108 protein-coding genes, 3 tRNA genes and 1 pseudogene (1 of these 112 running past the window's edge) are annotated in these 115,343 nt (G+C 54.2%); 70 read left to right on the top strand and 42 right to left on the bottom strand.

From position 1 onward, the window contains the following. Positions 1-88, top strand: partial view of an elongation factor P--(R)-beta-lysine ligase gene (gene epmA / locus MRY16398_RS26030; protein WP_108702176.1) — the end only. 890 nt of this gene lie to the left of the window's left edge; only the last 88 of its 978 coding nucleotides appear in the window; its start codon lies beyond the left edge, outside the window; its stop codon occupies positions 86-88. Between the two features lie 129 nt (positions 89-217). Here the strand turns inward: epmA and mscM are convergent, their stop codons facing one another. The 3 genes from mscM to rsgA all read right to left on the bottom strand — a co-directional run bounded on the left by mscM (position 218) and on the right by rsgA (position 5,692). Continuing rightward, positions 218-3,550, bottom strand: coding sequence for a miniconductance mechanosensitive channel MscM (gene mscM, locus MRY16398_RS26025; protein WP_039077831.1), 3,333 nt, complete (start codon positions 3,548-3,550; stop codon positions 218-220). Positions 3,551-3,568: 18 nt separating this feature from the next. Then, positions 3,569-4,537, bottom strand: coding sequence for an archaetidylserine decarboxylase (asd, locus tag MRY16398_RS26020; RefSeq protein ID WP_039077830.1), 969 nt, complete (start codon positions 4,535-4,537; stop codon positions 3,569-3,571). A gap of 99 nt (positions 4,538-4,636) precedes the next feature. After that, the gene (gene rsgA / locus MRY16398_RS26015) at positions 4,637-5,692 is read right to left on the bottom strand and encodes a small ribosomal subunit biogenesis GTPase RsgA (protein WP_172600689.1); all 1,056 of its coding nucleotides are present in this window, start codon (positions 5,690-5,692) and stop codon (positions 4,637-4,639) included. Between the two features lie 106 nt (positions 5,693-5,798). On the opposite strand from rsgA, the gene orn reads away from it, so the two are divergent. The 4 genes from orn to MRY16398_RS25995 all read left to right on the top strand — a co-directional run bounded on the left by orn (position 5,799) and on the right by MRY16398_RS25995 (position 6,883). Beyond that, on the top strand, positions 5,799-6,344 hold the full coding sequence (gene orn, locus MRY16398_RS26010; RefSeq protein ID WP_039077828.1) for an oligoribonuclease: 546 nt from the start codon (positions 5,799-5,801) through the stop codon (positions 6,342-6,344). Positions 6,345-6,547: 203 nt separating this feature from the next. Further along, positions 6,548-6,623, top strand: a tRNA-Gly gene (locus MRY16398_RS26005). Positions 6,624-6,695: 72 nt separating this feature from the next. Continuing rightward, positions 6,696-6,771, top strand: a tRNA-Gly gene (locus MRY16398_RS26000). 36 nt (positions 6,772-6,807) lie between these two features. Continuing rightward, positions 6,808-6,883, top strand: a tRNA-Gly gene (locus MRY16398_RS25995). Positions 6,884-7,151: 268 nt separating this feature from the next. On the opposite strand, the gene queG is transcribed toward MRY16398_RS25995, so the two are convergent. Continuing rightward, positions 7,152-8,291 (bottom strand): tRNA epoxyqueuosine(34) reductase QueG, encoded by a 1,140-nt coding sequence (gene queG, locus MRY16398_RS25990; protein ID WP_071193462.1) that lies wholly within the window; start codon positions 8,289-8,291, stop codon positions 7,152-7,154. Between queG and nnr the strand changes: the two genes are divergently transcribed. From nnr to rlmB, 19 genes are all read left to right on the top strand, one after another. Beyond that, complete coding sequence (gene nnr, locus MRY16398_RS25985; RefSeq protein WP_079497682.1) at positions 8,290-9,837, top strand: bifunctional ADP-dependent NAD(P)H-hydrate dehydratase/NAD(P)H-hydrate epimerase; 1,548 nt, start codon at positions 8,290-8,292, stop codon at positions 9,835-9,837. The genes queG and nnr overlap by 2 nt on opposite strands. Further along, positions 9,809-10,270, top strand: coding sequence for a tRNA (adenosine(37)-N6)-threonylcarbamoyltransferase complex ATPase subunit type 1 TsaE (gene tsaE, locus MRY16398_RS25980; protein WP_039077819.1), 462 nt, complete (start codon positions 9,809-9,811; stop codon positions 10,268-10,270). The genes nnr and tsaE overlap by 29 nt, the downstream gene beginning before the upstream one ends. Before the next feature lie 16 nt (positions 10,271-10,286). Beyond that, a complete protein-coding gene (amiB, locus tag MRY16398_RS25975; protein WP_125125476.1) occupies positions 10,287-11,627 on the top strand; it encodes an N-acetylmuramoyl-L-alanine amidase AmiB in 1,341 nt (446 codons plus the stop codon). A 9-nt stretch (positions 11,628-11,636) separates the two neighbouring features. Next, on the top strand, positions 11,637-13,487 hold the full coding sequence (gene mutL, locus MRY16398_RS25970; protein ID WP_071193465.1) for a DNA mismatch repair endonuclease MutL: 1,851 nt from the start codon (positions 11,637-11,639) through the stop codon (positions 13,485-13,487). Next, positions 13,480-14,430 carry a tRNA (adenosine(37)-N6)-dimethylallyltransferase MiaA gene (gene miaA, locus MRY16398_RS25965; protein ID WP_039077816.1) on the top strand — a complete coding sequence of 317 codons (951 nt, stop codon included), beginning with the start codon at positions 13,480-13,482 and terminating at the stop codon, positions 14,428-14,430. The genes mutL and miaA overlap by 8 nt, the downstream gene beginning before the upstream one ends. A 96-nt stretch (positions 14,431-14,526) precedes the next feature. Continuing rightward, positions 14,527-14,832 carry an RNA chaperone Hfq gene (hfq, locus tag MRY16398_RS25960; RefSeq protein WP_039077815.1) on the top strand — a complete coding sequence of 102 codons (306 nt, stop codon included), beginning with the start codon at positions 14,527-14,529 and terminating at the stop codon, positions 14,830-14,832. Positions 14,833-14,906: 74 nt separating this feature from the next. Next, positions 14,907-16,187 (top strand): ribosome rescue GTPase HflX, encoded by a 1,281-nt coding sequence (gene hflX / locus MRY16398_RS25955; protein WP_039077814.1) that lies wholly within the window; start codon positions 14,907-14,909, stop codon positions 16,185-16,187. A 140-nt stretch (positions 16,188-16,327) separates the two neighbouring features. Next, on the top strand, positions 16,328-17,593 hold the full coding sequence (gene hflK / locus MRY16398_RS25950; RefSeq protein ID WP_039077813.1) for an FtsH protease activity modulator HflK: 1,266 nt from the start codon (positions 16,328-16,330) through the stop codon (positions 17,591-17,593). A gap of 2 nt (positions 17,594-17,595) precedes the next feature. Continuing rightward, positions 17,596-18,600 (top strand): protease modulator HflC, encoded by a 1,005-nt coding sequence (hflC, locus tag MRY16398_RS25945; protein ID WP_039077812.1) that lies wholly within the window; start codon positions 17,596-17,598, stop codon positions 18,598-18,600. 74 nt (positions 18,601-18,674) lie between these two features. Beyond that, the gene (locus MRY16398_RS25940) at positions 18,675-18,872 is read left to right on the top strand and encodes a DUF2065 domain-containing protein (protein WP_125125475.1); all 198 of its coding nucleotides are present in this window, start codon (positions 18,675-18,677) and stop codon (positions 18,870-18,872) included. A gap of 103 nt (positions 18,873-18,975) precedes the next feature. Next, entirely contained in the window at positions 18,976-20,274 is a 1,299-nt protein-coding gene (gene purA, locus MRY16398_RS25935; protein WP_039077810.1) for an adenylosuccinate synthase, read from the top strand. A gap of 151 nt (positions 20,275-20,425) precedes the next feature. Continuing rightward, the gene (nsrR, locus tag MRY16398_RS25930; protein WP_039077809.1) at positions 20,426-20,854 is read left to right on the top strand and encodes a nitric oxide-sensing transcriptional repressor NsrR; all 429 of its coding nucleotides are present in this window, start codon (positions 20,426-20,428) and stop codon (positions 20,852-20,854) included. A 154-nt stretch (positions 20,855-21,008) separates the two neighbouring features. Continuing rightward, on the top strand, positions 21,009-23,441 hold the full coding sequence (rnr, locus tag MRY16398_RS25925) for a ribonuclease R (protein ID WP_125125474.1): 2,433 nt from the start codon (positions 21,009-21,011) through the stop codon (positions 23,439-23,441). A 221-nt stretch (positions 23,442-23,662) separates the two neighbouring features. Next, a complete protein-coding gene (gene cuyA / locus MRY16398_RS25920; protein WP_110295183.1) occupies positions 23,663-24,679 on the top strand; it encodes a D-cysteate sulfo-lyase in 1,017 nt (338 codons plus the stop codon). Next, complete coding sequence (gene cuyB / locus MRY16398_RS25915; RefSeq protein WP_125125473.1) at positions 24,672-25,397, top strand: cysteate racemase; 726 nt, start codon at positions 24,672-24,674, stop codon at positions 25,395-25,397. The genes cuyA and cuyB overlap by 8 nt, the downstream gene beginning before the upstream one ends. A gap of 75 nt (positions 25,398-25,472) precedes the next feature. After that, on the top strand, positions 25,473-26,474 hold the full coding sequence (locus tag MRY16398_RS25910) for a taurine ABC transporter substrate-binding protein (protein WP_125125472.1): 1,002 nt from the start codon (positions 25,473-25,475) through the stop codon (positions 26,472-26,474). Beyond that, complete coding sequence (locus tag MRY16398_RS25905) at positions 26,471-27,241, top strand: ABC transporter permease (protein WP_125125471.1); 771 nt, start codon at positions 26,471-26,473, stop codon at positions 27,239-27,241. Before MRY16398_RS25910 ends, MRY16398_RS25905 begins: the two co-directional genes overlap by 4 nt. Beyond that, the gene (locus MRY16398_RS25900) at positions 27,241-28,017 is read left to right on the top strand and encodes an ABC transporter ATP-binding protein (protein WP_125125731.1); all 777 of its coding nucleotides are present in this window, start codon (positions 27,241-27,243) and stop codon (positions 28,015-28,017) included. The genes MRY16398_RS25905 and MRY16398_RS25900 overlap by 1 nt, the downstream gene beginning before the upstream one ends. Before the next feature lie 93 nt (positions 28,018-28,110). After that, positions 28,111-28,845 (top strand): 23S rRNA (guanosine(2251)-2'-O)-methyltransferase RlmB, encoded by a 735-nt coding sequence (rlmB, locus tag MRY16398_RS25895; protein WP_039077803.1) that lies wholly within the window; start codon positions 28,111-28,113, stop codon positions 28,843-28,845. A gap of 179 nt (positions 28,846-29,024) precedes the next feature. On the opposite strand, the gene MRY16398_RS25890 is transcribed toward rlmB, so the two are convergent. Next, the gene (locus tag MRY16398_RS25890; protein ID WP_125125470.1) at positions 29,025-30,305 is read right to left on the bottom strand and encodes an MFS transporter; all 1,281 of its coding nucleotides are present in this window, start codon (positions 30,303-30,305) and stop codon (positions 29,025-29,027) included. A 162-nt stretch (positions 30,306-30,467) separates the two neighbouring features. On the opposite strand from MRY16398_RS25890, the gene MRY16398_RS25885 reads away from it, so the two are divergent. Then, complete coding sequence (locus MRY16398_RS25885) at positions 30,468-32,087, top strand: isovaleryl-CoA dehydrogenase (protein WP_125125469.1); 1,620 nt, start codon at positions 30,468-30,470, stop codon at positions 32,085-32,087. Here the strand turns inward: MRY16398_RS25885 and MRY16398_RS25880 are convergent. From MRY16398_RS25880 to bsmA, 3 genes are all read right to left on the bottom strand, one after another. Beyond that, positions 32,084-34,018, bottom strand: a complete 1,935-nt coding sequence (locus MRY16398_RS25880; protein ID WP_125125468.1) for a methyl-accepting chemotaxis protein — start codon at positions 34,016-34,018, stop codon at positions 32,084-32,086. The two genes, MRY16398_RS25885 and MRY16398_RS25880, sit on opposite strands and share 4 nt — an antisense overlap. Before the next feature lie 173 nt (positions 34,019-34,191). After that, positions 34,192-34,467, bottom strand: a complete 276-nt coding sequence (gene yjfN, locus MRY16398_RS25875; RefSeq protein WP_039077798.1) for a DUF1471 family protease activator YjfN — start codon at positions 34,465-34,467, stop codon at positions 34,192-34,194. 135 nt (positions 34,468-34,602) lie between these two features. Then, positions 34,603-34,932: a biofilm peroxide resistance protein BsmA gene (gene bsmA / locus MRY16398_RS25870; RefSeq protein WP_125125467.1), complete on the bottom strand. Its 330-nt coding sequence runs from the start codon at positions 34,930-34,932 to the stop codon at positions 34,603-34,605. A 187-nt stretch (positions 34,933-35,119) separates the two neighbouring features. On the opposite strand from bsmA, the gene yjfP reads away from it, so the two are divergent. Continuing rightward, a complete protein-coding gene (yjfP, locus tag MRY16398_RS25865; protein ID WP_039077796.1) occupies positions 35,120-35,869 on the top strand; it encodes an esterase in 750 nt (249 codons plus the stop codon). Here yjfP and ulaR read toward each other — a convergent pair whose 3' ends face one another. Next, positions 35,870-36,625: an HTH-type transcriptional regulator UlaR gene (ulaR, locus tag MRY16398_RS25860; protein WP_039077795.1), complete on the bottom strand. Its 756-nt coding sequence runs from the start codon at positions 36,623-36,625 to the stop codon at positions 35,870-35,872. Positions 36,626-36,743: 118 nt separating this feature from the next. Further along, positions 36,744-37,808: pseudogene (gene ulaG / locus MRY16398_RS25855) on the bottom strand (L-ascorbate 6-phosphate lactonase). Between the two features lie 361 nt (positions 37,809-38,169). On the opposite strand from ulaG, the gene ulaA reads away from it, so the two are divergent. Genes ulaA through MRY16398_RS25825 form a run of 6 tightly spaced genes read left to right on the top strand, consistent with a single transcriptional unit; the run spans position 38,170 to position 42,578 of the window. Further along, entirely contained in the window at positions 38,170-39,567 is a 1,398-nt protein-coding gene (gene ulaA, locus MRY16398_RS25850) for a PTS ascorbate transporter subunit IIC (RefSeq protein WP_039077793.1), read from the top strand. A 14-nt stretch (positions 39,568-39,581) separates the two neighbouring features. Next, entirely contained in the window at positions 39,582-39,887 is a 306-nt protein-coding gene (gene ulaB, locus MRY16398_RS25845; protein ID WP_039077792.1) for a PTS ascorbate transporter subunit IIB, read from the top strand. Positions 39,888-39,896: 9 nt separating this feature from the next. Next, complete coding sequence (gene ulaC, locus MRY16398_RS25840) at positions 39,897-40,364, top strand: PTS ascorbate transporter subunit IIA (RefSeq protein ID WP_079497699.1); 468 nt, start codon at positions 39,897-39,899, stop codon at positions 40,362-40,364. A gap of 13 nt (positions 40,365-40,377) precedes the next feature. Next, on the top strand, positions 40,378-41,031 hold the full coding sequence (ulaD, locus tag MRY16398_RS25835) for a 3-keto-L-gulonate-6-phosphate decarboxylase UlaD (protein WP_107223536.1): 654 nt from the start codon (positions 40,378-40,380) through the stop codon (positions 41,029-41,031). Between the two features lie 9 nt (positions 41,032-41,040). After that, positions 41,041-41,895, top strand: a complete 855-nt coding sequence (locus MRY16398_RS25830; protein WP_079497700.1) for an L-ribulose-5-phosphate 3-epimerase — start codon at positions 41,041-41,043, stop codon at positions 41,893-41,895. After that, positions 41,895-42,578 (top strand): L-ribulose-5-phosphate 4-epimerase, encoded by a 684-nt coding sequence (locus MRY16398_RS25825; protein WP_039077789.1) that lies wholly within the window; start codon positions 41,895-41,897, stop codon positions 42,576-42,578. Before MRY16398_RS25830 ends, MRY16398_RS25825 begins: the two co-directional genes overlap by 1 nt. 132 nt (positions 42,579-42,710) lie before the next feature. On the opposite strand, the gene MRY16398_RS25820 is transcribed toward MRY16398_RS25825, so the two are convergent. After that, positions 42,711-43,904, bottom strand: a complete 1,194-nt coding sequence (locus MRY16398_RS25820) for an MFS transporter (protein ID WP_071193483.1) — start codon at positions 43,902-43,904, stop codon at positions 42,711-42,713. A 161-nt stretch (positions 43,905-44,065) separates the two neighbouring features. Further along, positions 44,066-44,338, bottom strand: coding sequence for a DUF1471 family protein YjfY (gene yjfY, locus MRY16398_RS25815; RefSeq protein WP_039077825.1), 273 nt, complete (start codon positions 44,336-44,338; stop codon positions 44,066-44,068). 344 nt (positions 44,339-44,682) lie between these two features. On the opposite strand from yjfY, the gene rpsF reads away from it, so the two are divergent. The 5 genes from rpsF (at position 44,683) to MRY16398_RS25790 (ending at position 47,244) form a co-directional block, all read left to right on the top strand. Next, positions 44,683-45,078 (top strand): 30S ribosomal protein S6, encoded by a 396-nt coding sequence (gene rpsF, locus MRY16398_RS25810; RefSeq protein ID WP_006686337.1) that lies wholly within the window; start codon positions 44,683-44,685, stop codon positions 45,076-45,078. A 6-nt stretch (positions 45,079-45,084) separates the two neighbouring features. Then, positions 45,085-45,399: a primosomal replication protein N gene (gene priB / locus MRY16398_RS25805; protein WP_090080991.1), complete on the top strand. Its 315-nt coding sequence runs from the start codon at positions 45,085-45,087 to the stop codon at positions 45,397-45,399. 4 nt (positions 45,400-45,403) lie between these two features. Next, a complete protein-coding gene (rpsR, locus tag MRY16398_RS25800) occupies positions 45,404-45,631 on the top strand; it encodes a 30S ribosomal protein S18 (RefSeq protein ID WP_000135199.1) in 228 nt (75 codons plus the stop codon). 41 nt (positions 45,632-45,672) lie between these two features. Further along, positions 45,673-46,122, top strand: coding sequence for a 50S ribosomal protein L9 (gene rplI, locus MRY16398_RS25795; protein WP_039077786.1), 450 nt, complete (start codon positions 45,673-45,675; stop codon positions 46,120-46,122). A gap of 183 nt (positions 46,123-46,305) precedes the next feature. Further along, positions 46,306-47,244 (top strand): DMT family transporter, encoded by a 939-nt coding sequence (locus MRY16398_RS25790; RefSeq protein WP_125125466.1) that lies wholly within the window; start codon positions 46,306-46,308, stop codon positions 47,242-47,244. 41 nt (positions 47,245-47,285) lie between these two features. Here MRY16398_RS25790 and MRY16398_RS25785 read toward each other — a convergent pair whose 3' ends face one another. Further along, a complete protein-coding gene (locus MRY16398_RS25785; protein ID WP_039077784.1) occupies positions 47,286-47,945 on the bottom strand; it encodes a LysM-like peptidoglycan-binding domain-containing protein in 660 nt (219 codons plus the stop codon). A gap of 233 nt (positions 47,946-48,178) precedes the next feature. On the opposite strand from MRY16398_RS25785, the gene fklB reads away from it, so the two are divergent. Both fklB and cycA read left to right on the top strand, forming a co-directional pair. Next, on the top strand, positions 48,179-48,799 hold the full coding sequence (gene fklB, locus MRY16398_RS25780; RefSeq protein WP_039077783.1) for an FKBP-type peptidyl-prolyl cis-trans isomerase: 621 nt from the start codon (positions 48,179-48,181) through the stop codon (positions 48,797-48,799). Positions 48,800-49,096: 297 nt separating this feature from the next. Continuing rightward, positions 49,097-50,506 (top strand): D-serine/D-alanine/glycine transporter, encoded by a 1,410-nt coding sequence (gene cycA, locus MRY16398_RS25775; protein ID WP_079497704.1) that lies wholly within the window; start codon positions 49,097-49,099, stop codon positions 50,504-50,506. Between the two features lie 94 nt (positions 50,507-50,600). Here cycA and ytfE read toward each other — a convergent pair whose 3' ends face one another. The 4 genes from ytfE to MRY16398_RS25755 all read right to left on the bottom strand — a co-directional run bounded on the left by ytfE (position 50,601) and on the right by MRY16398_RS25755 (position 54,156). After that, positions 50,601-51,263 (bottom strand): iron-sulfur cluster repair protein YtfE, encoded by a 663-nt coding sequence (gene ytfE, locus MRY16398_RS25770; RefSeq protein ID WP_125125465.1) that lies wholly within the window; start codon positions 51,261-51,263, stop codon positions 50,601-50,603. A 94-nt stretch (positions 51,264-51,357) separates the two neighbouring features. Continuing rightward, the gene (locus MRY16398_RS25765) at positions 51,358-52,326 is read right to left on the bottom strand and encodes a DMT family transporter (protein ID WP_039077780.1); all 969 of its coding nucleotides are present in this window, start codon (positions 52,324-52,326) and stop codon (positions 51,358-51,360) included. A 75-nt stretch (positions 52,327-52,401) separates the two neighbouring features. Then, entirely contained in the window at positions 52,402-53,226 is an 825-nt protein-coding gene (locus MRY16398_RS25760) for an AraC family transcriptional regulator (protein ID WP_125125464.1), read from the bottom strand. 81 nt (positions 53,227-53,307) lie between these two features. After that, the gene (locus tag MRY16398_RS25755; protein ID WP_125125463.1) at positions 53,308-54,156 is read right to left on the bottom strand and encodes an SDR family oxidoreductase; all 849 of its coding nucleotides are present in this window, start codon (positions 54,154-54,156) and stop codon (positions 53,308-53,310) included. A gap of 84 nt (positions 54,157-54,240) precedes the next feature. On the opposite strand from MRY16398_RS25755, the gene MRY16398_RS25750 reads away from it, so the two are divergent. After that, entirely contained in the window at positions 54,241-54,627 is a 387-nt protein-coding gene (locus MRY16398_RS25750; RefSeq protein WP_039077777.1) for a winged helix-turn-helix transcriptional regulator, read from the top strand. Between the two features lie 59 nt (positions 54,628-54,686). Here the strand turns inward: MRY16398_RS25750 and MRY16398_RS25745 are convergent, their stop codons facing one another. Beyond that, a complete protein-coding gene (locus MRY16398_RS25745) occupies positions 54,687-56,630 on the bottom strand; it encodes a bifunctional 2',3'-cyclic-nucleotide 2'-phosphodiesterase/3'-nucleotidase (RefSeq protein WP_071193490.1) in 1,944 nt (647 codons plus the stop codon). Positions 56,631-56,945: 315 nt separating this feature from the next. Here MRY16398_RS25745 and cysQ point away from each other — a divergent pair, with 315 nt between their 5' ends. Beyond that, complete coding sequence (cysQ, locus tag MRY16398_RS25740; protein ID WP_039077775.1) at positions 56,946-57,686, top strand: 3'(2'),5'-bisphosphate nucleotidase CysQ; 741 nt, start codon at positions 56,946-56,948, stop codon at positions 57,684-57,686. On the opposite strand, the gene MRY16398_RS25735 is transcribed toward cysQ, so the two are convergent. Then, the gene (locus MRY16398_RS25735; protein WP_039077774.1) at positions 57,680-58,240 is read right to left on the bottom strand and encodes a YtfJ family protein; all 561 of its coding nucleotides are present in this window, start codon (positions 58,238-58,240) and stop codon (positions 57,680-57,682) included. The two genes, cysQ and MRY16398_RS25735, sit on opposite strands and share 7 nt — an antisense overlap. Before the next feature lie 326 nt (positions 58,241-58,566). On the opposite strand from MRY16398_RS25735, the gene MRY16398_RS25730 reads away from it, so the two are divergent. Then, positions 58,567-58,773: a DUF1107 domain-containing protein gene (locus MRY16398_RS25730; RefSeq protein WP_039077773.1), complete on the top strand. Its 207-nt coding sequence runs from the start codon at positions 58,567-58,569 to the stop codon at positions 58,771-58,773. Between the two features lie 153 nt (positions 58,774-58,926). On the opposite strand, the gene paeA is transcribed toward MRY16398_RS25730, so the two are convergent. The 4 genes from paeA to msrA form a co-directional block, all read right to left on the bottom strand. Continuing rightward, on the bottom strand, positions 58,927-60,261 hold the full coding sequence (gene paeA, locus MRY16398_RS25725) for a polyamine export protein PaeA (RefSeq protein ID WP_039077772.1): 1,335 nt from the start codon (positions 60,259-60,261) through the stop codon (positions 58,927-58,929). 415 nt (positions 60,262-60,676) lie between these two features. Further along, a complete protein-coding gene (locus MRY16398_RS25720; RefSeq protein WP_125125462.1) occupies positions 60,677-61,150 on the bottom strand; it encodes a hypothetical protein in 474 nt (157 codons plus the stop codon). A 356-nt stretch (positions 61,151-61,506) separates the two neighbouring features. After that, positions 61,507-62,097: an EAL domain-containing protein gene (locus MRY16398_RS25715; RefSeq protein WP_071193491.1), complete on the bottom strand. Its 591-nt coding sequence runs from the start codon at positions 62,095-62,097 to the stop codon at positions 61,507-61,509. 389 nt (positions 62,098-62,486) lie between these two features. Next, positions 62,487-63,128 (bottom strand): peptide-methionine (S)-S-oxide reductase MsrA, encoded by a 642-nt coding sequence (gene msrA, locus MRY16398_RS25710; RefSeq protein WP_039077769.1) that lies wholly within the window; start codon positions 63,126-63,128, stop codon positions 62,487-62,489. A gap of 213 nt (positions 63,129-63,341) precedes the next feature. On the opposite strand from msrA, the gene tamA reads away from it, so the two are divergent. From tamA to MRY16398_RS25675, 5 genes are all read left to right on the top strand, one after another. After that, positions 63,342-65,075, top strand: a complete 1,734-nt coding sequence (gene tamA / locus MRY16398_RS25705) for an autotransporter assembly complex protein TamA (protein WP_039077768.1) — start codon at positions 63,342-63,344, stop codon at positions 65,073-65,075. Then, positions 65,072-68,848, top strand: coding sequence for an autotransporter assembly complex protein TamB (tamB, locus tag MRY16398_RS25700; RefSeq protein WP_125125461.1), 3,777 nt, complete (start codon positions 65,072-65,074; stop codon positions 68,846-68,848). The genes tamA and tamB overlap by 4 nt, the downstream gene beginning before the upstream one ends. A 2-nt stretch (positions 68,849-68,850) precedes the next feature. Beyond that, on the top strand, positions 68,851-69,195 hold the full coding sequence (locus tag MRY16398_RS25695) for a gamma-glutamylcyclotransferase family protein (protein WP_039077766.1): 345 nt from the start codon (positions 68,851-68,853) through the stop codon (positions 69,193-69,195). A 177-nt stretch (positions 69,196-69,372) separates the two neighbouring features. After that, complete coding sequence (gene tnpA, locus MRY16398_RS25685; RefSeq protein ID WP_038918153.1) at positions 69,373-69,831, top strand: IS200/IS605 family transposase; 459 nt, start codon at positions 69,373-69,375, stop codon at positions 69,829-69,831. Positions 69,832-70,043: 212 nt separating this feature from the next. Then, positions 70,044-71,825: an SEL1-like repeat protein gene (locus tag MRY16398_RS25675; RefSeq protein WP_125125460.1), complete on the top strand. Its 1,782-nt coding sequence runs from the start codon at positions 70,044-70,046 to the stop codon at positions 71,823-71,825. Between the two features lie 66 nt (positions 71,826-71,891). Here MRY16398_RS25675 and bla read toward each other — a convergent pair whose 3' ends face one another. From bla to ppa, 3 genes are all read right to left on the bottom strand, one after another. Next, entirely contained in the window at positions 71,892-72,746 is an 855-nt protein-coding gene (gene bla / locus MRY16398_RS25670; protein ID WP_125125459.1) for a class A beta-lactamase, read from the bottom strand. Between the two features lie 177 nt (positions 72,747-72,923). Further along, positions 72,924-74,507 (bottom strand): methyl-accepting chemotaxis protein, encoded by a 1,584-nt coding sequence (locus MRY16398_RS25665; RefSeq protein ID WP_125125458.1) that lies wholly within the window; start codon positions 74,505-74,507, stop codon positions 72,924-72,926. Between the two features lie 263 nt (positions 74,508-74,770). Beyond that, complete coding sequence (ppa, locus tag MRY16398_RS25660) at positions 74,771-75,301, bottom strand: inorganic diphosphatase (protein WP_039077764.1); 531 nt, start codon at positions 75,299-75,301, stop codon at positions 74,771-74,773. A gap of 401 nt (positions 75,302-75,702) precedes the next feature. Between ppa and ytfQ the strand changes: the two genes are divergently transcribed. The 6 genes from ytfQ to MRY16398_RS25630 all read left to right on the top strand — a co-directional run bounded on the left by ytfQ (position 75,703) and on the right by MRY16398_RS25630 (position 82,556). Continuing rightward, positions 75,703-76,659 carry a galactofuranose ABC transporter substrate-binding protein YtfQ gene (gene ytfQ, locus MRY16398_RS25655; protein WP_039077763.1) on the top strand — a complete coding sequence of 319 codons (957 nt, stop codon included), beginning with the start codon at positions 75,703-75,705 and terminating at the stop codon, positions 76,657-76,659. Positions 76,660-76,781: 122 nt separating this feature from the next. Further along, the gene (gene ytfR, locus MRY16398_RS25650; protein WP_039077762.1) at positions 76,782-78,284 is read left to right on the top strand and encodes a galactofuranose ABC transporter, ATP-binding protein YtfR; all 1,503 of its coding nucleotides are present in this window, start codon (positions 76,782-76,784) and stop codon (positions 78,282-78,284) included. A gap of 10 nt (positions 78,285-78,294) precedes the next feature. Next, positions 78,295-79,320, top strand: a complete 1,026-nt coding sequence (gene ytfT, locus MRY16398_RS25645; protein WP_107223524.1) for a galactofuranose ABC transporter, ATP-binding protein YtfT — start codon at positions 78,295-78,297, stop codon at positions 79,318-79,320. Beyond that, positions 79,307-80,308: a galactofuranose ABC transporter, permease protein YjfF gene (gene yjfF, locus MRY16398_RS25640; protein WP_039077760.1), complete on the top strand. Its 1,002-nt coding sequence runs from the start codon at positions 79,307-79,309 to the stop codon at positions 80,306-80,308. The genes ytfT and yjfF overlap by 14 nt, the downstream gene beginning before the upstream one ends. 108 nt (positions 80,309-80,416) lie before the next feature. Beyond that, positions 80,417-81,982: a methyl-accepting chemotaxis protein gene (locus MRY16398_RS25635; protein WP_125125457.1), complete on the top strand. Its 1,566-nt coding sequence runs from the start codon at positions 80,417-80,419 to the stop codon at positions 81,980-81,982. 52 nt (positions 81,983-82,034) lie between these two features. Continuing rightward, complete coding sequence (locus MRY16398_RS25630) at positions 82,035-82,556, top strand: DUF2569 domain-containing protein (protein WP_125125456.1); 522 nt, start codon at positions 82,035-82,037, stop codon at positions 82,554-82,556. Between the two features lie 83 nt (positions 82,557-82,639). Here MRY16398_RS25630 and fbp read toward each other — a convergent pair whose 3' ends face one another. Next, positions 82,640-83,638, bottom strand: coding sequence for a class 1 fructose-bisphosphatase (fbp, locus tag MRY16398_RS25625; protein WP_039077757.1), 999 nt, complete (start codon positions 83,636-83,638; stop codon positions 82,640-82,642). A gap of 174 nt (positions 83,639-83,812) precedes the next feature. On the opposite strand from fbp, the gene mpl reads away from it, so the two are divergent. Then, the gene (gene mpl, locus MRY16398_RS25620; RefSeq protein ID WP_039077756.1) at positions 83,813-85,189 is read left to right on the top strand and encodes a UDP-N-acetylmuramate:L-alanyl-gamma-D-glutamyl-meso-diaminopimelate ligase; all 1,377 of its coding nucleotides are present in this window, start codon (positions 83,813-83,815) and stop codon (positions 85,187-85,189) included. A 104-nt stretch (positions 85,190-85,293) separates the two neighbouring features. Here mpl and MRY16398_RS25615 read toward each other — a convergent pair whose 3' ends face one another. Continuing rightward, positions 85,294-86,502, bottom strand: a complete 1,209-nt coding sequence (locus tag MRY16398_RS25615; protein ID WP_071193499.1) for an aldose 1-epimerase family protein — start codon at positions 86,500-86,502, stop codon at positions 85,294-85,296. A gap of 317 nt (positions 86,503-86,819) precedes the next feature. Then, the gene (gene yjgA / locus MRY16398_RS25610; RefSeq protein ID WP_039077752.1) at positions 86,820-87,371 is read right to left on the bottom strand and encodes a ribosome biogenesis factor YjgA; all 552 of its coding nucleotides are present in this window, start codon (positions 87,369-87,371) and stop codon (positions 86,820-86,822) included. A 94-nt stretch (positions 87,372-87,465) separates the two neighbouring features. On the opposite strand from yjgA, the gene pmbA reads away from it, so the two are divergent. Together pmbA and cybC are read left to right on the top strand one after the other, a co-directional pair. Continuing rightward, on the top strand, positions 87,466-88,818 hold the full coding sequence (gene pmbA, locus MRY16398_RS25605; RefSeq protein WP_039077751.1) for a metalloprotease PmbA: 1,353 nt from the start codon (positions 87,466-87,468) through the stop codon (positions 88,816-88,818). Between the two features lie 156 nt (positions 88,819-88,974). Then, positions 88,975-89,364: a cytochrome b562 gene (gene cybC / locus MRY16398_RS25600; protein ID WP_039077750.1), complete on the top strand. Its 390-nt coding sequence runs from the start codon at positions 88,975-88,977 to the stop codon at positions 89,362-89,364. A gap of 39 nt (positions 89,365-89,403) precedes the next feature. Here cybC and MRY16398_RS25595 read toward each other — a convergent pair whose 3' ends face one another. After that, positions 89,404-90,348 (bottom strand): quinone oxidoreductase family protein, encoded by a 945-nt coding sequence (locus MRY16398_RS25595; RefSeq protein WP_172600688.1) that lies wholly within the window; start codon positions 90,346-90,348, stop codon positions 89,404-89,406. Between the two features lie 113 nt (positions 90,349-90,461). On the opposite strand from MRY16398_RS25595, the gene MRY16398_RS25590 reads away from it, so the two are divergent. The 10 genes from MRY16398_RS25590 to MRY16398_RS25545 all read left to right on the top strand — a co-directional run bounded on the left by MRY16398_RS25590 (position 90,462) and on the right by MRY16398_RS25545 (position 99,068). Then, a complete protein-coding gene (locus MRY16398_RS25590) occupies positions 90,462-91,352 on the top strand; it encodes a LysR family transcriptional regulator (protein ID WP_125125454.1) in 891 nt (296 codons plus the stop codon). A 261-nt stretch (positions 91,353-91,613) separates the two neighbouring features. Further along, positions 91,614-91,952 carry a PRD domain-containing protein gene (locus MRY16398_RS25585; RefSeq protein ID WP_075203554.1) on the top strand — a complete coding sequence of 113 codons (339 nt, stop codon included), beginning with the start codon at positions 91,614-91,616 and terminating at the stop codon, positions 91,950-91,952. A 10-nt stretch (positions 91,953-91,962) separates the two neighbouring features. Beyond that, the gene (locus tag MRY16398_RS25580) at positions 91,963-92,325 is read left to right on the top strand and encodes an SFCGS family glycine-rich protein (protein WP_020456288.1); all 363 of its coding nucleotides are present in this window, start codon (positions 91,963-91,965) and stop codon (positions 92,323-92,325) included. 2 nt (positions 92,326-92,327) lie between these two features. After that, entirely contained in the window at positions 92,328-92,627 is a 300-nt protein-coding gene (locus MRY16398_RS25575) for a DUF4312 family protein (protein WP_039077746.1), read from the top strand. 22 nt (positions 92,628-92,649) lie between these two features. After that, a complete protein-coding gene (locus MRY16398_RS25570) occupies positions 92,650-93,426 on the top strand; it encodes a DUF4311 domain-containing protein (RefSeq protein ID WP_039077745.1) in 777 nt (258 codons plus the stop codon). Positions 93,427-93,435: 9 nt separating this feature from the next. After that, a complete protein-coding gene (locus tag MRY16398_RS25565) occupies positions 93,436-94,077 on the top strand; it encodes a DUF4310 family protein (RefSeq protein WP_125125729.1) in 642 nt (213 codons plus the stop codon). A 42-nt stretch (positions 94,078-94,119) separates the two neighbouring features. Further along, on the top strand, positions 94,120-95,253 hold the full coding sequence (locus MRY16398_RS25560) for an amidohydrolase/deacetylase family metallohydrolase (RefSeq protein ID WP_039077743.1): 1,134 nt from the start codon (positions 94,120-94,122) through the stop codon (positions 95,251-95,253). Further along, complete coding sequence (locus MRY16398_RS25555; protein WP_125125453.1) at positions 95,237-96,355, top strand: DgaE family pyridoxal phosphate-dependent ammonia lyase; 1,119 nt, start codon at positions 95,237-95,239, stop codon at positions 96,353-96,355. The genes MRY16398_RS25560 and MRY16398_RS25555 overlap by 17 nt, the downstream gene beginning before the upstream one ends. Further along, positions 96,352-97,092 (top strand): 2-dehydro-3-deoxy-phosphogluconate aldolase, encoded by a 741-nt coding sequence (dagF, locus tag MRY16398_RS25550; RefSeq protein WP_125125452.1) that lies wholly within the window; start codon positions 96,352-96,354, stop codon positions 97,090-97,092. Before MRY16398_RS25555 ends, dagF begins: the two co-directional genes overlap by 4 nt. A gap of 65 nt (positions 97,093-97,157) precedes the next feature. Continuing rightward, the gene (locus MRY16398_RS25545) at positions 97,158-99,068 is read left to right on the top strand and encodes a BglG family transcription antiterminator (RefSeq protein ID WP_125125451.1); all 1,911 of its coding nucleotides are present in this window, start codon (positions 97,158-97,160) and stop codon (positions 99,066-99,068) included. A gap of 199 nt (positions 99,069-99,267) precedes the next feature. Here the strand turns inward: MRY16398_RS25545 and MRY16398_RS25540 are convergent, their stop codons facing one another. Further along, complete coding sequence (locus MRY16398_RS25540; protein ID WP_052249205.1) at positions 99,268-99,747, bottom strand: hypothetical protein; 480 nt, start codon at positions 99,745-99,747, stop codon at positions 99,268-99,270. Between the two features lie 385 nt (positions 99,748-100,132). On the opposite strand from MRY16398_RS25540, the gene MRY16398_RS25535 reads away from it, so the two are divergent. Next, the gene (locus MRY16398_RS25535; protein WP_039077739.1) at positions 100,133-100,732 is read left to right on the top strand and encodes a nitroreductase family protein; all 600 of its coding nucleotides are present in this window, start codon (positions 100,133-100,135) and stop codon (positions 100,730-100,732) included. A gap of 131 nt (positions 100,733-100,863) precedes the next feature. On the opposite strand, the gene nrdG is transcribed toward MRY16398_RS25535, so the two are convergent. The 6 genes from nrdG to treR form a co-directional block, all read right to left on the bottom strand. Further along, positions 100,864-101,328, bottom strand: a complete 465-nt coding sequence (gene nrdG / locus MRY16398_RS25530) for an anaerobic ribonucleoside-triphosphate reductase-activating protein (RefSeq protein ID WP_125125450.1) — start codon at positions 101,326-101,328, stop codon at positions 100,864-100,866. Continuing rightward, positions 101,329-101,643, bottom strand: a complete 315-nt coding sequence (locus MRY16398_RS25525) for a hypothetical protein (protein WP_125125449.1) — start codon at positions 101,641-101,643, stop codon at positions 101,329-101,331. It abuts the gene before it with no gap. A gap of 36 nt (positions 101,644-101,679) precedes the next feature. Beyond that, positions 101,680-103,815, bottom strand: a complete 2,136-nt coding sequence (gene nrdD, locus MRY16398_RS25520) for an anaerobic ribonucleoside-triphosphate reductase (protein ID WP_125125448.1) — start codon at positions 103,813-103,815, stop codon at positions 101,680-101,682. Between the two features lie 494 nt (positions 103,816-104,309). After that, a complete protein-coding gene (treC, locus tag MRY16398_RS25515; RefSeq protein ID WP_125125447.1) occupies positions 104,310-105,971 on the bottom strand; it encodes an alpha,alpha-phosphotrehalase in 1,662 nt (553 codons plus the stop codon). Positions 105,972-106,019: 48 nt separating this feature from the next. After that, positions 106,020-107,438: a PTS trehalose transporter subunit IIBC gene (gene treB / locus MRY16398_RS25510; protein WP_125125446.1), complete on the bottom strand. Its 1,419-nt coding sequence runs from the start codon at positions 107,436-107,438 to the stop codon at positions 106,020-106,022. Between the two features lie 131 nt (positions 107,439-107,569). Then, entirely contained in the window at positions 107,570-108,517 is a 948-nt protein-coding gene (treR, locus tag MRY16398_RS25505) for a trehalose operon repressor TreR (RefSeq protein ID WP_039077734.1), read from the bottom strand. Between the two features lie 166 nt (positions 108,518-108,683). On the opposite strand from treR, the gene mgtL reads away from it, so the two are divergent. After that, complete coding sequence (mgtL, locus tag MRY16398_RS31335) at positions 108,684-108,734, top strand: mgtA regulatory leader peptide MgtL (RefSeq protein WP_222557130.1); 51 nt, start codon at positions 108,684-108,686, stop codon at positions 108,732-108,734. A 199-nt stretch (positions 108,735-108,933) separates the two neighbouring features. After that, entirely contained in the window at positions 108,934-111,639 is a 2,706-nt protein-coding gene (gene mgtA / locus MRY16398_RS25500; protein ID WP_125125445.1) for a magnesium-translocating P-type ATPase, read from the top strand. Between the two features lie 42 nt (positions 111,640-111,681). On the opposite strand, the gene MRY16398_RS25495 is transcribed toward mgtA, so the two are convergent. From MRY16398_RS25495 to pyrL, 5 genes are all read right to left on the bottom strand, one after another. After that, positions 111,682-112,140: a transposase gene (locus tag MRY16398_RS25495; RefSeq protein WP_039077732.1), complete on the bottom strand. Its 459-nt coding sequence runs from the start codon at positions 112,138-112,140 to the stop codon at positions 111,682-111,684. A gap of 198 nt (positions 112,141-112,338) precedes the next feature. Beyond that, positions 112,339-112,725, bottom strand: a complete 387-nt coding sequence (gene ridA / locus MRY16398_RS25490; protein WP_012134342.1) for a 2-iminobutanoate/2-iminopropanoate deaminase — start codon at positions 112,723-112,725, stop codon at positions 112,339-112,341. 124 nt (positions 112,726-112,849) lie between these two features. After that, positions 112,850-113,311: an aspartate carbamoyltransferase regulatory subunit gene (gene pyrI, locus MRY16398_RS25485; protein WP_039077731.1), complete on the bottom strand. Its 462-nt coding sequence runs from the start codon at positions 113,309-113,311 to the stop codon at positions 112,850-112,852. A gap of 12 nt (positions 113,312-113,323) precedes the next feature. Further along, the gene (pyrB, locus tag MRY16398_RS25480) at positions 113,324-114,259 is read right to left on the bottom strand and encodes an aspartate carbamoyltransferase (protein ID WP_039077730.1); all 936 of its coding nucleotides are present in this window, start codon (positions 114,257-114,259) and stop codon (positions 113,324-113,326) included. Continuing rightward, complete coding sequence (gene pyrL / locus MRY16398_RS30730) at positions 114,252-114,398, bottom strand: pyr operon leader peptide (protein ID WP_072039708.1); 147 nt, start codon at positions 114,396-114,398, stop codon at positions 114,252-114,254. The genes pyrB and pyrL overlap by 8 nt, the downstream gene beginning before the upstream one ends. 275 nt (positions 114,399-114,673) lie before the next feature. On the opposite strand from pyrL, the gene MRY16398_RS25470 reads away from it, so the two are divergent. Beyond that, a complete protein-coding gene (locus tag MRY16398_RS25470; RefSeq protein ID WP_125125444.1) occupies positions 114,674-115,126 on the top strand; it encodes a YhcH/YjgK/YiaL family protein in 453 nt (150 codons plus the stop codon). The last annotated feature ends 217 nt before the right edge of the window (positions 115,127-115,343 follow it).

Raw genomic sequence — 115,343 nt, 5'->3', positions numbered from 1 at the left:
GGCGCTGGGCGTTGATCGCCTGGTGATGCTGGCGCTGGGGGCGGAAAGCCTCGCCGAGGTAATGGCGTTTACCGTCGATCGCTCCTGATTTTTCGGCTTCACCATCCCGGATGCGGCTACGCCTTATCCGGGCAACGGTCTGATGGCGTTGAGCATCGAAGCCTCTCCCGGTGGGAGAGGCTGTCAGAGTAGCCCCGATAAGCGCATCGGGGAAAGATTACACACTTCCCGCCGGACGATTCCCTTTCCCTGCCGATGTCAGCGTGCGCGCCGTGCGCTTGCCGTCCAGACTTTCAAGCCGCATCTGGAACGGTGGGAACGGCAGATCGATGCCATGTTCGCGGAAGCCCGCCAGAATCAACTGATGAATCTCGTGGCGCAGCGGCATACGGTGCCCCATCTCGGCGGCGTAGATACGCAGTTCAAATAGCTGGATCCCTTGCTGGAGGTCCACCAGAAACACTTCCGGGGCAGGGTTATCAATCACAAACGTACAACGTTCTGCGGCGGTATAAAGGATCTGTGTTACCTCTTCGCTGTTGGCATCGGCGGGTGCCGGAACCGTCAGCACCACACGCGTCACCGAATCCGACAGTGACCAGTTGATAAACTGCTCGGTAATAAAGGCCTTATTGGGCACGATGATCTCTTTGCGATCCCAGTCGCTGATCGTCGTGGCGCGGGTATTGATCTTCGTGACGCTACCGGTCAGATCGCGGATCGTCACGGTATCACCGATGCGGATCGGCTTTTCAAACAGAATGATCAGGCCGGAAATAAAGTTAGCGAAGATCTCCTGCAGGCCAAAGCCCAGACCGACGCCAAGCGCGGCAACCAGCCACTGCAATTTCGCCCATTCGATCCCGATCATTGAGAATCCAACCAGCCCGCCAAACAGCATTAACAGATATTTGGTGATGGTGGTGATGGCATAACCGGTGCCGGGGGTGAGATCCAGATGCTGCAACAGGGCAAGCTCAAGCAGCGCCGGAAAGTTACGCACCAGTTGCGTGGTGATGATAAACACCAGAATGGCAATCAACACCGCGCCGAGAGTGATGGGCTCAAGGCTTTCCACCCCCTGCACCGTGGAGGTGACATCCCACAGGGAAATGTTCTCCAGGAAGCCAAAAGCTGAGTGGATTTCTGACCACAGCACAATGACGGAGAGCAGCGCGATAAGCATCAGGATCGAGCGCACCAGGCGCAGCGATTGCACGCTGATGGCATCCAGATCGAGTTCTTTCTCATCTATCTCGACCGATCCTTCGGTACTGGTGGAGTGCGGCGTCTCATCTTCGCCTTTCGCGCGTTGGGCGAGGATCTCAGCGCGACGATGGCGGGCACGATCGAACGCCAGACGGCGGCGTTGGATCAGCATCCAGCGGCGGATAATGTGATACACCACTAACAATAGGAACCAGATGGCGACGGAGGTTTCCAGACGCGCCAGCAGGGCCTGCGAGGTGGCCAGATAGCCCACCGCAGCAGCGAGAATCGCAATCAGCGGGGCGCTTAACAGCAGGTTCCATAACAGGCGGTTCGGCATGTTATCACCCGAACCGGTCTTATCGACATAGAGCGGGATCCCGGCGCGTTTAAGGCTGAGTGTGACGACCGCCAGCGCACCACAAATTAGAATAAAACAGAGCCTGCCCAGCGACCCGGAAAACTCCCGGTCATTGAGGTTATCGAACATGATCAGCGCCATAATCAATGGCACGATAAAACCAATGCTCATCAGGTAGTTGCGCATTCCACGCGCCACGCGATGACGCGGCCAGCCGAAATGGGCGACAAATAATCCGGTAGGGCGGGCGAAAGTGGCGCAAATCATCACCACCCACAGTAGCGGAACGGTCGCGGTGACGCCGTCGCCAATCGCTACGGCCAGCGGATACGGCCAGGCTTCCTGTAAGCCGTATCCCAGCGTTGCCCACAATACGGGAAGCGGAAGGGCGACCAGAATCGACCAGAACACCGTACGCATTGTCAGCCAGAAATGGTCCTGAGTGACTTTGCCGACTTTGGCGCTGGAACGCTCCAGGAAACGGGTGAAATGTTTACGCGAGTAGAGGCTGAAACCTACGAGGATGAGCGCGCCAAAAAGCGGGAACAGCGTCTCTTTGCTGGTTAGCATCATTGCGCTGGCTTTGCCGAGTTGGCTAAAGGTATCCAGCGAGATCAGGCGTCGCAGATCCTGCACGATTTCAACCGGCCAGCTCAGGCTCATTGGACTGACGTCCGCCGTCCAGAAAAGGTAGCGGTGCGTGGCTTCATTCACCTCGCGCAGCGCATCCTCAAGCTGACTATTGGAAACTTTGAGCTTTGTCAGTTCCAGAATCAGGGTATCGCCACCCTGTAGTAGCGACGAGAGCAACTCACGCTGCGTGCGCAACTGGGCATCGAGTATACGGCTCTGCTCCGCCGTCAGTTGCTGGCCATCAGCCTGACGAATCTGTCGCAACTGAGGCTGCTTGTTCACCAGGTCTTCATAGCGCATGCGGTGCACGCGAAGCTGCGCCATTTCTGTATCAAGCTGCTGGGGCTTAGGCATTTCCGGCAGGCGGGCCACCTGAGCGCGCAACGCTTCACCCAACATATTGGACGCGCCCAGCCACTGTGACTGCTCGCGCAGGGTGTTCAGTGCCTGGCGGACCTGCAACATCTGATTCGTCGCCTGACGCTGTTGTGAGGCGACCAGATCCATGCGCTGCGCCTGCTGGTTCAGCGCCTGCGACAGCTCACGGTTGATCTTAAACTGTTCGATGATACCGGGTGGTAGGTTATCGCTGTTTTCCGCCAGTTGTTCGGTACTCTCCAGCGCCTGCTCGGCTTCACGCTGACGCTGGCTGTTGAGCTGATTACGCAGCGCCTGCAGGTAAGCATCCAGTTGCTGTGCCTGCTTTTGGGCCAGCTCTGAGCGCATCCGAGACAGCTCCTGGCGGTTATTTGCCGATAGCTGTGCCAGTTCCAGTTCATCGACCAGCGCCCTCAGCTTTGCAGACTCTGCCTGGGCACTCAGATTTTGCGCTTGCGCGAGCGGCGTATTGCTGGTTTGCGCGCCGATGCGGCGTTCAACTTCATTAACCTGGCGGCGGGCATCCGTTTGCTGCTGCGGAAGCTGGCTCAGGGAATCGTTAATTTCCCGGGCGCGCTCCTGCTCTTGCTGCGCCTGGCGAGTTTTTTCCAGCAACTGACTGCTGACTTGCAGAATTTCCTGGTTTAGCGCATCGGTGCTTATATTGGCAGGCACCGATTTTGGCTCATCGCGCAGGTTATCTAGCTGCGAGCGTAGCGTGCGGGAAAGTTTGGGGAAATTATCGATAACATCTTGATATTGCTGGGCTCGCTCAAGCGAGCCTTTACGTTCTTCAAGCGCGTTCAACGCGCCCTGGAGCACTTCGACGGTTTCAGCCTGATCGGGCGTGGCTTTTGCCGCTTTGGCCTGCTCCAGTTCTTGCGAGATTTGTTTGGCATCGGGGGCCGTTGCTGCATTGGCCCCCAGGCTGAGGCACCAGGCCATCAGAAAAATGATAATCAGGCGCACTACAGCTTACCTTCTTCGTTAGACTTCGTCTTTCTTGTCGTCTACCAGCGGGCTGGCATCCAGCTCGGCGGCAATTTCTTCTGCGGGCAGAGGCGTCGGTTCAGCTTCCGGTGTCACCAGCGTTTCGGTGGAGACGGCCAGCGGCTCGCCGATTTTGGTCACAGAAAGGCTTTGCAGGTGTTCTGCCAGATTCACTTTACCCGGCGCGAACAGGTTAATCACCGTTGAACCCAGTTTGAAGCGGCCCATCTCCTGGCCTTTCAGCAGCGCAACTGCACCATCGCTCTCGCCTGCAGGAAAGGTCCAGCGTTTGATGATGCCTTCGCGCGGTGGGGTGATCGTACCGGCCCAAACTGTCTCAATACTGCCGACAATCGTGGCTCCGACCAGAATTTGCGCCATCGGGCCGAATTCAGTATCGAACAAGCAAATGACGCGCTCGTTACGGGCAAACAGGTTCGGCACGTTCTGCGCCGTCAGGTGGTTAACCGAAAACAGGTCGCCCGGTACATAAATCATTTCCCGCAGGATGCCGTTGCACGGCATATGCACGCGGTGATAATCACGTGGTGACAGGTACGTGGTAGCAAAAGAGCCATTACGGAACAGGTCTGCCATCAGGTAGTTGCCTGCCAGCAGGGCTTCCAGGCTGTAATCGTGGCCTTTCGCCTGCAGGATTTTGTCGTTTTCGATTTTACCGAGCTGGCTTATCACGCCGTCTGCGGGCATGACCAGGATGTTCGGATCGGTGTTCAGCGGGCGAACATCGTCACGCAACGGGCGCACGAAGAAGTCGTTGAAGGTGCGATAGCTGGCGGTGTCCGGCTTTTGCGCCTCCTGCATATTGACCTTGTAGTATTTGACGAACAGATCAATAACCAGTTTGGTCAGCCAACCCGCGCGTTTGCTTGCGCCCCAGCCCGCCAGGCGAGTGAGCCACAGTTTCGGCAGAATGTATTGAAGCGAAAGTTTAAATGAGTTTAACAAGGTAGCCTCCAGGCCATTGTTTTTGTCGTTCCTGACCCGGCGCTATCGCCAGATCTTTGCAAAAAAGGGGGACGATTCTAACGACGCTTAGCTTAGTTGTCAGTCATCGGATTCAGAAAAGCTTTTACGCGTTTTTACTTGTGCCATGCTCTCAAGAATACGGTGATAATTTTCGAACCGCGTCCCGGCGATTTCGCCCTTGTCGACGGCTTCGCGGATGGCGCAGCCTGGGTCGCTGGCGTGTTTACAGTCACGGTATTTGCAGTGGCCGATATAGTCATGGAATTCGACAAAGCCGTTAGTAATTTGTTCCGGCTCCAGATGCCAGAGTCCAAATTCACGCACCCCGGGAGAATCAATCACATCGCCGCCGTGCGGGAAGTGATAAAGACGGGCGGCTGTCGTAGTGTGCTGGCCCAGACCGGAGTTATCAGAGACATCATTTGTCAGGATTTGGTCTTCATGCAGACCGAGCAGGGCGTTCAACAGGCTGGATTTGCCCACGCCAGACTGCCCGGCAAAAATACTGATACGGTCAGTTAATGCGTCCTCAAGTGGCTGCAGCCCGTTCTGGGTATGGCTGGATACCATCAATACGCGATAACCGATTTTGCGGTAGATATCCATCTGCTCATTGACGAAGGCCATGCCTTCATCGTCCAGCAGATCGATCTTGTTCAGCACGATCAGCGGTTCAACCTCCAGCGCTTCGCAGGCCACCAGATAACGATCGATAATATTGAGCGAGAGTTCCGGCAAAATGGCTGAAACGATCACGATCTGATCGATATTTGCCGCGATCGGTTTTACGCCATCGTAAAAGTCAGGACGGGTCAGTACGGACGTGCGATCGTGTACGGCTTCGACAATGCCTTTTACCGTCACCCCTTCCGCCGCCTCTTTACCCGGACGCCAGACGACGCGGTCGCCGGTGACCAGTGAACGAATGGTACGACGAATATTGCAACGGTGTACGGTGCCATCCGCGGCTTCAACGTCCGCGTGCATGCCGAAGCGGCTAATCACTATGCCCTCAGACGGCTCGCCAAACAGGTTGTCATCGTAGTCGGCTTTCTCCACAGACGTTTTTAACCGGCGCTGATGATTCGCGTTGACGCGGCGTTGCTGTCCTTTGGAGAGTTTATTTTTACTCAATCGTACTGGCTCCTGGTCGCCCCGGATGGGCAAAACCTTTATGATACACGCTATTTTAGATGAATATAGTCACGCTGAATATGACGCGAGAAGGGTGGAAAATAGCATGAGTGCAAATGAAAACAACCTGATTTGGATCGATCTGGAGATGACCGGGCTGAATCCGGAACGCGATCGTATTATTGAAATCGCGACCCTGGTTACCGACGCGAATCTGAATATCCTGGCGGAGGGGCCGACAATTGCGGTTCATCAGTCTGACGCTCAGCTGGCGTTGATGGATGACTGGAACGTACGTACCCACACTGGCAGCGGTCTGGTGGAGCGCGTCAAGGCAAGTCAGTTTGATGATCGCGCGGCAGAGCTGGCGACCATCGAATTTCTGAAAGAGTGGGTGCCAGCGGGCAAGTCGCCAATTTGTGGCAACAGTATCGGTCAGGACCGTCGTTTTCTGTTTAAGTACATGCCGGAGCTGGAAGCTTACTTCCACTATCGTTATCTGGACGTCAGCACCTTAAAAGAGTTAGCGCGTCGCTGGAAACCGGAAATTCTCGACGGCTTCAAAAAACAGGGCACGCATCAGGCAATGGATGATATCCGCGAGTCTGTGGCCGAGCTTTCCTACTATCGCGAACATTTTATTAAGCTGTAAAAAGAGTGCCCGGATGGATGAAAAAGGGAGTAAGGTAGTCCGTCCGGTGCAAAAACAGGCAAGATGACGAATAATCGAGCACTTGAACGAAAAATTTAAAAAATCGTTTTCGGGGGGCTTGCAGGAGAAAGGAATTCTCGTATAATGCGCCTCCCGTGACGACACAGAAATGTGAAATTACGACAGCAAGAAAAATGATGTTTGCGGGAATAGCTCAGTTGGTAGAGCACGACCTTGCCAAGGTCGGGGTCGCGAGTTCGAGTCTCGTTTCCCGCTCCAAAATTTGAATGCACCATCAATCGCCGGTATGCACGTGTAGCCAAGCTGTTGCAACGTGAAACCAGAGATTATGCGGGAATAGCTCAGTTGGTAGAGCACGACCTTGCCAAGGTCGGGGTCGCGAGTTCGAGTCTCGTTTCCCGCTCCAAAATTTGAAAAGTATCGAAAGATACGCACCACCCAAGCGGGAATAGCTCAGTTGGTAGAGCACGACCTTGCCAAGGTCGGGGTCGCGAGTTCGAGTCTCGTTTCCCGCTCCAAATTTTTACTCCATTAAATTATCCACAGCGGAAAGCACATGCTGCGGACGATTTTTTTCGTCCTTACATATTCTTGTAAACAGACTTATCCACAGAACGCCTGCCTTCATTTGAAATCCCAATCGCTTCGTCTGGTGAATAGTATCAATTTAACTTACTGAATTTTTTAATAAAAAATTCATCTTAAATTGTTAATGGGATCACTTGACGATTTTGTGGGCATTGAAACGCAATGCGTTTTTAATTTTATTCACAAGCTGTGGATGTCTCAGGCGTCACGTATCAACCCCTTTTCGATGACCCTCACAAGGCGTTGTTTCTTCGGCGTCTGTACTTCCACCACGCAGGCATTTCGTTTTTCCACCTGTTGCGCAATGGCCCATTCTATATGTTCATCAAGAAGTGGGTGCTCACCCCGGCGTTGTTCCAGCGCACGTATATTGGCTTCATCCCAGGGGGCGTTACCCAGCGCGACGGCAATATTACGCAGCCAGCGTAGATGACCGATACGGCGAATTGCCGAGCCTTCCGTTACTTTCAAAAACCAGCTCTCGCTCCATGCAAACAATTCAATCAGTTCCGGCGAATGCAGCGCCTTGCGCGGGCTGAAATCTGCTTCATCTGTTAATTGCGAGAAACGGTTCCACGGGCAAATAAGCTGACAGTCGTCGCAGCCATAGATGCGGTTACCGATTAACGGGCGGAATTCCTCCGGAATCGCCCCTTCCAGCTCAATGGTGAGATAAGAGATGCAGCGGCGTGCATCGACCGTATAGGGCTCGACAATCGCCCCGGTCGGGCAAATGGTGAGGCAGGCCACGCAGCGACCGCAATCCTCTTCAACGGGCTGATCGACAGGCAGGGGCAAATCAATGAGTAACTCGCCGAGGAAGAAGAATGACCCGGCCTGGCGATTAAGGATTAGTGAGTGCTTACCTACCCAGCCAAGCCCGGCTTTTTCGGCTAACGGGCGTTCAAGGATGGGCGCAGAATCCACAAACGGTCTAAAATTCAGCGAGGCACAATGCTGCTGGATCTTTTCACCGAGTTGCTTTAATCGGTTACGTAGCAGTTTATGATAATCGCGGCCCAGCGCGTAGCGGCTGACATAGCCCAGCGCCGGGTTTTTAAGTGTGCTGGCGAAGGCGGCATTTGCGGGGAGATAGTTCATTCTTACGCTGATAACCCGCAAGGTGCCGGGCAGAAGCTCGTGTGGACGGGCGCGCATCATGCCGTGTCGCGCCATCCACTCCATTTCGCCATGATATTGTTTGTCCAGCCATGCCTGCAGCTTAGGTTCGCTGGCGGAAAGGTCGGTGTCAGCGATACCGACCTGCTGAAAACCCAGTTCAGAGCCCCACTGTTTGATGCTGTGCGCTAATTGATTGAGATCGAGGGGCTCTGACATGACGGACCATACAATGAAGAAATACGCAGCAAGTATACCACACTCCATCTGGCCTGCGGATGAACTGCGGCGGGCGGAAAAGGAGGCGGCAGATAGCCTTGGGATTACGCTGTTTGAACTGATGCAGCGTGCGGGTGAAGCCGCGTTCAACGTCGCACGGGCATACTACCCCACAACGCGACACTGGCTCGTGCTGTGCGGCCATGGCAACAACGGCGGCGATGGTTATGTTGTCGCACGTCTGGCCGCGGCCGCAGGCATTGAGGTGACCCTGTTGGCTGTTGAGGGGAGCAAGCCGCTGCCGGAAGAGGCGCAGGCGGCGCGAGAAGCCTGGCTGAACGCGGGAGGTGTCATCCATGCCGCTGATATCATCTGGCCGGAAGGCGTCGATCTGATTATTGATGGTTTGCTGGGCACAGGGCTTAACAGCGCACCAAGAGAACCTGGCGCCTCCCTGATAGCCCAGGCCAATGCACATCCGGCTCCGATCCTGGCGCTGGATATTCCTTCTGGTTTAGTGGCCCAGACCGGTACAACGCCTGGTGCGGTCATTGAGGCCGCGCATACCGTGACTTTTATCGCCCTGAAACCGGGGTTGCTGACCGGGAAGGCCCGTGATGTCGTCGGTGTGCTCCATCATCATGCTCTGGGGCTGGAAAACTGGCTGGCCGGGCAGCCAACTTTATTGACCCGCGTTGATGCGACGTTCCTTCCCCACTGGTTTAGGCCGCGCTGTCCCACTTCACATAAAGGCTCCCATGGCCGGCTGGTCATCATTGGCGGCGATCATGGCACCGCTGGCGCTATCCGCATGGCGGGCGAAGCGGCGCTGCGGGCGGGGGCGGGGCTGGTGCGTGTGCTCACGCGTAGCGAAAATATTGCGCCTGTCATTACGGCCCGCCCGGAACTGATGGTACATCAACTCACGCCACAGAGCCTTGAAGAGAGTCTGGAGTGGGCCGATGTGGTGGTCATTGGGCCGGGGCTCGGTCAGCAAGAGTGGGGCAAAAAAGCCCTGCAGAAAGTTGAGAATTTCCGCAAACCGATGCTCTGGGACGCGGATGCGCTGAACCTTCTGGCAATCAATCCCGATAAACGTCACAATCGCATCCTGACGCCGCACCCTGGCGAGGCTGCGCGCCTGCTTGGCTGTTCCGTTGCAGAAATTGAAAGTGATCGCTTACTTTCTGCGCAACGTCTGCTACAACGATACGCAGGCGTTGTCGTTCTGAAAGGGGCGGGTACGGTGGTGGCCGGCGCTGACGGCAAGGTCAGTATTATTGATGCCGGCAATGCGGGGATGGCCAGCGGCGGCATGGGAGATGTGCTGTCTGGTATTATCGGCGCAATGCTGGGGCAGAAGCTTGAACTGTATGACGCGGCCTGCGCAGGCTGTCTCGCCCATGGTGTTGCGGCAGATGTGCTGGCGGCGCGGCAAGGGATGCGGGGCATGCTGGCAACCGATCTTTTTTCCACGCTGGTGCGTGTAGTTAACCCGGACGTTATTGAAACAGAAGATGATGAATCGAGTAATTCCTTTACCTGATGAGCAAGCGACCCTTACGTTGGGGCAACGCATGGCGCAGGCTTGCAATGGCGCGACAGTGATTTACCTGTACGGCGACCTGGGTGCGGGTAAAACCACTTTCAGCCGGGGCTTTCTGCAGGCTCTGGGTCACAACGGGAATGTTAAAAGCCCGACCTATACGCTGGTTGAACCCTACACACTCGATAAGCTGAATGTGTACCACTTCGACCTGTATCGCCTTGCGGATCCTGAGGAGCTGGAATTTATGGGGATCCGCGATTATTTTGCCAACGACGCTATTTGCCTGGTCGAGTGGCCGCAACAAGGTGCGGGTGTGCTGCCTGACCCGGATGTCGAAATTCATATTGATTACCAGGCGCAGGGGCGTGAGGCGCGCATTACTGCTGTATCCTCATCTGGCGATGCATTGCTGGCTCGTTTGGCCGGTTAATCTAAGGGATGACGGGATGATTTATCGCGTTAAAAGTTGGCTAATGACCGCACTGATTTTATTCAGCATGCAGGTCGGTGCGGCGAGTTTGTCAGATATTCAGGTTTCCAATGGGGATAACCAGGCCCGTATCACGTTCAGTTTTATGGGCGACCCGGAATATGCCTTTTCTCAGGAAGGGAAGCGAAGCGTTGCGCTGGATATCAAACAAACCGGTGTAATTCAGGGGTTGCCGCTCCAGTTCAGCGGTAACAATTTGGTCAGGAGCATTCGTTCGGGCACGCCGAAGGATAACCAGTCGCTGCGATTGGTGGTCGATTTAACGCAAAACGGTAAAACGCGCGCGGTGAAACAGCAAAGCGGCTCAGGTTATACCGTGGTGTTTACCATTGATGCCGATGTGCCGCCACCGCCTCCACCGCCAAAAGTGGTAGCGAAACGCGTTGAGGCGCCTGCCGTCACGCCGCAACCGGTGCAGACCCAACCCGGTCGTAATCCTTTTAGTGGCAGCAACGATCGCATCACTAGCGTCACCAGCAGCAATACGGCGGTTCGTCCTGCGGCACAGGCGCGTCCGGCTTCCGGGGACAATAAAGTCATTATTGCTATCGATGCCGGGCACGGCGGGCAGGATCCTGGTGCGATTGGCCCTGGCGGCACTCAGGAGAAAAACGTCACTATCTCCGTGGCGCGTAAACTGCGTACTTTGCTGAATGACGACCCCATGTTCAAAGCCGTAATGACCCGCGATGGCGATTACTTTATCTCGGTGATGGGGCGTTCGGACGTGGCGCGTAAACAAAACGCAAACTTCCTGGTGTCGATTCATGCGGATGCCGCACCGAATCGCGATGCTACCGGCGCGTCCGTCTGGGTGCTTTCTAACCGTCGCGCCAACAGTGAAATGGCGGGCTGGCTTGAGCAGCATGAGAAACAGTCCGAGCTGTTGGGCGGCGCGGGCGATGTACTGGCGAACAGTCAGTCTGACCCCTACCTGAGCCAGGCGGTGCTGGATTTACAATTCGGCCATTCTCAGCGTGTCGGTTATGATGTCGCCAGCAGTATGATCACTCAGCTTGCGCGTATTGGCGCGCTACATAAGCGACATCCGGAACACGCAAGCCTTGGTGTACTTCGTTCGCCGGATATCCCGTCAGTGCTGGTTGAAACCGGGTTTATCAGTAACAACAGCGAAGAGCGTATGCTGGGCAGCGATGAATACCAGCAGCAGCTTGCGGAAGCAATCTACACGGGGCTGCGCAACTATTTCCTTGCACACCCTCTGCAATCTGCGCCGCAGGGTGGCAGTGGACAAATGGCTAACGCCGCAGCGCCCGCCAGCGGATTGCTTAATTAAGGAGACTTCATGCCGATTCAGGTTTTGCCGCCACAGCTTGCGAACCAAATCGCCGCAGGCGAAGTGGTGGAACGCCCTGCGTCGGTGGTGAAGGAACTGGTGGAAAACAGTCTGGATGCGGGCGCGACCCGCATCGATATCGATATCGAACGCGGCGGGGCGAAGCTTATCCGCATTCGCGATAATGGCGGCGGTATTAAAAAAGATGAGCTGGCGCTGGCGCTGGCACGTCATGCCACCAGTAAAATTGCCTCGCTTGACGATCTTGAAGCCATCATCAGTCTGGGTTTTCGCGGTGAAGCGCTGGCCAGTATCAGCTCTGTCTCGCGTTTGACGCTCACCTCGCGCACCGCCGAACAGCAGGAGGCCTGGCAGGCTTATGCGGAAGGCCGCGATATGGACGTGACCGTTAAGCCTGCCGCTCATCCTGTTGGCACCACCCTGGAAGTGCTGGACCTCTTCTATAACACCCCGGCGCGGCGTAAATTCATGCGCACCGAAAAAACCGAATTCGGCCATATTGATGAAGTCGTAAGACGCATCGCGCTGGCGCGTTTTGATGTCACCATCAACCTGAGCCATAACGGTAAGATGATGCGCCAGTACCGTGCGGTGACTCAGAACGGGCAAAAAGAGCGTCGACTGGGGGCTATTTGTGGTACTGCATTTCTGGAACAGGCGCTGGAAATCGAATGGCAGCATGGCGACCTGGCGCTACGTGGCTGGGTGGCTGAGCCCACGGCGACCACATCCGCGTTTGCTGAAATCCAGTATTGCTACGTCAATGGCCGCATGATGCGCGATCGCCTGATTAACCACGCGATTCGCCAGGCCTGTGAAGACAAGCTTGGGGCCGATCAGCAGCCTGCCTTTGTCCTCTATTTAGAGATAGACCCGCACCAGGTTGATGTGAACGTGCATCCGGCAAAACATGAGGTGCGTTTTCACCAGTCAAGGCTGGTGCATGATTTTATCTACCAGGGTGTGCTGAGCGTGCTGCAACAGCAGACAGCAACCGACTTGCCGCTGGAAGACGAACCTGCGCCGCGCCCGATACCGGAAAACCGCATCGCCGCCGGGCGCAATCACTTCGCAGAACCCTCTGTGATGCGCGAGCCTACGACGCGAGCGTCTGCTTCATCAGGGGCTGCTTCGGCAGGTTCCGCGCGTGCGCCTTCATGGCCAAACGCACAGCCGGGTTATCAGAAGCAGCAAGGCGCGCTGTACCGCCAGTTGCTGGAAACCCCGGCGGCGGAGCGTAAAGCGGATGTCGTAAAAGAAGCCGCTCCCGTTCTGGACGCGCACAGCCAGAGTTTTGGTCGGGTGCTGACGGTTGTCGCGCCTGCCTTTGCTTTGCTTGAGCGCGGCGGTCAGGTCGCATTACTGGCGTTGCCCGTGGCAGAACGCTGGCTGAGGCAGGCGCAATTGTCGCCGACCGGCGGGCCGGTGTGCGGACAGCCGTTGCTCATTCCTGTGCGTCTGAAAGTGTCCTCACAAGAAAATGCCGCGTTAAAACGCGCGCAACCGGTGCTGGCCGAAATGGGTATCGAATTTGTGCCGGATGGTCAACACGTTACGATTCGCGCCGTGCCTTTACCCTTACGCCAACAAAATTTACAAATCTTGATTCCTGAACTGATAGGCTACCTGGCGCAGCAGACAGAGATTGATGCGGTGAATGTTTCCCACTGGCTGGCCCGCCATCTGGCGAGCGAGCATACCCAGTGGAATATGGCGCAAGCCATTAGCCTGCTTACCGACGTCGAGCGTCTTTGTCCGCATCTGGTTAAGACCCCGCCAGATGGTTTGTTACAACCTGTTGATTTATCTATGGCGATGAATGCCCTGAAACATGAGTGATGTAAGCAAGGCTGGCCTGCCTAAGGCTATTTTTTTGATGGGGCCGACGGCCTCTGGCAAAACGGCATTAGCCATTGAGTTACGTAAAGTTTTGCCAGTTGAGTTGATAAGCGTGGATTCAGCCCTTATCTATCAAGGGATGGATATCGGTACGGCGAAGCCGACTGCCGCTGAATTATGCGCCGCTCCGCACCGGTTGTTGGATATTCTCGACCCGGCGCAGGCGTATTCCGCGGCCGATTTTCGCCGCGATGCGCTGGCAGCCATGGCGGAGATTACCGCAGAAGGGCGCATCCCGTTGCTGGTTGGCGGTACGATGCTTTATTTTAAAGCACTGCTGGAAGGGTTGTCCCCTTTGCCATCAGCGGATCCAGCGGTACGAGCAGAGATTGAAAGACAAGCAGCAGAGCGTGGATGGGACGCGTTGCATCAGCAGCTACAGACTATTGATCCTGTAGCCGCAGCGCGAATCCATCCAAATGATCCGCAAAGGCTTTCCCGGGCACTGGAAGTTTTTTTCATTTCGGGTAAAACTTTAACAGATCTGACGCAAACGTCTGGAGATACTCTGCCGTATCAGGTGCATCAGTTCGCCATCGCCCCGGCGAGCCGTGAACTGCTCCATCAGCGAATTGAGCAGCGTTTTCATCAGATGTTAGCTTCGGGTTTTGAAGCAGAAGTGCGGGCGCTTTTTGCTCGCGGAGATTTGCATACGGATATGCCTTCCGTTCGTTGTGTGGGTTATCGCCAGATGTGGTCGTATCTTGAAGGCGAAATATCCTACGACGAAATGGTTTACAGAGGTGTTTGCGCCACGAGGCAGTTAGCAAAGCGGCAAATAACCTGGTTGCGTGGCTGGGATGGCGTTCACTGGTTAGACAGTGAAAAGCCGCAAGAGTCATACAACGAAGTGTTACAGGTTATTGGTGCGATCGCGAATTGAATGTGTACAATCAAGTTGTATCGTGCGCAAAATTTTACGCAGTTTTCAGAACTCCCGGGTTCTAAGTACAAAACAAGCATATAAGGAAAAGATAGAATGGCTAAGGGGCAATCTTTACAAGATCCGTTCCTGAACGCACTGCGTCGGGAACGTGTTCCAGTTTCAATTTATTTGGTGAATGGTATTAAGCTGCAAGGGCAAATTGAGTCTTTCGATCAGTTCGTGATCCTGTTGAAAAACACGGTCAGCCAGATGGTCTACAAGCATGCTATTTCTACTGTTGTTCCGTCTCGCCCGGTTTCTCATCATAGCAATAACGCGGGCGGCGGTACTGGCAGTAACTACCATCACGGTAGCAATGCTCAGTCCTCTGCGCAGCAGGACAGCGAAGAAACCGAATAAGGTTGATGGCTGTTTTTCCATGTCGGGGAGCCAGGATTCTGAGTTCCCCGCTGGTATTTTAGGAGAGTTTACGCTTGTTTGACCGTTATGAAGCCGGTGAGCAGGCGGTGCTGGTACACATCTATTTTTCGCAAGACAAAGATATGGAAGATCTCCAGGAGTTTGAATCTCTGGTCTCTTCCGCCGGTGTCGAAGCAATGCAGGTGATTACTGGTAGCCGTAAAGCACCGCACCCTAAGTATTTTGTAGGTGAAGGTAAGGCTGTCGAAATTGCGGAAGCCGTAAAAGCGACAGGGGCTTCTGTTGTTTTATTTGATCACGCATTGAGTCCGGCCCAGGAACGTAATCTTGAAGCGTTATGTGAATGCCGGGTTATCGACCGTACAGGTCTGATATTAGATATTTTCGCCCAGCGCGCGCGTACCCATGAAGGTAAGCTGCAGGTTGAGCTGGCGCAGTTGCGCCATTTAGCGACGCGTTTAGTGCGTGGCTGGACCCACCTTGAAAGACAGAAGGGCGGGATTGGTTTGCGTGGCCCGGGTGAAACCCAGCTCGAAACCGACCGTCGTTTACTGCGTAATCGTATTATGCAAATCCTCTCGCGGCTTGAGAAAGTGGAAAAGCAGCGTGAACAGGGACGCCGCTCGCGCATGAAAGCGGATATTCCAACGGTGTCGCTGGTGGGTTATACCAACGCCGGCAAATCCTCCCTGTTTAATCAGATAACCGAGGCCCAGGTGTACGCGGCGGATCAACTGTTCGCCACACTGGACCCGACCCTGCGTCGTATTGATGTTGCTGACGTAGGTGAAACCGTACTGGCGGATACCGTTGGGTTTATTCGCCATTTGCCACATGACCTGGTGGCGGCGTTTAAAGCGACGTTGCAGGAAACCCGGCAGGCGACACTGCTATTGCATGTCATAGACGCGGCTGATGTGCGTGTCGCTGACAACATCGAGGCGGTGAACATTGTGCTTGAGGAGATCGACGCACATGAAATCCCGACGCTGCTGGTGATGAACAAGATCGATATGCTGGATGATTTTGAGCCGCGTATCGACCGTGATGATGAAAATAAACCGATTCGGGTGTGGCTTTCCGCTCAGACCGGAGTCGGCGTACCACTGTTATTCCAGGCTTTAACAGAGCGGCTGTCTGGCGAGGTTGCGCAGCATACGTTGCGTTTGCCGGCAAAAGAAGGTCGTCTGAGAAGTCGTTTTTATCAGCTTCAGGCCATCGAAAAAGAGTGGATGGAGGAAGACGGGAGTCTGGGCATACAGGTGCGTATGCCGATTGTGGACTGGCGTCGCCTCTGTAAACAAGAACCGGCACTGGAAGACTACGTCGTCTGACCGGTTGGCCAGAAGGATTTTCCCCTTTGGGGGTACCTAAAATAATTTGGGTTGCATCGTGGCGGCAAATCAAGGCCGCCAATAAAGAGGCAGCCCAAAGCATGAAGGGTAAAACCGCATAACAAATATGGAGCACATACATGGCGTGGAATCAGCCCGGTAACAACGGACAAGACCGCGACCCGTGGGGAAGCAGCAAACCAGGCGGCAACTCTGAGGGAAATGGAAACAAAGGCGGTCGCGATCAGGGGCCACCTGATCTGGATGATATCTTCCGTAAGCTGAGCAAAAAACTCGGCGGCCTGGGCGGTGGCAAAGGCACCGGTTCAGGTGGCGCAAGCCAACAACCTTCCGGCCCGCGTGGCCACGTTGGCGGCCGCATCGTCAGCATTGTCGCGGCTGCTGCCGTGATTATCTGGGCTGCCAGTGGGTTCTACACCATTAAAGAAGCGGAACGTGGCGTTGTGACCCGTTTCGGCAAATTCAGTCATCTGGTAGAGCCAGGTCTGAACTGGAAACCGACCTTTATCGATAACGTGACGGCGGTCAACGTCGAATCCGTTCGCGAACTGGCGGCGTCCGGCGTGATGTTAACGTCTGATGAAAACGTCGTGCGCGTCGAAATGAACGTGCAGTACCGCGTGACCGATCCTGAGCGTTACCTCTATAGCGTAACCAGCGCGGATGACAGTCTGCGCCAGGCGACAGACAGCGCGCTGCGTGGCGTTATTGGTAAATACGGCATGGACCGCATTCTGACGGAAGGCCGTACCGTTATCCGTAGCGATACCCAGCGTGAGCTGGAAGAGACCATCAGACCGTACAACATGGGTATCACCCTGCTGGACGTCAACTTCCAGGCGGCGCGTCCGCCAGAAGAGGTCAAAGCCGCGTTTGATGATGCGATTGCCGCACGTGAAAACGAGCAGCAATTCATCCGTGAAGCGGAAGCGTACACCAACGAAGTGCAGCCTCGTGCAAACGGTCAGGCGCAGCGTATCCTGGAAGAAGCGCGCGCGTACAAGACCCAAACCATTCTGGAAGCCCAGGGTGAAGTGGCTCGCTTTGCGAAGATTCTGCCTGAGTATAAAGCCGCACCGGAAATTACCCGTGAGCGTCTCTATATCGAGACCATGGAAAAAGTGCTGAGCCACACCCGTAAAGTGCTGGTCAACGATAAAGGTGGCAACCTGATGGTTCTGCCGCTTGATCAGATGCTGAAAGGCGGGAATGCACCTGCGGCAAAGAGCGATAGCAGTGGCGCGAACAACCTTCTGCGCCTGCCGCCTGCGTCCTCTTCCGGTAACAGCGGTGCGAGCAATTCATCGTCTATCAGTCAGGGCGACATTATGGACCAACGCCGCGCTAACGCGCAGCGTAACGACTATCAGCGTCAGGGGGAATAACGATGCGTAAGTCAGTTATCGCGATTATCATCATCGCGCTGGTAGTGCTCTACACCTCTATTTTTGTCGTAAAAGAGGGTGAACGCGGGATCAAATTCCAGTTCAGCAGCGTGGTGCGTGACGGCGATAAAAAGCCGGTAATTTATGAGCCTGGTCTGCATTTTAAAGTGCCTTTTATTCAGTCAGTTAAAATGATGGACGCGCGTATCCAGACGATGGATAACCAGGCCGATCGTTTCGTGACCAAAGAGAAGAAAGACCTGATTGTCGACTCGTACATCAAGTGGCGGATCAGTGATTTCAGCCGTTACTTCCTGGCGACGGGCGGCGGTGACGTCTCTCAGGCGGAAGTACTGTTGAAACGTAAGTTCTCGGACCGTCTGCGTTCTGAAATTGGTCGCCTGGATGTCAAAGATATCGTGACCGACTCTCGTGGCCGCCTGACGCTGGAAGTGCGTGACGCGCTGAACTCCGGTTCTGCGGGTACGGTAGACGAAGTGACAACGCCAGCGGCGGATAACGAAATCGCTAAAGCGGCGGAGCGCGTTCAGGCTGAAACCAACGGTAAAGTGCCGGTGGTGAACCCGAACAGTATGGCGGCGCTGGGTATTGAAGTTGTTGACGTGCGTATCAAGCAGATCAACCTGCCAACCGAAGTGTCGGAAGCGATCTTCAACCGTATGCGCGCTGAGCGTGAAGCGGTTGCCCGTCGCCACCGTTCTCAGGGTCAGGAAGAGGCTGAAAAACTGCGCGCAGCGGCCGATTATGAAGTCACGAAGACACTGGCAGAATCTGAGCGTCAGGGCCGTATCCTGCGTGGTGAAGGCGATGCCGAAGCGGCGAAACTGTTTGCTGACGCCTTTAGTCAGGATCCTGACTTCTACGCCTTTATCCGTAGCCTGCGTGCTTACGAAAGCAGTTTCCAGAGCAACCAGGATGTGATGGTGCTCAGCCCGGATAGCGATTTCTTCCGTTACATGAAGACACCGACTTCCGCGACACGTTAAACTGACGTCTCGATTTTATAAGTAAAAACCACCGGCCCATCAGGGCGGTGGTTTTCTTTTTATAAGGATAAAAAATGAACGCAACAATCTGGCTGGCACTGGCGCTCGTGTTGGTGTTTGAAGGGCTCGGTCCGATGCTTTATCCCCGAACCTGGCGTCGCATGATTGCCACGATGAGTACATTGCCAGACAACCTGCTGCGTCGCTTCGGAGGGGGTCTTGTGGTCGCCGGTATCGTTATCTACTACATGTTGAGGAAAACGATTGGCTGATCAAAAAACGGTCGGATTTGCCTCATTTTGGGTACAAAAAGTGCTGTATATCTGAAAAAGCGATGGTAGAATCCATTTTTAAGCAAACGGTGATTTTGAAAAAATGGGTAACAACGTCGTCGTACTGGGCACCCAATGGGGTGACGAAGGTAAAGGGAAGATTGTTGATCTTCTGACTGAACGGGCTAAATATGTTGTTCGCTACCAGGGCGGTCACAACGCAGGCCATACTCTCGTAATCAACGGTGAAAAAACCGTCCTCCATCTTATTCCATCAGGCATTCTTCGTGACAATGTGACCAGCATCATCGGTAACGGTGTTGTGCTGTCTCCTGCTGCTCTGATGAAAGAGATGAAAGAACTGGAAGACCGTGGTATCCCGGTTCGTGAACGTCTGCTGCTCTCCGAAGCATGCCCGCTGATCCTTGATTATCACGTTGCGCTCGATGTGGCACGTGAGAAAGCGCGCGGTGCGAAAGCTATCGGCACCACCGGTCGTGGTATCGGGCCAGCTTATGAAGATAAAGTTGCTCGCCGCGGTCTGCGTGTTGGCGACCTGTTCGATAAAGCGACCTTTGCTGACAAACTGAAAGAAGTGATGGAATATCACAACTTCCAGTTGGTGAATTTCTATAAAGTTGAAGCGGTTGACTACCAGAAAGTGCTGGACGATGTCATGGCGATTGCCGACATCCTTACCGCGATGGTGGTTGATGTTTCCGATCTGCTGGATCAGGCGCGTAAACGCGGCGACTTCGTGATGTTCGAAGGCGCGCAGGGTACGCTGCTGGATATCGACCACGGTACCTATCCGTACGTCACCTCCTCTAACACCACCGCAGGTGGCGTGGCAACCGGTTCAGGCCTGGGTCCGCGTTATGTGGATTACGTACTGGGTATCATCAAAGCCTACTCCACCCGCGTGGGTGCGGGTCCGTTCCCGACAGAACTGTTCGATGATATCGGCGAGTTCCTGTGCAAACAGGGTAACGAATACGGCGCTACCACCGGTCGTCGTCGTCGTACCGGCTGGCTGGACTCCGTTGCCGTTCGTCGTGCTGTGCAGATCAACTCCCTGTCTGGCTTCTGCCTGACCAAGCTGGACGTCCTGGACGGCCTGAAAGAAGTGAAGATCTGTGTTGCTTACCGTATGCCGGATGGTCGTGAAGTGACGACGACTCCGCTGGCGGCAGACAACTGGGAAGGTATTGAGCCGATTTATGAAACCATGCCGGGCTGGTCTGAATCGACCTTTGGCGTGAAAGAGCGTAGCGGGTTACCGCAGGCGGCGTTGAATTACATCAAACGCATTGAAGAACTGACTGGCGTGCCGATCGATATTATCTCTACCGGTCCGGACCGCACAGAAACCATGATCCTGCGCGACCCATTCGACGCGTAATGATCCAGGGGGCTTGCCTTGCAGGCCCCTCTCTTCCTGCTTTTTTCCCCTTCAGTTCAAATAAATTAGCGGCATCACTGTTGGCTGGTTTATCATCAATAGAGTCAATACCTGTAGGTATCTCACCTTTCTCCCTTTTACTGAGGTAGATGTGCAGTTAACAAGTTTTACGGATTACGGATTACGCGCACTGATTTACATGGCTTCCTTGCCGGAAGGAAAGATGACCAGCATTACCGAGGTCACTGAAATTTATGGTGTGTCCCGTAATCATATGGTCAAAATAATCAATCAACTTAGTCGTGAAGGTTACGTTGCTGCCGTCAGAGGAAAAAACGGCGGGATACGCCTTGGTCGGGCGGCGAAAGATATCTGCATTGGCGATGTCGTGCGTGACCTGGAACCGCTGGCGCTGGTTAACTGTAGCAGTGAGTTTTGCCATATTACTTCCGCCTGCCGCCTTAAGCGGGCGCTTTCTAAGGCTGTGCAAAGTTTCCTCAAGGAGTTGGATAACTACACGCTGGCCGATTTGGTTGAAGAGAATCAACCGCTTTACAAATTACTGCTGGTGGAAGGATAAAAGCCCTGAGTATTTCGCGTTACATCGCGGCGGCAACTGAACGAATGCCCCCGGCGCTTATATCGATAAGTGACGGGGTGAGTGAAAGAAGCCAACAAGAGGTAGCGTGGAAGATAACGGGACTTTCACCAGAGATGACAACGGAGGAACCGCTATGTCACACGATCCTTTCCAGGAACGCGAAGCTGAAAAATACACAAACCCCATCCCCAGCCGCGAATTTATCCTCGAACATTTAACAAAACGCGAAAAACCGGCCAGCCGTGAAGAGCTGGCAATTGAACTCAATATCGAAGGCGAAGAGCAAAACGAAGCACTGCGCCGCCGCCTGCGCGCCATGGAGCGCGACGGACAACTGGTCTTTACCCGCCGTCAGTGTTATGCCCTGCCAGAACGCCTTGATTTGCTGAAAGGAACGGTTATCGGTCACCGCGATGGCTACGGCTTCTTGCGCGTAGAAGGCCGCAAAGACGATCTGTACCTCTCCAGCGAACAGATGAAAATGTGTATTCACGGCGATCAGATTCTGGCCCAGCCGCTGGGTGCCGACCGTAAAGGTCGTCGTGAAGCGCGTGTTGTGCGTATCCTGGTACCGAAAACCGGTCAGATTGTTGGCCGTTACTTTACCGACGCGGGCGTCGGCTTTGTGGTGCCGGATGACAGCCGTCTGAGTTTCGACATCCTGATCCCGCCAGAAGAGATCATGGGCGCGCGCATGGGCTTTGTGGTGGTGGTTGAACTGACCCAGCGCCCGACCCGTCGCACTAAAGCCATCGGTAAAATTGTCGAAGTACTGGGCGACAATATGGGCACCGGCATGGCTGTCGATATGGCGCTGCGTACCCATGAAATTCCGTATGTCTGGCCGCCTGCGGTTGAAAAACAGGTTTCAGGGCTGAAAGAGCAGGTGCCGGAAGAGGCCAAAGTGGGCCGCATAGACTTGCGTTCCTTGCCACTGGTCACCATCGATGGTGAAGATGCCCGCGACTTCGACGACGCCGTTTATTGTGAGAAAAAACGCGGCGGCGGCTGGCGCCTGTGGGTTGCTATTGCCGATGTCAGCTATTACGTCCGCCCGGGCACGCCGCTGGATGATGAGGCGCGAGCTCGTGGAACCTCGGTCTATTTCCCATCCCAGGTTGTGCCGATGCTGCCGGAGGTGCTCTCCAACGGCCTGTGTTCACTCAACCCGCAGGTTGACCGCCTGTGCATGGTCTGCGAAATGACCATTTCGGCAAAGGGTCGTCTGACGAGTTATACATTCTACGAAGCGGTAATGAGCTCCCATGCCCGTCTGACCTATAACAAGGTCTGGCATATACTGCAGGGCGATCAGGATCTGCGCGAGCAGTATGCGCCGCTGGTTAAGCACATCGAAGAGTTGCACAACCTCTATAAAGTTCTTGATGCCTCCCGTGCCGAACGTGGCGGTATCTCTTTTGAGAGCGAAGAAGCGAAGTTCATCTTCAACGCCGAGCGTCGTATTGAGCGCATTGAGCAAACTCAGCGTAATGATGCCCATAAACTGATTGAAGAGTGCATGATCCTCGCGAATATCTCGGCGGCGCGTTTCGTTGAGAAAGAGGATGAACCCGCGCTGTTCCGTATCCACGACAAGCCAACGACTGAAGCGATCACTTCTTTCCGTACCGTCCTGGCGGAGTTGGGCCTGGAGCTACCGGGCGGTAACAAGCCTGAGCCTGCGGATTATGCAGCACTGCTTGAGTCCATCGCCGATCGTCCCGATCATGAGATGCTGCAAACCATGCTGCTGCGATCCATGAAGCAGGCGGTCTACGATCCGGAAAATCGCGGCCACTTCGGTCTGGCGCTGCAATCCTACGCACACTTTACCTCACCGATCCGCCGTTATCCTGACCTGTCGCTGCACCGTGCCATCAAATATCTGCTGGCGAAAGATGAGGGCCATACCGGCAACAGCACCAAAACCGGCGGTTGGCACTACTCTATGGAAGAGATGCTGCAACTGGGCCAGCACTGCTCAATGACTGAACGTCGCGCGGATGAAGCGACCCGTGAAGTCTCTGACTGGCTGAAATGCGACTTTATGCAGGACCAGGTGGGCAATACCTTCCCTGGCGTGATTGCCAGCGTCACCGGCTTTGGCTTCTTTGTACGCCTGACCGATCTGTTTATCGATGGTCTGGTGCACGTCTCCACGCTCGATAACGACTACTATCGCTTCGACCAGGTGGGCCAGCGTCTGATTGGCGAATCGGGCGGCCAGACTTACCGTCTGGGCGACAAAGTGGAAGTGCGCGTGGAAGCGGTCAATATGGACGAGCGTAAAATCGACTTCTCGTTGATTTCCAGCGAACGCGGCCCGCGTAATGTGGGTAAAACCGCACGTGAAAACGCGAAGAAAGGTAACGGCGCTAAGCCGTCGGGTAAACGTCGTCAGACCGGTAAGAAAGTTAATTTCGAACCCGACAGCGCATTCCGTAAAGCGAAAAGCCCCGCGAAACCGAAGAAAGAAAAAAGCGTGAAAAAGCCGTCTGCGAAGACGCAAAAAATTGCCGCAGCGACTAAAGCGAAGCGTGCGTCAAAAAAGAAAGACGCTGAATAAATAGCGCTGAAATACCGCCTGATAACCCCTCTCTATGCAGAGGGGTTATTCTTTTTTAACGTAATATATTCCCGCGTGTAATAGAAATAGCCCTCCGGACGGTTATTTCTCTGACTTAGCTAAATTGTGAGAATCGATATTTATTATTGGTGATTAGCGCTCAGAATCTGATGTGTATAGTGACTCCCATCTGTTATTCGCTTATTTAGCAAGGAGTCGTTATGCATCTGGCGCGCTTTCCCCGACTTTCGCTCGGCCATTTTCCCACTCCCCTGGAGCCTCTGAATAATCTCTCTGCATTACTCGGCGGTCCGAAAATATGGATCAAACGCGATGATGCGACAGGGCTTGCCAGCGGCGGCAATAAAACCCGTAAGCTGGAATTTCTGCTGGCCGATGCGCTGGAGAAAAAAGCCGATGTGATCATTACCCAGGGGGCGACCCAGTCTAACCATGTGCGCCAGACCATTGCCGGTGCGGCGAAACTTGGGCTGGCCGCAAAAGTGCTGCTGGAAAAACGCGTTACCGACTTTGGCGAAGACTATCAACGCTCCGGGAATATCCTGCTGGATGATTTGCTGGGCGGCGAAATCGTTGCCCATCTGCCGGGCGGCACCGATATGCAGCAGGCAATGGAAGAGTATGCCGCGACGCTGCGTGAGCAGGGCCATAACCCCTACATTATCCCTGGCGGTGGCTCTAACCCCATTGGTGCGCTGGGTTATGTCGCCTGTGCCGAAGAGTTACTGTACCAGTCTTCACAGTTACGTTTGCGTATTGATCATGTCGTGCACGCCACCGGCAGCACCGGCACACAAGCCGGGCTGGTCGCCGGGTTTACCGCCACCAACAGCCAGGTGCCGGTGCTGGGGATAAGCGTTCGCGCACCCCGGGCAAAACAGGAAGAGAACGTCTGGAATCTGGCTTCACGTACCCTGGCGCTGCTGGGTGTGCCGGGTGAGCTGCCGCGTGAGGCGGTGGTGGCGAACAGCGATTACGTTGGTGACGGTTATGGCCTGCCAACCGAGAGCATGCTGGAGGCACTGACCCTCTTTGCCCGCCATGAAGGCATTCTTCTCGACCCGGTCTATTCCGGGAAAGGGGCTGCCGGGCTTATCGACCTGATTCGCAAGGGCCATTTCCGCAAGGATGAGAACGTGGTGTTTATCCACACCGGTGGTTCCGTTGGCCTGTTTGGCTATCGCCAGGTGCTGGAGGCGCATGCCCGTCATGGCTAAGCCCTTTTTGCTTGGCGTGCTGGGCGGCATGGGGCCGCTCGCCACGCTCGACTTTCAGCACAAATTGCTCGACGCCACACCGGCGCAGAGCGATCAACACCACCTGCCGTCGGTAGTGTGGAATGTGCCGCAAATCGCCGACCGGCAAAAGGCGCTGGCCGGGGCTGGTCCGTCGCCGTTGCCTCAACTGCTTGAGGGCATTGAAAAACTGAATCAGGCGGGGGTGAGCCATATCGCTATTCCTTGCAACACCGCGCACCACTGGTATCCGCAACTGAGCGCCGCCAGCGATGCGCCCATTCTGCATATCGTGGATGCTACCCTGGATGCGCTGCTAACGGTGGCGAAAAAGCCCGAACGTGTCGGCATCATTGCCACCAAAGGGACGCTGGACGCCGGCTGGTTTCAGCAGCGTCTGGCAGCGCAGGGCATTGAATCCATTACGCCCACCGAAGACGAGCTGGCGGAGTGGTTTGTGCCCGGCTGCTATGCCGTGAAGCGCGGCAAACTGGCTGAAGGCGGCGAACTGCTCTCATTGCAGGCGCTGGCGCTGATGGCGCGCGGCGCGCAGCAACTGGTGCTGGCTTGCACGGAAGTCCCGGTGGCTCTGCGAGCGGTGGAAGCGCCGTTTCTGTCACTTACGCACGACCCCGCACAATCGCTGGCCGAACGATGTTCCCGCCTCTGGCAGGACTATCGCCTCACGCAACTGGCATAAAACAACACGCTTTAATTGACTATTTTCCCCTGCTTCGCGGGAAAGATGACTCGCATTTACCTCAAGGAAAAAGAAATGAAAAAAACGCTCGGCATATTACTCGCAGCAGGTAGCCTGTGGGCCAATATCGGTATGGCCGCCAATCCTCCAGAAGTCCGTGTGGCTTATAGCGGCGGCTCGCAGGTATTAATGCTCGCTAAAGCCGACGGCTCTTTAGATAAAGCCTTACACAGCCAGGTAAAATGGGTGCAATTTGCCTCCGGTGCCGATGCCCTTAATTATTTCGCCAGCAATGCGATTGATATTGCCAATTTTGGCTCCAGTCCGGCAACCGCAGGTATTGTCCGTAAATTGCCTGTGGAAATTATTGGCGTCTCAGGCGTTATTGCCAGCTATGAACGTTTAATTGGCAAAGACGGCATCAACACGATTAAAGATATTGAAGGGAAGCGCGTGGCCTATCCGCCAAACTCTACGGCGGCTTATGCGCTGGAAGCGGCGATTAGCGTCAATAAACTCGATCGCAGCAAAATAACGCTGTTGCCTTTACGCCCGGCAGAGATGGTGGCAGCGTGGAAACGCGGCGATATTGACGCAGGTTACGTCTGGGCTCCCTTCGCGCAGGAGCTGGAATCCTCCGGCGGTCATCAGGTCTTTGCCACCAAAGATCTGCAGAAAGATGGCTACCTGATTTACAACAACTACGTAGTACGTAAGGCCTTTGCCGAACAGTACCCGGAAGCAGTGAGCGCCTTCCTGCGCGTGCATCAGCAGAAAGTCGACGAGTTTAAGAAAGACCCGGAAAGCGCTGCCGCTATCGTTGCGAAAGAAGTGGGCGCACCGGTCACCACCGCTGCCAATACGCTGGGCGGGCTGGAGTACCCAACGCTTGCTGAGCAGGGCACTGCGGCCTGGTTGGGTAACGGTACGGACACCACCCATAGCGGCATTGGCAAGGCGCTGACCAAAACCTCTAACTTCCTTGCAGGCATTGGCGAAATTCGTAAGCAGGATATCCCGGAAAACTGGGACACGGCGATTGATTCCCGTTACATCCGGGAAGCGGCGGCGAAATGAAAGTAGGTCAGCATATCGCCATCAGCGTGTTTTCGGTGGCGGTTTTCTTCGCGCTCTGGCAACTGGCGGCCACCCGGCAATGGGTGGACCCGCTGTTACTGCCGTCACTCACCGATATTGGCCTGACGGCAGAAGAGCTGCTGGCGGACGGTTACCGCCAGGTCCCGCTCTGGCAGCATGTGGCGGTGAGCCTGGCCCGTGCGCTGAGCGCCTTTGCGGTCGCGATTGTGCTGGGTATCCCGCTCGGACTGCTGATGGGGCTGTCACCCGGTTTGTCCGCGGTGCTTAACCCATTTGTGCAGTTCCTGCGCCCGTTACCGAAAATCGCGCTGATCCCGCTGGCCGTGGTCTGGCTGGGGATAGGGGAAGCGTCGAAATTCTTCCTGATCTTTATCGCCACCTTCCTGAGTGTGGTGGTGGGGGCGTCGGCGGCGGTGGAGCGGATTGGTCGGGCACGCATACAGGTGGCGCAAACGTTGGGGGCAACCAAAGGGCAGATTTTCCTGCGTGTGGTACTGCCGGATGCCCTGCCGGATCTCTTTACCACCGTCAGGCTCTCTATTGGTATTGGCTGGACCTCGTTGATTGCCGCTGAGATGGTCGCCGCCAGTTCCGGCCTTGGCTGGATGGTCATCAACGCCAGCTCTTATTTACGTACCGATATCGTCATGCTCGGCATCCTGCTCTTGGGCGGGACGGGGTATCTGTTGGATTTATTACTGCTGGGACTGCAACGCCTGTTTGTCCCGTGGGCGGGGAAAGAATGATGAGTGCTATCCAGCTTGAAAATATCTCCCTTTCGTTTGCGGCAAAACCGCAGCCGTTTACGGTGCTGGAGGAGATCAACCTCACCCTCGATAAAGGGGAGTTTGTCGTGCTGTTAGGCCCGTCGGGCTGCGGCAAATCCACCATTCTCAACCTGGTCGCCGGGTTTACCAAACCGGACAGCGGCCGCGTACTGGCGAGCGGAAAACCGGTGCGGCAGCCGGGGCCGGAGCGCGGCATGATCTTCCAGCAGCCGAATCTGTTCCCGTGGCTGTCGGTGCTGGATAACGTCACCTTCGGCCCGCGCCTGGGCCGTTATCAAAAAGAAGAGGTCAATGCACGGGCGCAGGACTGGCTGAACCGCGTGGGCCTGAAAGGCTTTGAGCAGCATGCGCCATGGCAGCTTTCCGGGGGGATGAAGCAGCGTGTGGCGCTGGCCCGCGCCTGGCTGCCGGGGCCAGAAGTGCTGCTGCTGGATGAACCCTTCGGCGCACTGGATGCACAAACCCGCCTGATGATGCAGGAGCTGCTACGGGAGGCCTGGCTGACGACTGGCACCACGCTACTGTTCGTGACTCACGATGTAGAAGAGGCACTGTTTCTGGCTGACCGCATTCTGGTGATGTCGGCCAAACCGGGAAAAATCGTCGAAGAGATTGTTCTGCCCTTTGGCCGCGAGCGCGATATCGAAACGCTCGCGGAGCACCCGCGTTACGGCGAAATCAAGCAGCACGTTTTACACCGCGTCCGCCAGGAGGCGAAACGTCATCTTAGTTGATTCGATCTGGGGCGTCTGTCGGTTATAATGGGGCGATGTGAATGTCTCACAGCTTCTTTAACCCGGCGATATCGCCTCAAATGAGTACCATTGATGAGTGAAATGATTTACGGCATCCATGCGGTGCAGGCCCTGCTGGAACGCGCTCCGGAGCGTTTTCAGGAAGTCTTTATTCTTAAGGGTCGCGAAGACAAACGCCTGATGCCCCTGATCCATGCGCTGGAAGCGCAGGGTGTCGTGATTCAGGTCGCTAACCGTCAATATCTGGATGAGAAAAGCGAAGGCGCGGTCCATCAGGGCATCATCGCTCGCGTGAAACCGGGCCGTCAGTACCAGGAAAACGATCTGCCGGATCTGATCGCCAGTCTCGATCAGCCTTTCTTCTTGATCCTCGATGGCGTCACCGATCCACACAATCTGGGGGCCTGCCTGCGTAGCGCCGATGCGGCGGGCGTTCACGCTATCATCGTGCCGAAAGACAAATCTGCCCAGTTAAACGCGACCGCCAAAAAAGTGGCCTGTGGTGCGGCAGAAAACGTCCCGCTGATCCGTGTGACCAACCTCGCGCGTACCATGCGGTTGCTGCAGGAAGAGAATATCTGGATTGTCGGCACCGCGGGTGAAGCTGACCACACCCTGTTCCAGAGCAAAATGACCGGCCCGATGGCGCTGGTGATGGGTGCGGAAGGTGAGGGGATGCGTCGTCTGACGCGCGAGCATTGCGACGAGCTCATCAGCATTCCGATGGCGGGCAGCGTGTCGTCGCTGAACGTGTCGGTCGCCACCGGTATCTGCCTGTTTGAAGCTGTACGTCAGCGCACAAAATAAACCGCAAAAGGCAACGTAAGTTGCCTTTTTAGTGTTTGCTCCCTCTCCCTGTGGAGGTAAAAGCAAAACGGCAACGTTGGTTGCTGTTTTTAGTGTTTGCTCCCTCTCCCTGTGGGAGAGGGCCGGGGTGAGGGCACCAGACCGCACGACTCCCAGCAAGGTGAGGGCATCAGACCGCACTACTCCTCCAGTGAACGCTGGTGATCATCCTTCCTGAGCGTCATCAGCGCAATCACGCTGACTACCGCCGTTGCCATCACGTAATACGCCGGAATATCCAGATTCCCCGTCTGCTTAATCAGTCCGGTAATGATCAACCCCGCACAGCCTGAAAAAATCGCATTCGACAGCGAATAGGCCAGCCCCAGGCCGGTATAACGAACCCTGGTCGGGAACATCTCAGCCAGCATGGCGGGCCCTGGCCCTGCCAGCATCCCCACCAGTCCACCAGCGATAAACACCACCACCGCCTTGATAAATATCGTGCTTGATTCCGCCTGTAATACTTTCAGCAGCGGCAGCGCCAGGATGAGCAACAGCACTGCGGCGGTGACCATCACGGTGCGTCGACCAATCCTATCGCTCAGCATGCCGGAGGGAATAATCGTCAGGGCGAACCCGGCATTAGAAATCACCGCAATCAACAATGCCTGGTTAAAGCCGGTGTGCAGCGCCGACTGAACGTAGGTCGGCATAATCACCAGATAGGTATAACCCGCCGCTGACCAGACCATCAGGCGACCAATCCCGGTGATAATCGCTTTTAGCGTACTGGCGAAACTGGCCGCCTGAGGGGGAGCTGCCTGCGCTTGCTGATGTACAAAACTGGGTGTCTCTTCCATATGAACACGTAGCCAGAGCGCAACGGCGCCCATTGGAATAGCGATGAAAAAGGGAATACGCCAGCCCCAGTCATGAAGGGCCTCCGGACTAAGTACTGCTGACAACAATGCTACGACCCCGGCCCCTGCCAGCAGACCGAGGGCGACGGTCAATGACTGCCACGCACCGTACAAACCGCGCTTACCTCGGGGGGCAAACTCGGTCATCAGCGAGACGGCCCCGCCATATTCCCCACCGGCAAACAGCCCCTGCAAAATGCGCAGGCCGGTAATAAGCAGCGGTGCGGCGACGCCGATACTGGCATATACCGGCACCACGCCAATGGCCGCCGTGGCTAGCGTCATCAGTACGAGGACAATAATCAGCGTTGGCTTACGGCCTATCCGGTCACCCATGCGGCCAAACACCACCGCACCCAACGGGCGGAAGAAAAAGGCGACGGCAAAGGCGGCATAGGTCAGGATCAGACTGGTGATAGCAGATTCACCTTCGAGGGTAAAAAAGTTCTTCGCAATCACCGTGGCAAGAAAGCCATAGACCGCAAACTCGTACCATTCAATAAAATTACCGATAGAGCCTGCGACCAGCGCTCTTTTTTGTGCATGTGTTGTTGTCATGGGCGTCACCGTTCCTGGTTTCATATCGTTAAGCCTCGCCGCTAAGTGCGGGTAACGCAAACAGAAAGCGCCCATACGCACCGTTTTGTGACCGCTATCGCGGGCGGAACGCCTGCCATCTGCCCATACTTATTGCCGATGCCATTGATGGAGGGCAAACAGATGCACTGGCAAACGCATACCGTTTTTAATCAACCCATCCCCCTGAATAACAGCAATCTTTTCCTTTCTGACCGAGCCCTGTATGACGCTGTTATCCGTGAAGGCGCAGCCTGGGATACTGATTTACTGGCCAGTATCGGCCAGCAATTGGGTACGGCAGAATCGCTGGAGCTCGGCAGGTTGGCTAACGTTAATCCCCCGGAACTGCTGCGTTATGACCCGACGGGGGCACGACTCGATGATGTACGGTTTCACCCGGCATGGCACTTACTGATGCAAGGCTTGTGCGCCAACCGTGTTCATAACCTGGCATGGGAAGAGGACGCGCGCAGCGGCTCGTTTGTTGCCCGCGCCGCGCGGTTTGTGCTCCATGCACAGGTGGAAGCCGGTTCGTTATGCCCGGTTACCATGACCTTTGCCGCCACGCCGCTATTGCAGCATTCCCTTCCTGCGCCTTTCCAGGATTGGCTAAAACCGCTGATGAGCGACCGTTACGACCCGCATCTCGCGCCAGGCAACCAAAAGCGCGGTTTGCTGATTGGCATGGGGATGACGGAAAAACAGGGCGGCTCGGACGTGCTCAGTAATACTACGCGGGCGCAACGCAGCGGCGACAGCTACCGGCTGGTGGGGCATAAATGGTTTTTCTCGGTGCCGCAGAGCGATGCGCATCTGGTCCTGGCGCAGGCGGAAGGCGGACTCTCCAGCTTTTTTGTGCCGCGTTTTTTACCTGACGGACAGCGCAACGGTGTGCGGCTCGAACGTCTGAAAGACAAGCTGGGTAACCGCTCGAATGCCAGCAGCGAAGCAGAATTTTGCGAGGCCAGCGGCTGGCTGGTAGGAGAAGAGGGCGACGGCGTGCGTCAAATCCTCAAAATGGGTGGTCTGACCCGTTTTGACTGTGCGTTGGGGAGCCATGGTCTGATGCGCCGGGCATTTTCCGTAGCCCTGTACCATGCTCATCAGCGTCAGGCATTCGGAAAAAATCTCGTCGACCAGCCAATGATGCGGGAAGTCCTTAGCCGGATGGCGTTGCAACTGGAAGGGCAGACGGCGTTTTTATTTCGCCTTGCCCGTGCCTGGGATGGTCGCACTAAGCCGGAAGAGACGCTTTGGGCACGGCTGTTTACCCCCGTTGCGAAATTCGCGGTCTGCAAAGCGGGTATGCCCTTTGTTGCCGAAGCCATGGAAGTGCTGGGCGGCATTGGCTATTGCGAGGAGAGCGAGCTTCCACGGCTTTACCGGGAAATGCCGGTGAACAGTATCTGGGAGGGCTCCGGCAATATTATGTGTCTTGATGTCTTACGCGTGCTGGCTAAACAGCAGGGCATCAGTGAGTTGTTGCACGATGCGTTTGGTGCGGTCAAAGGTCAGGACAGGCATTTTGATCGTGCATGGCGTCAGTTACAGCAACAGTTGCGTAAACCTCTTGAGGCGCAAGGGCGGGAGATTACCCGGCAACTGTATCTGCTAGCGACGGGGGCGCAATTATTGCAGTTCGCTCCCCCGTCAATAGCACAAGCCTGGTGCCGGATGATGTTGGATATACGCGGCGCGTCTGTTGTGGCTGAGCAGGTCCAAAGTGACCTGCTGCTGCGTGCCACGGGCGGTGCCGGTTAGTCCGTTTTCAGGCTGAACAGGCGGACCACCTCCGTCAGATGTGCCCCTTTTTCGCGCAGCGTGCCAGCGGTTTGCTCACTGCGCGAAACCCGTCCTGCGTTAATATGCGTGGCTTCACCAATATGCGTCATGGCGATATTGACCTGATTAACCCCTGCCGACTGCTCATGAGAGGCGTTGTTAATCTCGTTAACCAACTGGTTAATGTGGTTCATATGCGCGGTGATAGAGTCCATCGCCTGCCGGGTATTGTTAGATAACGTATGCCCCTCATGGACTTTTTTGAGCGTATCGCTGGTCAGTTCATCGATCTCTTTTACCGCATTGGCGCTGCGGGCTGCCAGCGCCCGTACTTCCTGGGCCACGACGGCAAATCCTTTACCATGTTCCCCGGCGCGAGCGGCTTCAACCGCAGCGTTAAGCGCCAGGATATTGGTCTGGAAGGCGATAGATTCAATCACATGGGTGATGTCGGCAATTCGCTGAGAGGCGGTACGAATCGCGTCCATGGTGGCAACCGCTTCTTCGACGGTTATGCCACCCTTTTGTACTTCCCGGGCGGTTTCATTCACCAATGACTGCATCTCTTCCATATTGGCGGCATTCTGCTGTAGGGTCGCCGCAAGTTGCTCCATGCTGGCTGAGGTCTCCTCGACGCTGCTGGCCTGCTTGTTAATTTGCTCGCTGATTTCACTGCTGTCGGCGGCAAGCGCATTGGTGCCGTGGTGAATATCACTGGCCGATTCACGCACTTGTAAAACAATGGCATGCAAGCCATTGCCGATCCCGTTGATGGCATCAATGAGTTGCCCCACTTCGTCCTGACGTTTGACTTCCAGACTGGCCCGCAGATCGCCCGACGCATAGCGGCTGGCCAGGCCAATGGCATCACGAAGAGGGCGGGTCAGCCAACGGCGAACAATTACCACAAACAGTGCGGCAAACAGCAGAGAGAGCACCAGCCCGGCTATCAGGAACTGGTTGCGTAGCGTGTTGACATCATTGAGTAATGCCGCCTTGTCGACTTCACCCACCACCGTCCAGTTCCAGCCGGGCACAGTTATCCATGAGAGCATTTGTCGATGACCATCGGGGCGCTGCTGTTCCAGCGTACCGGTAGTCTGTTGCAGAACGGTATTCAGATCGCGCTCATCCCACTGCGGGCGTTTACCCTCCTCGCTGGGGTGGAACAGGTAATTACCGTAGTTCTTACCATTATTACGATCCAGTACGTAGAAACGGCCGCTATCGCCAAGCTGGCGTCCGAGGATCTTACTGCGCATGATCTCCCATGAGTGGGTGATGTCCACGCCGACAAATAAGATGGCTATGGTATTGCCGTTGTTATCTTTTACCGGCTGGTATTGCGTGATGTAGCGCTTACCGAATAATAAGGCCAGCCCACGGTAGGTTTCGCCTTTCAACGCCGGAGCAAAAGCCGGGCTGGCTTTGTCCAGTTTCGTGCCTATCGCACGATCGCCATTCTCTTTACGTAACGAGGTAGCAACGCGCACAAAGTCATCGCCACTGCGCACAAACAGCGTGGCGATAGCCCCGGTGCGGGTAAGAAAATCATCAACAATGGCATTGTTTTCATGAAGGTCACTGTCGCCCCCTTTCAGCAAGGGAACGCTAATGCCGTTAATTTCACGGCGTTGCGCCTGATCGATGGTCACAGGTTGAGGCAAAAAACTGCTGAACAGACGGGTATAGCTTTCAACCTCTTCGCTCAGGCTGCTGTTAAACATTTCTACCATATCCTGAACGCCCGTGGACTGGTTATGGAGATCTTCCACCGCCAGCGTTTCCAGTTGTTGGCTGGCTTTATTGCTTAACAGAAAGGTGAAAATCAGGAAAAGCACGGCTACGCTTGTGCCCGTCAAAAGAGAAAGTTTGGTGCCGAGTCCAATGCGACTAAAAAAGGTGCTCATAAAATATCCGCTGATAAGAATGTCAGCACCTTCAACGGCAATAATTCGATAACATTTAACGTGTCAATGTAACTAAATGTTACTAAAATGTATTGTCTTCGTAACTCTTTGTTAACGATGGAGTAAACAAAAAAGCCACTCTTTAAAAGTGGCTTTTTCGGGTATATGGCATGTCAGGCATAAAGTATGGCCTGCACCCGCCAGTTATCTGCCCGTTGTTCTTCCTGCATCTGAATAATACGGTACCAGGATGCACCCTGTTCGTCTGCCTTCAGCGCGATGACACGCTCCACATCCTGTGGACTTCCGGAAACGTTGTTGACAGAAATCAGGCCAATTTCATTCAGCCCGGTGACGCAGTCAGCGCTCGCGAACTCTGCTGGCTGCGCTGTTATGCTGGCTAAACCTGTAGAAAGCAACAGTGAGTTTAAGGCAAGAGATCGTTTCATATCAGCTCCATTCCACGTTACCCCGATTTTTTCCAGGGCACTCCATCGCGCGAAAATTTCATACATTCCATTGTGCACAGGCAAACATAAAAGGACGCAAAGCAGTGTAAATCTTCCTTAAACCCAGACGTTTACTTAATGACGATACAACATAGCCCTTGCATACCAGCGGCCTGGAATGACCGTGTCATCCATCATGAGAATGACGTAGTAATCCGCTTTTTCAGCGGTAGCTCTGGCTTTTATTTCATCTTCAACGTCCATAGGCGAACCCAGCACCGATATGCTAAATGCACCCATTTCATGCAGGTTTTGCGTCTGATTACGACTTATCTCCTGCGGATGATCGCTGACGGGCGGGGCGGGCTGTGGTTTACCTTCCAGCACGCTACATCCACTCAAAAACAGCGCCATAACAAGGGGGAGAAACCAGCGCATCATGTTTTCATGTTTCCTGATAGCCATAGTGTAGTTCCATAATAAACAGGCAAGAGGGGAATGTTCCCAATTTTGCTATTGCCAACATAAGTTTCGAATGAAAATGCGATCGGCGCAGCATCTTTATCACAATGCTAACACTTGATATGTGAACGTTGACTTGCACCTTCGAAGGCGTGATGGCATACCAGCACTATAGATCAAGGAGAGGCCAATGATTGAACTCGATGTACGGCATTTTGCCGGGATTGAAGCATTACACGCGTTCCCGGCGGGAAAAGAGGCACAGCCATTACCCTGTATTGTTTTTTACCACGGATTTACCTCCTCCAAGCTGGTATATAGCTATTTTGCCGTGGCGCTGGCTCAGGCCGGGTTTCGGGTCGTTATGCCTGACGCGCCGGAGCATGGTGCCCGGTTTGACGGTGATGAAACGCGGCGGCTACAGCGTTTCTGGCAAATTTTGCAGGGTAATTTTACGGAGTTTGCGGCGCTGAAAGCGGCACTGTATCAGCAGGGATTGATCGACAATCAGCGGCTGGGCGTAGGGGGCGCATCGATGGGCGGCATGACGGCGCTCGGTATTATGACGCAGTTTCCGGAGGTCCGAAGCGTTGCCTGCCTGATGGGTTCTGGCTATTTCTCCACCCTGGCGAATTCCCTTTTTCCGCCGCTGGAGGTGACAACACCGGAAGAGCAGGCGGCGTTCGATGCGATTGTCGCGCCGTTAGCAAAATGGGATATCAGCGGGCAATTAGCACAGCTTGCCAACCGTCCACTTTTTCTCTGGCATGGGGAGGAGGACGATGTGGTACCCGCAGCCGAAACATTACGCCTGCAGCAGGCGTTGGCGGCTGCACGTCTGGACGAGCAGTTAACCTGCCTGTGGGAAGCAGGCGTAAAACATCGCATAACACCCACCGCCCTGACGGCCACCGTCCGCTTTTTCACCGAGCATCTTTAACTACACGCGCATCACTTTAACTCCCTGATCCTCAAGTTTTTTGAGGATTTCGGGGTTGGCCTGTTTTCCGGTGATCACCAAATCGATTTGATCGGCGTTACTGAACAGCATACCCGCACGCTCACCGACTTTGCTGCTATCCACCAGAACGACCAGTTTTCCCACCATGTTCAGCATTTTCTGTTCGGCCATGGCCGTCAGCATGTCGGTTTTATAAAGACCTTCTGCCGTCAGCCCTTTGCCGCTGGTAAACATCCAGTGACCGGCATAGAGGCTATTTTCACTGCTTTGCGGGCTCAGGGTGATGGACTGCGTCTTGTTGTACTGTCCGCCCATGATGACCACGCTTTCGTGCTCTTGTTCGATGAGGTAATTGGCGAGTGGTAGGTAGTTAGTGATGATTTGTACCGGTTTACCGCAGATTTCACGGCCTAACAGGAAGGCAGTTGATCCGCAGTTGATCACTACGCTTTCACCAGCGCTAACGAGCTGTGATGCGGCTCTGGCGATACGTACTTTTTCATCGTGGTGCAGCGCCTCATGGATATTCATCGGCGACCAGCGCGGACGCTGCTGGCTGATGGCTTCGGCGCCGTTACGCACTTTCTTAAGTTTGCCACTTTCATCCAGCTTGTTGATATCGCGACGTGCGGTTGCAGGAGAAACGCCCAGGCTGGCGATCACTTCTTCAACCGTAATAAAGCCCGTCTGCGACAGTTGATCCAGCAGTATTTGATGTCGTTGCGCTTCCGTCATGAGCTATTCCGATGATTAATGATGTGAAAAGATGATATTTGAAATAGCCTGAAATTACTAAAGATAAGTGCACGATACTGATGATAAAAGCGGGTGCACACGGCACCCGCTCCGGCTTTTAGAGGAAGGACTTAAACGGTAAATCGGGCTCGATAGTAAAGCAATCATCAAAACCACGTGGGTAGTGATACTCGAAATTATCTTTATCCACAGGCCAGGTAAATTTCCCGCCCACCTGCCAGATATAAGGCTTAAAGCCATACTGTAAGCGGTCTTTTTTCATGTTCTACAGAACACGAATCTCTTGTGGATCGGCCTGAAAATTAGACCAGATATCGTGGTGGAATGGGATCACGACTTTTGTATTTAGCGCTTCCGCCATACGCAGTATGTCGGCGCTGGTCATTTTGTCGGTAATGCCGCGCGGGTTCTCGCCGTAGGAACCCAATGCCACATCAATTTGGTACTCGTTGCCATGTTTCGCATAGTAGTTGGAATAGTGCGAGTCACCGCTGTGGTATAGCGTACCGCCGGGGGTTTTAAAGAGGTAGTTAACTGCACGCTGATCCATGCCGTCAGGCAGTACGCCGGCCGCTTTTTGCTCTGCAGGCAGGGTAATTAACGCGGTGCGATCGAACGCATCAAGGGCATGAATTTCAATATCTTTTACGCGAACAATATCACCCGGTTTGACGACGATACAGCGTGACTTTGGTACACCCCAGCCAATCCATAAATCGACGCAGGTTTGTGGGCCGATGAAGGGAACATCATCGGCACAGTTCTTCATGACGGCAGCGGCGACGTTTACATCAATATGATCGTTGTGATCGTGAGTGGCGAGGATGGCATCGACATGACGAATAGCGAACGGATCCAGCACGAACGGTGTGGTGCGCAGGTTTGGCTGCAGTTTTTCAACACCTGCCATGCGCTGCATCTGATGCCCTTTTTTCATCAATGGGTTACCGTGGCTCTGCTTGCCCGTACCGCACCAGAAATCAACGCACACATTGGTACCTCCTTCTGATTTCAGCCAGATACCGGTACAGCCCAGCCACCACATAGCAAAGGTGCCGGGAGCGACACGTTCCTGCTCAATTTCCTCATTAAGCCAGCTTCCCCACTCGGGAAAAGTGCTCAGAATCCATGATTCCCGGGTAATGGTTTCAATCTTACTCATGGTGTCGCTCCTTACCTGTTTAATCAAAATAAATCATATTGTGATAACTTGTGATTTATATTTTCACAATTTCATCATGATCGCAACAGGGTTTGGCGTGTTAAATCGCATTGTGATTGTGTTACTACGATACGCTTTGCATGCTGATTTCTTTGCTATTTTTATTAACTATATGAATTTAATAAATTGTTTTGCGGGTTCTTGTACTGGATATGTATGTGTAATGAGAATGGGGAAATAAATTGCGTGATGCATCACAATTAATCAAAAACAATCTTTTTGTGATTATTTATGATTGGTAGAGTGTTTTCACCTTGTGCTGCATTGCACAAATGCAGCCACTTTCTTACTGGAGCGAGTTATGGAGATTCTCTACAACGTCTTCACTGTCTTTTTTAATCAGGTGATGACCAATGCCCCGTTGCTGCTGGGGATCGTGACCTGTATTGGCTATATCCTGTTGAGAAAAAGTGTCAGCGTTATCGTTAAAGGCACGATCAAAACGATCATCGGCTTTATGTTGCTGCAGGCGGGGTCGGGGATCCTGACCAGCACGTTTAAACCGGTGGTTGCCAAAATGTCTGACGTATACGGCATCAACGGTGCGATTTCTGACACCTACGCGTCAATGATGGCGACCATCGAACGTATGGGCGACGCGTACAGTTGGGTGGGTTATGCGGTACTGCTGGCCCTGGCGCTAAACATTATTTACGTACTGCTGCGGCGTATTACTGGCATTCGCACCATCATGCTGACCGGGCACATCATGTTCCAGCAGGCCGGTCTGATTGCGGTGTTCTTCTTTATTCTCGGTTACTCCATGTGGACCACCATTATCTGTGCTGCCGTGCTGGTTTCACTCTATTGGGGCATTACCTCCAATATGATGTACAAACCAACACAGGAAGTGACAGATAATTGCGGTTTCTCTATTGGTCACCAGCAGCAGTTCGCCTCCTGGATCGCTTACAAAATCGCGCCGTACCTTGGGAAAAAAGAGGAAAGCGTTGAAGATCTGAAACTGCCGGGCTGGCTGAATATCTTCCATGACAACATCGTCTCTACCGCCATTGTCATGACGGTCTTTTTTGGCGCGATTCTGCTCTCTTTTGGCCTTGATACCGTTCAGGCGATGGCGGGGAAAACTCACTGGACGGTCTATATCCTGCAAACCGGCTTCCAGTTTGCAGTGGCGATTTTCATTATCGTCCAGGGCGTGCGTATGTTTGTCGCCGAGCTTTCCGAAGCCTTCAACGGTATTTCTCAGCGCTTGATTCCGGGGGCTGTGCTGGCAATTGACTGTGCGGCGATTTATAGCTTCGCGCCGAACGCGGTGGTCTGGGGCTTTATGTGGGGGACTATCGGCCAGTTGATTGCAGTCGGCATCCTGATTGCCTGCGGCTCCTCCATTCTCATCATTCCTGGCTTTATCCCGATGTTTTTCTCCAACGCCACCATTGGCGTCTTTGCCAACCACTTCGGCGGCTGGCGTGCCGCCATCAAGATTTGCCTGGTGATGGGCATGATCGAAATTTTTGGCTGTGTCTGGGCGGTAAAACTGACGGGAATGAGCGCATGGATGGGAATGGCTGACTGGTCCATCCTGGCACCGCCGATGATGCAAGGCTTTGCCTCTGTGGGGATCGCGTTTATGGCTGTGATGATTTTGATTGCGCTGGCTTACATGTTCTTTGCCGGTCGCGCCCTGCGTGCTGAGGAAGACGCGGAAAAACAACTGACAGAACACTCTGTTTAAAAAGGAGTTTGATTATGACCGTACGTATTCTGGCTGTGTGTGGTTGTGGGCAAGGTAGTTCCATGATCATGAAAATGAAAGTTGACCAGTTTTTGACGCAACAAAAGGTCGACCATACGGTGAACAGCTGCGCGGTGGGGGAATACAAAAGTGAGCTGAGCGGGGCGGACATCATCATTGCTTCTACCCATGTCGCCAGTGAAATCGAAGTCTCCGGTAATAAATACGTGGTCGGGGTACGCAATATGCTCTCTGCCGCTGATTTTGGTCCGAAGCTAATGGAAGTCATCAACGCCCATTTTGCACAGGATGTGAAATAAGGACTCACTATGAAATTACGTGACTCGCTGGCGGAGAACAATGCGATTCGCTTGCAGGCAGAGGCCAGTACGTGGCAGGAGGCGGTGAAGCTTGGCGTGGATCTGCTGGTAGGGGCTGAGGTTGTTGAACCGCGTTACTACCAGGCCATTCTGGACGGTGTGGAACGGTTTGGACCGTACTTCGTGATTGCCCCGGGACTTGCCATGCCCCATGGTCGCCCGGAAGAAGGGGTGAAGAAAAATGGCTTTGCGCTGGTGACCCTCAAAACACCGCTGGTTTTTAATCACGAGGACAACGACCCGGTCGACATCCTTATCACTCTGGCGGCAGTGGATGCGCGTACGCATCAGGAAGACGGCATCATGCAAATCGTCAACCTGTTTGAAGATGAAGCGAATTTTGACCGTTTACGCGCCTGTCGCACGGCGCAGCAGGTACTGGATTTAATTGATAGCGCCACGGCGGCGTCTGTATAAGGAGCAAAAAAACATGTCTGATTTACCGATGTTGCAGGTAGCCCTGGATAACCAGACGCTGTCACACGCTTATGCAACCACCCGCTTAATTGCCGAAGAGGTGGACATTATTGAGGTTGGGACCATTTTATGTGTTGGCGAGGGCGTTCGGGCTGTTCGCGATCTTAAGGCGCTGTATCCTCACAAAATCGTACTGGCCGACGCCAAAATTGCCGATGCCGGGAAAATCCTTTCAAGAATGTGCTTTGAAGCCAATGCCGACTGGGTGACCGTGATCTGTTGCGCCGATATTAACACCGCGAAAGGTGCGCTGGATGTGGCGAAAGAGTTTAACGGCGACGTCCAGATTGAACTGACCGGCTACTGGACGTGGCAACAGGCGCAGCAGTGGCGCGATGCAGGCATTCAACAAGTCGTTTATCACCGCAGCCGTGATGCGCAGGCGGCAGGGGTCGCATGGGGTGAGGCGGATATCAGCGCGGTGAAAAAACTGGCCGAAATGGGCTTTAAGGTGACGGTTACCGGCGGACTGGCGCTGGAAGATTTGCCGCTGTTCAAGGGCATTCCCATTCACGTCTTTATTGCCGGGCGCAGTATCCGCGACGCCGCAGATCCGGTTGAAGCGGCGCGTCAATTCAAGCGCTCAATTGCTCAGTTGTGGGGCTAAGGAGCGGGTATGTTGTCAAAACAGATCCCGCTGGGTATCTACGAAAAAGCACTCCCTGCCGGGGAGTGCTGGCTGGAACGGTTGCGACTGGCGAAAACTCTGGGTTTCGATTTTGTCGAAATGTCGGTAGATGAAACCGATGCCCGTCTGGCCCGCCTCGACTGGAACCCTGAGCAGCGTCTGGCACTGGTAGCTGCGATAGCGGAAACAGGCGTTCGCGTTCCTTCAATGTGTCTGAGCGCGCACCGGCGTTTTCCGCTGGGCAGCGAAGATGACGCGGTACGCAACCAGGGGCTGGAGATCATGCGCAAGGCTATCCGGTTTGCGCAGGATACCGGTATCCGGGTGATTCAACTCGCTGGTTATGACGTTTACTACCAGCAGGCGAATGATGAGACGCGCCGCCGCTTTCGCGACGGACTCAAAGAGAGCGTGGAAATGGCCAGCCGCGCACAGGTAACCCTGGCGATGGAAATTATGGATTACCCGCTGATGAATTCGATCAGCAAAGCGCTGGGGTACGCGCACTACCTTAATAACCCATGGTTTCAGCTCTACCCGGATATCGGCAATCTTTCAGCCTGGGATAACGACGTACAGATGGAACTGCTGGCGGGCGTCGGCCATATCGTGGCGGTTCATGTCAAAGACACGCGCCCCGGCGTTTTTAAAAACGTCCCCTTTGGCACCGGCGTAGTGGATTTTGAACGCTGTTTCGCCACGCTCAAAGAGAGCGGCTACTGTGGTCCGTACTTGATCGAGATGTGGAGCGAGACGGCAGAAGATCCGGCGGCAGAGGTGCTAAAAGCGCGCGACTGGGTGAAAGCGCGTATGGCAAACGCGGGTTTGGTGGAGGCGGCATAATGCAAGAGCTTAAGCAGCAGGTGTTTGACGCCAATATGGATTTGCCGCGCTATGGATTAGTGACCTTTACCTGGGGAAATGTCAGCGCTATTGATCGTGAACGCGGGCTGGTGGTGATTAAACCCAGCGGTATTGCCTACAAGAACATGAAACCAGATGACATGGTCGTGGTGGATTTACAGGGCAACAGGGTGGAAGGGCAGTGGCGCCCGTCTTCCGATACCGCAACACACCTTGAGTTGTACCGACGCTACCCTCAGCTTGGCGGTGTTGTGCATACCCATTCCACGCATGCCACAGCCTGGGCTCAGGCGGGGCTGGCCATTCCTGCGCTTGGCACCACCCATGCAGATTATTTCTTTGGCGATATTCCCTGTACCCGGGCGCTCTCTGAAGAGGAGGTACGGGAAGAGTATGAACTCAACACTGGTAAGGTGATTGTCGAGACGCTGGGCAACAGTAACCCATTGCATACGCCAGGAATGGTGGTCTACCAACACGGTCCGTTTGCATGGGGGAAAAATGCCGCCGACGCCGTTCATAATGCGGTAGTCATGGAAGAGGTTGCCCGGATGGCGTGGATTGCCCGAGGTATCAATCCGTCGTTAAAACCGATTGATGATTATCTGATGAATAAACACTTTATGCGTAAGCACGGCCCAAATGCCTATTACGGGCAGTGAACGGTAGCCCGGCCAGGCGCAGCGCCGCAGGAGTTTCCCCGGCATCAGCTATGCTTCGTCCGGACTACCAGAAAATTATGCTCCGGAATGTGTACGCCTTCGGGATGTTACTGGTCTGATTCCGGAGCCTTTTTATGCCTGTCGATAGGCTGATGGTATGCAGCGCATCCCTGCTAGCGTAATCAGGCAGATCACGGCACCGGCATAAAATGTTGATGCTGCGCCCAGGCTTTCCCACAAGACACCGGCCCCGGCGCTGGCCAACAGCAGGGCGATACCGCTCATGAGGTTAAACATGCCAAACGCGGTGCCGCGCAGTTCTGCTGGCGCGGTATGGGCGATCATCGCCGCCAGCAGGCCCTGGGTCATTCCCATATGGATACCCCACAGGGCAACGCCAAGCAGCAACGTGCTCCAGTGGTGGCTTAACGCCAGTACCAGATCGGCGGCAATCAGCACCAGCAGGCCTGCCTGCAGCATTTTGCTGTGGCTCATGCCGTCAGACAGTTTACCAAAGGGGTAGGCCGTCAGGCCGTACACCAGGTTCATTGCGACCATTACCAGCGGAATGGCGAACAGTGGAATCTCCATCTGCTGTGCGCGTAGTACCAGAAAGGCTTCACTAAAACGGGCGAGGGTAAAGACGCTGCCCAGTCCAACGACCCACCAGTAAGCGCTACTGAGTTTTTTCAGGTTCTCACGGGTGAGCGGGTTGGTGCGCTTGTTGGTAATGGGCGTTTTGGGTTCATCAAGCCCGAAATAGAGCAGAGCGATAGCCAGTGTGCCTGGGATCACAGCCACCCAGAAGATGGACTGGAAATCATTGTCCCACAGAAACATCAGCGCCACGGCCAGCAGCGGACCAAGGAAAGCACCGATTGTGTCCAGCGACTGGCGCAGGCCAAATGCGGCGCCACGAATGTCGGGGGGCGTCACATCGGCAACCAGCGCGTCGCGAGGCGCCCCACGGATCCCTTTGCCAACGCGGTCAATCATTCGCGCGCCGAATACCAGGCCAGAGGAGGAAGCCAGGGCAAACAGCGGTTTGCTAAGCGCACCCATGCCATATCCCAGCAGGGCCAGTCCTTTGCGTTTACCCAGATAGTCGCTAAGTACGCCGGAAAACACTTTAATGATAAGCGCAGTTGCCTCTGCCATCCCTTCGATCAGGCCAATGACAATGACACTGGCACCTAATGTGGTCGCCATAAAGAGAGGTAACAGGCTGTGGATCATCTCGGACGAGACATCCATTAACAGACTTACGCCGCCGAGCACCCAAACGCCTTGCGGGATACGGCCCAGGGTTGCAAAACGCACAAACACGATATTGCTCCGGATAATCAGGTTATTAAGATGCTATTACATCAGCGGCCTGCGCTTTTGATAAGCACACTGTACAAATAATTATCATTTAATGATGTGCAAAAAAAAGCCCTCATGGAAGAGGGCGATTAATAATGGCAAGGGTAACTGGTCTGTGTGTACTAGCGATAAATGTCAGCGCTGGCGTGAATAAGGCCATTGCTGCCCGGCTCCCGAAGTAAGACCGGGTGATAATATTTCGCACCCTTCGCGTCAGTTTCGACTTTGAGTGCTTGATCCGCTTCGCTTTCAGTGGCGATGTTATGATTAATGTAAATAACGCCTAAGCTCTGCACATCATCCATGTTTTTGGCTTGCCGCCCGTCAATTTTGATGGCTGCCGCCGCATTGGCGCTAAGGAGTAGCGCTGTGAGTAAGATTGCGATGTTTTTCATAATATTGTGCTCCATTACTGCTTATGTTGTGACCTTCAGAACATCTTTCCTCCCGTGTCATTGGGGTGTATTTAAAGTCTACGCTTTCCCGCCAAAACGTATCGCGACCATTTCTGATGCTGTCGTTCAAAAAATTGCCGTATCCGTTTTGTCTAATTTTAATCCCACTCTGTGAAGCGGCTTTGCGCTTAGTGCGAATTATTTGTGCAATCAGCTTGAGTTTGGGGGGCGAGATAAGTATTATGACGCGTCAATTTTTCAGCCGCCCTTTAATCACGTTCCTTGCCTCCATGGGCCGCGGCTGACCCAGACAGGAGGCTGAATAATCCGTAAGGAGCAATTCGATGCGTCATTACGAAATCGTTTTTATGGTCCATCCTGACCAGAGCGAACAGGTTCCGGGCATGATCGAACGTTACACTGGTGCAATCACTGCAGCAGAAGGTACGATCCACCGTCTGGAAGACTGGGGCCGCCGTCAGCTGGCTTACCCGATCAACAAACTGCACAAAGCACACTACGTTCTGCTGAACGTTGAAGCTCCGCAGGAAGTTATCGATGAGCTGGAAACAAACTTCCGCTTCAACGATGCCGTTATCCGTAGCATGGTAATGCGTACTAAACACGCTGTTACCGAAGCATCTCCGATGGTTAAAGCGAAAGACGAGCGCCGTGAGCGTCGCGATGATTTCGCCAACGAAACCGCAGATGATGCAGATGCTGGGGATTCTGAAGAGTAATTTCTGATGACCAACCGTCTGGTGTTGTCCGGCACCGTGTGCAGGACCCCCCTTCGAAAGGTCAGCCCATCAGGAATTCCTCACTGCCAGTTCGTGCTTGAGCACCGTTCTGTGCAGGAGGAAGCCGGGTTTCACCGGCAGGCGTGGTGCCAAATGCCCGTTATCATTAGCGGACACGAAAACCAGGCCATTACTCACAGTATAACGGTCGGCAGCCGCATAACCGTTCAGGGGTTCATCTCTTGCCACAAGGCAAAGAACGGTCTGACTAAAATGGTTCTGCATGCCGAGCAGATTGAATTGATAGATTCTGGAGACTAGCCATATGGCACGTTATTTCCGTCGTCGCAAGTTCTGCCGTTTCACCGCGGAAGGCGTTCAAGAGATCGACTATAAAGATATCGCTACGCTGAAAAACTACATCACCGAAAGCGGTAAGATTGTCCCAAGCCGTATCACCGGTACTCGTGCAAAATACCAGCGTCAGCTGGCTCGCGCTATCAAACGCGCTCGCTACCTGTCTCTGCTGCCGTACACTGATCGTCATCAGTAATCGGGCACGGTCCATTAATACGACTTTAAGAGGATAAGGTAATGCAAGTTATTCTGCTTGATAAAGTAGCAAACCTGGGCAGCCTGGGTGATCAGGTAAACGTTAAAGCGGGCTACGCTCGTAACTTCCTGGTTCCACAGGGTAAAGCTGTTCCGGCTACCAAGAAAAACGTTGAGTTTTTCGAAGCTCGTCGCGCTGAACTGGAAGCCAAACTGGCTGACGTTCTGGCGGCTGCTAACGCTCGCGCTGAAGCAATCAACGCACTGGGCACTGTAACCATCGCTTCCAAATCTGGCGACGAAGGTAAACTGTTCGGTTCCATCGGTACCCGCGACATCGCTGACGCTGTAACTGCAGCTGGCGTTGAAGTGGCTAAGAGCGAAGTTCGTCTGCCGAACGGCGTTCTGCGTACCACTGGTGAGCACGAAGTGGACTTCCAGGTTCACAGCGAAGTATTCGCTAAACTGATCGTTAACGTTGTTGCTGAGTAATTAGCTTCTGACGTTGCGTAAAAACGCCGGCCTTGTGCCGGCGTTTTGCTTTTTATCCCTCTGGTTTTTCCTTTTTATCCCTTCGAGCTCACAACCTGATCTCTGTTTTCGCATATCTGTTTCCATTTCCTGGCTATTCCGCAATAATTAAAAAATAAAACGTTATTTTAAATTGGTGAATGTATGGAAACGATACACCAGCCGCCGCTCTTTGCCCGTAAAAATGCGGCGTATGCAGGAGCAGCATTCTGTTGTTTATTATGGGGAAGCGCCTACCCGGCGATTAAAAGCGGTTATGAGATTTTCCAGATTGATGTAGATGATATCCCTTCGAAAATCGTCTTTGCTGGCTATCGCTTCTTCTTCGCAGGGCTACTGTTATTGCTGCTTGCGCTGGCGCAGCGCCGCCCGCTGGCTCGCCTCTCTTTCCATCAGTGTGGCCAACTGGCACTGCTCGGGGTTACGCAAACCTCACTCCAGTACGTCTTCTTCTATATTGGTCTGGCCTTCACCACTGGGGTAAAAGGTTCAATTATGAATGCGACGGGCACCTTCTTTAGCGTGCTGCTGGCCCACTTTATCTACCAGAATGACAAACTGAGCTATAACAAAACCCTTGGCTGCGTACTGGGGTTTGCTGGCGTCATGGTGGTTAACCTCAACAATGGCCTGATGGAGTTCAGCTTTAGCCTGATGGGGGATGGTTTTGTAGTCCTGGCGGCGTTTATCCTCTCGGCATCGACGCTATACGGTAAGCGGATCTCGCAAACGGTCGATCCGTTGGTAATGACGGGTTATCAACTGGGGTTTGGTGGCGTCGTGCTCGCGGTCGGCGGGTATGTTTTTGGCGGCGAGCTTACCGTGCATGGCCCTTCCTCGGTGGCGATTCTTGGCTACCTGACGCTACTCTCCTCGGTTGCGTTTGCGCTGTGGAGCATTCTGCTCAAGTACAATCGGGTGGGGATGATTGCGCCGTTTAACTTCTTAATCCCGGTCTCAGGTGCGTTACTGTCGGCTATTTTTCTGGGCGAGAATATTCTCGAACTCAAATACGCGATTGCGTTGATGCTGGTGTGCTCCGGCATCTGGTGGGTGAACAAGGTCTCCCGAAAAGCCGATTAACTTCTGGCCGGGTAGCGTTATCGCTCACCCGGCCAGGAGGCTTATCGTGCCCGGATAAAACTACCGTCCTGCTGGCGAGTGAACAAGACAGACTGGCCGCTGCCATTTTCAATCGTCAACCCGGTTACTACGCCATTCGCGTTCTGACGAATTTTCACCATCTGGCCGCTTTGCAGGGTGCTGAGCGGTTTGCCTTCGCCTTCTACTTTTGCCATGGCATAGACATCGGTTGGCGGCAAATTGTGGTCACGGAAAACCTGGGCCAGCGTTTTGCCCTGTTCGACACGGTAGGTGCGCCACTGCTGCTCAATACCGCCAGCGGAAGAGGCAGCAGGGGCAGAGTGTTCGGCGACCGGACGCTCCTGTTGTATCGGCTCCTGCACGGCCTGCGGTTCCTCGTTAAGGACAGGAGCAGGTTGCTGGTTTTGCACCGGCTGTGACGTCACCAGCGGTTGTGAAGGCTGCGATTGTGTCTGCGGCTGGGATTGTGACTGAATATTCAGTTGTGCTTCGCGCCCGACAGAGGCGGGAGGCGTCACCGTCTCTTTCGGGGTGGGCAGCAGGAAACCGATAATAACCAACAACGCCGCAAGGATCAGCCCACGACGGTGCATCGGCGGAAGCGGGTCCAGAATGCGAAAATGATCCGGGGCGTGCCAGATTTTCGCCAGGGTAGGTTTCAGTTCAAATCGCCCGGGCATGGCTTTCCTCCTGCTCCGCGTCATTATTTATCCTGTCTCGTTGAGTATAGATGGCTAACTACCTGATTGGCTGTGTGATGCATTGTCTCGTGACATCATAATGAGAATTATCTTACCGGGAGTATTGTTTCTGTTTCTCTGCGATTTGTCATCTTTACTACGACAAAGTTTTACCCGCTGCGGCGTGGCTGTTATGCTGCGCGCTACCTTAAAAAGTGATGAAAGGAAAACCCATGACAACCCCAACGTTTGACACGATCGAAGCGCAGGCCAGCTATGGCATTGGTTTGCAGGTAGGGCAGCAGCTTAGCGACTCCGGCTTACAGGGGCTGTTGCCGGAAGCGCTGGTCGCCGGTATTGCTGATGCGCTGGCAGGTAAACAACCGGCTGTGCCGGTGGATGTTGTTCATCGTGCGCTGCGTGAAATCCACGAACGTGCGGACGCAGTGCGTCGTGCGCGCTTTGAAGAGATGGCGGCAGAAGGCGTGAAATATCTGGACGAAAACCGCGAGAAAGAGGGTGTGAACAGCACGGAGTCTGGTCTGCAGTTCCGCGTTATCACTCAGGGCGAAGGCGCTATCCCGGCGCGTACTGACCGTGTTCGCGTTCACTACACCGGTAAACTGATCGACGGTACCGTGTTCGACAGCTCCGTCGCGCGTGGCGAACCGGCTGAATTCCCGGTAAACGGCGTGATTGGCGGCTGGATCGAAGCGCTGACGCTGATGCCGGTTGGCTCCAAATGGGAACTGACGATTCCGCACGAACTGGCCTACGGCGAGCGTGGCGCGGGCGCGTCCATCCCGCCATTCAGCACCCTGGTATTTGAAGTGGAATTACTGGAAATCCTGTAATCTTCCCGATGTTTTCCTCTCCTCTTCAGGGGAGAGGAAGACGATGTTGCGTGAATCATTCATTAAATGAATTAGTTTCGATACTTTATCTTGCTATGCGCGCATTGCGGTGTATTTTTGTGAACTCCATCCCCTAATTTGAGTGATATGCTGCTCACTTTAAACAAATATTTAACATCTCTTTTAATTCAGAGTATTCATCCTACCAATTCTTACCTAATATCGTTGCGTCCGCGAATGGGCGAAGTATGCAATTAAAGGCCAGAAGAGCCTCAACAACACAGACAGGATATAAACATGGTAGATCAGGCAAAAGTCGCGGCTGACGAAGAGGCTTCGACTGAACAATCGCTACGGCGCAATCTTACAAACCGTCATATTCAGCTAATCGCTATTGGCGGTGCCATCGGTACCGGGCTGTTTATGGGCTCCGGGAAAACCATCAGCCTTGCAGGACCGTCGATCATTTTTGTCTATATGATCATCGGGTTCATGCTGTTTTTCGTCATGCGTGCGATGGGTGAGTTGCTGCTGTCGAACCTTGAGTACAAATCTTTTAGCGACTTCGCCGCCGACCTGCTCGGACCGTGGGCGGGGTATTTTACCGGCTGGACATACTGGTTCTGCTGGGTAGTCACCGGGATGGCCGATGTGGTGGCGATCACCGCTTACGCACAATTCTGGTTCCCTGGATTATCCGACTGGATAGTGGCGTTGACCATTGTCCTGGTGCTGCTGAGCCTGAACCTTGCCACCGTAAAAATGTTCGGCGAGATGGAGTTCTGGTTCGCGATGATCAAAATCGTCGCCATTGTGGCGCTGATTGTTGTTGGTCTGGTGATGGTGCTGACCAGTTTCAAATCGCCGACCGGGGTCGAAGCCTCTGTTGCGCATCTGTGGAATGACGGCGGCTGGTTCCCGAAAGGCATCAGCGGCTTCTTTGCCGGTTTCCAGATCGCGGTCTTTGCCTTTGTGGGGATTGAGCTGGTCGGAACGACAGCGGCAGAAACCAAAGACCCGGAAAAGTCGCTGCCGCGCGCGATTAACTCCATTCCGATCCGCATCATCATGTTCTATGTGTTTGCGTTGATTGTGATTATGTCCGTGACCCCATGGAGTTCCGTGGTGCCGGATAAGAGCCCGTTTGTTGAACTGTTTGTTCTGGTGGGCCTGCCTGCCGCAGCGAGCATTATCAACTTTGTGGTGCTGACGTCTGCTGCGTCTTCCGCGAACAGCGGCGTGTTCTCCACCAGCCGTATGCTGTTCGGCCTGGCACAAGATGGCGTGGCGCCAAAAGCGTTCGGTAAGCTCTCTAAACGTGCGGTACCGGCGAAAGGGTTGACCTTCTCTTGTATCTGCCTGCTGGGCGGTGTAGTGATGCTGTACGTGAACCCAAGTGCGATTGCGGCGTTCACCATGATTACCACCGTTTCGGCCATCCTGTTTATGTTCGTCTGGACGATTATCCTCTGCTCTTACCTCGTCTACCGTAAACAGCGTCCGCAACTGCATGAAGCGTCCATCTACAAAATGCCGCTTGGCAAAGTGATGTGCTGGGTATGCATGGCGTTCTTTGTGTTCGTACTGGTGTTGCTGACGCTCGAAGAGGACACTCGTCAGGCGCTGATCGTCACCCCAATCTGGTTTATTGTGCTGGGCGCGGGCTGGCTGATTGTGGGTAAAAAACGCCTGGCAGGTATGCGCTAGTATTCGTAGACCTGGCATCCGGGAAAATAAAAAAGAGCCGCGCAGGCGGCTCTAAAGACTTCCATGAATCAGGCGCTCTCAGGGGCGCCTTTGCTTATTCTCCAGCGAGGGCACGCGGAAACAGAACGTTGTTTTCCAGACTGATGTGTTCCATCAGGTCGTCGATCAATTCATTGATACCGTTATACATTGCTTTCCAGGTGGTGCAGGCTTCCGGCGGCGGCGTCACGCCATTGGTAATGTGCTTGATCACTTCCAGCAGTTCGCCTGCATCATCATGCTCGCTTTCCATCACACTGATTGGCCCCATCGCCTGGCTGCCCATCCCCTCTTTAATCATCGGGAACAGGATGCGCTCTTCTTTCATCATGTGGCTGGAAAGCTCGTCGTGCAGCATGGTCAGGTATTTGGTTAACCCTTTTGGCACGTTGGGTTTATCGGCATGTACGCGCTCCACTTTGGTCGCCTGCAGGATAAGCTCCGGCAGTTGTTCGCGGTGGCGGTCGTGGTAACGCACGATTATGTGATCGATGATTTCGCTCAGGGCGGCGACGCGCCAGTCTTTCTCGATGGGCTGCGCTGCCAGCTTTGCCAGTTCGGTTTCAATGATGCCAACGTCCAGTTCTTTGCGGGACGCGGCGCGCTCCAGCGTCTGCTTACCGCCGCAGCAGTAATCCATATCGTATTTACGAAACAGCGCTGACGCACGTGGAATGGATAGCGCCAGTTCACCCAGGGGTTGGTCACGGAAAGCCATAGCAGTTACCTCATCAGAAATTATAACATGCATTTTAAATGCATCTTTTATTCGATGATATACCCCTTTCGGGGCAGGGTAAACAAGACCACGATTAACCGTGGTCTGAAACTGACTGAACCAGAGGCTTTTCTGGCTTCGCGCGTACAGCCATGACCACGCCGCAAACCAACAGGGCGATACCACAGAGGGTGAGCAACGGCGGCATTTGCTGACGTAGCATGAAGGTATAAAGCAGGCCCGCAAGGGTTTCAAAAACAATCAGTGGCCCGACAATGACCGTGGGTAAACGCTGACTGGCAACATTCCAGCACATAGCGCCGACCCAGGAGCAGAGCACAGCAATCGCGAACATCAAACCGAGAAACACCGCGGGGCGCGGGCCAAAGGGTTGGGCAAAATCAGGCTGTTGCGCACTCAGCCACAGACAGGCAGCAGCATAGCCGAGTAAAGAGACGGGGAGCGTCACCAGTGCCTGCGCGGTTGCCCACATCATCGGGTTCTTGTCCGGGTTTTCCCGCAGCCAGCGGGCGTTACGCAGCGCATACCACGCCCAGCAGGCGACGGAAACCAGCGCAAGGGCAATGCCGGAGCCATAGCGCCACCAGGAGAACGCCGGCAGGCCGCCGTGCAGTTCGGCTATATTGACGCAGGCCAGTCCCGCCGCAATACAGAGCAGTGCCGGGGCGAGGCTGGTCCAGGTGCGTTTACCGTCACGCTGGCTGTAGAGCAGATTTGCACATATCGGGATAACAACCGGCAGGGTGCCAATGATCATCGTCGAAACCGGTGCCCCGGTGCGCTGAATGGCGCTGGCAAGACAGACGTAATAGATGAGATTGCCCATCATGGTCAGCGCCAGCGCGGTGAGCCAGTCTTTCTGCGTTAACTGCCGTAAACGCTGGCGGCCCAGCCAGGCCAGCGGCAGGGCAATTATCCCCAACGCCAGATAACGACCGGTTGACTGCAATGCCGCCGGGTAATCCGGCACAATTAACGGCCCAACAAAAATAAGCCCCCACAACATCCCCGCGAGCAGGGCATACAACACACCACTAATCATACTTCCACCTGACGTTTCTGTTTGCCGTCACAGTGTAGGAAAGGAGGGGAACGGAATATTGTATGAGATTGCGCATTAGCGCCGGACGACCTGCTTCTGGTAGCGCACGGGGGTGATGCCGTAACGACGCGTAAAGGCGCGGGTGAGGTGTGACTGGTCAGTCAGCCCGGTGGCTGCGGCGACTTCGGCGGCGGGCATCCCGTGGGTCAGGAAATCTTTCGCCCGCCACAGACGAATCGCCATCAGCATTTGGTGGGGTGTCACGTGAAAATGGGCTTTGAACTGACGCTGAAAATGGTAAGGGCTCAACGAGACCACCTGCGCCAGCTCATCCAGCGTCAGGGGGTGCATAAAATTATCATGCAGATAGTCACGGACCCGCTCAAAACGATGAGCGCCTTCCTGACTGACCGGCGCGTGACGTGCAAGCGGTGTGAAGGTGTCGATCAGGTCCAGCAGCATCCCTTTTTGCGCCAGCGAATCCTCGGTGTGCCACAGGCCATGAATCAGGCGGCAAATCTTGACTGTGCGCAGGGGATCGTGGCGAGTAGCATCGCTAAACCACCAGTGGCGGATACCGGTCACCTCTTCCAGCAACGCGGGGTCAAGGTAGATCATGCGATAGCGCCAGCCATCCGCGGTCTCAGCCTCACCGGTATGCAGTTCGTCGGGGTTCATGGTGACAACGGAATTGACAGGCGCAACGTACTGCGTACCGCGATAACGAAAGCGTTCGGCACCCGCTTCGATTGCGCCAATACCAAAGGCTTCGTGGGTATGGGGTTCGAAGGCATAACGGGAGATATGCGCATGGTACAACTCCACCCCTGGCAATTGCGCCAGGTGGCGAAAACGCGCGCTGTCTCTCTCGTCAAAGAATTGTTCCGGTACGCCTTCCACTTTTCGCCTCCGCTCAGGTCATCTTCTCATTATTAAGGATGAACCGGCGGCGTGCTACAAAAATTAACCAGCCTGTAACAGTTACAGGATGCCTTTGACGCTTTCCGCGAGCGGGGTGGTCGGGCGACCAATCAGCTTGCTCAGGGTATGGCTGTCATCGAACAGACCTCCTTTCGAGGCACCGATATCCGAGTCAGCCAGCAGGTTAGCGAACACGTCTGGCAGACCAACACCCTTTAACGCACCCGCAAAATCGGCTTCGCTCAGGTTCTGATACACCACCGGTTTACCGCTCTGTTTGCTCAGTTCAGCCGCCAGTTCGCTGAGTGTCCAGGCGCTGTCACCGGCCAGTTCGTAGACTTTCCCGGCATGGCCGTCAGTGCTGATAACGCGTGCGGCGGCAGCGGCGTAATCTGCGCGGGTGGCCGACGCGATTTTGCCGTCTCCCGCAGCGCCGATGAAGACGCCATGAGCCAGAGCCGCCGGGGCGCTGGCCAGGTAATTTTCGGTATACCAGCCATTACGCAGCAGGGCGTAAGGGATGCCGGAATCGGCCAACATTTTTTCGGTTTCAACGTGCTCAACATGCAGACCGAGCGGAGATTTATCCGCATGCAACAGGCTGGTATAGGCGATAAATTTCACGCCCGCCGCTTTGGCTGCATTGATCACGTTACGATGCTGAGCGGCGCGCTGGCCCACTTCGCTGGAGGAGACCAGCAACAGTTTTTCTACGCCCGACAGTGCCGCCGTTAGCGCTGCCTGGTCGCCGTAGTCGGCCTGGCGAACGACGACACCTTTCTGAGCCAGTGCGTCAGCTTTTGCCGGGTTACGTACAATCGCGACGAGCTCACTCGCTTTGACGGTTTTCAGTAATTCTTCAACAGCCAGTGCGCCCAGTTGGCCTGTAGCGCCGGTAATTGCGATCATGATGATTCCTCTTCGTGTTTGTCTTGTGTTGTGGCATACTATCACCATAACTAACTTTTAGTAAGTACGTACAAAAAGGTAAGTATGGAAGGCATAAATCCCACCCTGAGCGAGCGGATGCGCGACGGTAATCTGTTTGCTGAGGAGTGCCCCTCCCGTGAGGTGCTTAAACACGTGACCAGCCGCTGGGGCGTATTGATTCTGGTGGCGCTGCGCCACGGCACCCACCGTTTCAGCGATTTACGCCGCAAAATGGGCGGTGTCAGCGAAAAGATGCTGGCGCAATCGCTGCAGGCGCTGGAAATGGACGGTTTTATTAACCGCATTTCGTATCCGGTGGTGCCGCCGCATGTGGAGTATAGCCTGACGCCGCTGGGTGAGCAGGTGAGCGAGAAAGTGGCCGCGCTGGCCGACTGGATTGAGCTAAATTTGCCTCAGGTGCTGGCGACGCGAGACGACCGCGCCGCCTGAGTGAACCCGGATGGCGGCGTGAACGCCTTGTCCGGGCTACAGTTGCGGGATAAACGAGCTTACTTACTTAAATCCACCTGATAGAGCGCAAAGCCAATCTCGTCCGTACCGACCTTCTTCATCGGGTACTGCGCTTTCTCTTTGATAAACGCAGCCGCCTTCTCAGAAGGTGAGGTTTCGAAACGGATATCCAGCGCCGTATTACTGTGAATCGGCGCCAGGCGCCAGTTGTTATCCGCTGCCGGGTGGATTTCTCCCGCTTTTGCCGATTCGTCGGTTATCCATTTTGCCAGCACCGCGCGGTTTTCATCCGGCGAGGCAAAGGCGATATGGCTGTCACCCGTTCCCGCAAACTTACCGCCATAGGCGCGGTAGTTATTGGTTGCCACCAGGAACACCTGGTTGGGATCGATCGGTTTGCCGTTAAAGGTCAGATCTTTAATACGCTCAGCTTGCGGGTTGATGCTCTGGCACTCGCCGTCATAACGAGCAGGCTGCGTCACATCAATCTGGTATTTCACCCCATCAATCACATCGAAGTTATAGGTACGGAAGGTCTCCCAGTTGATGAGTGACTGAGGCTTCGTGCTGTTGATATCGATCTGATTAAACTGCCCGGCGGAGCACTCCAGCCACTCTTTCACCTCTTTGCCCGTCGCTTTCACGACCACCAGTGTGTTGGGGTAAAGATACAGATCGGCGGCGTTACGGAAGGTGAGCTGCCCTTTTTCGACCTCGACAAAACTGGCCGGATCGTTTTTACGTCCGCCTGCTTTGAACGGGGCGGCGGCAGATAAGACCGGCAGGTTCGCCAGATCCGGATCGCCCTGAATAAAGTGCTTCACATAAGCGGTCTGGGCGTTGTTGACGACCTGGACGGTTGGGTCATCCTGTACAAGGGAGAGGAAGCTGTACATGTTGTCGGCGGATTTTCCGATAGGCTTGCCGACGAACTGACGGGTGGCATCGTGGTCGTGTTTCAGGATTTCCACCAGTTTGCTGTCTTCTGCGGCCAACGATTTTTTGGCGGCGGCATCATAAATCGGGCGCGCTTCGGCTTTTGACGAAGCGACCTGCCACTTCCCGGCATCGTTATTCAATACCAGATCCACCACGCCGAGGTGGTCGCCCCACATTCCTGGCATCACTGACGGCACGCCATTTAAGGTTCCTTTGGCGATATCCGCTCCTTTAATGGCGGCGAAATCTTTTGACGGGAAGACCGCATGGGCATGGCCAAACAGAATAGCGTCAACGCCGGGGACTTCGCTTAAGTAGTAGACGGAGTTTTCCGCCATCGCCTGATAAGGTTCAGAAGAGAGGCCGGAGTGGGCAACCAGTACCACCAGGTCGGCCCCTTTTTCGCGCATCTCTGGCACATATTTCTTCGCCGTTTCGGTGATGTCATTAACCGTGACTTTGCCGCTCAGGTTGGCTTTATCCCACACCATGATTTGTGGTGGGACAAAGCCGATATAGCCAATCTTCAGAGTATGCGTTTTACCATCGGTATCGGTAACGGCGGTCTCTTTAATGAGATACGGGGTAAACAGCGGCTTTTGGGTTTTGACATCGATAATGTTGGCATTCACGTAGGGGAATTTTGCCCCTTCCAGCGCCCGGTGCAAATAATCCAGGCCATAGTTGAATTCGTGATTGCCGAGGTTGCCCACGGCGTAGTCCAGCGTATTCAGCGCCTTATAGACAGGGTGGATGTCGCCCTTTTTCAGCCCTTTGGCTGCCATATAATCACCGAGCGGGCTGCCCTGAATTAAGTCGCCGTTGTCCACCAGCACGCTATTTTTGACTTCTTTTCTGGCGGCATTGATCAGGCTGGCGGTACGCACCAGGCCAAATTTTTCTGTCGCAGAATCTTTATAGTAATCAAAGTCCATCATGTTGCTATGCAAATCAGTGGTTTCCATAATCCGGAGATCCACCGTCGCCGCTTGTACGCTGGCTGCTATCAACGTGGCAAGGAGCGTTGCGCTAAACTTAATCATCAGAGGTGTCCTTTTTAGATCTGAGCCACAAAAGAAATGATATGTACATTTTGTTGCTTACAGAATTGTGAATTCTGCCATGAAATTTGCCACATAAATGCAACAACTATCACACCTGGCAGATTCGACCTGAATGCGATATAAGTAAAACAATGAGTTATACCCGTCATACTTCATGTTGCATGAGCGTTGGCAGCGTTCACTCACCCGAATCACTTGCTGAGGTAAGTGCATTGGGATTCACTCACTTGCCGCCTTCCCGCAATGTGAATTATTGAGGGTAAAAACCCCACTGCCATAGATAAGAGGTGGATGATGTTAGAAGCCATTTGTCAGCTCGCGCGAGAAGCGGGCGATGCCATTATGCAGGTCTACGACGGCCATAAGCCGATGGATGTAACCAGCAAATCCGACGATTCCCCCGTAACGGCCGCCGATATTGCCGCGCATGCGGTGATTGCTGGCGGGCTACAGGCACTGACGCCGGATATTCCGGTTCTGTCGGAAGAAGATCCCCCCTCCTGGAGCGTTCGTCAGCACTGGCAGCGTTACTGGCTGGTCGATCCGCTGGACGGCACCAAAGAGTTTATAAAGCGTAACGGTGAGTTCACGGTGAATATCGCTCTGATTGAAAACGGGAAACCGGTACTTGGCGTCGTTTATGCCCCGGTGCTTAAAGTGATGTATTGCGCGGCGGAAGGTAAAGCGTGGAAAGAGGAAAACGGCACGCGGACGCAGATTAAAGTGCGTGACGCGCGTCCGCCGCTGGTGGTGGTAAGCCGTTCCCACGCGGATGACGAACTGAAAGAGTATTTAACTCAGTTGGGCGAACATCAGACGACCGCGATTGGTTCATCGCTGAAATTCTGCCTGGTGGCAGAGGGACAGGCTCAACTGTATCCGCGTTTTGGGCCGACCAGCGTCTGGGATACGGCGGCAGGCCATGCGGTAGCCGTGGCAGCCGGGGCACATGTTCACGACTGGCAGGGAAAAACCCTGGATTACACGCCGCGTGAATCTTTCCTGAACCCCGGCTTTCGGGTGTCGATTTACTGACCGTCGAGTAACTTATGCAGCAGGGCGATGACCTGCTGCACTTCCGCCTGTGTCAGCCCGCCGTCTTTGACATATTGCACCCGTCCGTCTTTATCCAGCACAACGATGGCTGAACTGCCTTCATCCAGTTGCCAGGCCTTTCGCGCTACGCCATCACTGTCGACAATAAACTGTGACCAGGGATAGAGCTTTTTGTTGCTCTCAATACTGCTGCGCACAAACATTGCTGAGCCGGGGATAGCATCATCTGTATTGATGATGGTCGTCGTCTGGTAACGATCGTGAGGTAAATTTGCGGCCTTGATCGCTTCAATCAGCGCGGCATTTTTCTCTTTGGCAGAGGTCCGACCGGCAATATGTTGCACCACTCGCACTTTGCCAGGAAGCTGCGCGCTGTTCCAGTTTTTGTAGCTAAACTTATCGTTATTGAGAATCAATTCCCCTCTGTCAGCGATGCCCACAGGCGGTACTCGTTGGCTGGTTTCAAAATTGTGGGCTTGCGCCAGGAGCGGCAGTAGCAGGCAGGTGGCTGCCAGGATGTTACGTAAGGTCATGGTGTTTCCTTTTATTGTTTGCAGGTGATCCGACCACTTAACTCAACCTTTTAATCATAAGTGCGATCAATGTGCTTTTCCCGCAAACGGGATGCCAGTTTGCGGGTTAACGCACATAACGGCGAAAAAACGACGACTTATACTGCCTGTTCGTAAGCGCTGAAAAGAAAATTCTGAATAACTGTAATCAAAAGGTAAATAAACTTATACATACTAGGTCTCATGTTGTTTCTGAACTATGCTCATTGAGCACCAAAATTTGCGCTCATCACTGTTGGGCCAAGCGTGGCACCGCAAGGGCGTATTACTTAGCAGGAGATACAAAAATGAAAATTTTCCAACGTTACAACCCACTTCAGGTGGCAAAGTACGTGAAAATCCTGTTCCGTGGACGGTTGTACATTAAGGACGTTGGCGCTTTCGAGTTTGATAAAGGCAAGATCCTTATCCCGAAAGTGAAGGACAAACAGCACTTTACTGTGATGTCCGAAGTCAACCGTCAGGTTATGCGTCTGCAAACTGAGATGGCTTAACCAACCCACTACGCTATGCAGTAATCGCAGTACAACAAAAACGGCTCCGTCAGGGAGCCGTTGATGTTTTCAGGGGAGAATCGCCGCTGAATGGCAGGCAAGAAAAAAGGCGGAAATTACGCCGCCTTTTATGCAGGTGATTTGCCGTCGCGATTACTCGCTTTTCTCTTCAGCATCCGGCAACTTTGGCGTTAACACCGTGGCCTTGTTATCAATCCGCGTGACCAGCAACTGGTCGATACGGTAGTTATCAATGTCCACGACTTCGAACTTATAGCCGGAGTACTTCACCGAGTCGGTACGTTTCGGGATCTTGCGCAGCATGAACATCATAAAGCCGCCAATGGTCTCGTAATTGCCGGACTGAGGGAACTCGTCGATATCCAGCACCCGCATCACGTCATCAATCGGCGTGCCGCCGTCAATCAGCCATGAGTTTTCATCACGCGCGACGATTTGTTCTTCCAGCCCCTGACCGACCAGGTCGCCCATCAGCGTGGTCATTACGTCGTTGAGGGTGATAATCCCCACCACCAACGCATACTCGTTCATGATGACCGCAAAGTCTTCGCCTGCCGTTTTAAAGCTTTCCAGCGCTTCGGAGAGCGTTAACGTATCCGGCACAATAAGCGTGTTGCGGATTTGCACGCCACTGCTCAGCACCAGGCTTTGGTTGGCCAGTACGCGAATAAGCAGGTCTTTTGAGTCGACGTAACCAACGATATGGTCAATGTCTTCATTACATACGAGGAACTTGGAGTGCGGGTTTTCAGCGACTTTTCGTTTTAAGCTTTGCTCATCTTCATGCAGATCAAACCACACCACGTTTTCGCGCGATGTCATTGACGATGGTACCGTGCGCGATTCCAGCTCAAACACATTCTCAATCAGCTCATGCTCTTGCTTACGCAGCACCCCGGCCAGCGCGCCAGCCTCGAAGATGGCATAGACATCATCAGACGTGATGTCGTCTTTACGCACCATTGGCAGCTTGAAGATGCGGAAAATAATGTTAGCCATGCCGTTAAAAAACCACACCAGCGGGCGGAAGAGAAACAGGCAGAAGCGCATCGGGTTGATAATGCGCAAAGCCACAACTTCAGGCGCGATCATACCGATGCGTTTCGGGGTCAGGTCGGCGAACAGGATAAACATCCCCGTTACCAGCGAGAACGAAATAATAAAGCTCAGACGGTCTGCCAGCTCTGGCGACACCACGGTGACTAAGATGCTGTAGAACGCGGGGGAGAAAGCGGCATCACCCACGATACCACCCAGGATGGCAACGGCATTCAGGCCGATTTGCACCACGGTAAAAAAGGTGCCGGGGTTTTCCTGCATTTTTAAAATGCGTTGCGCATTGACGTTGCCATCATCGGCAAGCAGTTTCAGTTTTATTTTTCTGGAAGCGGCAAGCGAAATCTCAGATAGCGAGAAGAATGCACTTACGACTATCAGACAGAGTATGACTAAGATGCTGTTTAACATAATTTATCCAGCTATAAGCGGGATCCTCGGAGGGAAGTTGAAAAATCCTTGTGGTAAACACATTGAAAGCGAGTCCGAAGCGGTGGACCTACAATTTCGACGGCTAGTATAGCGTAAGCGTGTTACAGCCTGCCAGCAGTGTAAGCAGTTTGTTACATGTAGATGGGAGCTTTTCTCATTTGTGAGTTCGTTTCTTGCTCGAATGGCGCAATGCGTAGTCGTTTTTCAGGTGTAGCCTTTATCCACAGGGGTGAGCAATGCGTCAATGAAAGAGCAAAAGGAGTAATAAGAGGGTTTTTATATATTCCCGTGGCACGTTATTACTTCCTTTTACTCGCGCTAAGGTTTTGCCTTTAATTTCTATTTTGTGGATGTGACCTTTTCGTTATTACGCTCGTGTTCTCTTTCGTAACGATTAAAGCAACCACTCCAGTTTCTTTAAGGGTACTGAGCGATACATGTAGCCCTGAACCGCCCAGATGCCGCAATCCTGTAGTACTGAAAATTCCCACGTACTTTGTACGCCGTCGATAATGACGCGATCCGAATATGATTTTCGGATGTTCTTAATCAGTTCAGGGAAAGTGGGTTTCTGCACCTGTTTATGGTAGAAGTCTCGATTAATCACCACGGCCTGGCGGACGTTTTCCCGCCATAGCCCAAATAACGCAGGATCTTCCTGTTTCATTAATGTCAGGTGTGGAAACTGTGCTGCAGTATCTGTAAGATTCCTGGGGTTGTTAACATAAAACAAAAGCCCATTTTCGACAGAGAAGTCAGAACAATACTTCAGGTGATGGCTGTGCGGGGCATGATCGCTACAGTCCATTGAAAATCCAACAATTGTGCCATTCAGGCTGTGAATGGGTATTACGCTAACCCGGTCCATATCCTTTCCTTGTTAATGCCTAGATATATCTAATATTGATCGCTAAAAGTTATTAATCAATCATTTATTGATCGATAATTAATATCAATATATATACCTATCAAAGGGTATTTCTTTGATAGTTAGCGCATTTGTACATTGCCACTTGTGCAAAGAACGTTGTTAAGCAGTGATGCTTCTGGCACTGACTTCACTATGAAGACGGCTTTTTTATGTCCGTAAGACGTCCTTCCTTACCTGAGGATATGCTGGAGTTTTTCACTGTTTATGCGTGAAAAAATAAATCAAAATATCAATTCATATTCATTTCGTAATAAATGACACTGCAAATGGGCAGGGCGTTTCGCAACAAGGGGTTACATTAACTGATGCACCTTACTGAACGGTATTGGCGCATAAAGTCCGCAACAGGCCCAAATGCCCGCCTCTTCTAGTGCCCGACGGTTAATATTATTGTCTGTTTTTATAATAACTTTTTCGCAATAACGCTTTAAATTTTGGATAAGATACGGAAACGTATTTTTGTTTAGCTCGTTGTTCGTAAAGGTTTCATCCAAAACGATTGCCTCACAGTACTGCGTAAAGGGTGCGTTTTCATTCCCCACATGACTCAGCCAGATACCATTTTTACTTTTTGCTAAATCCTGTATGGCTGTTTCAAATGTTTGGTTGATTTGTAATTTTACAAAAGGGAGTCGAGCCAGTGTTGCCTGTAATACTAAGTCGAACGTTAATAGCATTGCGATCTCTTCATCGGTGATGGAGACCAGACAGAACAAATCACGCTTTTTAAAAAAATCGGCTTTATTGCCGATGGCATTCATTAAATCAAAAAGATAAGTTCTTTTTTTTTCCAGACTGTTCAGAACAAGCGTTTTTCTTGGGTAGATCTTAACGCCCAGTAGTTGACCGTGTGGAGTGGTTATCCTTTCTGCTAAGTAAGGCATATAAACTCTCCCTCCAGGTGGTATTCACATCGCTTTCTCAAAAACACGCTTACAATGCGTGTAACACATACTAAGAGCATATTGCGACAGGTGATGTCACTCTTAAATGGAAATTTATCTGAAATACGCTTATGAAAAAGAACGTTATATATGACAGATTTTACTTAAGTTAAAAAATGAAGACGTTAAAAAAACTTCTCAATAAAATTAACAGGATACACTTATCTCGTAATACAGTTCAGGCATGCGAAATTAAACCAGTAATGACGAGAAAATAGCGTGGCCGGTGGAGAAAGAATAGCGAAAAGTTAAAGCGAGAATTTCCAGGGTGAGCGAGTCAGGTGCAACGTGAAAACCGGTTCAGGAAGCTGAACCGGTAATAAGAAATATCAGGCCAGTTGCGGCGGCAGGCAAACGCCAATGCCACCAATGCCGCAATATCCATAGGGGTTTTTATGCAGATACTGCTGATGATCGTCTTCGGCATAGTAAAACGGCGGTGCGTTAACAATTTCCGTCGTAATAGTTCGATCATCATTCGCGGCCCGCATTGCCGCCTGAAAGCGTTCGAGGCTGGCGTGGGCGGCGGCGCTCTGCTCGGGCGTCAGCGGATAAATGGCGGAGCGGTATTGTGTGCCGTGGTCATTGCCCTGACGCATCCCCTGGGCCGGATCGTGGTTTTCCCAGAACACGTGCAGAAGCTGCTCATAACTGATCACCGACGGGTCATACACTACGCGAACCGCTTCGGCATGGCCCGTCTGTCCGGTACACACTTCGCGGTAGGTTGGGTTCGGCGTATAACCGCCCATGTAACCTGCCGCCGTGCTGTAGACACCGGGCAGTTGCCAGAACAGACGTTCGACACCCCAGAAGCAACCCATTGCGAAATAAGCGGTCTCCATCCCTTCCGGTACGTTTGTCATGGAGTGCTCGTTAACAGCATGTAGCGTGGCAACGGGCATTGGCGTGTTACGTCCGGGTAACGCATCCGATTGAGTAACAAGGTTTTTCTTATCAAACAGACTCATGGTGAGGCCTCCCATAAGCGCAAATTGCGGTTAAGGTTGTAACGAAGCGTCTCTTTTAACACAATAAACGCGGTAAATCAGACTAGATTTAAACATAAGAAATATTTGGGGTGTCGTCCGTTTTTCAATCCACATATTGGATTTTTTACAAGCCGCGGAGCGGTGTTGACGTTTCCTTCCAGGGGTGGGAACAAGGGATATTCAGGAGAGAACGTGCCAAAAATCCGTACTTTATGTTTTGCCGGTTTGTTGCTGGCAAGCCATAGCGCCATGTCGGCAAACGTCCGATTGCAACTGGAAGGGTTGACCGGAGCGCTGCAGAAAAATGTCCGCGCTCAGCTTTCCACCATCGAGAGCGATGAAGTGACGCCGGACAAGCGATTTCAGGCGCGTGTCGATGACGCCATCCGTGAAGGTTTGAAAGCGCTGGGATATTACGAACCCACTATCGAGTTCGAGCTTCGCCCACCGCCGGCGAAAGGGCGTCAGGTATTGATTGCGCGTGTCTCGGCAGGGGAACCGGTACGCATCGGCGGTACGGATGTGATCCTGCGCGGCGGTGCGCGTACCGATGAAGATTATATTGCATTGCTAAAAAAGCGCCCGGAAAAAGGCACTGTGCTCAACCACGGTGATTACGACGGTTTTAAGAAATCACTCACCCGTGTGGCCTTGCGCAAAGGCTATTTCGATAGCCACTACAACCACAGCCAGTTGGGCATCGCGCTTGACCGGCATCAGGCATTCTGGGACATCGACTATGACAGCGGACAGCGCTACCGTTTCGGAGATGTGACCTTCGAAGGTTCGCAAATCCGCGAAGAGTATCTGCAAAATCTGGTGCCGTTTAAAAAAGGTGATTATTACCAGACCAAAGATCTGGCGGAACTTAACCGTCGCCTGTCGGCTACCGGCTGGTTTAACTCCGTGGTGGTGGCACCGGAGTTTGATAAAGCCAGAGAAAGCAAAGTACTACCTTTAAAAGGTGTCGTCGCACCGCGTATTGAAAACACCATTGAGACCGGCATCGGCTATTCCACCGACGTAGGTCCGCGCGTCAAAGCCACATGGAAAAAGCCGTGGATAAACTCCTATGGCCACAGCTTTACCACCACAGCCAGCGTCTCGGCGCCGGAACAACAGCTTGATTTCAGCTACAAAGTTCCGCTGCTCAAAAACCCGCTTGAGCAATATTATCTGGTACAGGGCGGTTTTAAGCGCACCGATTTAAATGATACCGAAGCGGACTCCACCACGCTTGCGGTGTCCCGTTACTGGGATCTCTCCAGCGGCTGGCAGCGCGCTATTAACCTGCGCTGGAGCCTCGACCACTTTACGCAGGCGAGCGTAACCAACACCACCATGCTGCTTTATCCGGGGGTGATGATCAGCCGTACCCGTTCGCGCGGTGGTTTGATGCCGACCTGGGGTGATTCTCAGCGTTATTCCATCGATTACTCCAGCACCGCCTGGGGCTCGGATGTGGAGTTTATCGTGATGCAGGCGCAAAACGCCTGGATCCGCACGTTATATGACCGCCACCGTTTTGTCGCCCGTGGCAACCTGGGGTGGATTGAAACAGACGATTTTAACCGCGTACCGCCGGATTTGCGCTTCTTTGCCGGGGGGGATCGCAGCATCCGCGGCTATAAATACAAATCTATTGCGCCGAAGGATGATGACGGCAAGCTGATCGGCGCCTCGAAAATGGCCACCGGATCGCTGGAATATCAGTACAACGTGACGGGTAAATGGTGGGGCGCGGTCTTTGTCGACAGCGGTGAGGCCGTGAGCGATATCCGCCGCAGTGATTTCAAAACCGGTACCGGCGTCGGGGTGCGCTGGCAATCACCGGTTGGCCCGATCAAATTCGATCTGGCCGTTCCGGTCGGCGATAAAGACGAGCACGGATTACAGTTTTACATCGGTTTGGGGCCTGAATTATGAGTTTATGGAAGAAGATAAGCCTCGGCGTACTGGTGTTTATCCTGTTAGTGCTGGGGACGGTTATTTTTCTCGTCGGGACGACGAGCGGGTTACACCTGCTGTTTAAGGCAGCCAACCGTTGGGTTCCGGGGCTGGAAATCGGCCAGGTGACCGGCGGCTGGCGTGATTTATCGCTGAAAAACATTCGTTACGATCAGCCGGGTATCGCGGTGAATGCCGGAGAGTTCCATCTGGCGGTGAAACTGGGCTGCCTGCGTGACAGTAGCCTGTGCGTGAACGATATCTCGCTAAAAGATATCAATGTGGTCATCGATACCAAAAAGATGCCACCTGCCGCGCCGGTGAAAGAAGAGGATAACGGGCCGTTAAACCTTTCCACGCCGTATCCCATTACGTTAAGCCGCGTGGCCCTCAATAACGTCAATATCAATATTGATGACACGACCGTCTCCGTCATGAACTTCTCCTCTGCCCTGAACTGGGAAGAGAAAAACCTGACCCTGAAACCCACCTCGCTGAGCGGCCTGTTGATTGCCCTGCCGAAAGTGGCGAAGGTGGCGCAGGAACAGGTGGTGGAGCCGAAAGTTGAGAATCCGAAACCGGATGAACTGCCGCTGGGCGAATCCCTTAAGCAACTCTTTGCCAAACCGCTGCTGCCGCAGATGACGGATGTGCATCTGCCGCTCAATCTCAATATTGAAGAATTTCGCGGTGAGCAGCTTCGCTTAACCGGTGACACTGATATCACGGTCAGCAATATGCTGCTCAAAGTGAGCAGCATTGACGGCAATATGAAGCTTGATGCGTTCGATATCGATTCAAATCAGGGCACGCTTAATGCCACGGGCACGGCGACATTGCGGGATAACTGGCCGGTGGATATCACCCTCAACAGCACCCTGAATGTCGATCCGATGAAAGGCGAGAAAGTGAAGCTCAAAGTCGGCGGCGAGGTGCGCAAACAACTGGAGTTTGGCGTCAACCTGTCCGGCCCGGTGGATATTGTTCTGCGTGGGCAAACGCAGCTTGCCGAGGCGGGGCTGCCGCTCAATCTGGACATCACCAGCGAGCAGCTCTACTGGCCGTTTACCGGTGAAAAACAGTATCAGGCCGACGACCTTAAGCTCAAACTGACCGGCAAAATGACTGACTACACGCTGTCGTTCCGCACGGCGGTAAAGGGCCAGGACGTACCACCAGCCACCATTACTCTGGACGGTAAAGGTAACGAGCAGCAAATCAGCATCGACAAGCTGAGCGTAGCCGCGCTGGAAGGGAAAACCGAACTCAAAGCCTTGCTCGACTGGCAGCAGGCGATTAGCTGGCGCGGTGAGTTAACGCTGGACGGCATCAACACCGCAAAAACTTTCCCGGACTGGCCTGCAAAACTGAACGGGCTGGCGAAAATGCGCGGCAGCCTCTACGGCGGAACCTGGCAGCTTGATATCCCGGAGCTGAAACTCGCCGGGAACGTGAAACAAAATAAAGTCAGCGTTGACGGGCAGCTTAAAGGCAACAGCTATATGCAGTGGACCATTCCGGGGCTACATCTGGAACTGGGACGCAACAAAGCCGATGTCAAAGGCGAACTGGGGGTAAAAGATCTTAACCTGGATGCCAACATCGACGCGCCAGGTCTGGATAACGCACTGCCAGGGCTGGGCGGGACGGCTAAAGGGCTTGTGAATATTCGCGGTACGGTGGATGCGCCACAGGTAATGGCGGATATCACCGCCAGCAATCTGCGCTGGCAAGCGCTGCGTGTGGCCCGTGTCCTGGTGAAAGGGGATGTGAAATCAACCGATCAGCTTGCCGGTACGATGAATGTGCGGGTTGAACGCCTCTCTCAGCCTGGGGTGAATATCAGCCTGGCAACGCTTGCTGCCAAAGGTAGTGAAAAGCAGCACGAGCTTGAGTTGCGGGTGCAGGGTGAGCCGGTCGCCGGGCAGTTAAAACTGGCCGGGAGTTTTGATCGCAACGAACAGCGCTGGAAGGGCACTCTTAGCGATACACGCTTCACCACCCCCGTCGGGCCAGTTGCCCTGAACCGTGAAATCGCGCTGGATTACCGTAATCAGGAACAGAAAATCAGTATTGGACCACACTGCTGGACCAACCCGAATGCGGAGCTTTGCGTTCCGCAGACGATTGATGCCGGGGCGCAGGGACGTGCGGTAGTCAATCTGAACCGCTTCGACCTGGCGATGCTGAAACCCTTTATGCCGGATACCACCCAGGCCAGCGGCACATTCAGCGGTAAGGCTGATGTTTCGTGGGATGCCAGCAAAGAAGGCTTGCCGCAGGGTGAAGTGACGCTATCCGGGCGTAATGTCAAAGTGACCCAGGTAGTGAACGATGCACCGCTGCCGGTCGCCTTCGAAACACTGAACCTTAACGCGAAGTTGCAGAATAACCGTGCGGATTTAGGCTGGCTGATCCGTCTGAACAATAACGGACAGTTTGACGGGCAGGTGCAGATCACCGATCCGCAGGGGCGGCGTAACCTTGGCGGTAACGTCAATATCCGCAATTTCTCGCTGGCAATGGCTAACGCCATCTTTACGCGCGGCGAGAAAGCGGCGGGTACGCTGAACGCTAACCTACGGCTCGGCGGAAATCTGCAAAGCCCGCAATTGTTCGGGCAGATGCAGCTCAACGGTGTGGATGTGGAAGGTAACTTCATGCCGTTCGATATGCAGCCCAGCCAACTGGCAATGAACTTCAATGGCACCACCTCGACCCTGCAAGGGGTGGTGCGGACCCAGCGTGGACAGATTAACCTGAGCGGTGATGCGGACTGGAGCCAGATTAACAACTGGCGTGCCCGCGTGGCGGCACAGGGGAACAAGGTGCGTATTACCGTGCCGCCTATGGTGCGTCTGGACGTCTCCCCTGACCTGGTGTTCGAGGCTACGCCGACGCTGTTTACGCTTGATGGCCGGGTCGATGTGCCCTGGGCGCGGATCGTCGTGCATGATTTGCCGGAAAGCGCGGTTGGCACCTCCAGTGATGAGGTGATGCTCAATGCGGATCTGAAACCGGAAAAACCGAAAAGCGCGGCGATTCCGATTAACAGTAATTTGATTGTGCATGTCGGCAATAATGTGCGGATGGATGCTTTCGGACTGAAAGCGCGGCTGACCGGCGATCTGAAAGTGACTCAGGATCAACAAGGGCTTGGCCTTAACGGGCAAATCAATATTCCGGAAGGGCGCTATCACGCTTATGGCCAGGATTTGATTGTGCGTAAGGGGGAGCTGATTTTCTCCGGCCCTGTCGATCAGCCGCTGCTGAATATCGAGGCGATTCGTAACCCGGATGCCACCGAGAACGACGTGACCGCCGGGGTGCGTATTACCGGCACGGCAGATGAACCGAAGGCGGAGATCTTCTCCGACCCGGCGATGTCGCAGCAAGAGGCGCTCTCTTACCTGCTTCGCGGGCAGGGTCTGGAGAGCGGACAAAGCGATAGTGCAGCAATGACTTCAGCCTTAGTGGGCCTGGGGGTTGCACAAAGTGGTCAGGTTGTGGGTAAAATCGGCGAGACGTTTGGCGTAAGCAATCTGGCGCTGGACACCGAAGGGGTGGGCGACTCCTCCCAGGTGGTGGTCAGCGGCTATGTACTGCCGGGTCTACAGGTAAAATATGGTGTGGGTATTTTTGACTCACTGGCGACTCTCACGTTACGTTATCGCCTGATGCCTAAGCTGTATCTGGAAGCGGTGTCTGGCTTAGATCAGGCACTTGATCTGCTCTATCAGTTTGAGTTTTAGCAATGCGAATATTTGTCTACGGCAGTTTACGACGCAAGCAAGGCAACAGCCACTGGATGACCAATGCTCAGTGGCTGGGCGATTATTGCGTTGAAGATTATCAACTCTACAGTCTGGGGCACTACCCTGGCGCTGTACCGGGTGATGGCAGTGTGCTGGGTGAAGTTTACCGCATTGATGCGACAACGCTTGGCGAACTGGACGCGCTACGTACCGCTGGGGGCGAATATAAACGGCAGCTTATCCAGACGCCTTATGGCAGCGCCTGGATGTATGTGTACCAACGGCCGGTGGAGGGGAAAACGTTTATCCCTACCGGCAACTGGTTAGACAGAGACCAGTATTAATACAAACACGCCACCTTCGGGTGGCGTTGTTTTTGTCTATAGAAAACCCCCAGCTAGGCTGGGGGTTCCGGAAAGCTTTCAGCTTTAAGCCAGTTATTAAAACCCCTTTTGATTTGTTAAAACAGCTTGCGGTCTGGCAACTGCAAAAGTTCAACAAGAAATCAAAAGGGGGTCCCGATGGGGGACGAAAAGAGCTTAGCGCACACCCGCTGGAACTGTAAATATCACATAGTTTTTGCGCCGAAATACCGAAGACAGGCGTTCTACGGAGAGAAACGTCTGGCGATAGGCAGCATTTTAAGAAAGCTGTGTGAGTGGAAAAACGTACGGATCCTGGAAGCTGAATGCTGTGCAGATCATATCCATATGCTTGTGGAAATCCCGCCCAAAATGAGCGTATCCGGCTTTATGGGATATCTGAAAGGGAAAAGCAGTCTGATGCTTTATGAGCAGTTCGGAGATCTGAAATTCAAATACAGGAACAGGGAGTTCTGGTGTCGGGGATACTACGTGGATACGGTAGGGAAGAACACAGCGAAGATACAGGAATACATAAAGCACCAGCTTGAGGAGGATAAAATGGGTGAGCAGTTGTCGATCCCTTATCCGGGCAGCCCGTTTACGGGCCGTAAGTAAGGAAGTTTGATGCAAATGTCAGATCGTATGCGCCTGTTAGGGCGCGGCTGGTAACAGAGCCTTACAGGCGCATCTGAAAAACCTCCGGCTATGCCGGAGGATATTTATTCCTGAATACCTTCCTAAATAACCGTTTCCTTCCGCGATTTTTCTATATTGCCTGGTTGAGCCGTGCCATAAAACGCACTCACGCTTAACAAGGACGATATGGCATGAACAAATCTATTTTTGCATTGCTGCTGGTTGGCATGTTGACCATTTCCTCGCCGACCTGGAGCGCATCTTCATTTAACGATGTGCAGCAACGGGCGGAAAGCGGGGACGCGAAAGCGCAACTGGAGTTGGGATACCGTTACTTTCAGGGTAATGAAACGGCGAGGGATGTAGAAAAGGCCTTACGCTGGTTCCAGCGTGCGGCGCAGCAGGGGTACACTCCCGCAGAATATGTGATGGGCCTGCGTTATGCGAATGGCGAAGGCGTCGCGCAGGATTATGCACAGGCGGCACAGTGGTATCGGAAAGCGGCGGTGAAGGGATTGCCGCAGGCACAACAAAATCTTGCGGTGCTCTACCGGAAAGGGCATGGCGTTGCGGCGGATAGCCATGAGGCGGTGATGTGGCACCGTAAAGCCGCTGAGCAGGGGTTGGCTAACGCACAATGCAGTATGGGATACGCGTATTTAGAGGGGGATGGTGTCGCTCAGGATTATGCTCTGGCGCTGGCGTGGTATCGCAAATCCGCTGAACAAGGGAATGCCGAAGCCTACAATCAGTTGGGCGTGATGTACGTTCAGGGATTGGGTGTTGAAAAGGATCCCGCTGTGGCGGCACAGTTGTACCGCAAAGCAGCAGAAAAAGGTTATGACGTCGCTCAATCGAATTTGGGCAGTCTTTATTACAAGGGGAGTGGTGTCGAAAAGGACTACGGGCTGGCCAAACACTGGTATTTGAAATCGGCCGAACAAGGATTCGCAGCCGCACAAACTTCACTTGCCTCGCTTTATTATCATGGTGAAGGCGTTGAACAAGACTATGTACAAGCCCGCGAATGGTATCGGAAAGCGGCGGAGCAAGGCGATGCAACTGCGCAGGAGAGTTTGGGGATTCTGTATGAACGTGGCCTGGGCGTCGAAAAAAATCTTCTACAAGCGGTAGCCTGGTATCGGCTGGCTGCGGCGCAGGGGGATGCCAGGGGGCAAATGAACCTTGGCACCATGTACCTTGACGGGAGCGGTGTGGAACAGGACTACGTCCTGGCGCGCAAGTGGTTTGGCAAAGCCGCAGAACAGGGAAATAGCGCTGCACAGCATCGCCTGGGTTATCTGTACGAGAAAGGCCTGGGGGGTGAAAAAGACGGGCCGCAGGCGCTGGCGTGGTATCAAAAATCGGCTGAACAAGGAAACGCCATCGGGCAGTTCCGCCTGGCCGAGCTGTATAGCAGCGGCACTGAGGGCGTCAAATACAATCGCGAGCAGGCCATTATCTGGTACAACAAAGCCGCAGAACAGGGCGATCTTCATGCACAGGTGAATCTCGGTGCGCTGTACGGACATGGTACGAAAGAAGAGCAGCGTAAAGCCGTGGCGTTATACCGCAAGGCAGCCGAAAAGGGCTTTCGCATTGGTCAGTACAACCTCGGTTATGTCTACCTGTACGGAAAAGGGGTAGAGAAGGACGAAGCTCAGGCAGCGAACTGGGTGCGTAAGGCCGCTGAACAGGGGCTCAGCGAGGCACAGCTCCTGTTAGGGGAAATGTACCGGGATGGGCAGGGCGTTAAGCGCGATCGTGTGCAGGCGTGGGCCTGGTTTGATACGTCCTCAGCCAATGATATGAATCCCTTTGCGGCGCAAAACAGTATTTTTCTCGAGAAGAAAATGACCGCTGAGGAACGTGCGCAGGCGAAGGTACTTTCGAAACAGTACGTTGAGAAATACGCGCCGGAGGCCTGGGCGCGAATACAGAAGCTTAAGACTCAGTCTGCACCCATACAGTAATGAACTGGATGTGTGCCAACGCCACCTTCGGGTGGCGTTGTTTTTTGTCCTGCAGGCGTTGTCCGGTTACCAGTGCTTAATCAGCGATGCGCCGATGTCGGCGATTTTTTTGTTTCGTTCGTCCATGGTCGCCTGCGTTTCGGTGATGTAGATAACGACGATGCGGGCCGGTTTGCCATCAGGCCCCAGCGCGGCAACAATACCGCGAGAACCCCGTTCCCCCGCTCCCGTTTTATCGGCGATAAACCAGCCCGCAGGCATGACCGAGCGAATCAGCGGCCCACCGACTTTATCTGCTTCCATCCAGGCCATTAATTGCTGCTGTGATGCTGGTGTCAGTATCTTGCCGTTGAGAAGCTGGCGCAGCATCTGCGCCATGGCCTCAGGCGTTGTCGTATCACGCTCATCGCCAGGCAACGCTTCATTCAACGCGGTTTCCCATCGGTCGAGACGGGTGACCCGATCGCCCGCTTTACGCAGGAACGCCGTAAGTTCTGACGGTCCACCGATCGCAGACAGCAGCAGGTTGCCCGCCGTGTTATCACTCATTGTGATGGCGGCGCTGCACAGTTCGGCCACGGTCATCCCGTCGGTAAGGTGTTTTTCCGTTACCGGCGAGTACGCGACCAGGTCCTGCTTACGATACTGTATACGACGGGCAAGCTGCTCCTGCCCGGCATCCACCCGCGATAAGACCGCGCCGCACAGTAGCACTTTAAAAGTACTCATCATGGGAAAACGTTCTTGTGGACGATAGCTGCCCAGCATCTGACCGTTGGCGAGGCTCAATTCAGCATAGCCCACTCGTGCGTTAAGCTGGTCCTCAGCTTTTTTTACGGTCTCCAGCGTGAGCGGGTGAGCAAAAGCGGGCAGGCAAAAGGCGGTCAGCAGGGAGATAAAGTGCAAACGAAACCGTGGCATAGAGATACGTTTCCTTGTGGTTATTTCGGGGCAGGGGGGCAATCACACAACGGTATGCATTGTAGAGGCATATGTTTACCAAAGCGTGATGAATTCGGGGATAAAGAATCGCACAGTCAATGAAAGCGGGGGAGATGCAGCGCCCTCCGACCCAAAGGCGAATGGCGCTGCTGCTGATTACGCGGCGTTTTGCCGCAATTTGAACTGGCTTACGGCTTCTAACAGCTCTTCTGCCTGGCGCTGCATTTGATGCGCGGCAGCCGACGATTCCTGCGACAGCGTGGCGTTCTGCTGGGTTGCGGTATCCATATGCGTCACCGCCACGTTCACCTGATCGATTCCGGTGCTCTGCTCTTTGCTGGCGGCGGAAATGGACTCCACCAGCTCGCTCACCTGCTGCACGCTACGCAAAATCTCGGTCATTGCGGAACCGGCGCTTTGTACCTGCGCGTTCCCTTCGGCGATACGGTTAACGGAATTGTCGATCAGGTTACGAATATCCCGCGCCGCAGAGGCAGAACGTTGCGCCAGGGCGCGGACTTCGGAGGCAACGACAGCGAAACCTCGTCCTTCGGCACCCGCGCGTGCGGCCTCGACGGCGGCATTCAGCGCCAGGATGTTGGTCTGGAAGGCAATACTGTCAATCACACCGATGATGTTATTAATCTGGCTGGAGAGCTGGTGGATGTCGCTCATGGTTTGCACCACGCGCTCCACGGCTTGCCCGCCCTGACCTGCGATAGTGAATGCATCGCGGGCGATAGTGCTGGCAAAACGCGAGTTCTCGGCGTTGCTTTTCACCACAGAGGTGAGCTCCTCCATGGAGGCGGCCGTTTCTTCCAGCGCGCTCGCCTGCGCCTCGTTACGTGAAGAGAGTTCCCGGCTACCGGTGGCAATTTGCACCGATGCCGAGGCTATGGATTCCGTACTGTGGCGAACCCCGTGGACGATGCGGGTCAGGTTGCCGTTCATCTCCTGCAAGGCGTGCATCAGTTCGGCTGTCTCGTCGCGCCCGGAGATATTAAAGGTTGTCTGCAAATCACCAGAGGCCACCGTGCGGGCAACGGTAACGGCTTGTGCCAGCGGATGGGTAATGCTGCGCACCAGCCACCAGGTGATAATCCCACCGGCCAGCATGGTCAGCGCCATGGCGATCAGCAACATCAGGCGGGTTTGCTGATATTGCGCCAGGTTGCGCGCGTCCGTCTCCACGTGAATGGCATTGGCGTGTTTCAGCGTCCGGTCTACTACCTCGTCAATCATCCGTGTTGGCTCCCGATCAATGCCGGTCACCAGTTTGTCGACGCGTTGGGCGCTGGTAGGGTCGCTCAGATCGTATTGCTGTAGTGCGCTCAGGTAGTGTGCTTCAAGCTCAGCATGGAGCTTGCGAGTCTGTTCAACCTGCGCGTTATCCATGCCAAGTTGTGGCAACATCGCGCTCAGTTTTTCCAGCAATTGCTGCGTTTTTTGGCTCTGGGAAACAAAGGCGGCTTTGTATTTATCAAAAGTCTCTTGTCCCTGAGAGCCGCGTAGTAGCGTGTTCTTCCATTCCTGAACCTGGATTTTGAACTGCACCTGGGCGTTACGCGCGGTATCAATGCTCTCAACAAGCACTTTTTCCGTTGCCATCATTTTCTGGTTTTGCCCAAAGCTGTCACTGTTTATCGCCAGCCCCCGCAAGCCGATAAACAGCGTTGCCAGCAGTAACAGTGTTGCCATCAGGCCGAGTCGTTGCCCAATTGTGAAGTGGTTAAGTTTCATGTTGTTCCCCGGTGGAATGAAAGAGCACGGTCACAAAAGGGGTATCGACCCGCGTGGGACGGACTTTACAGAGGTCGGAAGGCTGTTGTGGGGCGGGTTTGGGTTATATTGTTCAAACGCATGGGAAAAGAATTTTGTGACATTTTTATGACAAATTAAGAAACGGGCGCTGAAAGGGCAGGAACAGAGAAGTACAGAGGAATAAGACATAAAAAAACCCTGTCCGCCGTTATCCGCGTTCAGGGTTTTTCAGATAAAACGGATTACTTCTTCGCAGCGCGCTCGAAGGAAGCAACGATTTCAGCTTTAGCCGCTTCAGCGTTGTCCCAACCGTCTACTTTCACCCATTTGCCTTTTTCGAGGTCTTTGTAGTGTTCGAAGAAGTGAGTGATCTGTGCTTTCAGCAGTTCTGGCAGGTCGTTCACATCTTTAATGTGATCGTACTCTTTGCTCAGTTTGGTGTGCGGTACAGCAACCAGTTTGGCATCTTCACCAGATTCGTCGGTCATTTTCAGCACGCCAACCGGACGGCAGCGAATGACAGAGCCGGGTTCCAGCGGGTACGGCGTTGGGACCAGCACGTCTACCGGGTCACCGTCCAGGGACAGGGTGTGGTTGATGTAGCCGTAGTTGCACGGATAGAACATCGCAGTGGACATGAAACGGTCAACGAACAGCGCGCCGCTGTCTTTATCGACTTCGTATTTGATCGGATCTGCGTTAGCCGGGATTTCGATAATAACGTAGATATCTTCTGGCAGATCTTTGCCCGCCGGGACGTTGAGTAAGCTCATGTTTGTTTCCTTTAAAATGTGTGGCAAACAAGTGCCGGGTATTATAGCCAACTCATCGGGAATGTCTTTGCTTGTTTTACATTGCGACACGCCTGACACCTCCTTTTTTTTCTAAAAATGTAGCCGGATTATCCATAAAGATAGCTGCATCCTGAATAAAATTGTGAAAGCGATTACACTGCATAAATTGGACGTGGCTTTGAATGAAAATTTGTGTGTTTTCAAAGCATGATGCAGAGGCGATCGACCTGGCTCTTTTCGCGCGCCAGATCTCAACTGGCAACTAACAATTCATTCACTTTTCTGATTTGTGATGTAACGCATTCTGTTACATCTCCAATTGTCTATAGTTTTCCCGCAGGCGAAGTTGTAGCCAACAATAACCCTACGAGGATACACCTATGTGGAAGCGCTTACTTCTTGTCACAGCAGTTTCAGCAGCCATGTCGTCTATGGCGATGGCCGCCCCGTTAACCGTGGGATTTTCGCAGGTCGGATCAGAATCCGGCTGGCGAGCCGCCGAAACCAACGTCGCTAAAAGCGAAGCTCAAAAACGCGGTATTACCCTGAAAATTGCTGACGGTCAGCAAAAACAGGAAAACCAGATCAAAGCGGTGCGTTCGTTCATTGCCCAGGGCGTGGACGCCATCTTTATTGCACCTGTTGTGGCAACAGGCTGGGAGCCGGTACTGAAAGAAGCGAAAGATGCAAAAATCCCGGTATTCCTGCTCGACCGCTCAATTGATGTGAAAGATAAATCCCTCTATATGACCACCGTGACCGCCAATAACGTGCTGGAAGGGCAACTCATTGGTGACTGGCTGGTGAAAACCGTCGCCGGCAAACCGTGTAACGTGGTTGAACTACAGGGCACCGTAGGCGCGAGCGTGGCGATTGACCGTAAGAAAGGCTTTGCCGATGCCATTTCTAAAGCGTCCAACATCAAAATCATTCGTTCTCAATCCGGCGACTTCACCCGCAGTAAAGGGAAAGAGGTCATGGAAAGCTTTATCAAAGCGGAGAACAACGGCAAAAACATCTGCATGGTTTATGCCCATAACGATGACATGGTGATCGGTGCCATTCAGGCCATCAAAGAAGCAGGTCTGAAACCGGGCAAAGACATCCTGACGGGCTCTATTGACGGCGTGCCGGATATCTACAAAGCGATGATCGACGGTGAAGCCAATGCCAGCGTGGAACTGACGCCGAACATGGCCGGACCGGCGTTTGATGCGCTGGAAAAATACAAAAAAGACGGCACTCTGCCTGAGAAGCTGACCATCACCAAATCCACGCTCTACCTGCCGGATACGGCGAAAGAAGAGTTAGAGAAAAAGAAAAACATGGGCTATTAATGCCTTTATCGCTCTGCCCCTCACCCCAGCCCTCTCCCCGGAGGGGAGAGGGTGTCGACGGGCTGGCACTATCTATCCCCTCTCCCCTCCGGGGAGAGGGTCAGGGTGAGGGGGAGAAAACAATGACCACCGAACAACACCAGGAGATCCTCCGTACAGAGGGGCTTTGCCAGTACTTCCCGGGCGTTAAAGCGCTGGATAACGTCAATTTCAGTCTGCGTCGGGGCGAAATCATGGCGTTACTCGGTGAAAACGGTGCGGGAAAATCCACGCTGATTAAAGCCTTAACGGGCGTCTACCATGCAAACAGCGGCACCATCTGGCTGGAAGGCAATGAAATCCGGCCTAAAAACACCGCCCATGCGCAGCAACTGGGCATTGGTACGGTGTACCAGGAAGTCAACCTGCTGCCGAACATGTCGGTAGCGGATAACCTGTTTATTGGGCGCGAACCGCGTCGTTTCGGCTTTATATGTCGCAAAGAGATGGAAAGACGCGCCACCGAGTTAATGGCGTCTTATGGCTTTTCCCTCGATGTGCGCGAGCCGCTCAACCGTTATTCCGTCGCCATGCAGCAGATTGTGGCGATCTGCCGTGCCATCGATCTCTCTGCCAAAGTGCTGATCCTGGATGAACCCACCGCCAGCCTGGATACCCAGGAAGTAGAAATGCTCTTCACCCTGATGCGCCAGCTCCGCGCGCAAGGTGTTGCGCTGATTTTCGTGACCCACTTCCTGGACCAGGTTTACGAGGTGAGCGATCGCATCACGGTTCTGCGTAATGGCAGCTTTGTTGGCTGCCGCGACACGCGAGAACTGCCGCAAATTGAGCTGGTAAAAATGATGCTGGGACGCGAACTGGACAATAACGCCCTGCAACGTGCGGGACGTACCCTGTTGAGCGAAAAACCCGTCGCGGCATTTAAAGGCTTCGGTAAGAAAGGGCTGATAGCACCGTTCGATCTGGAGGTTCGTCCCGGTGAGATCGTAGGCCTGGCCGGGCTATTGGGTTCCGGGCGCACCGAAACCGCCGAGGTTATCTTCGGGATTAAGCCCGCCGACAGCGGCAATGCGATGATCAAGGGTAAGCCCCAGACGCTGCGCTCACCGCATCAGGCCTCCTGCCTCGGTATCGGTTTTTGCCCTGAAGACCGTAAAACGGACGGCATTATTGCCGCCGCCTCCGTGCGGGAAAATATCGTTCTCGCGTTGCAGGCGCAGCGCGGCTGGCTACGGCCAATTCCCCGGCGCGATCAAAACGCCATTGCGGAGCGCTTTATCCGCCAGTTAGGGATCCGTACGCCGAGTGCGGAACAGCCGATTGAGTTTCTCTCCGGCGGCAACCAACAGAAGGTGCTCCTTTCCCGCTGGCTGCTGACCAAACCGCAGTTCCTGATCCTCGATGAGCCAACGCGTGGCATCGACGTCGGGGCGCATGCGGAAATCATCCGCCTGATTGAAACGTTGTGCGCGGACGGCCTGGCGCTACTGGTTATCTCTTCGGAACTGGAAGAGCTGGTGGGCTACGCTGACCGGGTAATTATCATGCGCGATCGCAAGCAAATAGCGGAAATCCCGCTTGCTGAGCTGTCGGTCCCGGCGATCATGAATGCCATTGCGGCATAAGGAGTACAGTGTGATGCCTCAATCACTCCCGCAAACCGGGCAGCCGAAGCGCCGCTTTAAGTGGCCCACAGGGACGCCACAAATACTGGCGCTGATTCTGGTGCTCGTGGTGGATAGCCTGGTGGCGCCCCATTTCTTCCAGATTGTGTTACAGGATGGCCGCCTGTTCGGCAGCCCGATTGATATTCTCAACCGTGCCGCGCCCGTGGCGTTACTGGCCATTGGCATGACGCTGGTGATCGCGACCGGGGGGATCGACCTTTCCGTTGGTGCGGTAATGGCCATCGCCGGGGCGACCGCCGCGTCAATGACCGTGGCCGGATACGGCTTGCCGATAGTGCTGCTTGCCGCGCTGGGGACGGGGATCCTCGCCGGTCTGTGGAACGGCGTTCTGGTGGCGGTTTTAAAGATCCAGCCGTTCGTCGCCACGCTGATTTTGATGGTGGCCGGACGCGGGGTGGCGCAACTGATTACCTCCGGGCAAATCGTCACTTTCAACGCGCCCAATCTGGCCTGGATTGGTAGCGGTAAGCTCTTGCTGTTCCCGACACCGGTCATCATCGCACTGGCCACACTGGTTATCTTCTGGCTGTTTACCCGTAAAACGGCGCTCGGCATGTTTATTGAAGCGGTGGGGATTAATATCCGCGCGGCGAAAAATGCCGGGGTGAATACCCGCACCGTGGTGATGCTGGCCTATGTACTAAGCGGCGTATGTGCGGCTATCGCCGGGGTGATTGTGGCGGCGGATATCCGCGGGGCTGATGCCAACAACGCCGGTCTGTGGCTGGAGCTGGATGCCATCCTCGCCGTGGTGATTGGTGGCGCATCGCTCATGGGCGGGCGCTTTAACCTTGTGCTGTCAGTGGTAGGGGCACTGATTATTCAGGGCATGAATACAGGAATTTTGCTCTCCGGCTTCCAGCCAGAGCTTAACCAGGTGGTGAAAGCGGTGGTGGTGCTGTGCGTACTGATTGTTCAGTCGCCGCGCTTTATCGCACTGATTAAAGGAGCGCGCGGTCATGATAAAACGTAATTTACCGCTGATGATCACTCTGGGCGTGTTTATCCTGGGTTATCTCTATTGCCTGACGCAGTTTCCCGGTTTTGCGTCCACACGCGTCATTTGTAATATCCTGACCGATAACGCCTTTTTGGGCATTATCGCTGTCGGTATGACCTTTGTGATTCTGTCCGGGGGGATAGACCTCTCCGTGGGCTCGGTGATTGCTTTTACCGGGGTATTTTTGGCGAAAGCCATTGGCTTCTGGGGGATATCGCCGCTGGTTGCCTTCCCGCTGGTGCTGGTGATGGGCTGTGCGTTTGGCGCGTTTATGGGGCTTTTGATCGACGCGCTGAAAATCCCTGCATTCATCATTACCCTGGCCGGGATGTTCTTTTTACGCGGTGTCAGTTATCTGGTCTCCGAAGAGTCGATCCCGATTAACCACCCGGTCTATGACACTCTGTCCGGCCTGTCGTGGCTGATTCCCGGCGGTGGGCGCCTGAGCGCCATGGGGCTGCTGATGTTAGGAGTCGTGGTCATCGGGATTTTCCTTGCCCACCGAACCCGTTTTGGCAATGAAGTGTATGCCATTGGCGGCAGCGCAACATCGGCGAACCTGATGGGGATCTCAACGCGCAGCACTACCATTCGTATCTATATGCTCTCGACCGGGCTGGCGACGCTGGCAGGCATTGTCTTTTCTATCTACACCCAGGCGGGATATGCGCTGGCCGGTGTGGGGGTTGAACTGGATGCGATTGCCTCGGTGGTCATTGGCGGTACGCTGCTGAGCGGTGGTGTGGGCACGGTACTGGGTACGCTGTTCGGTGTAGCGATTCAGGGGCTGATCCAAACCTACATCAATTTTGACGGAACACTGAGTTCCTGGTGGACCAAAATCGCGATCGGCATTTTATTGTTTATTTTTATCGCGTTACAACGTGGTCTTACGGTGCTGTGGGAGAATCGGCAGAGCTCGCCTGTTACACGCGTTAGCACAGCGGCAACAAGGCAGTAACACATTGAAATAATTAAAAAGAAGTAAAGTTTTTCCGGTGGCGGTCGATAACCTGCCAATGAGGCTTATTTTACGCCTGAAAGAATCTCTGCTACCGGAAAAACTATCATGCTCAGAACGCTCTCGCTTCGTACTGGTTTGCTTTCCCTTCTCGCTATTATGACTTTCCTGCTGCTGGTGGTGAGCGGCATGGGAATTTATGCCCTCAGCAAAAGCTCCTCCTCCCTGGAACGAATTAGCGTTCTGCAAGGTGAGAAGATGGCGCGCCTCAATGAAGGCTATACGCAAATTCTGCGTGCGCGTAATGAGTCGGGCCAGGCTGTACGCATGATGGAAGTTGGTCTGCTCGCCGATGCAGGCAGTGCAGTCAAAATCATTAATAGCGAAATTGAGCAGGGGCGTAAATTGCTCGATAGCGTCATTAAAGCGGGCGTGGATGACGAGCAGGGCGCAGCGTTGCTGGCTCAGGTTGCGAAAAGCTACAGCGTGTATCTGGACCAGGGCATTAAGCCGATGCAGGCAGCGTTAAACCAACAAAGCGCGGATGCCTATTATGATCTGCTGGAGAACAAATTAGTTCCGGTTTCCCGGCAGTTTGATAACGATATTCAAGCGTTTCTTAGCTGGGGCGAAAACCGTGGTAAAGCTGAGGTCAGCGCGGTCCAGACCAGCAAAAATTTTGTGATGATGCTGATTGTCGTCGTTGCACTGGCCGCGGCGGGCATTATCGTGCTGGCCTGGCTGGCAATGCGCCATATGCTGCTTAAACCGCTGGATGCTTCAATTGTCCAACTGGAGCATGTTGCCGCCGGAGACCTGGCATCCGTTAGCGTCAGTACCGCCAGTAAAGAGTTCAACCGCCTGAATGCGGCGATTGAGAATATGCGTCATTCGCTCATTAACTCCGTTACGCGCGTGCGTGATGCCAGCTCGCAAATCGATACGGGCAGCCGTGAATTGTCGCTGGGTAACGTCGACCTGGCGCAACGTACCGAATCAACGGCAACGTCGCTGGAGCAGACCGCCGCCAGCATGGAACAGATCACCGCCACGGTGAAACAGAATGCGGATAACGCCGACCAGGCGCATCAACTGGCGAAATCGGTGTCTGATACTGCCGATCGCGGCAGTGAAATGGTCTGCTATGTGATTGAGAAGATGCGCGATATTTCAGACAGTTCCAGCCGTATCGCCGATATCCTCAGCATGATTGACAGCATCGCCTTCCAGACCAACATCCTGGCGCTGAACGCCGCCGTTGAAGCGGCCCGTGCAGGCGAGCAAGGGCGCGGCTTTGCCGTGGTGGCAGGCGAAGTGCGTAACCTGGCAAGCCGCAGCGGTGATGCGGCCAAAGAGATCCGCCAGCTCATCAGTAGCTCTCAGGCCCATGTGTCCGAAGGCAGCGACCTGGCGATGCAGGCAGGCGAAACGATGGATGAGATCGCGTCCGAAGTTATGCGTATGACCAAATTGATGCGTGAAATTGCCAGTGCGTCGCAGGAACAGAGTCGTGGCATTGAGCAGGTAAATATCGCAGTCAGCCAGATGGACGAAACGGCACAGCAAAACGCCTCGCTGGTGCAGCAATCTTCCGCCGCGACCCGCTCGCTGGAAGAGCAGTCCCGCGAACTGCTGGAGGCGATGGCCTCTTTCCGTTTGCAGCCAACTGCATAATAATTAGCCCCGCGCAGGTTCGCGCGGGATTTTTTATACAGGGTAAGGATTGATGGACACACAGGAAGAGATCAGAAAACACATTTGTATTCAGTGTGATAACGAAGCGCTTAAGGGCAGCGATTTCTGCGAAGCGTGTGAGACCAAAGAATTTAAGAAAATTGGTGGCTGGTTGTATCTCCCCGCGCTGGGGCTGCTCGTGGCGTTAGTGTTGAGTATTTTTGCCATTAACAATACCGCGCGTGCCCTGCTGGAATTCAGCAGTAGCTTTACCACCAGTGGGCTTGCGGTCATTTACTTTGAGCTTTTTGGGTTTATCGGGCAATTCCTGCTCGTTATTTATGTGGGCAGTCTCTTTCTGCGCAAAAAGCGCCAGTTACCGGTTACTTACATCATTTTTCTTCTTTACGGCGTGGTGTTTGTGGGCGTGGATTTGTGGCTGGCGAACGCGCTGATGAACCTTCCATTTGGCTATGACGATGCACGCTCCCTCATTCGCGCGATCGTGGCTTGCTGTATCTGGATACCCTATTTCCGGATGTCTGAACGTGTAAAACGGACTTTTGTGCATTAATCAAAAAAAACCGGATGCGGCATCAATGCCTTATCCGGTTATAGCCCGGGTACGCGAAGCGCACCCGGGACCAGATGCCGAACTTACGCGTCCGGGAACTCACGCATAAGACGTTCTACATCATCCACCATGTGCTCATTGCCAACGAAGAACGGGCGGCGTTGGTGCAGACTTTGCGGCACGATATCCAGAATACGGTTTTTACCGTCACTCGCTTTACCGCCAGCTTGTTCCGCCAGGAACGCCATCGGGTTGCACTCATACAGCAAACGCAGTTTTCCTTCCGGGTGGCTCGCGGTGCTCGGGTAGAGGTAGATCCCACCTTTGAGCAGGTTACGATGGAAATCCGCCACCAGTGAGCCGATATAGCGCGTGGTGTACGGGCGCTGAGTGGACTTATCTTCTTCCTGACAGAACTTGAGATACTTCTTCACGCCCAGCGGGAATTTGATGTAGTTGCCTTCGTTGATGGAGTACGTGGTTCCTTTTTCCGGGAAGCGCATACGCTCCTGGCACAGGCAGAACACACCCAGGGACGGGTCATAGGTGAAGGCATGTACGCCACAGCCGGTGGTGTAGACCAGCATGGTGGACGAGCCGTAAACCACATAACCCGCGGCAACCTGCTTATTGCCAGGCTGCAGGAAATCTTCTTCGGTGACAGGTGTGCCTACCGGCGTAACACGACGGTAGATAGAGAAGATGGTACCGACAGAAACGTTAACATCGATGTTGCTGGAGCCGTCCAGTGGATCCATGAGCACAACATATTTCGCGTGTTCGCAGCCTTCGAAAACGACGATTTCGTCCTCTTCCTCAGAGGCAATACCCGCGACAATATCGCGCGCACGCAGCGCGGCTTTCAGTTTTTCATTGGCAAACAGGTCGAGTTTTTGTTGCACCTCACCCTGGACGTTCTCGGCGCCACTGGCACCCAGGATATCAACCAGACCCGCTTTGTTGATATCTCGATGGATGATTTTGGCACCCAGTTTTATTGCCGAGAGCAGTGCAGTCAGCTCACCGGTAGCATGGGAAAATTCATGCTGCTTTTCGACAATAAATTCACCTAACGTTTTCATACCCTGTCCCTACATTTTATATGGAGTAATGTGACTGCAACAATATTAACAAAGATTCAAATGTTAGCGCACAGGTGAATCGCGCCAGCACAATACGGATTATCCTTAAATGCATTTCCGTCGTGTGAGACAAGAGGGTAAAATGTGCGCCGTAGATAAGAAGGATAGAGACGAATGCGCATTCATATTTTGGGGATTTGTGGCACCTTCATGGGTGGGCTGGCGCTGCTGGCGCGCTCACTGGGTCATGAGGTAACGGGTTCGGACGCCAATGTGTATCCGCCGATGAGCACCCTGCTCGAGAAGCAAGGCATTGAACTTATTCAGGGTTACGACGCCAGTCAGCTTGATAACGCGCCGGACCTGGTCATCATTGGCAACGCCATGACGCGCGGGAATCCATGTGTTGAGGCGGTGCTGGAAAAAAACATTCCGTATGTTTCAGGCCCGCAATGGCTGCATGACTTTGTGTTGCGTGACCGTTGGGTGCTGGCAGTGGCGGGCACACACGGCAAAACGACCACGGCAGGCATGGCGACCTGGATTCTGGAAGCCTGCGGTTATAAACCCGGATTTGTCATTGGCGGCGTGCCGGGCAACTTCGAGGTGTCTGCTCGCTTAGGTGAAAGCCCGTTTTTTGTCATCGAAGCCGATGAATATGACTGCGCGTTTTTCGATAAGCGTTCGAAATTCGTCCATTACTGCCCGCGTACGCTGATCCTCAATAACCTTGAGTTCGATCATGCGGACATTTTCGACGATCTGAAAGCGATCCAGAAACAGTTCCACCACCTGGTGCGTATCGTACCGGGGCAGGGCAAGATCATCTGGCCTGAAAGCGACATCAACCTGAAACAGACGATGGCGATGGGTTGCTGGAGCGAGCAGGAGCTGGTGGGCGAACAGGGACACTGGCAGGCAAAAAAACTGACCACCGATGCCTCTGAATGGGAAGTGCTGCTGGACGGTGAATCTGTCGGACAGGTGAAGTGGGGTCTGGTCGGCGAACACAATATGCATAACGGTCTGATGGCGATTGCCGCTGCCCGTCATGTGGGGGTTGCGCCAGCCGATGCTGCCGATGCGTTGGGCTCGTTCGTGAACGCCCGTCGCCGCCTTGAACTGCGCGGTGAAGCCTATGGCGTCAAGGTGTATGACGATTTCGCGCATCACCCGACGGCGATTCTGGCGACGCTGGCTGCCCTGCGCAGCAAAGTGGGGGGAACGGCGCGCATTATTGCGGTGCTGGAGCCGCGCTCAAACACCATGAAAATGGGCATCTGCAAGGACGATCTGGCGCCTTCTCTGGGGCGTGCCGATGAAGTCTTCCTGTTGCAGCCTCAGCATATTCCGTGGCAAGTGGCGGAAGTGGCTGACGCGTGCGTGGTCCCTGCGCACTGGAGTGGCGATGTCGACGCGCTGGCAGAGATGATCCTCAAAACCGCGCTGCCTGGCGATCACATTCTGGTGATGAGTAACGGCGGATTCGGCGGCATCCATCAAAAACTGCTGGACGGGCTGGCGAAAAAAGCCGAAGCGGTCGCAGAGTAATTGAGCGGCCTCTCTTTTGACCAAAGAGCGGGATTGCTTAGATGTTGAGATGAGATGTTCAGGAAACCGCGCCATCTGATGGGAATGGCGCGGTTTTTTTATGCTTACTCTTTGGCGATTGGCGTGTCGATGATCTGCGGTGCTTTAGCTCCCTGAATATCAGCGACGCGTTTTTCCACATCCTTCACCTGGCTTGCGTTGTGCAGCAGGGTGTAGGTCAGGTCGAAACGGGTGCTCTGGCCCGGTTCCAGTTTCTTCACGCGTTTCTGTTCGCGTTCAATGGTCACCGGATAGGCGTAGCTGGTACCCGGTTCAATCCCCGTCACATAGCCCTGTTTCAGGGTGTCGGTATTTTTCCACAGCGTCAGCACCGGCAACTGCTGGGTGTTAAAGCTGATGGCCGCCCCTTTATCACCAGCTTTGTTAATTACCGCCGCCACGGTCTCTTTACGCGCGTCAGCCAGTGGTTTGAAGTTAAATACCATTTCATCGAAGCCTTTGGTCGGCCCGCTATAGGTTTGCCAGTTTTTCAGCCCGGCTTTGGCGTAATCGTTGAACGGGCTGACGCTCTCAACAGGGGCGATAAAGCGCGCGCCCTCTTCCAGAATCGGCGTGCCGAAGTTGCTGTGGTAGATGATTTGGTAATCGTGCGCGTAATCAGCATGGTTGGTCAGCACATCATGCAGGGTAAAGCTGTTGCTGCCCGGAATATAGCTCAGCTCCATTTCGGTTTGCAGATCGGCTTTTTTGAAGGTGCTCTCTTTTACCAGCCCACGAATGCGAATTTCATACGGCGCTTTCTCGCTGACATCCACGGAAACCTGTGAGGCCGGGGTGTTGCCCACTTTGCCGTGCAGGGTATAAATCTGCCCGTCAGCGGTGACCGGATGGCCGGTCCATTCATAGCCGCAGCGCACCAACATTTCGTTGAATCCTTCCAGCCACCCCAGACCATTGCGGCTTTCCAGATTCATATACGCCGGGTTAACCACCTCTTTTACCGGTGAATCCCAGCCCATTCGCACGCCAAAACCTTCAACACGGAGCAAATTCATGCCGCGAGTCGGGCTCAGGGTGATTGTCAGGCCATTCTGGCTGCTGATGGTGATGATTTTACTGCCTTCTTGCTTGCCGCCGTGCAGAACTTTTTGCTCAATGCTGAAAGTCTGATCTTTAATTTTCAGCTGCTGGCTGGTGACCTGCCAGTTTCCTTGTTCTACGCCGCTTTCAGCGCTTGTCAGCAACCATGTTTTTGCACAGACGTTGCCAGAGATAAGCAGAGCGAGGGTTGATAACACCAGGGCTTTCTTCATTTTTATTCCTTTTTTGCTGAATCGATTATTTTCATGACCCCTGAAATCTAATAATTGCTGACGCTAAAAAATGTGATCCGTTTCATCTGGTGTAATTAAGCGCAATTGAGTGATCAAAAGTCTGCGATTGATCGCTTTTATCTATGTAAGCATGAAAGCTAATGCATAAAATCTGTGAACCATGATGATTTTAGCTTTAACGATTCAGCTTAAATAAACTGTGATTATCAAACAGATAGCTGTTAAGGAAGCGTTGCCAAAAAGGCAGGGAGAAGAGGAAAAGCGATGTGCGGGGCGAGCCGCACATCCGGGGGATATTACTCTGCGGCTTCGGACAGCTCGCGCAGGTACTGGAAAATCAAACGCGCGGATTTTGGCGGTTTGTTTCCTTCTTTCTCTTTCTTCGCGTTGCGGATAAGCGTACGTAATTGCTGACGGTCCGCGTCCGGCCACAGGCCTAACACTTCCGCAATGGCGTCATCACCTTCCTCAATCAGGCGGTCGCGAATCTGTTCCAGCTTGTGGAAAAACGCCACCTGTTGGTTATGGCGGTTTTTCAGCTTATCCAGCGCCTGGCGAATTGGCTCAACGTCACGTTGACGCAGCAATTTACCAATCAACTGTAACTGGCGGCGGCGGCCTTCCATCTTGATGCGCTGTGCCAGTTCAATGGCGTCGCGCAGATCCTGGTCGAGCGGGATTTTCTCCAGCGCATTTTTACCCAGGTCTACCAGTTCTGCGCCCAGGCGTTTTAATTCCTCGGCGTCGCGTTTAATTTCACTCTTACTGACCCAGATGATCTCATCATCTTCGTCCTCGATGTCGTCACCGGGAACGTCGTCGAGCCAGTCGTCGGGCTGCTTTGTCATCTCAGGTTCCTCAAAAAAGAGGCTAATGTTACCAGTTAAGGGGCGCACTGAAAAACGGTTCTCTGTTAGACTTCAAAGATTCTCTCCTCTAATTATGGCATTGGCGATGAAAGTAATCACACAAGTTGCACAACAACGCAAAGCACTGGAAGAAGCGGTTTCTACCGCGCTGGAGTTGGCCTCCGGAAAAGCGGATGGTGCGGAAGTGTCTGTCAGCAAGACCACCGGGATCAGCGTCAGCACGCGCTACGGTGAAGTGGAGAACGTAGAATTTAACAGCGACGGTGCGTTAGGCATTACGGTTTATCATCAAAATCGCAAAGGCAGCGCGTCGTCCACCGATTTAAGCCCGGATGCGATTGCCCGCACCGTGCAGGCCGCGCTGGATATCGCCCGCTACACGTCGCCGGATCCCTTTGCCGGGGTGGCGGATAAAGAGCTACTGGCCTTCGAAGCACCGGATCTGGATCTCTTCCATCCGGCGGAGGTGACGCCAGACGAAGCCATTGATCTGGCTTCACGCGCAGAGCAGGCGGCGCTGAAAGCTGACAAGCGCATTAACAATACCGAAGGCGGCAGTTTTAACAGCCACTACGGCGTCAAAGTCTTCGGCAACAGCCACGGTATGCTGCAGGGCTATGCCTCCACGCGTCACTCGCTCTCAAGCTGCGTTATCGCCGAAGAGAACGGGGATATGGAGCGCGATTACGCTTACACCATTAGCCGTGATATTCGCGATTTGCAAAGCCCTGAATGGGTGGGGGAAGAGTGCGCGCGCCGTACGCTCTCTCGCCTTGCTCCGCGTAAACTCTCCACCATGAAAGCGCCGGTCATTTTTGGCCATGAAGTGGCGACTGGCCTGTTCGGGCATCTGGTCGGGGCAATTGCGGGTGGCTCGGTGTACCGCAAATCCACCTTCCTGCTTGACTCGCTGGGTAAGCAAATTCTGCCGGAATGGCTGACCATTGAAGAACATCCGCATTTGCTGAAAGGGCTGGCCTCTACGCCGTTCGACAGCGAGGGGGTGCGCACAGAGCGTCGCGACATCATCAAAGATGGCGTATTAACGCAGTGGCTGCTGACTAATTACTCCGCACGCAAACTGGGGCTGAAAAGCACCGGGCACGCGGGCGGGATCCACAACTGGCGGATCGCCGGGCGCGGCCTGAGCTTTGAGCAATTGCTTAAGCAGATGGGTACCGGTCTGGTGGTTACCGAACTGATGGGGCAGGGCGTTAGCGGTATTACTGGCGACTACTCCCGCGGTGCGGCGGGGTTCTGGGTGGAAAACGGTGAAATTCAGTACCCGGTAAGTGAGATCACCATTGCAGGAAATCTGAAAGATATGTGGCGTAATATCGTTACGATTGCTGACGATATCGAAACACGTAGTAATATCCAGTGTGGTTCAGTGTTGTTACCGGAGATGAAAATCGCCGGTCAGTAATGCCCGCCATATTTCAAGTTACAGGCGCGTTGGTTGTACGTGCGCACTCCGGTCGTTTACTCCTGTAAGCGGCTGGAATTCACACGTTTTCCGGCTGCCTGAATCTCGAATTATTGAGGGTATGGCTTTTTTTAATAATAAAAAAGGAAGTGAGCAATGCGGAAAAAACTGCTGGCGATGTTAGCTGTCTCTACCCTTGTCCTGGGCTCGGCACATGTCTTTGCTGCCGACCTTGAAGATGACATGGACACCCTCAACAAAAATCTCCAGGTTGTCGAAAAATCGGATGATGCCGCCACCATTAAAGATGCGTTAACCAAAATGCGCACGGCTGCCGAAGATGCGCAAAAAGCGACACCGCCGAAGCTGGAAGGTAAAGCGCCGGACAGCCCTGAAATGAAAGACTACCACCAGGGGATGCAAACGCTGATTGGTCAGATCGACGGCGCGCTGAAACTGGCGAACGAAGGCAAAGTCAAAGAAGCAAAAGCGGCGGCTGAAGATTTTAAAGCCACCCGCAACAGCAACCACAAGAAGTTCCGCTAACTATCCCGAAGCGGGGCAAATGCCCCGCTTCTCTCCCCGCTACGGGACAAGTACGATCTTCCCGCTAAATTCCCGGTTCTCCAGCAAACGATGCGCTTTTGCCCCTTCCCTCAGTGAAAACGCGGTGATATCGGGCAGCGAAACGTGACCCTCTTTGATAAGCCCGAACAGGCGATCCGCCCGCCGTTGACGTTGCTCCCGCGAGGTCAAGTATGTCCACAGATCGGCCCCCAGCACCCCGGAGGATTTCAGTAAAAAATCAGCCGGATCCACGGCCGGAATTTTTCCTCCTGACATACCAAACAGCACCACGCGACCGCCTTCTTTCACGGCTTCGAGGCTTTGCAACAGGGTGCTGCCGACGGAGTCAAAAACGATATCGCAGCCTGCGGCCTGTTTCTGCCAGGTGTCATAACCCACCGCAATTTCCGCCCCGTGGGCAAGGCAGATGGCCTGCTTCTCCTGGCTTGATGCTACGGCAAGCACCTGAACACCCCGGTGGACGAGCATCCGCGTCAGTAGCCGCCCAACACCACCGGCAGCGGCCAGTACGGCAACGCGCATCCCCGGCAACACTGGCAATACATCGTGGATCAGGTAATCAGCGGTTAATCCTTGCAACAGCACGGCGGCGGCCTGCGCCTCGCTAAGCCAGTCGGGAAGGTGAATAGCATGGGTTTGCGGCACGATAACGTGGCTGGCATGTGCCAGCGGCACATCGGTAAAGCCAATACGATCCCCCGGCTGCCAGCCGCTGACCCCCGCACCGACCTGCACCACGCGCCCGGCCCCTTCATAACCCGCTGTCCAGGGGGCGTCTCCGGCAAGAGGATAGCGTCCCTGTCGCCGATAGACATCGGCAAAGTTAAGCCCGGCCGCGGAAATTTCAACGAGAATATCGCCCGGCCCTGGCTGCGGCGTAGCGCTCTCTCGCAAGTACAACACGTCGGCAGATCCAAACTCATCGAAAACCAGTGATTGCATAATAAAATGACCTAATAGAGGGTAATGTGACGATTATTCCTCCCTGTTATGGGCGGATAAAGTGGACTCTGTTATTTTGATTTGATAGCCAGGGTTTAGAATTGGGGTGGTGAATGGATTACTTAAAATGCGTTGAGTCCTTTGTCCGCACGGTAACCTGCGGCAGCTTCACCGCGGCGGCGGAAGAGCTGGGCATCACCCCGGCGATGGTGGGTAAACATGTGCGCGAACTGGAAGCCAGAACGGGATGCCAGTTGCTTCACCGGACGACCCGGCGACAAGGGCTGACGGATGCCGGCCAGCGTTTTTACCAGTATGGCCTGCAGATTCTCGCCACCATTCGTGAGGCGGACGGGCTGGCAAACCACCTGTATGACAATGTCGCGGGCATGCTGCGTATCAGCGCGCCGGTGACCTTTGGCCAGCGCGTTCTCACCCCCATCCTGTCGCGATTTTTGCAGCAATATCCTGGGGTCGATGCTGAAATGGTGCTGACCGATCGGAAAGTGGATCTGATTGAAGAGCGCTTCCAGTTGGCGATACGCATTGGCAATATCAACGATGACGGGATCGTCGCCATTCCGCTTCCGCCGTATCGTATGATCCTCGCCGCCTCCCCCGAATACCTGCAACGCCACGGCACGCCGCTCACGCCACAAGATCTGAGGCAGCATCATTGCATCAGTTTCAGCCAGTGGCGCTCGGATCATAGCTGGCAACTGGAAGGCCCGTCCGGGAAGCTGGAGATTGCGATTACACCGCGTCTGATGGTCGATTCTGGCGAAGCGATACGCCAGGCGGCGCTCGCCGGGTTGGGAATAGTGCAGCACTCTGTTCTGACGTTACAACAGGATATCGACGACGGCCGTCTCTGTCCGGTGCTGCCAGACTACCTGCCACCTCCGCGCCCCATGCATTTGCTGCGCTTACCGATCAGGCCGCTGCTGCCGATCGTCTCTTCGTTTACCGACTACTTTTTGCAGGCGCTAAAAACGACCCTTTGATCCTTTTTCATAAGGAACCCTTATCTCGTCACACTTTTCCCTTCATGTTGACCGTTTTTTTATTCTCCCGTAGCCCCGTTTTTCCGCATTTTTCCATCAAAGCTGTGAGCGCTGCACAGTGAAAAGCCCCGGATGGGCGCATTAATGTGGCGCAGATCACTAAAGTCTCCCGGCTTTCCACTTCAAAGTGGAAAACTCCTCGCTACAAACTCTTAACCTGCAACGTTAGTTTTATTCCAGGCCATTAACGGGGTAAGACGAGTGAAAAACGGAGCGGTAATGAACGACGCTGGAGACGGGGCGGAACAAACGGCAAGCCTGGCCGGGCATATGCTCACGCAGGTATACACTTTGCTGAGCCAGCACAACATCACGCCTAACGCGGTGCAGCAGCAGATGTTGACCTCGCATGTCCGTGCGATGGCGCACCGGTCAGTGACTGGCGAGCCGCTACCGGAGGTGGATGCCAGCCTGTTTGACGAAATCTCGCCTGAATCAATGCAACTTGCCCGCGATGTCGTGGCGCAATTTGGCAACCTCCCGGAAGAAGAAGCCTGGCTACTGTCGGTGCACTTCGAAGTGGCAAAAGACAACCTATAAGGAGCGAACAATGGAACAGATTACCGTAGTGATTGGCGACCGTCTGGGTAAAGGCCAGAAAGTGGCGGCAGGTGTTGAGAAAGCCGGTGGGCGCGCCGTGGTGGTGCCGGGTGTGGCGGCGGATATGAAGCTGGGCGATGTGATGAAAGCGGAAAACGCGACGTTCGGCATCTCGTTTTGCGGCAGCGGCGGCGCGGGGGCTATCACCGCGCAAAACAAACACGGCTATAAAGCCAAATACGGCATGCGTTCGGTTGAAGAGGGCGTTACCGCCATCAACGAAGGCTGCAATGTACTGGGTTTCGGCTTTATGGATAAAGAAGAGTTAGGCGAGCGCCTGGTGCAGGCGTGGCAGAAAAAATACGGCGCGTAACCATGAAAGAACAGTTCACCACCACGGTCAGGGTTAAAGGGAAAGGCGAGGCGAAAGCGCGCGCGTTTTCCGATGCGCTGAACCATGTTCAGGCCGCGGTGATGAAAGCGTCGCCGCACATTTTACTGCGTATAGAGCCACAGGACGTGCAGGTTGTTCATGCGCATGAAACGACGCGGAAAGAGGCTTTTTTGTTCTTCTTTCTGCGCCGCGAAAGACGGACATACAGCGTGGAGCTGGATGTCACCGTCAACGTGACCGCCATCAATCTCGACAAAGTGGATTTCGTCACGCAACGCTGATTTTGACTAAAAGGGCAGACTGATGTTCCTGATAATTTTAATAAAATCGCTCATCATCGGCGGCCTTGTGGGCGTCGGGGTAGGCGCTGGGGCTGCACGCATGTTTCATGCGCCAACCACGCAAGGGATGGGCGCATTTCGTACACTCGGCGAGCTGAATTCCTGTGAAGGGGATCCGGCTTCTCACTTCTCCTTTGGGTTAGGTTTCTTCTTCAATGCCTGGGCCTCGTCCGTAGCGGCGGGTTCCTTCACTCAGGACGTTGATCATCGCATCATTCCGAACTGGGGCGCGGCGGCGTTGATGGTGAAAAACCGCAACGTCGGCGAAACCCTCCACGATCCGAAAAAGATGGCTATCGCCTGCGGTCTGATCGGCATGATCGTGGTGACCTTCCTTAACCTGACGGCCTCCTCCGTTCCGGCGGCACTACAGGTGACGGCGGTGAAAGTTCTGGTGCCTGCGGCGAACCTGCTGGTTAACACCGTCATGCCGGTGATCTTCTGGCTGGCGGCGATCGATGCGGGGAAAAAATCCGGCTTCTGGGCCACCGTTTTTGGCGGTGCCGCGCAGCTCATCATGGGTAACGCCGTGCCGGGCCTGGTGCTGGGTATTCTGATTGGTAAAGGTGTGGAAGAGAGCGGCTGGCATCGCGTCACCAAAGTGATGATGAGCGCCATTGTGGCCCTGTTTGTCCTGAGCGCCTTCTTCCGTGGCTTCGATCTGAAAATGATCCAGTCCTTCCACCTGAGCGCGCCGAACTGGCTGGAGCTCATCCATAACTCGCTCAGCGGCAAGTAAGGAACGATGATGGAACAGAATAAAGGTTTTTGGTACGCCGACTGGTCATTCCCGATTTTTGTCGGTCTGCTCTCTTCCGGCGTCTTCGCCGGGACCCATATGTACTACCTCTACGGCATCGGTGCCTTTAACGAAGTGGCGTTCGTGGCGATGCTGAAATCGGGAATTGATACCGGCGCCTACGGCGCGGTGGCGGCCTTTGGCGCGAGCTTCCTGTTCGCCCGCATTATCGAAGGTTCACTGGTGGGGATTCTGGACATCGGCGGGGCGATTCAAACCGGCGTTGGCCTCGGTGTTCCTGCGCTACTGCTGGGCGCGGGCATTATGTTTCCGGTGACCAACTTTCTCGCTTCGCTGGCGACCGGTCTGGTGATTGGCCTGGCGATTGGTTACATCATCATTCTGGCGCGTAAGTTCACCATCAACCAGAGCGATTCCACCTACGGGGCGGACGTCATGATGGGGGCGGGCAATGCTTCCGGCCGTTTCCTGGGCCCGTTGATTATCCTCAGCGCGATGACCGCGTCGATTCCTATCGGCATCGGCTCTCTGATTGGCGCGCTGCTGTTCTACCTCTGGCAAAAACCGATTACCGGGGGCGCTATCCTCGGGGCGATGCTGCTGGGCTCCATTTTCCCGATTGCACTTTGATCTGACCGGGCGCGTAAGCGCCCGTTATCACTGGAGATTCGCATGTTTGATTTACTCCTGCGCCGGGCGCGTCTGGTGGATGACACGGTGACGGATATCGCCATCGAAAACGGTAACATCGCGGCGCTGGGCGACATTAGCGGCCCGGCGATGAAAACCGTTGATTTAGGTGGTGAGCATTATGTGAGTGCGGGCTGGATTGACTCCCACGTCCATTGCTACTCCAAATCGCCGATTTACAATGACCAGCCGGATAGCGTCGGTATCGCGACGGGGGTGACCACGGTCATTGATGCGGGAAGTACGGGGGCAGACGACATTGATGACTTTTATGCCATTACCCGTAAGGCGGTGACCGAGGTCTATGCGCTACTGAATATCTCCCGCGTTGGGCTGATCGCGCAAAACGAACTGGCAAACATGGCGAATATTGACGCCGATGCCGCGCGCGACGCGGTGAAACGCCATCCGGATTTTATTGTCGGCCTGAAAGCGCGTATGAGCAGTAGCGTCGTCGGTGAGAACGGCATTAAGCCACTAGAGCGCGCCAAAGCTATCCAGCAAGAGAACGGCGACCTGCCGTTGATGGTTCATATCGGTAACAACCCACCGAACCTGGATGAGATTGCCGATCTGCTGACTTCCGGCGACATCATCACCCACTGCTATAACGGCAAACCCAACCGCATTCTGACGCCATCCGGCGAACTGCGTGCCTCTATCACGCGTGCCATTGCGCGCGGCGTGCGTCTGGATATCGGCCACGGTAGCGCCAGTTTTAGCTTTGCCGTCGCAAAACAGGCTATTGCCCTTGGCATTCTGCCGCAGACTATCAGTTCTGATATCTACTGCCGCAACCGGATCAACGGCCCGGTCTTCTCGCTGGCGAAAGTGATGTCCAAATTCCTGGCTATTGGCATGTCGCTGCCACAGGTGATTGCCTGTGTGACCGACCATGCCGCCGACGGACTGCGTTTGCGTCGCAAAGGCCGGCTTGCCGTAGGCTATGACGCCGACCTGACCATTTTCGACCTGCGCCGTCAGCCCGCGCTCTTTCGTGACGCGGAAAACGACACCCTGCAGGCCGACCTGTTACTCACGCCGCTTGCCGCTATTCGCGCAGGCAAGGGCTATATGACCGAACAAGGGAGTGCGGAACATGTCTTCGATTTATGAAAAATATCAGTTAAAGCAAGTGATTAACGCCTCCGGGCGCATGACGATGCTGGGGGTTTCCACACCGCGCCCGGAAGTCGCTGAGGCCGTGTTGAACGGCATGAATCACTACTTCGAAATGAAAGATCTGGTGAACAAAACCGGCGACTACATTGCGAAGCTGCTGGAAGTGGAAGGGGCGACGGTCGTCTCCTGCGCCTCGGCGGGGATCGCCCAGTCGGTGGCGGCGGTACTGGTGAAAGATAGCGACTGGTTGCTGGAAAACCTGCACAGCACGCCGATTGAGAACAACGAAATCGTCCTGCCACGCGGCCATAACGTCAACTTTGGCGCCCCGGTGGGCACCATGGTGGCGCTGGGCGGTGGAAAGGTGGTTGAAGCAGGCTATGCCAACGAGTGCTCTGCCGACCAACTGGCGGCGGCCATCTCCCCGCGCACGGCGGCAATCCTCTACATCAAATCGCATCACTGTGTACAAAAAAGCATGCTGAGTGTGGAACAGGCGGCGGTAGTGGCACGTAAACACAACCTGCCGCTGATTGTGGATGCGGCGGCGGAAGAAGATTTGCAGTGCTATTACCGTGCCGGGGCAGATCTGGTGATTTACAGCGGTGCGAAGGCGATCGAAGGGCCAACCAGCGGGCTGGTCATCGGCAAAACACAGTACGTGGAGTGGGTCAAACGCCAGACGGCGGGGATCGGGCGCGCCATGAAAGTGGGCAAAGAGGGTATCCTCGGGCTGACATGTGCCATTGAGCACTACCTGAGCGCCACCAAAGAGAGCGGCGCAGAGATGGTCGCCAAAATGACGCCGTTTATCGACAGGCTGAATACCCTCAACGGCGTCAGCGCCCGCGTGGTGTGGGACAGCGCCGGTCGTGATATCGCCCGTAGCGAAATCAAGTTTGATGAAGCGATCACCGGCATTGCCACCGGCGAGCTGGTCAGTGCCCTGAAACAGGGGGAATACGCCATTTATTTCCGTGGCTACAAAGCCAATGAAGGGATCATCGAAGCCGATGTACGCAGCGTGAGCGCTGAACAACTGGACATTGTGGCGAACCGTATCGCCGAAGAACTGAATAAGGAGCCCCGCGCATGAAACTGACGCCCAATTTTTACCATGACCGTGTCTGCCTGAATGTGCTGGCGGGGAGCAAAGAGAACGCCAGCGCTATTTACGAGGCCGCAGAAGGTCATGTGCTGGTGGGGGTGCTCTCCAAAAACTACCCGGATGTGGCAAGCGCGGTGGCAGATATGCGGGAGTATGCGGCGCGTATCGACAATGCCCTCTCCGTGGGCCTGGGGGCAGGGGACCCGAACCAGTCGGCGATGGTGAGCGCCATCTCCCGTGAAGTACAGCCGCAGCATGTTAACCAGGTCTTTACCGGGGTGGCGACCAGCCGTGCGCTGCTCGGTCAGAACGCGACCGTAGTGAACGGTCTGGTGTCGCCAACGGGCACGCCGGGTCTGGTCAAAATCTCTACCGGGCCGCTCAGCAGCCAGGTGGCGGACGGCATCGTCCCGGTGGAAACGGCGATTGCACTGCTCAAAGACATGGGCGGCAGTTCGATTAAATATTTCCCGATGGGCGGCCTGAAATGTCGCGAAGAGTACCAGGCGGTGGCGGAAGCGTGCGCGCGTTATGACTTCTGGCTGGAGCCGACGGGCGGTATCGATCTGGAGAACTTTGGTGAGATTTTGCAGATCGCACTGGACGCAGGGGTGAGTAAAATCATTCCTCATATTTATAGTTCTATTATTGATAAGGTAAGCGGCGATACCCGCCCTGCGGATGTCCGCCAGTTGCTGGCGATAACCCAACAGCGAGTGGGTTAACACACCCTCACCCCGCCCCTCTCCCTCAGGGAGGGGGAGAAAAGCCATGTTAAGAGGACAACGACGTGCGATTCCCCAACCAACGTTTAGCGCAACTGTTTATGATGTTGCAGAACGAGACGCTGCCGCAGGATGAACTGGCGCAGCGGCTGTCGGTTTCCACGCGTACCGTCCGGGCTGATATCACTGCGCTGAATGCTTTGCTGGAAAGCCACGGGGCACAGTTTATCCTCAACCGTGGCAGCGGTTATCAGCTAAAAATTGACGACGCCAGCCGTTATCAGACCCTGCAGGCAGAGCGTCCGCGCACGCTGCGTATCCCCCGCAGCGGAGCGGAACGGGTACAGCATCTTCTGCTGCGTTTTCTGACGTCGGCCTTTTCCATCAAACTGGAGGATCTGGCGGACGAGTGGTTTGTCAGTCGCGCCACGTTGCAAAATGACATGGCGGAGGTGAGGGAGTGGTTTTCCCGCTATCGCCTGACGCTGGAAACCCGGCCGCGTCACGGTATGAAGTTGTTCGGCAGCGAAATGGCGCTGCGTGCCTGCCTGACGGATTTACTCTGGGAACTGACGCAGCAGAATGCCCGCAACCCGCTTGTCACCGAAGAGGCGCTCAATAAAGGGATACCGGAGCAACTGGCGGTGATTCTGCGCGATGTTTTTACCCGGCATCATATTCGGCTGACCGATGAGGGCGAGCGCTTCATCCGCCTGTATTGTGCGGTAGCGGTACGCCGTATCAGCGAAGGGTTTCCGCTGTCAGAGTTCACCGCCGAAGACGGTGACAAGAACGTGCGGGATGCTGCGCGCGAGATTGCCGCCGCGCTGCAACAGCTTGCCGAAAAACCGCTGGCGGCTTCGGAAGTCCACTGGCTGCGGGTGCATATCGCCGGGCGTCAGTTGCAGGACATTACCCCCAGCGCCATCAGTGCGGACGATGACGAAGCGCTGGTCAATTACATCCTCAATTACATCAACACCCACTATAACTACAACCTGCAAAACGATGCGCAGTTACATGCGGATCTGCTTACCCATATCAAGACCATGATCACCCGGGTGCGCTATCAAATCATGATCCCTAATCCGTTGCTGGATAACATCAAGCAGCACTACCCGATGGCGTGGGACATGACGCTTGCCGCGGTCTCCAGTTGGGGGAAATATACGCCGTATGTGATCAGCGAAAACGAAGTCGGCTTCCTGGTGCTGCACATCGGCGTTGGGCTGGAGCGGCATTACAACATTGGCTATCAGCGCCAGCCGCGGGTGATGCTGGTGTGCGATGCGGGTAACGCGATGGCGCGAATGATTGAGGCGGTGCTGCAACGCAAATATCCACAGATTGAGGTCACCCGTACGCTGACGCTGCGCGACTATGAGCAGTGCGAGGCCATTAGCGAAGACTTTGTTATCTCCACGGCAAGGATCAGCGATAAAGAGAAGCCGATTGTGACCATCGCGCCGTTCCCGACGGACTACCAGCTTGAACAGATCGGCAAACTGGTGCTGGTGGACAGAACGCGGCCGTGGATTCTGGAAAAGTATTTCGATGCTTCGCATTTCACGATTATCGACCAGCCGTTAGACAGACAAATGTTGTTCACTACGCTTTGTGCCCAGCTTCAGCGGGAAGGGTTTGTGGATGCGGATTTCCTCGACTCGGTCGTGGAACGTGAAGCGATTGTCAGCACCATGCTGGGTGAGGGGATCGCGCTGCCGCACTCGCTGGGCCTGCTGGCGCAAAAGACGGTGGTCTATACGGTGCTGGCGCCCCAGGGTATTCAGTGGGGAGAGGAGACGGCTCACGTTATTTTCCTGCTGGCCATTAGCAAAAGTGAATATGAGGAGGCGATGGCGATATACGATATTTTCGTCACGTTCTTACGCGAGCGGGCAGCATCCCGATTGAGTGCCTGTAAGGATTTCATGTCATTTAAAACCGTAGCCATGGAATGCGTTAGCCGCTTTTAATGGGGATTGCGCGTTGAAACAACGCGCCCCACCTGACCAGACGTTACTGCTTAATATTCCGAAAGAGTAAAACGAATATTCTATTTAAAGCTTGTGCTTATTTTCCTTGGCGGAAATAAGGTTTTCTTATTTTATATATCTGTGTGCGTAGTAAATGATTTACTATTCCGCAAGCAAGATTGATTATATTTTTTAATATTTATTCTGCGTTACCGGCGTGAGATTTAATAGTCTCTCCCGGAGTCCCTGCAATGTTTGCCATCTCTATATTTAATGATTCCTGAACGCTTTCTGTAGAGCGACTAAACTGTTGCTGCAGGTCTTGCGCCGTTAATTTGACGCCAGAGAGGGCATCAACCATCTCTTCACTCCCGTCAGGATATTTCACCACCGAGACCAGCCGACCATGAAATAGCGGGATGCCCGTCATCTCCAGGGTATAGTCAGTCTTTTTTATTTCTTCCTGTTTTAATTGATGTTGTTTCTTAATTTCCTCCGCTGTTTTGGACGATAGCGAAAGTTTGGTACTGCTATCATCGCTGCCAGAGCTATTAGTGTCAGAATTAGCATCTGCTGATTTAGGTTTATTTCGCAGACCAAACGTACTTTCATTATTTGATAAATGAGGATCACCAAGTGTGCCTGCGCTTACGGCGGTAACTTTATCAATACCGTTCATTGTCATCTCCGAAAAATGCAATCCAGGACCTGACGCAAGGAGCCTTCTGCCTCGTTGGATGATGAATCTACGCGGGAAAGAACGAGACTACGTCATTATCGGCAGTAATAAAAATATGTTTAGTAAATAATCACACTAAGGGTTCTTTCACTTTTTTTGAACGATAGATACAAATAGTTCTGCTTTCCCTAACTGGCTGGCAGGGCTACTCTTTTCACAGTCAGAGTAAACAGCCTGCGGGGTGTTTGCTCTCGTTTAAGGGACCGACAGGAATCAGCGAACCATGAACTCGTTTCAGCGAATTTTGAACGCATTACTTTCCCGGGAGCAGCCCGTCACGCACACCCCAACTCCGTTGGAATTCACCACGCTTTCAGGAGGCGTTATGCCAGAGAACTACCTTGCCTTAGCGAAACAACGCAGAACTATTTATGCACTGGGCAAAGACCTGCCGTTGCCGGAAGATGACGTTGTTCAGACGATTCAGGACGCCATCAAGCAAGCGCCATCCGCGTTCAACTCGCAGAGTTCTCGCGCGCTGATCCTGCTGGGTAATGAGCACAATAAATTCTGGGAGCTGGTCCGTGAGCAACTGAGAAAAATTGTTCCGGCAGAGAGCTTCCACGCCACCTCCGACAAACTCGATGGTTTTGCCGCTGCGGCGGGTTCCGTGCTGTTCTTTGAAGATCAGGACGTCGTGACCGGGCTGCAGGAGCAGTTTGCCGCCTACGCCGACAACTTCCCGATTTGGTCAGAGCATAGTTCAGGTATCGCGCAATACGCGGTATGGCTGGCACTGGCAGAAAAAGGCATTGGCGCCAACCTCCAGCACTACAACCCGCTGGTGGATGCGGATGTTCAGCGTACCTGGAATATCCCGGCGAGCTGGAAACTGCGTGCGCACATGAACTTTGGTTCGATTATTGCGCCTGCAGGCGACAAAGCCTATATGGATGACGCCAAACGCTTTATCGTGGCGAAATAATCCGTTCAGGCTGGGTGTATCACGTGTCTTCGTCGCCCCGGCAGCATAGCGCCGCCGGGGAAAAACCCGGATGGCGGCGCAAGCGCCCGATCCGGGTGACTGATAACCCTGGCACCTGTGCCGGGGTTTTACTATCGCAGGTGATGCACCACCTGGTTGCTGCTGCCCCGCCAGATAAGCGCCGGGTCTTTTAAATCCTGCACAAACTTCCCGTCGATCAATACGTTAATTAAATCGACAACGGCCATTTGCGCGTCGTTCAGCTCGTTTAACTTATACCCCGTCCAGACCCAGATATCTTTGCCCGGACATTCGGTGCGGATGCGCTGCACCAGCTTGAGGATATCCGGGACATTCTGCGGATGGAGCGGATCGCCGCCGGACAACGATATCCCCTGGCGCTTGACGCGGGTGTCATTGAGATCGTCAATGATCTGGTCTTCCATCTCTTTGGTGAACGGCTGGCCCGAATTCAGCCGCCAGGTGCTTTTGTTATAGCATCCAGGGCATTCGTGCACGCACCCTGAAACAAACAGGGTGCAGCGGGTGCCGGGGCCGTTGACGATGTCGACAGGGTAGTATTGGTGGCAATTCACTTATAATTTTACTTCGTAATCAATGTGATCGACGCAAGTTTGAGCTTTGCTGTGATTATCTGCGGTATACCACTCGCCATCACGAATTTGAACATCCTCTAGATCTACCAATCTTAAACAGCGCCAATTATAGGAAGATGAAGGATCGATTTTCCCTTTACTACTTTCTCCTCCAAATTGGAAAAACAATGCCTGTTGTTTGCCATTTTTGGTTCCTAAGGCATGAGGGCACATCTCGCGATAGTAACCATCATATACAGCAGTTATTTGTTTTTTATTCAGAATTGCATCTTTGATTAACTCGTAAGTATTCATACTGCGATCTCCTGATTTACTTGCCGTGAATAGAAATTAACCGAGCTGCCCATTCCCCAGATGCTTAACGCGGCGTTTCACTTCTTCCTGCTTCCCGGCGTTAAACGGACGGGCATCCGGACTACCCAGATAACCGCACACGCGGCGGGTCACCGATACTCGTGCTGCATCGTGGTTGCCGCATTTCGGGCAGGTGAAGCCTTTGCTGGTACACTCGAACTCGCCGGTAAAACCACACTCGTAGCACTCATCAATCGGCGTATTGGTCCCGTAATAGGGCACATGCTGATAGCTGTAATCCCAGACATCTTCCAGCGCACGCAGGTTGTGCTGAATATTCGGGTACTCGCCGTAGCAAATGAACCCCCCGCTGGCGAGCGGTGGATATGGCGCTTCGAAATCAATCTTGTCGTACGGGTTTACCTTCTTCTCGACATCGAGATGGAAGCTGTTGGTGTAATAACCTTTATCCGTCACCCCATCCACCACACCAAACTCAGCGGTATCCAGACGGCAGAAACGGTCACACAGGTTTTCACTTGGGGTGCTGTAGAGGCTAAAGCCGTAGCCGGTCTCCTCTTTCCATTGATCCACCGCCTGGCGCAGACGCTCTACAATCGCAACGCCTTTGGCACGCAGCGTTTCACTGTCGAACATATGCTCTTTGCCGAACAGCGCGTTGATGGTTTCGTGGATGCCGATAAAGCCAAGCGAGATAGACGCACGGCCGTTTTTGAAAATTTCAGAGACATCGTCGTCCGCTTTCAGACGCACGCCGCAGGCCCCTTCCATATAGAGGATCGGTGCCACACGCGCTTTCACCCCTTCCAGACGGGCGATACGGGTCATCAGCGCCTTACGCGCCAGCACCAGACGTTCATCCAGCAATTTCCAGAACGCGGCTTCGTTGCCTTTGGCTTCCAGCGCGATGCGCGGCAGGTTCAGGCTGATGACGCCCAGGTTGTTACGCCCGTCGTGGATCTGTTCGCCGTTCTCTTCGTACACGCCGAGGAAGCTGCGGCAGCCCATCGGTGTTTTAAACGAGCCGGTCACTTTCACGACCTGATCGTAGTTGAGGATATCCGGGTACATGCGTTTGCTCGCGCACTCCAGCGCCAGTTGTTTGATGTCGTAATTCGGGTCATCAAACTTATGGTTCAGGCCATCTTTAATGGCGAACACCAGTTTCGGGAACACGGCGGTTTTACGGTTTTTACCAAGACCCGCGATGCGGTTACGCAGAATCGACTGCTGAATCAGACGCGATTCCCAACTGGTGCCAAGACCAAAGCCGAAGGTGACGAACGGGGTCTGGCCGTTGGCGGTGTGCAGCGTATTGACTTCATATTCCAGTGACTGGAAGGCGTCGTAACACTCTTTTTCCGTGCGGCTGTGTGCGTAGCCGTCGGCATCCGGAATTTTCCATTCGTCGGCGACTTTACGGTGTTTGGCAAAGCTTGCGGTGACAAACGGCGCCAGCACTTCGTCGATACGGTTGATGGTGGTACCGCCGTAAATGTGGCTGGCGACCTGCGCGATAATTTGCGCGGTCACTGCGGTTGCGGTAGAGATGGATTTCGGCGGCTCAATTTCCGCGTTGCCCATTTTAAAGCCGTGGGTCAGCATGCCTTTCAGGTCGATCAGCATGCAGTTGAACATCGGGAAGAACGGCGAATAGTCGAGATCGTGATAATGGATTTCACCACGCTCATGCGCCAGTACCACCTCGCGCGGCAACAGGTGCTGACGGGCATAGTGTTTGGCAACGATACCGGCCAGCAGGTCGCGCTGGGTCGGAATGACTTTACTGTCTTTGTTTGCGTTTTCGTTCAGCAGTGCGGAGTTGGTCTGTTCCACCAACCCGCGAATTTCCTGGTTCAGGCGGCCCCGTTTTTCACGCGCGATATCACGATCGTGGCGATATTCAATATAGGCACGCGCGAGCTGCTTGTGGGAACCGGACATGAGCTGGTTTTCGACAGCGGTCTGGATTTCGTTGATGTCGACCTGTGAACGGTTTTGCATCTGCTGACTGACAATTTCTGCGACGGTGGCGCAATAGTCCGCGTCATCGACTCCCGCTGCTTTAGCTGCACGCAGAATGGCTTCTTTGATGCGCTCTGATTTGAACGGCACTTTCTTGCCGTCTCGTTTCATCACATGCGGTGTCATGATCACTCCATATTAAAAACAGGTTATCCACAGAGGTGAGGAATTATTCACTGGAGGTAAGTGTTGTTGCGACAGTGAGTTCCCCGAATCCTGACCCTTGTTATCCACAATTCCGGCCAGCGTCGATGCCGTTGCTTTGTTGGAATAATAGACGATTAATACAATATGTTGGGTCGGCGTGCATTCTAAGTTCTATATATAGTGATTTGCATCAAACAAGTTTGCGATTTTTTTGATTCAGAACAAAGTAAAAAAGGGAGAGTACAAACGGCGGGCACTGGCGGCTTTGTAAATTCTACCAAGAAAAATCTGATTAATTATTCAACAAAAACAGTAAGGTAATAGGACACGCGGATATAACGCACTCCCCGGTGTCGCTATGCTTGCCAGGGCTACGAATTTCTTTTCCCCCTCTCCCTCAGGGAGAGGGCCGGGGAGAGGGAGAAAACCGGTCGTTGCCCGGATAAGGCGCCTGCGCCGCATCCGGGGCCAGGTCAGTCGTCGGATTGCAGCCACCATACCGCTTCAAACGGACGCAGCGTCATCTCACCGGGCGCTGGGGAAATTTCGGCGTAATTGCTCATGATCGGCTGCCACTGCCCTGGCATCTCTTTAGGTTGCCACTGCTGGCATTCACGGCTCAGGTTTGCCGCCACCACCAGCGTCTGCCCCAGCCACTGACGGCGATAACACCACAACCAGGGGTGCGTGGGCAGCAAATCCTCATAATCGCCCCAGGTCAGGATCGGCTGCTCTTTACGCAAGGCAATCAGACGCAGATAGGTATAAAACACTGAATCCGGATCGTTCATCGCCGCCTGCGCGTTAACTTCGTCGCGGTTTTCACACAGGCCAATCCAGGGTTCACCGGTTGTGAACCCGGCATGCTTCTCGCCCGACCACTGCATTGGCGTGCGGCTGTTATCGCGGGATTTACTGGCCAGAATCGCCAACAGCTCGTCGGCATCGCGCCCGCTGGCCCGTAATTCGGCAAACATATTGTGGCTTTCCACGTCCCGATAATCGGTGATTCGCGTAAAATGCGGATTGGTCATCCCAATCTCTTCGCCCTGGTAGATATAGGGCGTCCCTTGCATACCGTGCAGCACCATCGCCAGCATTTTGGCGGACGGCACGCGCAGTTCGCCTTCATCACCAAAGCGCGACACAATGCGCGGCTGGTCGTGGTTACACCAGAACAACGCATTCCACGCCACTTTATGCATGCCCTGCTGCCAGTGGCTGAACAGCGATTTCAATGCCACGAAATCCGGGCGCGCCAGCCCCCACTTCTTACCGCCGGGATAATCCACTTTCAGATGGTGGAAGTTGAACGTCATCGACAGTTCGCGTCCATCCAGCGCGGCATATTGCTGGCAATGTTCCAGCGAGGTCGATGACATTTCGCCTACCGTCATCAGGTTACGCGGCTGGAAAACATCCCGGCTCATCTCCTGCAAGAATTCATGGGCACGCGGCCCGTCCGTATAAAAACGACGGCCATCACCGTCATGATCGTCCGGGAAATCCTGATCTTTGGAGATCAGATTGACCACATCCAGGCGTAAACCGTCGACACCGCGATCGGCCCAGAATTCGCAGACCTTTTTCAGTTCGCTGCGAACCGCCGGGTTTTCCCAGTTCAGATCCGCCTGCTCCGGCGCAAAGAGATGCAGATAGTACTGCTCGCTTGCCGCGTGCCAGCGCCAGGCGTTGCCGCCAAACTTCGAGCGCCAGTTATTGGGAAGTTCATCCGGTGTGCCATCGCGCCAGATATAAAAACTGCGGTACGGGCTGGCGGGATCCTGAGACTCACGAAACCAGGCGTGCTGCGTGGAGGTGTGGTTAAACACCATATCCAGCACCAGGCGAATGCCGCGCGCTTTGGCCTGAGCGACCAGCTCATCAAAATCTTCCAGCGTACCGTAGAGCGGGTCGATTGCGGTGTAATTGGCTACGTCGTAGCCGTTATCCACCTGCGGTGAGATATAAAACGGTGTCAGCCAGATGGCGTCTACGCCGAGGGTTTTCAGGTAATCGAGGCGCATAATCACGCCGCGTAAATCGCCCGTGCCGCTGCCGGTCGTGTCCTGGAAGCTCTTCGGATAGATCTGGTAGATAACACCGTTCTGCCACCAGTGAGGAAGGGTATTCATAATGATTTCCTGGTAAAAGCGAAGGGGCGCAATCGCGCCCCAAAAAAGTTACACAATCTGCAGCGTGCCCTGGCGGAACTTACGCTGGTAAACCACCGAGGTCAGCGCCATCGGCACGATAATCGCGACGGCCATCGCCAGTGCGAACACCTGCCAGAAAGAGGGCTGAATGGAGAGGATGCCCGGCAGGCCGCCGACACCGATGCCATTTGCCAGCACGCCGTTCAGGCCACACAGCAGCCCGGCAAGACCGGAGCCGACCATCGCGCAGAGCATCGGGAAGCGGTATTTCAGGTTGATGCCGTACATTGCCGGTTCGGTCACACCGAGATAAGCCGCAATGGCCGCCGGGACGGAGATTTCACGTTCGTTCTGTTTACGGCTGACAATAATGATCCCGGTTACCGCTGATGCCTGAGCAATATTAGAGAGCGCAATCAGTGGCCACACCGGGGTGCCGCCCATGCTCTGAATCATCTGCATGTCGATAGCCAGCGTCGTCTGGTGCACACCAGTAATGACCAGCGGCGCATAGAGGAAGCCAAACAGCGCCGCGCCAATGGGCGCAAAGCTGCCGGTCATCAGGTGGCGTACCGCGAAGGCCACGCCATCGCCGATCATGCGGCCGAACGGGCCAATAAAGGCATGAGCGAGGAACACCGCCAGCAGCAAGGAACAGACCGGCACGACCACCAAATAGAGGTAATCCGGCACCCATTTTTTAAGGCGTGTTTCAATGAGCCCCAGCGCCAGACCGGCCAGCAGGGCAGGAATAACCTGTGCCTGATAACCCACTTTGGCGATGCTAAACAGCCCGAAATTCCAGACTTCCGGCACCTGGGAGCCGAGCAGGTAAGCATTCATCAGTTGTGGGGAGACGAGGGTCACGCCCAGCACGATCCCGAGGATCGGCGTGCCGCCCATTTTACGCACCGCCGACCAGCAGATGCCCACCGGCAGATAGAAGAAAATCGCCTCGCCAATCAGCCACAGGAAGTCGTAGACGGTTTTGAGGCCGGGGTACATCTGCGCCAGCGTCTGGCCGTTACTCATCGGCAGATCGCCAATGACGTTACGGAAGCCCAGGATCAAACCGCCGCTGATCAACGCAGGCAAGAGGGGGAAGAAGATCTCGGCAAAGTGTGAGATCAACTGTTCGTGCCATTTCATGTTCTGGCGCGCCGCACGTTTGATCTGTTCTTTATCGGCAGAGGCCTTGCCGATGGCACTGATGAGTGCCTGATACCAGTCGCCCACGTCGGTACCAATAACAACCTGAAACTGCCCGGCGTTGGTAAAGCAGCCTTTGACCATCGGCAGCGTTTCGATGGTTTTTGGGTCGGCTTTGTCCGGTGCGTTCAGGACAAAACGCAGGCGGGTGATGCAATGACTCACCGTAGCGATGTTTTCACGTCCTCCGACCAGTTCAATAAGCCTGGCGAGATCCTCTTGTCTGACTTTGCTCATCGTGATGCCCCACTGAGAGAAATAATGACTGCTGATGAATGTGCGCAAGCATATCCATTGGCTCAATAACTGAAAATGGGAACGTTCCCGAAACCAAGCGAAGATCACAATAAACCGTGCGAGAGGGGGACTCAGGCGAGGTGGGCGGGGATCACAATTTGACGTGGATCGGTGCGGCCATTGACCTGATCGATCAGTTGCGCCGCGGCCTGGCGGCCTGCTTCGGCATAGCCGGGATCAACGGTGACGATCTCCGGGTGGAGAAATTTCATCAACGGTGTATTCCCCACGCTCGCCAGTTGCAGATTATCAATGCGCTGTTCCTGCAAATATTTGCTGGCTCCCAGGGCAAGGGTGTCCGTTGCACAGAGCAGGGCGCTGGTGTCGGGCGTCAACACGCTGGCGACGTTATCGTAGCCATGTTTCATCGCGAGACCCGGCAAAATGAAATTGGGGGTGAGTTGATGGCGCTCGCAAAACGCCAGATAGGCCTCGTGGCGACGCTTGCCCGTGGTGATATCGCTGTGCGGTACGCCAATAAAACTAATGTGGCGATGGCCCTGATCGTAGAGATTCTGCATCAGCAGGTTTATGGCCCCTTCGTCGTCATAGCAGACGGAGGCGAACCCTTTGGCATCCCGTGCCAGCAGGACCAGCGAGGCGCGCCACGAGGATAACAGCTTCTCCGTGACGCCGGTAAAGCCAAACAGCACGACGCCATCAATATTGCGGCGGCGTAGCATATGCAGATGTTCTTCGACCAAATCCGGCGAGAACTGGCTTTCCATCATGATCGGGTCATAACCCTGTTCATAGAAGGTAGGGAGCATGGTCTGGACGGCCAGGTTTTCCGAAAGAGAATCGAGACGGGAGACAATGATGGCCACCACTTTATCGCTCTGACCGCGCATGGCGCGTGCGGAACGGGAAGGTGAAAAACCGTGTTGATTGACCACCGCTTCCACGCGTTCGCGGGTACGTTCGCTTACACCGCTTTCATTATTCAGCACGCGAGACACCGTTGATTTCCCAACGCCACTTAAACGCGCAATGTCTTTGATCGTCAGCCGGTTTTGCATGCGTCCTGTCCTGTTCCTCTTCTGGGCGGATAGCAGAATAAAGAAAGTTTGGTGAGTACTCAACCAAACGACAATGGGTAAAGTCTGGTTTACGTTCGGTTTAATTCACCGGAGTTATAATAACGACGCTTGAAATCGTACTCTTTTCACCCTTACCGGAGGTTTTATGGACCCTGATCCCGCACCTCTCCCGCGACGGAGACACTCTTTCCGGTAAGCCCGCCTTTGCTGCCTTACCGGAAACGTAAGGCAGCGACGCAAAACGTCCCTGCATAACTGAAAACGCCTGCTGGCGCGGATGGCCCGTGCCTGCGGCAATGCACAACATCTTTCGTGATATGTCGAGCCAACAAAGCGACATCGCGAAGGATGACGTGTAGTGGCACCCGCGTGATGCGGGGGCAAGGATGACTACTATGTTCAAAAATATCACCCGACTCCTGGCCCGGCTTAACCGCCACTTACCTCGCCGTCTCGTTCAGCGTGACCCGCTGCCTGACGCCGCTAATATTCAACACGTCGAGGTTCCGGCTTCGCTAAGCGATCGTTGCCTGGCGCTGTCGACGATGGAACTCGCCGAACTGTGGCAACAGCTCAACAGCCATCCGGAAGGGCTGAATGAAAAAGAGGTGCAGGACGCGCGGGAAAAACACGGCGTTAACCAGATCCCCGGTCAGCGCCCGGTGCCCTGGTGGGCGCATCTGTGGTCCTGCTATCGCAACCCGTTTAACCTGCTGCTGACCTGCCTGGGTATTTTCTCCTACGCGTCGGAAGATCTATTTGCCGCCGGGGTGATTGCGCTGATGGTCGCTATATCGACCTTCCTGAACTTTATTCAGGAAGCGCGTTCCACCAAAGCGGCGGATGCACTGAAAGCGATGGTGAGCAATACCGCAACGGTGCTGCGTGTAGCCAATGAGCAGGGGGAAACCCGTTGGATGGAGATCCCGCTCGACCAACTGGTACCGGGGGACATCGTGAAGCTGGCGGCGGGAGATATGATCCCGGCTGATCTGCGTGTGGTGCAGGCGCGCGACCTGTTCGTGGCGCAAGCGTCGCTGACCGGTGAATCCCTGCCGGTAGAAAAAGTGGCAAAAACCCGTGCAGCGGATCAGACCAACCCGCTGGAAAGCGACACCCTCTGTTTTATGGGGACCAACGTGGTGAGCGGCACGGCGCAGGCGGTAGTTATCGCCACGGGCGGCAACACCTGGTTTGGACAACTGGCCGGACGGGTGAGTGAACAAGAGAGCGAGCCGAATGCGTTCCAGAAAGGCATTGGCCGCGTCAGCATGCTGCTTATCCGCTTTATGATGGTGATGACGCCGGTGGTGTTGCTGATCAACGGCTTCACCAAAGGTGACTGGTGGGAAGCGGCGCTGTTTTCGCTCTCAGTTGCCGTGGGGCTGACGCCGGAAATGCTGCCGATGATCGTCACCTCTACGTTGGCACGCGGCGCGGTGAAACTGTCAAAACAGAAAGTGATCGTCAAGCATCTGGATGCGATTCAAAACTTTGGCGCTATGGACATCCTGTGTACCGATAAAACCGGTACGTTAACGCAGGATAAAATCGTGCTGGAAAACCACACGGATATCGCCGGTAAAGTCAGTGAACGGGTGTTGCACTGTGCCTGGCTGAACAGCCATTACCAGACCGGGTTGAAAAACCTGCTCGATACGGCGGTGCTGGAAGGGGTGGAAGCAGAAGCGGCCCGGACGCTCTCGACCCGCTGGCAGAAAATTGACGAGATCCCGTTTGATTTCGAGCGTCGTCGCATGTCGGTGGTGGTCGCCGAAAACGCGGATGCACACCAGTTGATTTGCAAAGGGGCGTTGCAGGAGGTCCTCAACGTCTGCAGCCAGGTGCGTTACAACGGCGATATCGTGCCACTGGATGAAACCATGCTGCGCCGTATTCAGCGCGTCACCGAAACGCAGAACCGCCAGGGGCTGCGGGTGGTGGCGGTGGCAACCAAATATCTCCCGGCACGCAGCGGCGATTACCATCGTGTGGACGAATCCGACCTGATTCTGGAAGGCTACATTGCGTTCCTCGATCCGCCGAAAGAGACCACGGCACCAGCGTTGAAAGCGCTGAAAGCCAACGGTGTGACGGTGAAAATTTTGACCGGTGACAGCGAGCTGGTGGCGGCGAAAGTCTGCCTGGAGGTGGGGCTGGATGTCGGCGAGGTGGTGACGGGCAACCAGATTGAGCATTTGGGTGATGACGAACTGGCGGTGCTGGCAAAACGTACCACGTTGTTTGCCCGTCTGACGCCGATGCACAAAGAACGGATTGTGACCGTGCTGCGTCGTGAAGGGCACGTGGTGGGCTTTATGGGTGACGGCATCAACGACGCGCCGGCGCTGCGCGCGGCAGACATTGGCATTTCCGTGGATGGCGCGGTGGATATTGCCCGTGAAGCGGCCGATATCATCCTGCTGGAAAAAAGCCTGATGGTGCTGGAAGAGGGGGTTATTGAAGGGCGTAAAACCTTCGCTAACATGCTGAAATACATCAAAATGACTGCCAGCTCTAACTTTGGTAACGTGTTCAGCGTGTTAGTGGCGAGCGCCTTCCTGCCATTCCTGCCCATGTTGCCGTTGCACTTGCTGATTCAGAACCTGCTTTATGATGTATCCCAGGTGGCGATCCCGTTTGATAACGTTGATGACGAGCAGATTCGTCAACCGCAGCGCTGGAATCCTGCCGATCTCGGTCGTTTTATGATCTTCTTCGGCCCGATCAGCTCCATTTTCGACATTCTGACCTTCTGCGTCATGTGGTGGGTATTTAAGGCGAATGTGCCGGAAGCGCAGACCCTGTTCCAGTCGGGCTGGTTTGTGGAAGGGCTGCTGTCACAGACGTTGATTGTGCATATGATCCGTACTCGCCGCGTGCCCTTTATTCAAAGCCGCGCCGCCTGGCCGCTGATCATGATGACGCTGATGGTGATTCTGGTGGGTATCGCGCTGCCGTTCTCGCCGTTGGCAAGCTATCTGCAACTGCAGGCATTGCCGCTCTCTTACTTCCCGTGGCTGATTGCGATCCTGGCCGGATACATGACGCTGACGCAGATGGTGAAAGGGTTCTACAGCCGCCGGTATGGCTGGCAGTAACTTGCTGTAATAATCGACCTGAAGCCGTTTTGTTCAGGTCGATTATCTCAAGATCAGGTGCACGAACAGATACCCCAGTGAGCAGAGGAAAAGAATAATCAGGCACCAGCTTAACTGATAAAAGACATTATCCGCTCCTAAGCCTGAACGTGCGAGGGAGGTATCTCCTTCCTTGATATGTTCTGCAGACAGCGCGCGATAGCGGCGGATGTAACGCAGGCAGTAAAGTAAGACAAAGGGAATAACCCAACTGGCAACGGGTTTTGAGAAAATAAAAGCGAGCAGTAAAGTCGAAATCAAGAAGCCCAGAAAGACGTAGGACGCGGTTTTTTCTGCTTGTTTTAACTCACCGCGTATCCGTTGGGCGTGTAATTCTTGCCAGCGTCGAAGCGTGCTCGGGCTGAATCCAAATTTCTCGCACAATACGTTGTTGGGAACCCCATTTTTGGATTGTTGAAGAAAATCAGCAATCTGTTCCTCAGTGAAACGTACTTTTGCCATGATCATCCCTCCATGGCGGCTATTAATATGTTTTCAGCGAGATTAGCGGCGTACCACGATGGCTTCAATCGCGATTTTTACCGCCTTTGGCAGATGAGTCACTTTAAGGCATGTGTGAGGGAGATCCCCGGTGGCGCTGCCGCTGACCGGGGCTACGTGGTGCCCGGATAAGGCGCTTGCGCCGCATCCGGGAAAGCCTTAGCGGCGTACTGCGATGGCTTCAATCTCGATTTTCACATCTTTCGGCAGACGCGCCACTTCTACGCACGAACGCGCCGGGAAGGTGGCGTTGTGCTCGGTAAAGAATGCTTCGTAGGTCGCGTTAACGGTAGCGAAGTCGTTCAGATCTTTCACAAACACCGTCGTTTTCACGATATCGCCCACTTTAAGGCCTGCGGCTTCCACGATAGCTTTCACATTTTCCAGCGACTGACGCGCCTGGGCAGAAACGTCGTCCGGCACGCTACCGGTTTTCGGATCCACCGGGATCTGACCGGAGGTGATGATCATGCTGCCGAGATCAACACCCTGAACATAAGGGCCGATTGCTGCTGGTGCATTTTCCGTCGCGATAGTTTTGCTCATGATTTCTCCTGAATTACAGCGGTAATAAGGTCGGGGCTCATTATACCCGTCATACTTCAAGTTGCATGCTTGTTGGCCAGGTTTGTTCGCCCCAGTCACTGACTTGAGTACACCTTTGCATCAATTACCCTGCCAGTACCACAGAATGCGAAAACTCTTTTTCACAGTATTTGCATTTCAGGGCGATATCGTGTGGGCGTTTCTTCACCGCGAAGCTGGAGGCGACCGGTTCAGCATGGCTGATACAGTTGCTGTTCGGGCAGACCAGCACGCTGTCGATGCGATCCGGCAGGTTCGGATGAGACTTGCTCACCACTTCATAGTTGTCGATGCGGTTTACCGTCGCCTGCGGGGCATACAGCGCCAGTTGGTTAACCTGCTCATCCGTCAGGAAGGTATTCTCGATTTTGATCAGGTCCTTGCGGCCCATTTCGCCTGACGGCAGGTTCAGACCGATAGTGATACGCTGCTCGGTTTCCGTCAGCTTGAATAGCGTCAGCAGCTTAAAACCTACTTGTGCCGGAATGTGGTCAATCACCGTACCGCGATTGATCGCTTCAACCTGGAGTTTATTGTCGTGTGTCATTGTCGCTTCCTCCTACAGAGCCAAATCACTATTCAGAACCAGTGCCAGCAGTGCCTGGCGCGCAAAGATGCCATTACCGGCCTGTTGGAAATACCAGGCGTGCGGCGTTTTATCCACGTCGGTAGTGATCTCATCAACGCGTGGCAGCGGATGCAGTACTTTCATGTTGCCGCGTGCGCCGATAAGGTCGCTGGCGCGCAGGATGAACTGGGCTTTGACGTTGGCATATTCTGATGGATCCAGACGCTCTTTCTGCACGCGGGTCATATACAGAATATCGACCTCAGCCATCACCTCTTCGATGCTGGCGTGAATGCTCCACGCCAGCCCTTTCTCATCGAGCATGTCGAGAATGTACTGCGGCATGGCCAGCGCATCCGGGGCGATAAAGTAGAAGCGGTTGCCGTTGAACTTCGCCAGCGCCTGCGCCAGCGAGTGCACGGTGCGGCCATATTTCAGGTCACCGACCATCGCGATGTTGAGGTTCTCCAGGCGGCCCTGGGTTTCCTGAATGGTGAACAGATCCAGCAGGGTCTGAGTCGGATGCTGGTTAGCACCGTCGCCCGCGTTCAGAACAGGAATGCCGCCGGAAAATTCGGTCGCCAGACGGGCGGCGCCTTCCTGTGGGTGGCGCATCACAATCGCGTCCACATAGGTGCTGATAACTGAAATCGTATCCGCCAGCGTTTCGCCCTTCTTGCCGAGCGAGGTGTTGCTGCTGTCAGAAAAACCCACCACGCTCGCCCCCAGGCGATGCATGGAGGTCTCAAACGACAGGCGGGTACGCGTTGAGGCTTCAAAGAAGCAGCTGGCGATCACTTTGTGCTTGAGTAACTCCGGCTGCGGGTTGGCTTTCAGCCGGGCGGCAGTATTCAGCACCAGTTCAAGTTCTTCGCGGCTGAGATCGTTTATGGAAATGATATGTTTTTGATATAGCGGGTTAGCCATGTTTATCTCCTGACGACTGCGCAAAAAAAAGCCCCTCAATAGAGGGGCTATGGAATGGGGTGGGCAACGGGAAGAAAAACGGCAGGCCTGCGTCCTTTTTCAGACGCCCAGGGACATTATGTCGAACACACTGGACCATGCTTCCTCCCGGCAAATTGTCCGCGATTATACTCAGCTACTTTTCGGTTTCAAGCGATTAATGCAACATTTGCGTCAGGCAATCGGTTTATTTGCATATAAATGCATATTTAATAAATAAGTAATTACTTTGCGGGCGTGTGAATAGTCGTACTGACAATCCGGTGGAATAAACATGCGCAAGCGCAACTCTTCGCTAAAAAGGGGTGGTGAGCATCGCCATTTTTCCGTATAAAAGCTAAAAATGAAACGATGTTTTATCTTGAGGAGATAGCTATGATCGTTGGCAACATTCACCACTTACAAAGCTGGTTGCCGGAAGAACTGCGCCAGGCCATTGAACATGTCAAAGCCCGCGTGACGGATGCCACCCCGACCGGGAAGCACGATATTGACGGTAACAACCTGTTTTATCTCGTTTCTGAAGACATGACTCAGCCGTTTGCCGAGCGCCGCGCGGAATATCACGCCCGTTATCTGGATATCCAGATTGTGCTCAAAGGTCAGGAAGGGATGACATTCAGTACGCTGCCCGCAGGCGCGCCGGACACCGACTGGCTGGCAGATAAAGATATCGCGTTCCTGCCGGAAGGCGGTCAGGAAAAAACGGTGGTGCTGAGCGAAGGGGATTTTGTGGTGTTCTACCCAGGCGAAGTCCATAAACCGCTGTGTGCCGTGGGCGCGCCCGCACAGGTGCGTAAAGTGGTTGTGAAGGTTTTAGTAGCCTGACTCGCGTTACCCGTTTCCCCTCATCCTACCGGGGTGAGGGGAGCGATCGCAGTGCGAAGCACCGATTTCTTTGCGGGGCCGCAGGGATTGTAAAGGGGAACGCGGTGTTCCCCTTTACCCGTTCACGTGTCCGAAGGTGACATTTCGCCATGAACATAAGGTGAACGGAACCCGCCTCCTGAGCCGCATTTTCCCCCTCACCCTAACCCTCTCCCCA

Origin of the sequence: Phytobacter sp. MRY16-398 (assembly GCF_003925915.1) — a bacterium.
Lineage (GTDB): Bacteria > Pseudomonadota > Gammaproteobacteria > Enterobacterales > Enterobacteriaceae > Phytobacter > Phytobacter diazotrophicus.
This window is presented reverse-complemented; position numbering and strand designations above follow the sequence as displayed.

Bases quoted from the DNA above. Each gene is read 5' to 3' on its own strand.
- orn (WP_039077828.1), top strand. From the start codon at position 5,799: ATGAGTGCAAATGAAAACAACCTGATTTGGATCGATCTGGAGATGACC.
- nnr (WP_079497682.1), top strand. From the start codon at position 8,290: ATGACGGACCATACAATGAAGAAATACGCAGCAAGTATACCACACTCC.
- queG (WP_071193462.1), bottom strand. From the start codon at position 8,291: ATGTCAGAGCCCCTCGATCTCAATCAATTAGCGCACAGCATCAAACAG.
- tsaE (WP_039077819.1), top strand. From the start codon at position 9,809: ATGATGAATCGAGTAATTCCTTTACCTGATGAGCAAGCGACCCTTACG.
- amiB (WP_125125476.1), top strand. From the start codon at position 10,287: ATGATTTATCGCGTTAAAAGTTGGCTAATGACCGCACTGATTTTATTC.
- mutL (WP_071193465.1), top strand. From the start codon at position 11,637: ATGCCGATTCAGGTTTTGCCGCCACAGCTTGCGAACCAAATCGCCGCA.
- miaA (WP_039077816.1), top strand. From the start codon at position 13,480: ATGAGTGATGTAAGCAAGGCTGGCCTGCCTAAGGCTATTTTTTTGATG.
- hfq (WP_039077815.1), top strand. From the start codon at position 14,527: ATGGCTAAGGGGCAATCTTTACAAGATCCGTTCCTGAACGCACTGCGT.
- hflK (WP_039077813.1), top strand. From the start codon at position 16,328: ATGGCGTGGAATCAGCCCGGTAACAACGGACAAGACCGCGACCCGTGG.
- hflC (WP_039077812.1), top strand. From the start codon at position 17,596: ATGCGTAAGTCAGTTATCGCGATTATCATCATCGCGCTGGTAGTGCTC.
- MRY16398_RS25940 (WP_125125475.1), top strand. From the start codon at position 18,675: ATGAACGCAACAATCTGGCTGGCACTGGCGCTCGTGTTGGTGTTTGAA.
- purA (WP_039077810.1), top strand. From the start codon at position 18,976: ATGGGTAACAACGTCGTCGTACTGGGCACCCAATGGGGTGACGAAGGT.
- rnr (WP_125125474.1), top strand. From the start codon at position 21,009: ATGTCACACGATCCTTTCCAGGAACGCGAAGCTGAAAAATACACAAAC.
- cuyA (WP_110295183.1), top strand. From the start codon at position 23,663: ATGCATCTGGCGCGCTTTCCCCGACTTTCGCTCGGCCATTTTCCCACT.
- cuyB (WP_125125473.1), top strand. From the start codon at position 24,672: ATGGCTAAGCCCTTTTTGCTTGGCGTGCTGGGCGGCATGGGGCCGCTC.
- MRY16398_RS25910 (WP_125125472.1), top strand. From the start codon at position 25,473: ATGAAAAAAACGCTCGGCATATTACTCGCAGCAGGTAGCCTGTGGGCC.
- MRY16398_RS25905 (WP_125125471.1), top strand. From the start codon at position 26,471: ATGAAAGTAGGTCAGCATATCGCCATCAGCGTGTTTTCGGTGGCGGTT.
- MRY16398_RS25900 (WP_125125731.1), top strand. From the start codon at position 27,241: ATGAGTGCTATCCAGCTTGAAAATATCTCCCTTTCGTTTGCGGCAAAA.
- rlmB (WP_039077803.1), top strand. From the start codon at position 28,111: ATGAGTGAAATGATTTACGGCATCCATGCGGTGCAGGCCCTGCTGGAA.
- MRY16398_RS25890 (WP_125125470.1), bottom strand. From the start codon at position 30,305: ATGACAACAACACATGCACAAAAAAGAGCGCTGGTCGCAGGCTCTATC.
- MRY16398_RS25885 (WP_125125469.1), top strand. From the start codon at position 30,468: ATGCACTGGCAAACGCATACCGTTTTTAATCAACCCATCCCCCTGAAT.
- MRY16398_RS25880 (WP_125125468.1), bottom strand. From the start codon at position 34,018: ATGAGCACCTTTTTTAGTCGCATTGGACTCGGCACCAAACTTTCTCTT.
- yjfN (WP_039077798.1), bottom strand. From the start codon at position 34,467: ATGAAACGATCTCTTGCCTTAAACTCACTGTTGCTTTCTACAGGTTTA.
- bsmA (WP_125125467.1), bottom strand. From the start codon at position 34,932: ATGGCTATCAGGAAACATGAAAACATGATGCGCTGGTTTCTCCCCCTT.
- yjfP (WP_039077796.1), top strand. From the start codon at position 35,120: ATGATTGAACTCGATGTACGGCATTTTGCCGGGATTGAAGCATTACAC.
- ulaR (WP_039077795.1), bottom strand. From the start codon at position 36,625: ATGACGGAAGCGCAACGACATCAAATACTGCTGGATCAACTGTCGCAG.
- ulaA (WP_039077793.1), top strand. From the start codon at position 38,170: ATGGAGATTCTCTACAACGTCTTCACTGTCTTTTTTAATCAGGTGATG.
- ulaB (WP_039077792.1), top strand. From the start codon at position 39,582: ATGACCGTACGTATTCTGGCTGTGTGTGGTTGTGGGCAAGGTAGTTCC.
- ulaC (WP_079497699.1), top strand. From the start codon at position 39,897: ATGAAATTACGTGACTCGCTGGCGGAGAACAATGCGATTCGCTTGCAG.
- ulaD (WP_107223536.1), top strand. From the start codon at position 40,378: ATGTCTGATTTACCGATGTTGCAGGTAGCCCTGGATAACCAGACGCTG.
- MRY16398_RS25830 (WP_079497700.1), top strand. From the start codon at position 41,041: ATGTTGTCAAAACAGATCCCGCTGGGTATCTACGAAAAAGCACTCCCT.
- MRY16398_RS25825 (WP_039077789.1), top strand. From the start codon at position 41,895: ATGCAAGAGCTTAAGCAGCAGGTGTTTGACGCCAATATGGATTTGCCG.
- yjfY (WP_039077825.1), bottom strand. From the start codon at position 44,338: ATGAAAAACATCGCAATCTTACTCACAGCGCTACTCCTTAGCGCCAAT.
- rpsF (WP_006686337.1), top strand. From the start codon at position 44,683: ATGCGTCATTACGAAATCGTTTTTATGGTCCATCCTGACCAGAGCGAA.
- priB (WP_090080991.1), top strand. From the start codon at position 45,085: ATGACCAACCGTCTGGTGTTGTCCGGCACCGTGTGCAGGACCCCCCTT.
- rpsR (WP_000135199.1), top strand. From the start codon at position 45,404: ATGGCACGTTATTTCCGTCGTCGCAAGTTCTGCCGTTTCACCGCGGAA.
- rplI (WP_039077786.1), top strand. From the start codon at position 45,673: ATGCAAGTTATTCTGCTTGATAAAGTAGCAAACCTGGGCAGCCTGGGT.
- MRY16398_RS25790 (WP_125125466.1), top strand. From the start codon at position 46,306: ATGGAAACGATACACCAGCCGCCGCTCTTTGCCCGTAAAAATGCGGCG.
- MRY16398_RS25785 (WP_039077784.1), bottom strand. From the start codon at position 47,945: ATGCCCGGGCGATTTGAACTGAAACCTACCCTGGCGAAAATCTGGCAC.
- fklB (WP_039077783.1), top strand. From the start codon at position 48,179: ATGACAACCCCAACGTTTGACACGATCGAAGCGCAGGCCAGCTATGGC.
- cycA (WP_079497704.1), top strand. From the start codon at position 49,097: ATGGTAGATCAGGCAAAAGTCGCGGCTGACGAAGAGGCTTCGACTGAA.
- ytfE (WP_125125465.1), bottom strand. From the start codon at position 51,263: ATGGCTTTCCGTGACCAACCCCTGGGTGAACTGGCGCTATCCATTCCA.
- MRY16398_RS25765 (WP_039077780.1), bottom strand. From the start codon at position 52,326: ATGATTAGTGGTGTGTTGTATGCCCTGCTCGCGGGGATGTTGTGGGGG.
- MRY16398_RS25755 (WP_125125463.1), bottom strand. From the start codon at position 54,156: ATGATCGCAATTACCGGCGCTACAGGCCAACTGGGCGCACTGGCTGTT.
- MRY16398_RS25750 (WP_039077777.1), top strand. From the start codon at position 54,241: ATGGAAGGCATAAATCCCACCCTGAGCGAGCGGATGCGCGACGGTAAT.
- MRY16398_RS25745 (WP_071193490.1), bottom strand. From the start codon at position 56,630: ATGATTAAGTTTAGCGCAACGCTCCTTGCCACGTTGATAGCAGCCAGC.
- cysQ (WP_039077775.1), top strand. From the start codon at position 56,946: ATGTTAGAAGCCATTTGTCAGCTCGCGCGAGAAGCGGGCGATGCCATT.
- MRY16398_RS25735 (WP_039077774.1), bottom strand. From the start codon at position 58,240: ATGACCTTACGTAACATCCTGGCAGCCACCTGCCTGCTACTGCCGCTC.
- MRY16398_RS25730 (WP_039077773.1), top strand. From the start codon at position 58,567: ATGAAAATTTTCCAACGTTACAACCCACTTCAGGTGGCAAAGTACGTG.
- paeA (WP_039077772.1), bottom strand. From the start codon at position 60,261: ATGTTAAACAGCATCTTAGTCATACTCTGTCTGATAGTCGTAAGTGCA.
- MRY16398_RS25720 (WP_125125462.1), bottom strand. From the start codon at position 61,150: ATGGACCGGGTTAGCGTAATACCCATTCACAGCCTGAATGGCACAATT.
- MRY16398_RS25715 (WP_071193491.1), bottom strand. From the start codon at position 62,097: ATGCCTTACTTAGCAGAAAGGATAACCACTCCACACGGTCAACTACTG.
- msrA (WP_039077769.1), bottom strand. From the start codon at position 63,128: ATGAGTCTGTTTGATAAGAAAAACCTTGTTACTCAATCGGATGCGTTA.
- tamB (WP_125125461.1), top strand. From the start codon at position 65,072: ATGAGTTTATGGAAGAAGATAAGCCTCGGCGTACTGGTGTTTATCCTG.
- MRY16398_RS25695 (WP_039077766.1), top strand. From the start codon at position 68,851: ATGCGAATATTTGTCTACGGCAGTTTACGACGCAAGCAAGGCAACAGC.
- tnpA (WP_038918153.1), top strand. From the start codon at position 69,373: ATGGGGGACGAAAAGAGCTTAGCGCACACCCGCTGGAACTGTAAATAT.
- MRY16398_RS25675 (WP_125125460.1), top strand. From the start codon at position 70,044: ATGAACAAATCTATTTTTGCATTGCTGCTGGTTGGCATGTTGACCATT.
- bla (WP_125125459.1), bottom strand. From the start codon at position 72,746: ATGCCACGGTTTCGTTTGCACTTTATCTCCCTGCTGACCGCCTTTTGC.
- MRY16398_RS25665 (WP_125125458.1), bottom strand. From the start codon at position 74,507: ATGAAACTTAACCACTTCACAATTGGGCAACGACTCGGCCTGATGGCA.
- ppa (WP_039077764.1), bottom strand. From the start codon at position 75,301: ATGAGCTTACTCAACGTCCCGGCGGGCAAAGATCTGCCAGAAGATATC.
- ytfQ (WP_039077763.1), top strand. From the start codon at position 75,703: ATGTGGAAGCGCTTACTTCTTGTCACAGCAGTTTCAGCAGCCATGTCG.
- ytfR (WP_039077762.1), top strand. From the start codon at position 76,782: ATGACCACCGAACAACACCAGGAGATCCTCCGTACAGAGGGGCTTTGC.
- yjfF (WP_039077760.1), top strand. From the start codon at position 79,307: ATGATAAAACGTAATTTACCGCTGATGATCACTCTGGGCGTGTTTATC.
- MRY16398_RS25635 (WP_125125457.1), top strand. From the start codon at position 80,417: ATGCTCAGAACGCTCTCGCTTCGTACTGGTTTGCTTTCCCTTCTCGCT.
- MRY16398_RS25630 (WP_125125456.1), top strand. From the start codon at position 82,035: ATGGACACACAGGAAGAGATCAGAAAACACATTTGTATTCAGTGTGAT.
- fbp (WP_039077757.1), bottom strand. From the start codon at position 83,638: ATGAAAACGTTAGGTGAATTTATTGTCGAAAAGCAGCATGAATTTTCC.
- mpl (WP_039077756.1), top strand. From the start codon at position 83,813: ATGCGCATTCATATTTTGGGGATTTGTGGCACCTTCATGGGTGGGCTG.
- MRY16398_RS25615 (WP_071193499.1), bottom strand. From the start codon at position 86,502: ATGAAGAAAGCCCTGGTGTTATCAACCCTCGCTCTGCTTATCTCTGGC.
- yjgA (WP_039077752.1), bottom strand. From the start codon at position 87,371: ATGACAAAGCAGCCCGACGACTGGCTCGACGACGTTCCCGGTGACGAC.
- pmbA (WP_039077751.1), top strand. From the start codon at position 87,466: ATGGCATTGGCGATGAAAGTAATCACACAAGTTGCACAACAACGCAAA.
- cybC (WP_039077750.1), top strand. From the start codon at position 88,975: ATGCGGAAAAAACTGCTGGCGATGTTAGCTGTCTCTACCCTTGTCCTG.
- MRY16398_RS25595 (WP_172600688.1), bottom strand. From the start codon at position 90,348: ATGCAATCACTGGTTTTCGATGAGTTTGGATCTGCCGACGTGTTGTAC.
- MRY16398_RS25590 (WP_125125454.1), top strand. From the start codon at position 90,462: ATGGATTACTTAAAATGCGTTGAGTCCTTTGTCCGCACGGTAACCTGC.
- MRY16398_RS25580 (WP_020456288.1), top strand. From the start codon at position 91,963: ATGGAACAGATTACCGTAGTGATTGGCGACCGTCTGGGTAAAGGCCAG.
- MRY16398_RS25575 (WP_039077746.1), top strand. From the start codon at position 92,328: ATGAAAGAACAGTTCACCACCACGGTCAGGGTTAAAGGGAAAGGCGAG.
- MRY16398_RS25570 (WP_039077745.1), top strand. From the start codon at position 92,650: ATGTTCCTGATAATTTTAATAAAATCGCTCATCATCGGCGGCCTTGTG.
- MRY16398_RS25565 (WP_125125729.1), top strand. From the start codon at position 93,436: ATGGAACAGAATAAAGGTTTTTGGTACGCCGACTGGTCATTCCCGATT.
- MRY16398_RS25560 (WP_039077743.1), top strand. From the start codon at position 94,120: ATGTTTGATTTACTCCTGCGCCGGGCGCGTCTGGTGGATGACACGGTG.
- MRY16398_RS25555 (WP_125125453.1), top strand. From the start codon at position 95,237: ATGTCTTCGATTTATGAAAAATATCAGTTAAAGCAAGTGATTAACGCC.
- dagF (WP_125125452.1), top strand. From the start codon at position 96,352: ATGAAACTGACGCCCAATTTTTACCATGACCGTGTCTGCCTGAATGTG.
- MRY16398_RS25540 (WP_052249205.1), bottom strand. From the start codon at position 99,747: ATGAACGGTATTGATAAAGTTACCGCCGTAAGCGCAGGCACACTTGGT.
- MRY16398_RS25535 (WP_039077739.1), top strand. From the start codon at position 100,133: ATGCCAGAGAACTACCTTGCCTTAGCGAAACAACGCAGAACTATTTAT.
- MRY16398_RS25525 (WP_125125449.1), bottom strand. From the start codon at position 101,643: ATGAATACTTACGAGTTAATCAAAGATGCAATTCTGAATAAAAAACAA.
- nrdD (WP_125125448.1), bottom strand. From the start codon at position 103,815: ATGACACCGCATGTGATGAAACGAGACGGCAAGAAAGTGCCGTTCAAA.
- treC (WP_125125447.1), bottom strand. From the start codon at position 105,971: ATGAATACCCTTCCTCACTGGTGGCAGAACGGTGTTATCTACCAGATC.
- treB (WP_125125446.1), bottom strand. From the start codon at position 107,438: ATGAGCAAAGTCAGACAAGAGGATCTCGCCAGGCTTATTGAACTGGTC.
- treR (WP_039077734.1), bottom strand. From the start codon at position 108,517: ATGCAAAACCGGCTGACGATCAAAGACATTGCGCGTTTAAGTGGCGTT.
- mgtA (WP_125125445.1), top strand. From the start codon at position 108,934: ATGTTCAAAAATATCACCCGACTCCTGGCCCGGCTTAACCGCCACTTA.
- MRY16398_RS25495 (WP_039077732.1), bottom strand. From the start codon at position 112,140: ATGGCAAAAGTACGTTTCACTGAGGAACAGATTGCTGATTTTCTTCAA.
- ridA (WP_012134342.1), bottom strand. From the start codon at position 112,725: ATGAGCAAAACTATCGCGACGGAAAATGCACCAGCAGCAATCGGCCCT.
- pyrI (WP_039077731.1), bottom strand. From the start codon at position 113,311: ATGACACACGACAATAAACTCCAGGTTGAAGCGATCAATCGCGGTACG.
- pyrB (WP_039077730.1), bottom strand. From the start codon at position 114,259: ATGGCTAACCCGCTATATCAAAAACATATCATTTCCATAAACGATCTC.
- pyrL (WP_072039708.1), bottom strand. From the start codon at position 114,398: ATGGTCCAGTGTGTTCGACATAATGTCCCTGGGCGTCTGAAAAAGGAC.
- MRY16398_RS25470 (WP_125125444.1), top strand. From the start codon at position 114,674: ATGATCGTTGGCAACATTCACCACTTACAAAGCTGGTTGCCGGAAGAA.